Here is a 97,726-nt window from a genome sequence, read left to right on the forward strand (position 1 = left end):
GGTCCGGATCGCCCGCGCGAGTTCGGCGCGCAACTGCTCGATCGACCGCACCTTCCGCCCGCCCGACGTGGTGCGGCGGGGTCGATCGGGGGTCGATTTGTGCTGCTCAGGCTCCCGGTCGAGGGTGGCGACGGTGCCGCCCTCGACCGAGTCACCCGGGGCAGGGTCGGGCTCGATCCCGCCCCGGGTGCTGGTGCTCGATCCGGTGCCGTGGATGGTGAGCAGGTCGGCCAGTTCGCGGTCCCAGTCGGCCGACTCGCTCACGGGCAGTCCGGGCACGATCGCCTGCTCCAGGCGTCCGCGCCGGGCGAGGACGTAGCGGCCCGGGGCGTACACGAGGCGGGCGGCGCCGTCGCGGTCGATCTCCGCCACGGCCTGCCGCACCGCGGCCCGCCGCACCCGGGTGATCTTGCGGGCGGCGGCCCGCTCGATCCGGGCGGTCTGCCGCTCGATCCGGGAGCGGCGCGGCGCGGCCAACGTGAGCTGGTGGGCGACCACCCCGGCGATCGAGGCGATGCCCATCACCACCCCGTGATCCCACGCCGCGGCGAGGCCGTGGACGAAGTTCAGGGCGAACGCCACCGCGGCGAACACCCACACCCCCGTCTGCAATCCGCCGGTGGGGCGGTGCGGTTCGCGGCGGCGGGAGATCACCACCGCGACCGCGAAGGCCCACATGCCCAGCTCGGTCAACCCGGGCAGCGCCATCCCGGCGCCGGTGCCGAACACCGCTTGTCCGTAGGCGGCCATCGCCGGGGCGGCCAGCACGAAGCTGAGCAGCGCGATGGGGTAGATCAGCAGCTCCACCACGTGCGTGCCCAGCCAGCCCCGCACCGCCCCGGCCACCGCCCGCAGCCGGGCGGACCGCTGCTCCTTCGCCTGCTGGCGGCGGGCGGCGCGGGCGTCGGCGTCCGCCCGCCGCAACTGGGCTTCGGCGGCGCGTTCGGCTATACGCACCTGGGCCGCCGCGGCGGCCTCTTCCCGCCGGACCTGAGCAGCCACGAGGCGGTCGGCGCGGCGCTGTTCCTGCCAGTTCGTCATGTCCACTCACCCCTCACCAGGTCGGTGATCAGGTCGGTCGCGGGTACGAGCGGCAGCACCGCCCGCACCCGCGCCAACCGGCGGATGTTGATGTCGCGCGCCCAGTCGTGGGCCTCGTCGCCGTGCGGCCAGTTCCCGGCGGCGACGGTCTCCCCGCCCGGGGTGGTCAGCACGACAGTCCAGGAGGAGGCGATGTCGGCGATCCGTCGCTGTTTCACCGGCCCTCACCCTCCACATCGGACTCCCCCGGCCCGGGACGGGCGGTGTCGCTGCGGGCGCGGAGGCGCTGGCGTGCCTCGTGCCCGGCCCACGCCAGCGCGGTCAGCACCGACAGCACCGAGAACCCGGGCCAGGTGGTCGCGGCGAGCGCGGCCGGGAGACCGATCCCGGTCAGCTCCCCCGCGTGCCAGCCCAGCCACGAGATGACCGTGGTGGTGCGGGTCGGGTGCGCCACCCGCGCATACAGGGCCGCGTCCCGGGCCCGCCGCACCTCAACCTCCGCGGCGGTGTCGTCGGGTCCACTGTGGTCAGTGGCGGGGGTGGTGTGGTGGTCAGGCGTGGACATTGGTGGCCTCCCCTCGACGGGCCTGCGTGGAATGAAAGAACTGGTTGACCGGCCCCGCCGGGGCCTGGGTGGACACCCTGGTGGCGAACCCGTTGACGCGGTGCAGCACGATCTCCAGCACCCGCGCGATGAGCACCAGCGGGATCCGGACCAGGTGCAGCAACAAAAACAGCGCCACCGCACCGGTGAACTTCAGCAGCACCCACGTGCCGCGCCGCTCCAGAACCTCGAACACGCTCATGGCCGCACCCCCGCCTGGCGGTCGATCAGCCAAGCCTGGGCGGAGAACGCCTGGACGGCATCCCAGAGCGCGTCGAACAGCTCCAGGGCTTGCCCGTAGAGGGCGTCGGTGATGAGCACCTCCGGTGCAGTGGAGCCGGTCCGGGCCTCGGCGGTCTCCCGGATGACGTCGATCCACTCACCCACGGCCTGTTCCGCCTGCCTTAGCTGGGTGAGCGCGTGCTTGTGGGCCTTGCTCATCGCTGATCACTCCCGTGGTGGAACACGACGTGGGCGGCATAGCCGATCTGGTCCAAGGCGTGTCGGGTTTGGTGCGGTTGGTGCACCACCCACACCAGCCCGACCACCAGGGCGGCCAGCGCGAGCGTCTTGCGCAGGGTGTTCTTCTTGGGCAGGGCCAGCAGGTTCTTCTTGCTCATGCCGAGGTCTCCGTTCCGGAGTGATCAGGGAGGGAGGTGAACAGGTCGGTCTGCCCGGCGGGAATCCACGTGCCGGCGTGCCACACCGCGTCGGCCGCGATGCCCTCTTCGGCGCGGATCTCCGGCTCGGTGTCGGCCAGCCAGGCGGCGCGGTCGGCCTCGGGGGCCTCCCGCCAGCGGCGCCCGGTGGTCGCCTCGTAGCGGCGGATGGCCAGGGTCTTCAGGCGCGCGGGGCTGGCGCCGGACGGGATGCCACTCATGCCGGTTCACCGGCGCGGGTGGCCGTTTCCCGGTCGGCGAGGCGGTCCAGCAGCCGGGCCTCAGCCCGGTGCCGCAGGGCGTGGCGGGTGCCGCCTTCGCTCTGGCCCCAGAACACCGCACGGGCGCGGTGCCAGGCCGCCAGCTGCCGCAACCGGTCGGCGACCAACTGGGCCGCGGCGGTGGTGATCAGGGTGTTGAGCCGCTCGGGGGTGTAGCAGACCAGGCCGTCCCCCTCGACCACGTGCAGGTCGGCGGCGGCGCCGCACTCGCAGGTGACATCGGGGTCCGGGCGGGCCTGCTCGCACAGCAGGCAACGGAAAACAGGGCTGTCCATGATGGAGGGTCCCTTCCGGGAAATCATGACTGGCAGGGCGAAAAAGGGGTCCCGGCGCGGTGTCTCAGGCATGGCGGTTCGGGCGCACCGCACCGGGACCAGACGGGAATGTCCGAGTCAGAACAGGGCGGCCAGCTGCCGCAAGCACGCGGCGCGCGAGCAGTGCCGGACCGTCCCCGTGGTGCGGGTGGCCTTCCGCCCGCACACCGCACAGTGGTTTTTCACCGCCTGCCGGGAGGTGGCGGCGATGACGCGGCCCTCGCCGCGGGACGCGCCCCACTCCACCGAGGCGTCCCACACCTTCTTCAGCGCCCCCATCAGCCCTCACCCGCCCGCACCGAGTCGATGACCCACTCCACGAACGACCGCGACGCCGCGGCACAGTCCGGTCCGAGCTGGGTGTACAGGTAACGGGTGATCTCCGCGACGGAGTGACCGTCGCGATGACGCCAGGCGATGACCTCGACCGCACCGGCGACAAGGTCAATCTGGAAACCGGTCCGCTGCGATGCCCGGTGCAGCAGCTGTTGTGACACCATGGGCGTCCTTCCCTTCGGGTCCTGTCGTGGCTGGCTGGGAAGACCCGGCGCGGCGTTCTCGTTCTTGGCGGTTCGGGCCGCCGCGCCGGGGTCCTTCGTGATCAGGTAGCGAGTCATGCGCGCCCCTTCCGGTGCCGCGCCTGGGTCAGCGCCCAGTACTCCGGGCTGCCGATGGGCGGGCACGCGCACGGCGCCTGCTCGCACAACACGCACCGCACCTGCGAGGCGTCGAGCTGACCGGAGGCGTAGCGGCCGAAATCGGGCGACCAGACGACACCCCACGTGGTCTTCTTTTCGGTCATCGCGAGCGAGACTCCTTCCGGTTGCGGGCCTGTGCGGCCCACTCCTCCGCGCTGCCACACACCCCCGCCGGATGCGTGCCCCGCACCCGCGTGCACCGGCAGTCGCACAGCTGCAGGTACTCCTCCTCCGACACCGGCCGGGACCGGCGGGCCGTCTTCGCGGCCCTCACGCCGCCTGCCCCTCGTATCCGCCCAGCATCACCGGGGCAGTGCTGAACGCGACGGCCTCGTGCAGGCCCCGCAGCACCTCCCGGTCCGAGCGGCGCCGCACCCGCGCGTCCCGCTCCCGCGCCCGGTCCGCCGCGGCCCACTCCCGCTCCGCCTGCTCCACCAGCGCGTCGATCTCCGCGACCTCCGCCGCCACCTCGTCCTCCCTCACAACCTCGGCAATGTCCTCGTCCAGCTGCGCGAACAGCACCTCGCTCGCCGCCTCGCTGGTGATCCGCACGTTCCGCATCACGCGGCCCTCCCGAACGTCTCGCTCCACACCGCGTCCGACCGCAGCTGCGCGGCCTGCCACCGCTCGAACGCCAACCCCGTCCGCGTCACCGCGGCCCGGTGCGCGTCCTCCGCCGCCGCCAGCGCGACCCGGTAGCCCGCCCGGCCCGGCTGCTCACGCACCAGCTGCCGCAACGACGCCACCCGCGTCGCCAGCCGCACCATCTCCTTCCGGGCCGCGAGATAACCCCCGGCCGCCTGCTCCTCCGACAAACGGAAAGCCGCCAAAACAGGGCCTTCCGTCACGCTCGTATCCATAAGAGTCCCTTTCGCTGAAGAATGGGGAAACCGTCATCAGTGGTAGCCCCCGGCGTGCCCTCATCGCCCTCAAATCGTGGCCACGCGCTATTCGCGAGCAGGGCGGATACGGCGGGGCAACGATTTCGTCGAGGGTGGTGAGGGCCACCGGCAAACACCACAAAAGGGTGTTCACGCGCGCCGTCCACCAGTCATTCCCCGCACCTTGCGGTGCGGGCAGCGGACCAGAAAAGACGGCCGAAATTTCTATCAATCACTCTGAATTTCTCCGACCAACAGCCCGGTTTTCCAAGTCCCTCTCGGGTGATTCCGGGAGGTCTCGGGCGGCGGGGTCCGGTAGCGGCTCGGTGGAGAGCAGGCCCGGTGCACGGCCACCCCGTGGTGCTGTTGTCGTCGGCGGGATCGGACCGCCTCGCTTGTCGCCTCGGCGACTGGCGCACCGCTGACGTTAGCGCAACTACTAGCGCTAATAAAAGCGGCTTACGGGCGTGGAACGCCCGCGGTCATGGCGTCGTTGTGGAGATAGCGCTACTATTTGCGCTGGTAGAAGTGCCCTAGAGGAGGCTCGATGGCGAAGCGCTGGGACGCCGTAGCCGACGCGATAAACACCCGTTTGGAGCAGCTCGGGATGACCCAGGCTGAGCTTGCGAGCAAGTCACGGGTGAGCGTCGCCACCGTCCGCGAGATCCAGCACGGGGTTGCCAAGCGGCGGAGCCCGCGCACCCTGGCGGCTCTGTCCGAGGCGCTGAAATGGCGCTCGGAATACCTGGAACAAGTCGCGGACGGGCAGTCCTTTGACGCCAGGCCGGAGCGGTCGGCCGAAGGCGATCGAACGACCCGAACTGCTGACAACGGCGAGATCGCCACATTGCGTCAGAATCTGGAGAGCTTGACAGCCCGCGTTGACGAGATCGAACGCCAACTCGCGGGCCGGCGAGGTTGACCCGTCGCGCCTGCCGGGCGCCGCGACGGCCCCTCGCGTCTTTGTCGCTGCTGTGCTCATGAGAACAACGATCGCCGCTCGACAGCTGAACGTCCAAGGTCCTGCTGTCCTATCCGGACCGGCATCATGACGAGGTGGCATACGCCCAGGTCAGCGGTGATGGGACAGCGCTTCAACCTCTGATCGGACCGGCAAAATTTCTGCCCCAGGAAGGGAAGGCCCTGATGCAGGCTGACGGATCGTGGCTGTCCTCGCGGACGGTGGACCTGGAGATCAATACCGGCTTGCTCGCGGAGGTCTTGCGCGAATACCGGAAGGCCAAGGGACTCAGTCAGGCGGACCTGGCGCAGATTCTCAACCTCGATCAATCCTACGTATCCAAGATCGAGAACGGGCAGCGCCAGGTGCGCGACCTGGAGACGCTGGTCCGGATCGCGCAACAGCTCAACATCTCGCCGAACGAGCTGGGTGTTTCGAGCGAGCTGCTCCAGCCGGTGTCCTCGCCCTCGACGTCCATCCTGGTCGGCGAGGTTGACACGGTCGAGGTGAACCAGGCGGAATGGCGGCGCGTGCGGCGCCATCTCAACCGAAACCGCGGCGAGTTGGCCAAGCTGGCGGCCGACCTCTACCGCCCGGAAGCACGCATCAGCGACGCACCGTTCATCGCCCGCCGTGAGTGGATGCCGTCCGCGCCAGTCCCGCTCGAAGACATCCAGCTTGAGTGGCTCGACCATCCGGGGCCGATCGCGGTGACTGGCACGGAGCCGGAAGCGTGCGCCATGCTGCCGCTCCGGGCACCTGGGCGGCGGTTCGAGCGCTACACCTCCGCGATCCGCTACCTCGACAAGCCAGCCCTGTTCGAGAACCGCACCAGCTACCGCCTGCTCGGTGTAGACCTCGCGGCAGACGTGCCGCGGATGAAGTTCTGCCTGGGCACCTACTTCGACAAGCTGGACGTCTCCGAGGCCATCGCGCACGAGCTGGCGGCTGCACAAGAGGACGCGAAGAAGGGGGAGCGGCCGACCTGGAGCGACCTTCCGCTAAGGCACCTCATCGGCGACCCGTTCGACCTTGAACGGCGCGCGGTCATGCCCGCGATCGAGACCCTGACCCTCCGCCGCTCCCGCGAGACCGGCAAGGCGACGTTCTTGCTGCACTGGCGCGATCCGGCCAAGGTCGCGACCGCAGCGGGCATCTACGGGCTTATCCCGGCGGGGGAGTTCCAGCCCTCGACAGTCGCCGGATGGGACAAGGAGAACGACTTCGACCTGTGGCGGAACATGGTCCGCGAGTACTCCGAGGAGATGCTGGGCGAACCGGAGCGCGACGGCACATCGGGCCAACCGCTCGACTACGACAACTGGCCCCTCTATCGGCAGCTGCAACAGGCGCGGGACGCGGGCAAGGTGTCGGCCTACTGCCTTGGCGTCGGGCTCGACACGCTCACCCTCACGGCCACGATCCTCACCGTTACCGTGATCGACGACGACGTATTCGACGCCCTATTCGGCGAGTCGGTACAGGTCAATGCCGAGGGTGTGCTGGTTACGGCTGCTGACTCGACCTCGGTGTCGGAAGGCGTGCCGTTCGATGAGGAGTGCGTGACGCGGCTGCTCACGAAGGAGCCGATGGCTTCGCCTGGTGCGTGCATCCTCGCCCGATCCTGGCGTTTCCGCGAACAACTTCTGACCTAGTCCGAACCTTTCTGCCGCCTCATGGCTCAGTGTCGAGTCATCAGGTCGGTCAGCCATCCGATGACCAGTTTGGCGTTGTGGGCTTGCCAGGCCGGATCGTGTAGCGAGGCGAGGTGGAAGCCGCGGTAGGTGCCGAACCCTGCGTTCTCCAGCAGTGCCGCGAGCACGGCCGACAGTCGTTCACGGTCGGCGGGGTCCTCAAAGCGCCGCCTCCGCAGCTCTGAGTGCGGATCGGTGTCCACGACCGCGAACCTGCCTAGCGGTCGTGCTGTGTCCAGTGCCGTCGCGAGCAGCGGAATTGTCATGTCGCAGTGCTGCTGCCAGGGCGCTCCTATCTCGATCTCGCGCACCACGATCGCGGCCGGCGGGCCTGGCAGCAGCGTCGTCTCCAGCTCATCGACCAGTCGCGCCTGTGGGCGGTCGGCGACCACGTCGGCGAGCAGTTCGACCACGTTGCCCAGCTGCCAGCGCGCCAGGAGGTCGTGTTCCTGGCGCAGGTCGACCAGCACGAGGTTGACCTCACCGACTCGGCGCCACCACGGTGGGCAGTCTCCGAGCTCATCGTCGACGAACACGGACACCTTGCAGGGCCGATAGGGCTCGTCGGCTCCGAAGGAGTCCAACGACCGGTCCTGCTCCAGTCGAGCCTTGATCGCCAGTGGGTTCACCGGGAGTCGTTCCACGGGGGCTCACCTCTCCTCACCTGCGGGTTTTCTCCCGGCATCATGCCTTGTTGATAGTAATTTCACTAGTCAGATAGTGACAATAATGATCTTGTCTGTCTCTTCGACGCTAGAGCAGCTAGACCTAACCGCCGTGCCGCCAGCAGCCGAGAAACCGCCCGTCAACGAGTTCCTGGGCGCCCTGGGCACACGGCTGCGCGAGTTCCGCCAGGAGCGGGACTTGACCTTGCAAGAGCTGGAGGAGCTGACGCAGGTCCCTTGGTCGATGATCGGCGCGATCGAGCGTGGCCAACAAAACACCGGCATCACGACCATCGCGCGGCTCGTGAACGGGCTCGGGGTCGGATTTCAAGCCCTCATGGACGGTCTCCCAGAGCCGCCGCCTCCCAAGCCGCGTCAGCGGCGGGGGCCACGCGTTCCGAGATCGAGGTAGGGCAGCACTCGTCTGCATTGCAGTAAGCCACGGCTCTGCTGCGGTGCTCACACTCGTTCGACGGTTTGGCCACACTTCCGGCTGTCGAGCGTGGGACGGTGGCGGATGTATGCCCACCTTGTGCACATGTCGAACACATGTTCTAACGTGGTGGTGTGTGCTGGCCGGGTGGGGGAAGCACCCGGCCAGCACACACCAGCAGAGGTGACGCGGGGACGGGCGAGGGTCGCGTGGCACGGTCAGGTTCGCAGAAGGAGTTCGGCTCGATCGTTCCCGTGCGGCCTCGGATGGACGACGACGGGCGCTGCCCGTGGGGGCATGACCTGGCAATCGGCGGCTGCACCAGCAGCTACTCCCACCTGTACGACCTCCCCGTCACGTACTGCGCAGCCTGCCGCACGGCGCGTCGACGGGGTGCCTGGGCAGAGCTGGACCCGGCGGAGCAAACCACTAACCAGACGGCCCCCCAGCAGGGGCTCGCATTGATCGCGGTCCCACCATCCCGGCGCGCTGGCATCGGCCGGATCGAGGTTCGACTGGACCGCGAACGCCTGGGTTACGTGGGCCTGGCCCTGTGCTCCGTCGAACGCCGGGCTGTCATCGAGGAGGTCGAGGTCGGTGAGCCGTATCGGCGGCACGGCTTCGGTCGGCTACTCATCGCCGCTGCCGTCGCCCGAGCACCGCTGTACCACTGGTCAACGGCCGCCGTACCGGACGGCCCGGCGCGGGCGTTTCTAGCCGCCGTCGCGCCGCCTGCCGCCATCGGCGAGCCCTTCCGGTGCAGTCACATGCGGCTCGCCGCGGGCGAACCGGTGTGAGTGGCCGGACTGGATGACCCGGGTCGCCAGCTCCGGTGCCCTAGACGCTTTGAGGGTTTGGCAGGCGTGATCGCGTTGCAGTCCGCGTTGCAGTTCGCGCCCGTTCAGACTGTCCCAATCGCATCGGTGGCAGCGTTCTTCGCAGGTCGAGACGGGTATCGGATGCGGCTGAACGATCAACCCGAGACCTGAAAAGCGGAAGGTCGCCGGTTCGACCCCGGCCCTGGCCACCCTTCACGAAGCCGCTCTGATCCAGGTCAGGGCGGTTTTTTCGTGTCCGCGCCCGAGCGCTGCGCCAAAAGCACTAGCCCTGCGGGATAGCCTCTGATCATGAGTGGCGGCGGTGAGTCCCCGGAGTTGCGCATCGTCGTGGATGACTTGTCGGGGGCGCGGATCGCCGCGTTCCTCGGCGAGCACGTGCGGCAGATGCGGTCGCTCACGCCGTTGGAGAGCGTGCACGCCCTCGACCTCGACGGGCTCCGCAAACCGGAGGTCACCTTCTGGTCGGCGATGGACGGCGAGCACGTCGTGGGCTGCGGTGCGATCAAGCGGCTCGACCCGGAGCACGCCGAGCTCAAGTCCATGCGCACCGACGCCCGGCGCAAGCGGAGCGGGATCGCCTCCCTGCTGCTGGAACACATCATCGCCGAGGCGCGGCGCAGGGGGTTCTCCCGGCTGAGCCTGGAAACCGGTTCCGGCGAGTTCTTCCTGCCCGCCAGGAGGCTCTACGAGAAGTTCGGCTTCGCCTACTGCGAACCCTTCGCCGACTACCGGCCCGACCCCAACAGCGTCTTCATGACGAGAACGCTCCGCTGATGTGACCTGGTGGCCGCATTGGTGGGAGCACCGTCAGCGGAGCGAGACCCCGCCTACCGGCGCGAACGGAGGTGGCGGAGGCGCGGCGAGGCCTTCGATTCCGGCGGCGAAATCAAGCTCCGGTGCCGCCTGCGGTGGCCGGACGGTGGAATTCCCCGGTGGCGGCGCGAGACGCTCCGGCTGTCACGGGGGCGGGCACGGTGGTCACCGCGCTTCCGCCCTGGACGTGCGGTGGACCTTGACCGCCGGTCGGCCGTCCCGTGAACCACCCGCGAACCTCGTATCGCGCGGACGTCGTGCCCTCCGGACCTGGCCACCGGAAGTCGCGGAACGGGCTACTGTGGTGGGCTTCTGACCGTGCGATCGCCGTTCTGGGGAAAGGAATCCACGATGCCGCTCGATGACGAGCAGTTGGCCGCGAAGCTGGTCCGCGGGCTGGTGCCCGGGAAGATCACCCTCGCGGAGTACGACCCGGCGTGGCCGGAGCGGTACGAGCGGCGCGCCGCCGAGCTGCGGGACGTGCTGGGCGATCGGCTCCGGCTGGTCGAACACATCGGGTCCACGTCGGTGCCGGGGCTCGCCGCGAAGCCAATCATCGACATCGTCGCCGGGATCGACGACCCGGACGACGAGCCGGCCTACCTGCCCGATCTCGAAGCGGTGGGGTACGACGTGCGGGTGCGGGAGCCCGGGCACCGCTGCCTGCGGGCCGGGGACCCGCACGAGCCGGTGAACCTGCACTGCTACGCGCCGCACGACGTGGAAGTGCGGCGGTACCTCGTCTTCCGCGACCGGTTGCGCGCGAGCGTCGCCGACCGCGAGTTGTACGAGGCCACGAAGCGGGAGCTGGCCCGGCGTGAGTGGCGGGACGTGAACTACTACGCCGAGGCGAAACGGCCGGTGATCTTGGAGATCCTCGGCCGCGGCGGGTGGCAGGAGTAAGGCCTGCACAAAGGGACCCCCGGCCGAGGAGGCCGGGGGTCCACAAGCGACAGTCAGTCCCGCAGCAGCTCGTTGAAGAACGTGCGGTACCGCCGCAGTGCCAGCCGCAGGTCCTCCGTGGCGACCTGTTCTCCTTGCTGCCACTGGGTTTCCAGCTCACGCTTGTGCTCGGCGAACGTCGACGCCAGTGCCTGCATCACCTCGGCGACCAGCTGGTCCGCCTCCTGCACCGTCTCCTGTGGATCGTCCACGAACGCGGTCTGCAGCGACTGCCACCGGCCGCGGAAGCGCTCGACCTCCTCCTCGCTGAACAGCTGCACGCGGTCGTCCTCGCCGGGACGCGAAGCCTCCGCGGGCCGTTCCTCCTCCGCGGGCCGCGAAGCGACCAGGTCCTCCGTGCTCAGGCGTTCCTCCGTCGTCATCGGGCTTCCCCTTCCGTGCGCGTGACGTGTTCCGGCGTGCCCAGCAGATCGGCGAAAACCGTGCGGTAGTGCACCATCGCGCGCCGCAGGTCCTCCGTGTCCGCACCGTCCTGCTCGTGCCCGTGCAACGTCTCCCGTGCCGTGCGGTAGTGCTCCAGCGTCCGCGCGTGCTCCACGGACAGGTCACGCACCTGCTGCTCGTGCCCGCCGTCCGTCGGGTAACCGCGGTCGGTCATCACCTGCGTCAGCAGCCGGTCCGCCTCGGCGATCGCCTCGCCGGGCTCGTCGACGAACCGCTCCTGGATCGCCGACCACTGCTGCCGGTACTGCTCCCTCGCCTCGTCGGGAAGCGGCCTGATGTCGAGCTGCTCGTGCCGCCGCTCCCGCTCCGCCAGCTCGCGTTCGGCCGCACGACGGCTCGAACTGTCCTGCACCGTCCGGTCGTACTCCGGCCCGAACCGCTCACGCAGGTGCCGCCGCCGCTGCGACCGCACCAGTACCGCGACCAGACCGAGCACCACGACGACGGCGACCACGATGATGACGATCATCGTTGGGGACATCGCAAATCTCCTCTGTGGCTGCGAAACATCGGTCCCCCCGAACCCTCGTCGGGTGCGCGCGGCCGTCGTCCGGGAAACCCGGTCGCGACGGTGAATCGATGCAGTAAGCGCTTTCCGGACGACGTGGTTGCGCTGATCGGCCGATCAGGAAACCCAGTGGACACCCAGCCCCGTGCGGCCGCGAGCGAGGTGCGGCCGGAGCACGAGGTCCTCGTCGTAGTCGCCGCCGTTCTGCGTGCGGAACGGCAGCGGCTCCGCGGTTCCGAGTGTCTCCAACCGCGACCGCAGCTCCTTCGCCGTGCACTCCACGTCATCGAGGCAGTCCGCGGCGTACACGACGAACGGTGGCAGCGGCGCCATGCCCGTGTACCAGAACGTGCCGTGCAGCAACGGGAACAGCAGCTCCGTCAGGTCGCCGTGCACCCCGCGCGGGCCGAGCGCGGAGGCGCGGGCACCGATGGTGGCCACCGCGAGCGCTCGTTTGCCCGCGAGCTTCCCCTCGCCGTACCGCAGCGCGACGCCGTCTTCACGCGTGATGCCGTAGCCGAAGCCCTTCACGAACACGCGGTCGAACCAGCCCTTCAGGATCGCCGGCAGCCCGTACCACCACACCGGGAACTGCACGACGAGCGCGTCCGCCCACTCGACCTTCTCCTGCTCGGCCAGGATGTCGTCGCTCAGCCGTCCCGATTCGTACGCCTCGGCCGACGCGTCGGCGACGTGCAGCCGCTCCGCCGGGTCGTGGCCGTAGTCCTCGGGACCCACCACGGGGTTCCAGCCCATCGCGTACAGGTCGGACAGCCGGTATTCGTGGCCGAGCTCGGTGAGCGCACGTAGTCCCTCCTCGCGCAGCGAACCGTTGAGCGAGCGGGGTTCGGGGTGAGCGGAGATCCACAAGACGTTCATGGTCCCGATCGTGCGGCCGCCGGGAGTTCACGACGAGTGGCCCGAAGGCCAGGATGTGGAAGGATCGGGCCATGCACCGGATCGCCGTACTCGTGCGGACCGGCGTGCTGCCGATCGAGCTGGGCATCGTGCACCGGCTGTTCGGGCAGGCCCGCTCGGCCGACGGGAAGCCGCTGTACGACGTCGTCACCTGCGCGCTGACCTCTGGCCAGGTCCGCACCGACGCCGACTTCACGATCACCGTCGAACGCGGGCCGGACGCGCTGGCGGAGGCGGACACCGTCGTCGTGCTGTCGTCCGACGAGGACTACGAGCCCCAGCGGGGCGGCCGGCTGCGTGGTCCCATGGCCGATGCGTTCGCGCTCATCCGGCCCGGCACCCGCATCGCGTCGATCTGCACGGGCGCCTTCGTGCTCGCGGCGGCCGGGTTGCTCGACGGGAAGCGCGCGACGACGCACTGGCACTCGGCGCCCGACCTCGCCGCGTTGTACCCGGCCGTCCAGGTCGAGGAGAACGTGCTCTACACCGACTCCGGCGACGTGCTGACCTCCGCCGGGGTCGCCGCCGGGATCGATCTGTGCCTGCACCTCATCCGCCGTGACCACGGCGTGGCGGTCGCGAACGAGGTCGCCCGCGGCACCGTCGTCGCGCCGCACCGCGACGGGGGCCAGGCGCAGTTCATCGCGCGCCCGGTGCCCGAGCCGCGGTCGCCCTCGACCCGCAACGCCAGGGCGTGGGCGTTGCGGCACCTCGACCGGCCGCTGACCCTGCGCGAACTCGCCGCGCAGGACTCGATGAGTGTGCGCACCTTCACCCGGCGCTTCCGGCAGGAGGTCGGCATCTCGCCGTTGCAGTGGCTCACGCAGCAGCGCGTCGAGCGGGCGCGGCGGCTGCTGGAGGAGACGGACCTGCCGGTGGACCGCGTCGCCGCCGAGTCCGGGTTCGGCACGGCCGCGTCGCTGCGCCAGCACCTGCAGGCGGCGCTGGGCGTGTCCCCTAGCGCCTACCGCGCGACGTTCCGGGGTGATGCGTCACTCGTCGGCTGAAGTCGGCAGTGGACAAAAATGTGAAAGCGCTTTCAGAGAACGAAGATCCTTGGCGCTCAAGGGAACTCGGAACGATCGTAGCGCGCGGGGTTACCGATCTTCCCGGCGCGCGGCCCCCTTCGAGTTGCGTGGTACCGATAAAGTGTCCGAATGGCTGGCGGGAAGCGGCGCACCCAGGCGGAGCGGCGAGCGGCCACCCGGACGGCGTTGCTGGCGGCGACCGTCGAGTGCCTGGTCGAGTACGGCTACGCCAACGTGACGGCGGCGCAGATCGCCGAGCGCGCCGGGGTGACCCGGGGCGCGCAGGCGCACTACTTCGCCACGAAGGCCGACCTCGTGGTGGCCGGGCTGGAGTACGCCACCGGCACCATCCTCGACCAGCTCCGCGGTGACCCGCCGCACCGGCCGACCGAGGCGGAAACCGTGATGGCGCTGGTGGACCGGCTGTGGGCGCTGCACGACAGCCCGTCGTTCACGGCGCTCACCGAGCTGTGGCTCGCCGGCCGCACGGATGCCGAGCTGCGCCGCCACGTCGCCCGGTACAACCGCAGGCTCACCGCGGGACTGGGCGAAACGCTCAACGAGGTCGTGCCCGACTTCCTCGGCAGGCCGCGGGGCACCGCGGTGCTCCTCACCGCACTCGCGGCGATCCGCGGTGTGCTGCTGACGGGTTTCGTGTCGAGCGAGCGGACGACGGGAACTTTGTGGACGGTCACGCGGGGCGAGCTGGAGCAGCTCGTCCTCGACGCGATCGGCGGGTCCTGACCCTCCGCAGTGGACAGAACATACGTGCGTGCCGGTATATTTCACGGGGTTTCGCGTGACCGGCGCGCGCAGGGGGCGCTCCGGTCACGCGGACGTCAGTCCCAGAGTTCCGCCGCGGGCGCGGGCCTGCCGAGGAGGTAGCCCTGCGCCTGGTCGCAGTCCAGCTCACGGAGGAGTTCGAGCTGGCGCTCGTTCTCGACACCCTCGGCGACCACCGTCAGCTTCACCGCGTGCGCCATCGCGATGATGCTCTTCACGATCACCTCGGCGTCGTCGGACTCGCCGAGCCGCGTGACGAACGAGCGGTCGATCTTCAGAGTGTCCAAAGTGAGCCGTTGCAGCTGGGCGAGCGAGGAGTAGCCGGTGCCGAAGTCGTCGATGGCCAGCCGGACGCCGAGTTCCCGCAGCGCGGTCAGGGTTTCCCCGGCCAGCACCGAATCCCGCATCAGCGCGCTTTCGGTGATCTCCAGGCACAGCGCCTTCGCGGGCAGGCCGGTGCTCTCCAGCGCGGCCTCGACCTCCGGCACGAGACCGGGGTCGTCGAGCTGCCGGGTGGACAGGTTGATCTTCAGGTCGACGTCGACCCCGCTCGCCCGCCGGGCCGCCAGCTCCCGCGTCGTCATGCGCAGCACGTGGGAGCCCAGCTGCCTGATGAGGTCGCTCTCCTCGGCGAGCGGGATGAACTCCGTCGGCGGCACCGCGCCGTGCACGGGGTGCGTCCACCGCAGGAGGCCCTCGACGGCCACCGTCTGCCCGCTGCGCAGGTCCACCACGGGCTGGTAGGCCGCCCACAACTTGCCGAGCCGGACCGCGTCACGCAGGTCCTGCTCCAGCCGCAGCCGCCGCTGCATCCGGCGGCGCAGCTCGACGTCGAAGAACTCGTACCGGCCGCGCCCCAGCGTTTTCGCCTGGTACATGGCCACATCCGCGTCCCGCAGCAGCTCGTCGGCCGCACGCGGGTCGCCGCACGCCGCGAGCACGATGCCGATGCTCGCGTCCACATGCAACTTCCGGCCGTCGACGGAAATGGGCCTGCTGAGCGAGTCCCGCAGGTGCTCGGTCAGCGCCCGCACCTCGGGTTCGCTGCGCACCTCGGACGCGATCACCACGAACTCGTCGCCGCCGAGCCTGCCGACGACGTCGTCGCGCCGCACCGTGCGCCGCAGCCGCTCCCCGGCGATCCGGAGCACGCGGTCACCGACCGAGTGGCCCAGCGAGTCGTTGATGACCTTGAACTTGTCGAGGTCGATGAACAGCACCGCCGTCGACGTGCGCTGCGGCCCGTGCAGCCGCGCGCTCAGCTCGTCCAGCACCAGCGTCCGGTTGGCGAGCCCGGTCAGCGGGTCGTGCGTCGCGTCGTGCTCCAGGCGCTCGCCGATGGCGCGGCGCTCGGTGATGTCGGTGAACGAGAGCACGAACGCGCTGAGCTCGGTGTCCTCGGGGTTCATGGCGCGGCACGACGCGGAAAGCCACACATTGCGCCCGTCGCGGCGCAGCACCCGCATCACCCGGCCCTGCTGCGCGATCCCGGTGCGCCGCACCTGGGCCGACGGGTACTCGCTGGGCGCCATCCGCTTGCCGGACTCGTCGTAGATCGGCCATTCGTGCGGGGACGACCCGACCATGGCGGCCTCGGGCACACCGAGGATCCGTTCCGCGGCCGGGTTGGCCGACAGCACCTTGCCCTCGGAGCTGATCACCAGCACGCCTTCGTCGAGCGCCGCGACGACCGTGCTGTACTGCCGCTCCGCGCGGCGGCGCGCGGTCTCGTCGGCGCACACCAGCACGAAACCGTCGTCCATCTCCGCGGCCGAGACCCGGATCGTGAGCGCGGCGCCGTCCAGCGCCCGGTGGGTCTGCTGGCTGACCCCGCCGCCGCGGAGCACCGCCGCGGGGTCCAGCTGCGCGCCGACCAGCTCACTGACCCGGCGGCCCAGCGCTTCGGCCGCCGACAGCCCGTATATCGCCTCCGCCGCGGGGTTCCAGCTGGTCACCCTGCCCTTGGCGTCGGTGGCGATGATCGCGTCGCTGACGTGCTCCACGAGCGCCGCCTGGTACCGCAGCGCGGCCTCGGCGGCCTTCTGCGCGCTCACGTCGCGCATGATCACCTGGAACGCCGGCCGCCCCATCCACGTGGTGCGGACCGAGACGACCTCCATCGGGAACCGGATGCCGTCGGTGCGGACGAAGAACGCCTCGGACGGCTCGGACGTCGCCCCCGGCTCGGTCAGGTGGGCCAGCCGGGCGGCCATCTCCGGCACGGACTCGGCGGCGACGAAGTCGGTCAGCGGCCTGCCCACCAGTTCGGCGGGTGAGTCCAGCCCGGCGAACCGGGCCGCGGCGGGGTTGGCGTAGGTGACGTGGCCGTTCTGGTGCACGGCGATCGCGTCCGGGCTCAGCTCGATGAGCAGGCGGTAGCGGTCGGCGAGGTCGGCCAGCTCCCGCCGGTCCTCGTGGCGGTCGGTCACGTTGTTGGCGATGCCGAGCAGGTGCCCGTCGAAGTTGCGGGCCCGGAACCGGATCCACAGCAGCTCACCGGCCGGTGTCTGGTACGGCTGCTCGAGTTCGAGGTCCTGCCAGGCCTCGGTGGTGCGGGCGGCGACGACGATCGGCTGCACCAGCTCGGCCAGCCGGGAGCGGATCTCCGCCTCGTCGGCGCCGGGGACGCCGAGCAGGTCGTCGAGGCCCGGCCGCCAGGACAACCGCTCGGTCGCCAGGTCCAGCGACCAGAGGACGGCGCGGTCCGCGGACAGGGCCAGGTCGATCAGCTGTTCGTGATCGACGGACAAAGCCGTGCCCTTCCGGTCGTTGGCGTTTGCCTCCATTGTCCGTCCGATCCGCCGATGACTCCGTGGCTTGTGCTTACTCCGTCCGGAGTAGGCCGATGGGTCGAAAGCACCCTTCCTCCCGATACCAGCTTGCCACGGAAAAAGTACGAAGCCGCTGGTCGTTGGCACTGGGGATTCGTTCGGTTCCGAACGGATCGTAGAGGCAACGAGCAAGGAGGGGCGAGTGCAATGGACTCGCGAGGAATAGGAATCTGCGGCATCGGCACGGTGACCGGCTACGGCTGGGGACGTGAAGTGTTCTGGGACGGCCTCACGGAGGGTAAGCACGCGGCCACCCTGGAGGGTGGCTACGGGCTGAACCACGACGAGACCGCGTGGGTCGCGAAGGTCGCGGACGGCGGTGACCCCGCGGACGGCGCGAGCCGGTTCTCGCGGGCCATGCGCGCGGCTGCGCGGGAGGCGATCACCGATGCGGGTGACCGGGGCTGGCGGCCCGGCAAGCGCGTCGGCCTGCTGCACGCCGTGGTGCTGGGGGAAGTGGATCTCTGGCGCGAGTTCTACCTGACCCGCAACGCCGACCTGAAGCCGCGCGAGTACCTCGCGCTGATGCCGTCGACGCCGATGTCGACGTTCATGCAGGAGCACGGTTTCCACGGTCCCGCGATGAACGTCTCGGCGATGTGCGCCTCCGGCAACGCCGGGATGCTCACGGCCAAGGCGTGGCTGGACGCCGGGATCGTCGACGACGTCGTGTTCGTCGCGACGGACCTCTCGGCGACTCCGGAGAACGTCCTGCATTTCACCCGATTGGGGGTGGCCGTCGTGGACACCGACCCGCTGGACGCGTGCCGTCCGTTCCAGGAGGGCAGCCGGGGCTTCCCGGCCGGTGAGGCCGCGGTCGCCTTCGTGCTGTCCAACCACGCGGAGCGGCCGTACGCGCTGGCGCTCGGCGGGGCGATGTCGCACGACGCCCACCACGTGACGTCGGTGGATCCGGGGCTGGAGCAGGTGCGGGGCTGCTTCCGGGACGCCCTGGCCAACGCCGGGGTGCCCGCCTCGGCCGTCCGCTACCTCAACGCGCACGGCCCGGGCACGGCGCAGTGCGACCGCGCGGAGGCCGCGATGCTGGAGGAGTTCTTCGGTCCGGACACCGGGCTCTACTCCGTCAAACCGCTGGTCGGGCACTGCCAGGGCGCGGCTTCGGCGGTGGAGATGGCGGTCGCGGCGCTCGGCTACGACCGCGGGTACATCCCGGCACCGCCGACCGTCGCGCCGGGGCACCCGCAGCTGCTCAACGGCCGGACCCCGGTCCAGGACGGCCTGACCGTGAAGTCCTCCCTCGGCATGGGCGGGCACAACTCGGTCGTCGTCCTTGCGCCGCCCGCGTGAGTGGGGCCGTGAAGGGTGCCCGCCGAGGGCGCCCTTCACGGCGTCCTGGTGCGGCTGGGGGAATCATGGTGCCCGGCACGTCAGCGAGAGGGGACCAGGTGACGACCGGGATCAAGGAGTGGCTGCTGGAGGGCGAGCACAAACGCGCCAGCCAGCTGTCCGGCGACGGGCGGGAACAGGCCCGCGAGCGCGACCACCCGTGGTGGAAGGTGATGTGCCTCACCGGCGTGGACTACTTCTCCACGCTGGGCTACCAGCCGGGCATCGCCGCCGTCGCGGCCGGCGTGCTCTCGCCGCTGGCGACCATCGTGCTCGTCGTGCTGACGCTCGCGGGCGCGCTGCCGATCTACCGCAGGGTGGCGGCCGAAAGCCCGCACGGGCAGGGTTCGCTCGCGATGCTCGCGAAGCTGCTGTCCCGCTGGAAGGGCAAGCTGCTGGTGCTGGCGCTGCTCGGGTTCGCCGCGACCGACTTCGTCATCACGATCACCCTCTCCGCCGCCGACGCGGCCGAGCACGCGGTGGAGAACCCCTTCGTGCCGGGCTTCCTGCACGGCCAGAACATGCTGCTCACGCTCGTGCTCATCGCGTTGCTGGGGCTGGTGTTCCTCCGGGGGTTCGCCGAGGCCATCGGGGTCGCGGTCGTGCTCGTCGGGCTCTACCTCGCGCTGAACCTGGTCGTCGTGGTGGACGCGCTGGTCCACGTGTTCCGCAGCCCGCACGTGATCGTGGACTGGAAGAACCTGCTGGTCACCCAGCACGGCAGCGTGTGGGCGATGGTCGGCGTCTCGCTGGTCGTGTTCCCGAAGCTGGCGCTCGGCCTGTCCGGGTTCGAGACCGGCGTGTCGGTGATGCCGCTCGTGCGGGGCGGCGGGAGCGACCCGCTGCGGGGGCGCATCGGAAACACCCGCAAGCTGCTCACCACCGCCGCACTGGTCATGAGCTGCTTCCTGATCACCAGCAGCTTCGCCACCACCGTGCTGATCCCGCAGGCGGAGTTCGAAGAGGGTGGCAGCGCGAGCGGCCGGGCGCTGGCGTACCTGGCGCACGGCTACCTCGGCAACGCCTTCGGCACCGTCTACGACGTCAGCACCATCGCGATCCTGTGGTTCGCGGGCGCGTCGGCGATGGCGGGCCTGCTCAACCTCGTCCCCCGCTACCTGCCGCGGTACGGGATGGCGCCGAGCTGGGCCGCGGCGACGCGGCCGCTGGTGATCGTGATCTCGGTGATCGCGTTCGTCATCACGTGGATCTTCGACGCGAGCGTCGACGCGCAGGGCGGCGCGTATGCGACCGGTGTGCTGGTGCTGATCTCGTCGGCGGCGCTCGCCGTGACGCTGTCGGCGTGGCAGCGCGGACGGCGCGGGGCCTTCGCCGCGTACGCCGTGATCACGGTGGTCTTCGTGTATACAACGTGTGCGAACATCGTGGAACGGCCGGACGGCGTGAAGATCGCCGCGTTCTTCATCGCCGCGATCATCCTGACCTCGCTGGTTTCCCGGGCGACGCGCTCACTGGAGCTGCGGGTGGAGCGCGTGGAACTCGACGCGGCCGCCCGCCGCATCGTCGACAAGGCCGTGCGGGGCGGGCACATCCGCCTCATCGCCAACGAACCGGACGCGCGTGACGAGGCCGAGTACCGCGACAAGCTGCGTGAGGCCGAGGAGAACCTGCACATCCCCCACGACTGCGTGCCGATCTTCCTGGAGGTCACGATCTCCGACGCCTCGGACTTCCAGTCGACCCTCCACGTGCGCGGCGAGAAGCGGCAGGACTTCCGGATCCTGCGCGTGAAGAGCCCGTCGATCGCCAACGCCATCGCCGCGATCCTGCTGCACCTGCGCGACGAGACGGGCATCCGGCCGCACATCTACTTCAGCTGGACCGAGGGCAACCCGTTCAAGTTCCTCGTGCGGTACCTGTTCTCCGGTGACGGCGACGTGCCGCCCGTCACCCGCGAGGTGCTGCGGCGCGCCGAGCCCGATCCCGCGCGGCGGCCGCTCGTGCACGTCGGCTGAGGGTTGCCTCGGCACCGGCCGAGGAAGAGGATCGGGGGCATGACTCCGCGCACAACACCGCCGTTCCGCGCCGACCACGTCGGCAGCCTGCTGCGTCCCGCCGAACTGCACCAAGCCCGCGAGGACTTCGCGAAGGGGACCATCGGCGCCGACGAGCTGCGTGCCGTCGAGGACGAGGCCATCCGCGGTGCCGTCGAGCTGCAGCGTTCCGCCGGGCTCCAGTCGGCCACCGACGGGGAGTTCCGCCGCGCCTCGTGGCACATGGACTTCATCTACCAGCTGCGCGGCATCGGCAAGAGCGACGAGAAGCTGCACGTCAAGTTCCACAACGCCGCCGGGGACATCGAGTTCAGCCCGGCCGGGCTGAGGGTGCACGACAAGGTGGACGTCGACGGCGTCATCTTCGGGCAGCACTTCGAGTACCTGAAGTCCATTGTGGACGCCCGGATCACGCCGAAGCAGACCATCCCGTCGCCGAGCATGGTGTACTACCGCGGCGGCCGGGCCGCGGTGAGCGAGTCGGTGTACCCGGACCTCGAAGAGTTCTACGACGACCTCGCCAAGGCGTACGCGAAGGAGATCGCCGGACTGGCCTCGCTGGGCTGCACGTACCTCCAGCTCGACGACACCAGCCTGGCCTACCTCAACGACCCCGAGCAGCGCGCGCTCGTCGCGCGGATGGGCGGGGACCCGGACAAGCAGCACGTGCGCAACATCAGGACGATGAACGCCGCGCTGGCCGACCGGCCCGCGGGGCTCACCGTCACGACCCACCTGTGCCGCGGGAACTTCCGGTCCTCGTGGGTCGCGCAGGGCGGGTACGACTTCGTGGCGGACGCGTTGTTCAACGAGCTGAACGTCGACGGCTACTTCCTGGAGTTCGACGACGAGCGCTCCGGCGGGTTCGAGCCGCTGCGGTTCGTGCCGAAGGGCAAGTACGTCGTGCTCGGGCTCGTCACGACGAAGCGGGGCGAGCTGGAGAGCGTGGACTCGCTGCGGCGCCGCATCGACGAAGCCGCGAAGTACGTGGACCTCGACCAGCTGTGCCTGTCGCCGCAGTGCGGGTTCTCCTCCACGGAGGAGGGCAACGACCTGACGCAGGACCAGCAGAAGGCCAAGCTGGAGCGCATCGTAGAGACCGCGGCGCAGGTCTGGGGTTAGCCTTTTCCGATGCGGCACACCTCGGCGCAGACGCCTTCCGTCGTCGACCGGGTGCTGGCCGTCCTCGGCGCGTTCACCCCGGAACGGCCGGCCCTCACGCTGTCCGACCTCAGCCGCCGGGCCGGCCTGCCGCTGTCCACGACCCACCGGATCGTCGGCGAGCTGGCCCGGCGCGGCGCGCTGGAGCGGCAGGAGGACGGGCGGTACCGGGTCGGGTTGTGGCTGTGGGAGGTCGCCTCGCTCTCGCCCCGCGGGATGGGGCTGCGCGAGGCGGCCATGCCGTTCCTGGAGGACCTGTACGAGGCCACGCACGAGAACGTGCAGCTGGCGGTGCTCGACGCGCCCGAGGTGGTCTACGTCGAGCGCATCTCGGGCCGCAACGCGGTGAGCGTCGTGTCGCGCGTCGGCGGGCGGCTCGCCGCGCACGCGACGGGTGTCGGGCTGGTGCTGCTCGCCCACGCGCCCGCCGAGGTGCAGGAACAGGTACTGGCGGGGCCGCTCAAGGCGTACACGCCGAAGACGATCTGCGCGCCGGAGGAGCTGCGGCGCGTGCTGGCCGACGTGCGGCGCGACGGGTTCGTGATCAGCGACCGGCAGGTGGAGATGGTGTCGCTGTCGGTCGCCGCCCCCGTGTACGGCCCGGACGACGACGTCGTGGCCGCCATCTCGATCGTCGTGCCGGCGCGTGGCGCCGATCCGCGCACGCTGGTGCCGGCCGTCCGGGCCGCGGCCCGCGGCATCTCGCGCACCCTCGGCGCGCCACGGGCGCTCCGGCAGCCGGTCTTCTAGCCAGTGGAAGGGTGTGTGTGCTCACGCCCCTGAGCACCGCATGCTGAGGGCCTGACGACGAGGTTTGGAGGTTTTCAGGTGGCTCGCACTCAGGTCGGCATCATCGGCGCGGGGCCCGCGGGGCTGTTGCTGTCCTACCTGCTGCACGCCGAGGGCATCGACGCGGTCGTGCTGGAGGCGCGCAGCCGGGAGTACGTGGAGAAGCGGGTGCGGGCGGGGGTGTGCGAGCACCCGACGGTCGAGCTGCTGCGCGAGATCGGCGTCGGCACCCGGATGGACGCGGAAGGCCTGCCGCACCACGGGTTTTCGCTGCGTTTCGACCGCGAGGACCACCGGATCGCGCTGTCGGAGCTGACCGGGAAGACGATCACCGTCTACGGGCAGCAGGAGATCGTGAAGGACCTCATCGCCGCGCACGAGGCGAAGGGGTACCCGGTGGAGTTCGAAGTGTCCGATGTGGAGCTTCACGAGCTTTCGGGCGACCAGCCGTTCGTGACCTACCGCGACGCGGACGGGGTTTCGCGGCGGCTGGACTGCGACGTGATCGCGGGCTGCGACGGTTTCCACGGCGTGAGCCGCCCGGCGATCCCGGCCGACCGCGTGCGCTTCTTCAACCGCGAGTACCCGTTCGCGTGGCTCGGGGTGCTGGCGCAGACGCCGCCGTCGCACGAGGAGCTGATCTACACGCACCACGAGCGCGGGTTCGCACTGCACAGCATGCGGTCCCCGGAGATCACGCGGCTGTACCTGCAGGTCCCGTTCGACGAGAAGATCGCGGAGTGGTCGGACGACCGGATCTGGTCGGAGCTGTCGCTGCGGCTGGAGGTCGACGGCGAGTTCTCGTTGCGCGAAGGGCCGATCCTGGACAAGGGCATCACGCCGATGCGCAGCTTCGTCACGGAGCCCATGCAGTACGGCCGCCTGTTCCTCGCGGGCGACGCGGCGCACATCGTCCCGCCGACCGGGGCGAAGGGCATGAACCTGGCGATCGCGGATGTCCGGGTGCTGTCGCGTGCGCTGGTGGAGTTGTTGCAGCACAAGCGGTCCGAGCTGGCTGAGTCCTATTCGGACACCTGCCTGCGGCGCGTGTGGCGTGCCGAGCACTTCTCGTGGTACATGACGTCGATGCTCCACGTGGACCCCTCCTCGGACGACTTCCAGCGCCGGCTGCAGCTGTCGCAGCTGCGGTACACGGCGTCGTCCACCGCGGCGGCGACCAGCCTGGCGGAGAACTACGTAGGCCTGCCGTTCGAATAGGCATCGTCAACCTACGGTTGACGGCCGGGTTGTCGTCAACCTAGAGTTGACGGCATGAGCAACCCAGTCCGTCTCGATGACCTCATCGACTCCGTCAAGAACCAGCACCCCGGGGCCGACGCCCTGCAGCAGCTGTCCGACGCCGTCCTCCTCGCCGAGCAGGTCGGCGAAGTGGCTGACCACCTCATCGGCCACTTCGTCGACCAGGCGCGGAGGTCCGGCGCCTCCTGGGCCGAGATCGGCACCAGCATGGGCGTCACGAAGCAGGCGGCCCAGAAACGCTTCGTTCCCAAGGAGTTCACGGCCGCCAGCGCGGAAAGCCAGTTCAGCCGCTTCACCGAGCGCGCCCGCCGCGCCGTCGTGAACGCCGAAAAGGCCGCCCGCGGCGTCGGCAACGAGGAGATCAGCCCGCTGCACCTCCTGCTCGGCGTGATCGGCGAGCGGGAGGGCCTCGCGGCCAAGGCGGTCGAAACGCTGGGCGTGCGGCCGGCCGACATCGGCGAGCGGGTCAACGCCCTCCTGCCACCGGGCGTCGACGACCTGCCGGTCCACATCCCGTTCAGCGGGGCCAGCCGCAAGGCCCTCGAACTCACCGTGCGCGAGGCCCTGCGCCTCGGGCACAACTACGTCGGCACCGAGCACATCCTGCTGGGACTGCTGGAACAGGGCGAAGGCCCCGCCTTCGACCTGCTCACCGAACTCGGCGTTATCAAGGACGCCGTCGACGGCGAAATCCGCGCGATGCTGCGCACGATGTTCCCCGGCCAGTGACGGGCGCCCCGCCAGGAGCGCCCGTCACGGGAACTCAGGCCGAGTGCTCGGCCCGCTCCTCGGTGGCCCACTCGGTGTGGAAGGAGCCCTCCCGGTCGACGCGGCGGTAGGTGTGCGCGCCGAAGAAGTCGCGCTGCCCCTGCACGAGCGCGGCCGGGAGCCGCTCCGCCCGCAGCGCGTCGTAGTACGCCAGCGCGGTCGAGAACCCGGGCGTCGGGATGCCCAGGCGCGTCGCGGTCGCCACGACCGAACGCCACGAGTCCTGCGCCTCCTCGACCGCCTTGCGGAAGTCCCCGGAGGTGAGCAGGGTCGGCAGGCCCGGCTCGGCGGTGTACGCCGCGGTCACGTCGTCGAGGAACTTCGCCCGGATGATGCAGCCGCCACGCCAGATCCTCGCCACCGCACCGAGGTCGATGTCCCAGCCGTACTCGGCGCCACCGGCCTGGATCTGGTTGAAGCCCTGCGCGTACGCGACGATCTTCGACGCGTACAGCGCCCGCTCCACGTCGTCGGCGAAGGTCTCCGCCGCCGCACCCGTCAACGGGGTCCGCGACGGCCCCGGCAGGCCGCGGCTCGCTGCACGCAGGCCGGCGCTGCCCGACAGCGAACGCGCGAACACCGCCTCGGCGATGCCGCTGATCGGCACCCCGAGGTCCAGACCGATCTGCACGGTCCAGCGCCCGGTGCCCTTCTGTTCGGCCTGGTCGGCCACGACGTCCACGAACGGCTTGCCCGTCGCGGCGTCGGTGTGCGCCAGCACCTCCGCGGTGATCTCGATCAGGTACGAGTCCAGCCGCCCGGTGTTCCAGGTGCGGAACACGTCGGCGATCTGGGCCGGCTCGTGGCCGAGCGCGCCGCGCAGCAGGTCGAACGACTCCGCGATCAGCTGCATGTCGGCGTACTCGATGCCGTTGTGCACCATCTTCACGAAGTGCCCGGCGCCGTCGGGACCGATGTGCGTGCAGCAGGGCACACCGTCCACTTTGGCCGAAATGTCCTCGAACAGCGGTCCGAGCGACTCGTAGGACTGCTTCGAACCGCCGGGCATGATGCTCGGCCCGTGCAGCGCGCCCTCCTCGCCGCCGGACACGCCGGTGCCGACGAAGTGCAGCCCCTGCTTCCGCAGCGCGGCCTCGCGCCGGCGCGTGTCGGCGAAGTGCGCGTTGCCCGCGTCGACGATGACGTCGCCCTCCTCCAGCAGCGGGGCGAACTCGTCGATCACGGCGTCGGTCGGCGCACCGGCCTTCACCATGATCACGATCTGGCGCGGCCGTTCGAGCGCGTCGACGAACTCCTGCGCGGAGTAGGTGGGGATGAAGTCACCCTCGTCGCCGAACTGCTCGACCAGGTCCCGCGTGCGCTGCTCGGAACGGTTGTGCAGGGCGACGGTGTGGCCGTGACGCGCGAGGTTGCGGGCGAGGTTGCGGCCCATGACCGCCAGCCCGGTGACACCGATACTCGCCTTCTTGCTCATGGACGTCCTTCCGTCTTGGTCTACCCGAAACCCTAGCGCGGTTCCGGGTTCTGCCTGGTGAACGTGTGGGCGACTGGTCAAGCTCGAATTTCCCTGTCATGCTTGTCGGCTACGATCATCGGCGAGCAGTGGAAGGTCGAGGCCCTGGGGAAGTGAGCGATGGCTAGCACCGTCACGTCGCGGCGCAAGCAGCTCGGCAACGAGCTTCGCCACGCCCGCACGGCGGCGAAGATGACCCAGCAGCAGGTCGCCGATGTGCTCGGCTGCACGCAGGGCAAGGTCAACAAGATCGAGTCGGGCGCCGTGGGCGTCAAGCTCGGTGACGTGCGGACGATGCTGGACGCGTTCGGGATCAACGGCGAGGAGTCGGAGGCCCTGATGAACCTCGCGCGGGCGGCGGCGGGGCAGCGCGGGCACTGGTCCGGCTACCGCGCGGTGGTGCCGCACTGGTTCCGGACGTTCACCGACCTCGAACCCGCGGCCGTCGAGATCATGACGTGGCACGGCGAGCGCATCCCCGGCCCGCTGCAGTCCGAGCACTACATGCTCAAGCAGTTCACCGAGTTCGGCGCCACCGACGTCACGTCGCTCGTGCGCAACCGGCTCGACCGCAAGGCCGTCTTCGACCAGCCGCAGCCGCCGTACTACCGGTTCATCCTCAGCGAGGCCGCGTTGCGGCGGGCGCCGGGTGGCCGGGCGCCCGCGGTGATGCTGGACCAGATCGAGCACCTGCTGGAACTGGACCGCCGCCAGCGCGTGTACATCCACGTCCTGACGTTCGACGCCAGGCTGGCGGCCGTGCCGAACGACTTCACGATCATGCGCTTCGCCGACCGCACAAGGGATTTCGCCTACATCGAGCACTCGGCGGGCGGCATCTACCTCGACGACCAGAAGGACTTCCAGCTGTTCGTCGACAGCTGGGACAGGCTGCGCGGAGCGGCGCTGGAACGCCAGGAGACGCGCGAGTTCCTCAAGGACTTCGCCGACATGTACCGCCGCCAGATGGGCGACAGCATCTAACGCCCGGTCAGGCTCTCGACTTCTGCAGCGCGAATTCGAGGTGGTACCACCACGCGTGCCGGTGGTGGCGGGACGGCTCGACGACGGCCGTGCGGCGGCGGTCGTCGGTCACCGCGGGGCTGGCCGCTTCGTCGCAGGTGCGGTGGCGGTCGGCGGACGGGACATCACCGATTCGGACGGTCATACCGGGTACCCCTCCAGTTCCGGCCGGGTCCTGGCGCCGAGCACGAGGCAGCATTCGCACGGCATGCCGGCTCCGGGACGCAGCCATTCGATTTCGGGCAGCGGGAGCTCCGCCCCGCAGCAGGCGACGACCGAGCCGTGGAGAGCGGCGCCCGGCCGGATCCGGAACAGGTGGGCGGACCGGCTCGCCTCGCCGACCACGCCCCGCACGGGCCTGCCCACGAGCGTGAGCACCTCGGGCCAGTCCTCGCGCAGGTACCAGACGGCGGCGGCGTGCTCGTCAGCGCGGAGCCACTCGAGCATCCGGGCCAGGGCCTCCGCGGGGCCGGCGACGCACGCCGTCTCCTCGTGCCCGTTGACGCGGCCGACGACCATGAACGGGGCCGGGGCGGTCGCGGTGGCGGCTGGGAACACGAGAACCTCCCCCAGTCAGAAGACGGCGGCCAGGTGCGGCGTCGCGGTCACTTCCGGGCATACCCCGAACGATGGGATTAATCCTACTCCTGGAATAATCTTGGTGTCGAGCGGTCAACCCTTCGATCACTCGACTGGACCCGCCCGTGGTCCAGAAACACCAGGCGCGGTGGCCGTTCGCGCACTTCGACGGCAGCGCCGGACTTGCACGGAGGTACGACCCATGGCGGAACACCCGCGACCGGTGGCTTACGACCCGCTCACGGCAGCGGCCCTGTTCGACGAGAGACACTGGGAGAAGTCCTTCGCCAGCGAGCCCAACGGCGGGAACTGCGTGGAGGTCAACCTGGGCAGCGCGGGCCTGGTCGGAGTGCGGGACACGAAGCTGCCGGAGAGCCCCGTGTTCGTGTTCGACGCGGGCGAGTGGGAGGCTTTCCTCACCGGGGTGAAGGCGGGTCAGTTCGACCTGGCCTGAACGCGATTATCCACTTTCGTGTGTTATTGACCACAGTGGACGTCCGCCTGGGGGAATCGCACGGGTGAACCAACGACGAGGCCGCCTTCCGCACCAGCGGGAGGCGGCCGTTCGTCGTAATGGGCTGGTTCAGTTGGTCGAACCGCCCTGACCGCCGGGGAAGCCGCCGGGGAACCCGCCCTGACCGCCGCCGGGGAAGCCGCCCTGCCGCCCGGTCCGGCCGCTCTGGTTCGCGTCGGTGACGGTGGTCGCCGTCGCCTCGTTCCCCGAGACCTTCGCCAGGACCAGCACCGACGAGCCGGTCGCCACGTTGTTCGCCTTCTGCGTGGACGAGTCGAGCGCGTAGGTCTGCGTGTAGCCGTCCTTGCTCTTGACCGTGATCGAGGTGGCGTCCAGCGCGGTCACGTCGCCGGTCTGCATCCGCTCGGTGACGTACGTGCCGTTCTCCGACACCGTGAAGTCGCCGTGCAGGGCCTCGGTGAGCAGCGACATGCCGCCACCCATCCCGCCGGCGCGGCCGTTGAACCCGCCCATGCCGCCGGGACCGCCGAAGCCCTGCTGCGCGCTGCCGCTGCTCTGCGTGCCGAGGTAGATCGCGACCCCGCCGATCGCGGCGATCACGACGGCGACGACCGCGGCGATCGCGGTCTTCCTGCCCGACCACTTCGGCGCGGGAGGCTGGGGGGCACCCCAGGCCGGCGGAGGAGCCTGCGGCGGGGTGGTCGTCGGCTCGGTAGTCATCGTGTCCTCTCCCGGTGTTCGCCCGTGGGCGCTGACGGGTCCCAGCGTCGGCATACAGCCTGTGTGGAGGCTGTGTACGACATGGGCACGCCCTGTGCACGCCTTGTTCACAGGAAACGCACAGCGCGTCCACAGGCACGCCTCACCAGCGGCGCGCACGATCAGGGTCATGACCAGCACGAACGCGGCCGCGTCCGGTTCCGGCAAGGCCGACCTGCACCGTCCCGACGGTTCGCCGGTGCGCGTACTCGTCGTGGACGACGAGGAGACGCTGGCCGAGCTCGTGTCGATGGCGTTGCGCATGGAGGGCTGGGAGATCCGCAGCGCGGGCAACGGCACCGACGCGGTGCGCATCGCGAGGGACTTCCGCCCCGACGTCGTCGTGCTCGACGTGATGCTGCCGGACTTCAGCGGCCTGGAGGTCATCACCAAGCTGCGTGCCGAGGTCGCGCACCTGCCGGTGCTGTTCCTGACCGCCCGGGACGCGGTGGAGGACCGCATCGCGGGGCTGACCGCGGGCGGGGACGACTACGTGACCAAGCCGTTCAGCCTGGAGGAGGTCGTGCTGCGGCTGCGGGCGCTGCTGCGCCGTTCGCACGCCGTGTCGGCCGGCGCGGGTTCCACGCTCGTCGTCGGCGATCTGACCCTCGACGAGGACAGCCGCGAGGTGCACCGCGGGGGCGAGCCCATCTCGCTCACCGCCACCGAGTTCGAGCTGCTGCGCTTCCTCATGCGCAACCCCAAGCGCGTGCTGTCCAAGGCGCAGATCCTCGACCGGGTGTGGAGCTACGACTTCGGCGGCCAGGCCAACATCGTGGAACTCTATATTTCGTACCTGCGGAAGAAGATCGACGTGGGCAGGGAGCCGATGATCCACACCATGCGTGGCGCGGGGTATGTCCTCAAGCCGGCCAAGTAGCCGACGTCTCCTGCCCTCCTCGCTGCGCGGAAAGCTGATCGCGCAGCTCATCGCCCTGCTCGCGGTGGTGTGCCTCGTCGTCGGCCTGGTCACCGAGCTCGCGCTGCGTGGTTTCCTCATCTCCCAGCTCGACGACCGCCTCGCGGCCGCGAGCGAACGCGGCTCGCGCCCGCCGCCCGCCGGCACGCCGTCGTTCCCCGTCGGGCAGCACCCGCCGGACGCGTTGCGCGTGCCGGGACAGGGCATCGGCACGCTGAGCGTGCTCGTCGGTCTCGACGGCGTGATCCGTTCGGGGGTGCTGCGGGGTGTCGCGCCGACGCCGGAGAACCCGTTCCCCAGTGACCCGGTCCCCGAGGACGGGCTGCGGGTGCTGCTCGCCCTGCCGCCGGACGGTCAGCGGCACAGCGTGGACCTCGGTGAGCTGGGCGAATACCGAGTCGTGTCCGTGCACAACGCGTATGGAGCGGTGCTGATCACCGGTCTGCCGTTGAGCGATGTGACGGCGACGCTGTGGCAGCTGGGCTTCATCTTCGGCGGCGTCGCGCTCGGCGGACTGCTGCTGGCGGGCGGGATCGGTGCCGTGACGATCCGCCGGACGATGCGTCCGCTCGACCGGCTCGCGCACACCGCCGCCCAGGTCTCCGAGCTGCCGCTCGACCGGGGCGAGGTGGTGCTGTCGGTGCGGGTGCCCGAGGCCGACACCGACCCGCGGACCGAGGTCGGCAAGGTGGGTGCGGCGTTCAACCGGATGCTCGGGCACGTCGCGGGGGCGCTGTCCGCCCGGCAGGAGAGCGAGAGCCGGGTCCGGCAGTTCGTCGCCGACGCCAGCCACGAGCTGCGCACCCCGCTCGCGGCGATCCGGGGTTACGCCGAGCTGACCCGGCGCAGCTCGGACGAGGTGCCCCCGGAGATCGCGTTCGCGATGAGCCGCGTGGAGTCCGAGTCGGCCCGCATGACGACGCTCGTCGAGGACCTGCTGCTGCTCGCCCGGCTCGATTCCGGGCGCAACCGCGTGCACGAGCCGGTGGACCTGACGCGCCTGGTCATGGATGCCGTCGCCGACGCCCAGGCCGCCGGCCCTGGCCATCGCTGGGTGCTCGACGTGCCGCCGGAGCCGCTCGTCGTGGTCGGTGACGCCGATCAGCTGCACCAGGTGGTGCTGAACCTGCTGAACAACGCCCGTACGCACACCCCACCGGGCACGCTGGTCACCACCGCGCTGTCCACTGCGGACGGTCAGGTGACGCTCACGGTCACCGACGATGGCCCCGGTATTCCGGAGAAGATGCTGCCGGAGGTGTTCGAGAGGTTCGCCCGGGGAGATACGTCGCGCTCCCGCGCGGCCGGCAGCACCGGGCTGGGGCTGGCGATCGTGGCCGCCGTCGTGGCGGCGCACAAGGGCGAAGTGGACGTGTCGAGCGAACCGGGGCGGACGCGGTTCCGCGTCCGTTTTCCCGCCGACGATTTCCCTCCGGTGGAGAAGTGACGTACTGGCGGTCGTTCATCGCCCGTTGGTGACGCGCTCACAGCTCCCGCACAGCCGCACCACATGGTCGGCACAATCCTGACGGCCACCGTGGTTCGCATGACGACCTCCGCAGACGCTTCCCCCGCAGCGCCGCGGGCCTCCTCCCCGGCAGGCACTCCGAACCCCGTACTGGACGTGGTCATCCCGGTATACAACGAGGAGACAGACCTCGCACAATGTGTATACAGATTGCATACGCATCTTCGGGACCACGTGCCGTATGCGTACCGCATCACGATCGCGGACAACGCGAGCACCGACAGCACACTGGCCATCGCCCGGGGGCTCGCCGAGGAGATCCCCGAGGTCGAGGTCGTCCACCTGGACGAGAAGGGGCGCGGCCGGGCGCTGAACGCGGTGTGGTCGGCGTCCGACGCGCAGGTGCTGGTGTACATGGACGTCGATTTGTCGACCGACCTGGCGGCGCTGTTGCCGCTCGTCGCCCCGCTGATCTCCGGGCACTCGGACCTTGCGATCGGCTCGCGGCTCGCGCGGGGTGCCCGGGTCGTCCGCAGGCCGAAGCGGGAGATCATCTCGCGCTGCTACAACCTGATCCTGCGCGGCACGCTCGCCGCGAAGTTCTCCGACGCGCAGTGCGGGTTCAAGGCGATCCGCGCCGACGTCGCCAGGCAGCTGCTGCCGCTGGTCGAGGACACCGGCTGGTTCTTCGACACCGAACTGCTCGTGCTCGCGCAACGCGCGGGCCTGCGCACCCACGAGGTGCCGGTCGACTGGATCGACGACCCGGACTCCTCGGTGAACATCGTCGCGACCGCAACCGCCGACCTGAAGGGGGTCGCGCGCATGATCCGCGCCTTCGCCAAGGGCTCACTGCCGCTCAGCGAGATCCGCGCCCAGCTGGGGCGCGCGCCGATCGGCGTGTCGACCCCGGGCGTGCCGCCGCGGCTGGCCACGCAGCTGGTGCGCTTCGCCGCGATCGGCGTCGGCAGCACGCTCGCGTACCTCGTCCTGTACGTGCTGCTGCGGGGCGCGGTGGGCGCCCAGTGGGCGAACCTCGTGTCGCTGCTGGTCACCGCGATCGCCAACACCGCCGCCAACCGCCGGTTCACGTTCGGTGTGCGTGGCTCCGCCGGCGCCGGGCGGCACCAGTTCGAGGGCCTGATCGTGTTCGGCCTCGGGCTGGCGCTCACCAGCGGTTCGCTGGCGCTGCTGCACTCCGGGGGCGAGCCGAACCGGTTCGTCGAGCTCGTGGTCCTGGTGCTCGCGAACCTCGCCGCGACCGTGCTCCGCTTCCTGCTGTTCCGCAACTGGGTCTTCCGCAAGAACCGATAGGAGAACCGTTCAGATGACGACTGCGTCCGCCGCGCCACCCGCGTACGCCGGGGCCGGCCCCGTCGCAGCCACTCGCCAGGCGGGCAGGCCGCGGTGGGTCCGCCCCGCCGTGGCCGTCCTGCTGCTCGCGACCGCGGCGCTGTACCTGTGGAACCTCGGTGCGTCCGGCTACGGCAACGACTTCTACGCGATGGCCGTCCAGGCGGGCACGAAGAACTGGGAGGCCCTGTTCTTCGGCTCGCTCGACCCCGGCAACGTGATCACCGTCGACAAGCCGCCCGCCGCGATGTGGCTGATGGCGCTTTCCGGCCGGATCTTCGGCTTCTCCAGCTGGAGCATGCTGGCGCCCAACGCGTTGTGCGGCGTCGGCTCGGTGGGTTTGCTGTACCTCGCCGTGCGGCGCACGAACGGTCCCGCCGCGGGACTGCTGGCCGGCGCGGTGCTCGCGCTGACGCCGGTCGCCGCGATGATGTTCAAGTTCAACAACCCGGACGCCCTGCTCGTCCTGCTCATGACGCTCGGCGCCTGGTGCACGGTCCGCGCGCTGGAGAAGGCGAGCACGGGGTGGCTCGTCCTCGCCGGGGTCGCGATCGGGTTCGGGTTCATCACCAAGATGCTGCAGGCGTTCCTGGTGCTGCCCGCGTTCGCACTGGTGTACCTCGTCGCGGCGCCCACCGGGCTCGGCAGGCGGGTGCTGCAGGTGCTCGCCGCCGGGGTCGCGGTGCTGGTGTCCGCGGGCTGGTACGTCGCGGTGGTGGCGTTGTGGCCGGCGTCGAGCAGGCCGTACATCGGCGGCTCGACCGACAACAGCGCGCTCGAACTCGCCTTCGGCTACAACGGCCTCGGCCGCATCTTCGGCGGTGACGGCAACGGCGGCGGTGGTGGCGGCGGGAACGGCATGTTCGGCGGCGAAACCGGCATCACCCGGATGTTCGGCTCGTCGTTCGGGTCGGAGATCTCGTGGTTGCTACCAGCGGCGCTCATCGCGCTCGTCGCCGGGCTGTGGTTCACGCGGTTCTTGCCGCGCACGGACCGCACCAGGGCCGGCCTGCTGCTGTGGGGCGGCTGGACCGTGGTGACGGCACTGGTGTTCAGCTACATGAGCGGCACCATCCACCCGTACTACACGGTGGCGCTCGCGCCGGGCATCGGCGGCCTGATCGGCATCGGCGCGCTCGAACTGTGGCGGGGCAGGCACAACTTCCCGGCCCGGGTGTGGCTCGCGGTGATGCTCGCCGCGACCGGCGTGTGGGACTTCATCCTCCTCGACCGGGTGTCGTCCTGGCAGCCGTGGCTGCGCTGGGTGCTCCTGCTGCTCACCGCCATCTTCGTGGCGGGGCTGCTGTTCGGCGCGGATCGCATCCGGGAACTGGCCGTCGTGCTCGGTGTCGGGGCACTGCTCACCGGGATGCTCGGCACGACGGCATACGCGGTGGTCACTGCATTCACCCCGCATACAGGTTCCATACCGACGTCCGGGCCGTCGAGCGCGGCGATGGGCGGGTTCGGCGGCGGTATGGGCGGCGGTTTCGGTGGCCGTGGTGAGTCCGACAGCGCGGTGATCGACCTGCTGAAGGGCACCACCACCAAGTGGGCGGCCGCGACCAACGGCTCCCAGTCCGCCGCCGGCCTCGCGCTGAACTCGGACAAGGCGGTCATCGCCATCGGCGGGTTCAACGGCGGCGACCCGGCGCCGACCCTGGAGCAGTTCAAGCAGTACGTCGCAGACGGCCAGATCACGTACTACGTCTCCGGCGGCATGGGCGGCTTCGGCGGCCGTGAGGGCAGCGGGTCCATCGCCGAATGGGTGGAGCAGAACTTCACCGCCACGACCGTCGGCGGCTCCACTGTTTACGACCTGACGAAACCCCTCGCCCAGTCCTGACCTACACTGTGTGGCGGACCCCCGCGGCGTCCATCCTGTGAACCTCCCCAGGGCCGGAAGGCAGCAAGGATAAGCAGGCTCTGACGGGTGCGGGGGTCCCCTTGTTCGTCGGCCGTTGGCCGACTTCCCTCGGGCCCGAACCCGATTGCTTCTGGGGGCCGAGCCCCCAGACCCCCACGGTGCGAGCTCCTCACCTTGGCGGGCGCTGGGCACGTGTCGGGTGGACCAGCGTCGCTTCGCATCCGGTGGTCCCGGAGAGCGGTCGGGTGGGCCTGGTGCGGCGGGGGCCGGTGAGCGGCGTGCGGGCGGTGGCTCCGGCGTCGGGGGGTGGGGTCGGGGCGGTAGTCTCGCTGCGTGGCTTTGGCTCTTTACCGGAAGTACCGTCCGGCGACCTTCGCCGAGGTCGTCGGGCAGGAGCACGTCACCGAACCGCTCCGCACCGCGCTCGCGGCCGGGCGCATCAACCACGCGTACCTGTTCTCCGGGCCCCGGGGCTGCGGGAAGACGTCCAGCGCGCGCATCATGGCGCGCTCACTCAACTGCGCCGAGGGCCCCACCCCCGACCCGTGCGGCAAGTGCGACTCGTGCCGTGCGCTCGCCCCCGAAGGCCCCGGCAGCATCGACGTCACCGAGCTCGACGCCGCCAGCCACGGTGGCGTCGACGACGCCCGCGAGCTGCGTGACCGCGCCTTCTACGCGCCGGCCGAGTCGCGCTACCGGGTGTTCATCATCGACGAGGCCCACATGGTCACGACGCAGGGTTTCAACGCCCTGCTCAAGATCGTCGAGGAGCCGCCGGAACACCTGATCTTCATCTTCGCCACCACCGAGCCGGACAAGGTGCTGCCGACGATCCGCTCGCGCACGCACCACTACCCGTTCCGGCTCATCCCGCCGAGCGCGATGCGGGACCTGCTGGAGCGCAACGTCGCGGCCGAGGGCATGCACGTCGACCCGGCCGTGTACCCGCTGGTGATCCGCGCCGGCGGTGGTTCCGCGCGGGACACGCAGTCGGTGCTCGACCAGTTGCTCGCCGGTGCCGGGCCGGAGGGCGTGACCTACCAGCGCGCGGTGTCGCTGCTCGGCGTCACGGATGTCGCGCTCATCGACGACATGATCGACGGGCTCGCGGCGGAGGACTCGGCCGCGGTGTACGGCACGATCGAGCGGCTCACCGAGGCCGGGCACGACCCGCGACGCTTCGCGTCGGACCTGCTGGACCGGCTGCGGGACCTGGTGCTGGTGCGCTCCGTGCCCGACGCCGCCGCGCGTGGACTCGTGTCCGCGCCGGAGGACGAGCTGGCGAGGATGGCGGCGCAGGCCGAGCGCGTCGGCCCCGCGACGCTGACCCGGTACGCGGAGATCGTCCACAACGGACTCTTGGAGATGCGGGGCGCCACCGCGCCGCGACTGCTGCTGGAGCTGCTGTGCGCCCGGATGCTGCTGCCCGCCGCGTCCGAGAGCGAGGCAGCGGTGTTGCAGCGCCTGGAACGGCTCGAACGGCGTGCCGCGGCGGGTGGTCCCGTGGCGGCGGCTCCTGTTGCCACTCCGGGGGCCCCCGCACCTGCTGCCGCTCCTGCGGCCGTCGCGCCTGCCGCTGTCCCCGAGCGGACGTTCCAGCGGCCGTCGCAGCGCCCGGCCGCCGAACCGGCACCCGAACCCCGTCCCGCACCGGCGCGCCCGGCCCCTGAACCGCCGCGCCCGGCTCCCGAAGCACCGCGGTCGGAGCCGGAACCCGTTGTGGCGCAAGAGGAACCTGTGCAGGCCCCAGCGCCGGCGGCACCGGGTGGCGTGGACGCGGCGGCCATCCGGCGGATCTGGCCGGACCTGCTCGCGGCGATCCGGAAGACGAGCCGCAGCACGGAGGCGATGCTCACGCACGCGACGGTGCAGAGCGTGGAGGGTTCGCTGGTCGTGCTGTCGCACACGGCGGAGCCGCTGGCGCGACGGCTGTCGGAGGCACGCAACGCGGACTTCATCGCGGCGGCACTGCACGAGGTGCTGGGCGGTTCGTGGCAGGTGCGGTGCGTGCACGGCGGCGGTGGTGGAGGTGGCGGTTCGGCCCGCCCGAGCGGTGGTCCGCGGCCGCAACAGGGACCGCCGCAGCGCGAGGCGCCGCAGCAACAGCAGCGCACGTTCCAGCGCCCGGCACCGGCTCCCGCGCAGCAGCAGCCCGCGCCGAAGCCAAAGGTCACCACCACCGAGCCGGACATCCCGCTCCCGCCGGAACCGGACGAGGACGAGGTCGCGATCCTGGCGGAGGAATCCGCCTTCGACGAGCCCGCCCCCCTGGCAGCCGCCCCGGCGATCGACCCGGAGGAAGAGGCACACCGCCTCCTCGCCGAACACCTCGGCGCCCGCCCCCTGGATTGAGTCCTGGGCGGGTTGCCGGGCCCCGGTGGGCTGAGGTTTCGGGTGGTGGACTGTCGAGGCTGGGGATGCCTGCGAACGAGGCTGCCGGGATATCGCTGCCGGGGCAGGGTGGCTGGCTGAGCTGTTGGGGCAGCGGGCCGCCGGGCCCGAGCGCGGCGAGCCGGGGTGGCGGAGTCCCGCTGGCCGCTGTGCGGCTTGGCCTCTCGGCCTCGCCGCTCCGCCCGCCGCTGCGGCTCCGCGCCGCTCGCCCGCACGCCGCGCCGCTCGCCCGCACGCCGCTCCGCGCGCCCGGCTGCGCCGCGCGCCCCGCCGCTTCGCGGCTGCGCGGCTCCGTCCCCCGGCTCCGCCCGCCGCTCCGCCGTTCCGCCGTTCCGCCGCTCCGCCCGGCCCCGCGGCTCCGCCCACCGCTCCGCGCCCCACCACTCCGCGCCCCCACCCCCACCCCGCCTCAACCCAAAAAAGCCTCAACCCCCGCGGCAATCGCCTGCGCGTACCGCGCCCGCCCCTCCGGGCTGGCCATCGCCGCCGCCTCGGTCGCGTTGCGCATGTTGCCGCATTCCACCAGGGCGGCCGGGCGGGTCGAGAGGTTGAGACCGGCGAGGTCGTCCCTGGGGTAGATGCCCGCGGACCCGAGGTACGTCGACGTCGGGTAGCCCGCCTGCTGCAGCGAGTCCCGCAGGGCGTGGGCCAGCGAGATCGACGGCTCGCCTTGCGCGGGGTTCAGCGGCGGCGCCGAGTACGACACGTGGAACCCGTGCGCAACGGGCGAAGTCGACCCGTCGGCGTGGATCGAGACCACCGCGTCCGCGTTCGCCTCGTTGCCGATGGCCGCTCGCCTGTCCACACAAGGTCCGACGCCGTTGTCGTCGTTCCGCGTGTACTCGACCCGCAGTCCGGCCGCCCTGAGCAGCGCCCCCACTCGCTGCGCGACGTCCCACGTGAACGCGTGCTCCGGGTACCCCTGTCTCGTCGCGGTTCCCGTGGTGTTGCACGGTTTCGTCTCGCCACGCCCCGCCGGGACGGGCTTGTTGATCACGCCCGGGTGGCTCGCGTTACCACCGTTGTGCCCGGGATCGAGCACCACGACCCGCTGCGGCCGGGACGACGACGGCGCAGCAGAAGACGGCACAGACGGAGCCCCGGAAACACTGGACGGAACAACAGAAACCCCCGGCGAACCCGGCACCGGACTCCCGCCACCACTCGTGCACCCCGCGAGCAGCAGCGTCCCCGCCAGCACCATCCGCCACCTCATGCGCCCACCGTCGCACACCCCCGGGGCGCCGGAGCGCCTGCCACGCCCACCGGACGTTAGTCTGGGCAGTACGTGCAGGTCCCTTCACGGATGGGAAACGGCAAATGGTCAACCCCGGCGGCGGAATGCCCGACATGCAGGCGATCCTCCAGCAGGCGCAGCAGATGCAGCAGCAGCTCGTCGCGGCGCAGGAGGAGCTCGCCCGCACCGAGGTCACCGGCAGCGCCGGCGGTGGACTGGTCACCGCGACGGTCACCGGCGGCATGGAACTGAAGAGCCTCAAGATCGACCCGAAGGTCGTCGACCCCGAGGACACCGAGACGCTGGCCGACCTGGTCGTCGCCGCGGTGCGGGACGCCAGCAAGAACGCGCAGAAGCTCACCGAGGAGAAGCTCGGCCCGGTGACCGGCGCGCTCGGCGGCGGCATGCCCGACCTCGGCGGGTTCGGCCTGCCCGGGCTCGGCCAGTAGAAGGCGACCGGGTTGTACGAAGGGGTAGTCCAGGACCTGATCGACGAGCTCGGTCACCTGCCGGGCATCGGCCCGAAGAGCGCGCAGCGGATCGCGTTCCACCTGCTCGCCGCCGACCCGGCGGACATCGCGCGGCTGCAGGACGTGCTCGGCAAGGTCCGCGAGGGCGTCCAGTTCTGCGAGATCTGCGGCAACGTCTCCGAACAACAGCAGTGCCGCATCTGCCGGGACACGCGCCGCGACACGTCGCTGATCTGCGTCGTCGAGGAGCCCAAGGACGTGCTCGCCGTGGAGCGCACGCGCGAGTTCAAGGGCCGCTACCACGTGCTGGGCGGCGCGCTGGACCCGTTGTCCGGCATCGGTCCTGACCAGTTGCGCATCCGTGAGCTGCTCACCCGGATCGGCGGCGAGGAGGTCACCGAGGTGATCATCGCGACCGACCCGAACACGGAGGGCGAGGCGACGGCGACGTACCTGGTGCGGATGCTGCGCGACTTCCCCGGGCTCACGGTCACCCGCCTCGCCTCCGGGCTGCCGATGGGCGGGGACCTGGAGTTCGCCGACGAGCTGACGCTGGGCCGTGCGCTGTCCGGACGCCGCACTCTCTGACCTCGCCGCCGCGGTGCTCGCCGCACCGCCGCGGCTGGGCCGCGTCCGCCTCGTCGCCGTCGACGGGCCCTCCGGCGCGGGAAAATCCACCTTCGCCGCGCGGCTGTGCGCCGAACTGCCGGACTCGGCGCTCGTCAGCACCGACTCCTTCGCCACCTGGGACGACCCCGTCGCGTGGTGGCCGCGCCTGGTCTCCGGCGTCCTCGAACCGCTCGCGCACGGCGAGCCGGGCAGCTACGTGAAGCTGGACTGGACCAGTGGCCGGCCGCGGCCCGGGGAGCGGGTCGTCGTGCCCCCACCGGATGTGCTCGTCGTCGAAGGGGTGTCCGCCGCCCGGAAATCGGTGCGGCCGTTGTTGTCCGCGCTGTGCTGGCTCGGTGGTCCAGACCCCCGGACGCGGCTGGAGCGTGCCGTTCAGCGGGACGGCGAGGCGTCCCGCGAGCACCTCGTGCGGTGGCAGGCGTTCGAGCGGGGGTGGTGCGCCGTCGACCGCCCGTTCACCCGTTCGGAGGCACACTTGCAGGTCTTTTCGGGCAAATTCTCTACGGAGCGCAACGACAACCGCCCGCGGTGTGATGGAACGGCCTTTTACGTAGCGCGATCGTAACCTGGCGTGGTTAAGCAAAACGCCCATTGGGGGCTAGGGTCGTCGATCAAACTGCAACTTCTACTAGGAGTTCCCATGCTCCCTCAGCGGGTGGCTCGTCTGCGCCGGCTCGCCCTGATCGGGTTGACCGGCGCGCTCGCCGTGGCCATGTCGGCCTGCGCTTCCGAACGCGGTTCGGGTGGTGGTGCCGACCAGACGTTCGTCTTCGGTGCCGCGGGCGCGCCGAAGAACTTCGACCCGATCTTCAACGACGACGGTGAGAGCTTCCGTCCTGCCCGGCAGATGTTCGACACGCTCGTCACGTACAAGCCCGGTACCACGGAGCTGGTGGGCGACCTGGCGACCGCGTGGACCCCGAGCGCCGACGGCAAGGCCTGGACCTTCACCCTGCGTCAGGGCGTCAAGTTCCACGACGGCACCCCCTTCAACGCCGCGGCGGTCTGCTTCAACTTCGACCGCTGGTACAACATGAAGGGCGCGGCGGCGCAGAGCCAGATGATCTACTACGGCGACGTCTTCGAGGGCTTCGCCAAGAACGAGGGCGACGCGACCGGCTCCCCGGTGTACAAGTCGTGCGAGGCGAAGGACGACTTCACCGCCGTCATCAACCTCAACAAGGCGAAGGGCGCCTTCCCAGACGCCTTCGGCCTCACGTCGCTGTCGATCTCCAGCCCCGACGCGCTGAAGAAGTACGACGCCGACAACGTCACCCAGAGCGGCGACTCGTTCACGTACCCCGCGTACGCCAACGAGCACCCCACCGGCACGGGCCCGTACAAGTTCGAGAGCTACGACAAGACGAACAAGACGATCACCCTGGTCCGCAACGACGACTACTGGGGTGAGAAGGCCAAGACGGCCAAGCTGATCTTCAAGATCATCGAGGACGAGAACGCTCGCAAGCAGGAGCTCGCCGCCGGCACCATCGACGGCTACGACTTCCCGAGCCCGGCGGACTACAACTCGCTGAAGGACGCGGGCAACCAGGTACTGATCCGCCCGGCCTTCAACATCCTCTACCTGGGCATCAACCAGAAGAACAACCCGAAGCTGCAGGACGTCCGCGTCCGCAAGGCGATCGAGTACGCGATCAACAAGGACCAGCTGGCCAAGAACAAGCTGCCCAGCGGGGCCTACGCGCAGACGCAGTTCCTGCCGAACAACGTGCCCGGCTACACCGACTCGGTGGAGAAGCACAGCTACGACCCGAACCAGGCGAAGCAGCTGCTGCAGCAGGCCGGGGCGAGCGACCTGACGGTGAACTTCTACGTGCCCACCGAGGTCACCCGGCCCTACATGCCGAACCCGGTGGACATCGGCGGCGCGATCGCGGACGACCTCAAGGCCGTCGGCATCAAGGTCAACATCGTCCAGGAGCCGTGGAACGGTGGCTACAAGGATGACGTGCAGAAGGCGGGCAAGCAGGACCTGCACCTGCTGGGCTGGACCGGTGACTACGCCGACGCCGGCAACTTCGTCGGCACGTTCTTCGGACGGCAGAAGGCGGAGTTCGGCTTCGACAACGCGCAGATTTTCTCGGCGCTGTCCAACGCCGACGCGCAGGTGACGCCGGACGCGAAGAAGAGCGCGTACGAGCAGGCCAGCGTGCTGATCTCGCAGTACGTCCCGGCGGTGCCGCTGACCTCGTCGCCGCCGGCGATCGTCGTCAAGAACAACATCCACAACCTGATCCCGACCCCGCTGACCGACGAGCGGTTCTACACGGTCACCAAGGGCTGACGGCCGGGCTTCGGCGCCTGAGTACCGCGTCCCGGCGATCCCGGGGCGCGGTACTCGCGCAGAAGAGACCCCTGTGAGGGCTTCCACCACATGCTGCGATTCATCCTCAGGCGGCTGCTGCAAGCCGTACCGACTCTGCTCGTGCTCTCGATACTGGTGTTCGCCTGGCTGCGCCTGCTGCCCGGCGGCCCGGCGGGCGCACTGCTCGGGGACAAGGCCACTCCCCAGAAGCTGGCCGACCTCAACCACCTGCTGGGTCTGGACCAGCCGATCCCCATCCAGTACTTCAAGTTCCTCGGCCGCGTCATCACCGGCGACTTCGGCAGTTCGCTGATCAGCGGCGACTCCGTGATCGCGGAGGTCGGCCGGGCGTTCCCGGCGACCGTCGAGCTCTCGGTGTTCGCACTCGTGCTCGCGGTCGCCTTCGGCATCCCGCTCGGCTACGTCGCCGCCCGCTACCGCGGCAGGCTGCTGGACAACGCCACCGTGCTCACCACGCTGGTCGGTGTCGCGGTGCCGGTGTTCTTCTTCGGCGTGCTGCTCAAGTACGTGTTCGCGCAGAAGCTGGGCATCCTGCCGCCTTCGGGGCGCCAGGACGTGACCATCGACGCCACGCACGTCACCGGGTTCTTCGTCCTCGACGGGATCCTGACGGGTGAGCTCGACGCGGCGTGGGACGCGATCAAGCACCTGATCCTGCCCGCGATCGCGCTGGCGAGCATCCCGTTCGCCGTCATCGTGCGCATCACCCGTGCTTCGGTGCTCGACGTGCAGCAGGAGGACTTCGTGCGCACGGCGGAGTCGAAGGGCCTGACCACGCCGGTGATCCGGCGCCGGCACATCCTGCGCAACGCGCTGCTGCCGGTGTCGACGACCATCGGCCTGCAGACCGGGCTCCTGCTGGCGGGCGCGGTGCTGACGGAGAAGGTGTTCAACATCCCGGGCGTCGGTTACCTGCTGGCGCAGGGCATCGAGCGCCGTGACTTCCCGAGGCTGCAGGCGCTGCTGCTGCTCGCCGCGTTCGTGTACGTCATCGTCAACCTCCTCGTCGACGTCTCGTACGCGATCATCGATCCGAGGGTGCGGGTGCGATGACCACGAACCTGTTGCGGCGCAAGCGCGACCGCATCGACGACCTGGCGGAGACCTCGGGCGGCACGAGCCTCGCGGCGGACGCGTTCAAGCGCATGTCGCGCAGCCCGATCGCGATCACCGGCGCCGTCATCACGATCCTGTTCGTGCTGCTGGCGGTCCTGTCGCCGTTCCTGGCGCCGAAGGACCCCCACCGGCCCTACGACGAGCTGAAGGCGACGCTGCGGCCGGACTCGATCCCCGGTGCCATGCCGGGTTTCCTGCTCGGCAGCGACCAGAACGGCTACGACTTCTTCTCGCGGCTGCTGGTCGGTTCGCAGCAGACGCTCATCGTGGGTGTCGTCGCGACGCTGATCGGCGTCGCGATCGGCATGGTGATCGGCGGGCTCGCCGGCGCGCTCGGCGGCTGGGTGGACACGGTGCTCATGCGGTTCACCGACATCCTGCTCGCGATCCCGTCGCTGCTGCTGGCGATCTCGATCGCGGCGCTGTTCCCCGGTACACAGTGGACGGTCATCATCGCGGTCGCGGTGGTGAGTGTCCCGGTCTTCGCCCGGCTGCTGCGGGGCGCGATGCTCGCGCAGCGCTCCAGCGACCACGTGCTCGCCGCGACCGCGCTCGGCGTGCGGCGCAGCACCATCGTGTTCCGGCACATGCTGCCGAACTCGGTGGGCCCGGTGATCGTGCAGGCCACGCTGACGCTGGCCACCTCGATCATCGACGCGGCCGCGCTGTCGTTCCTCGGCCTCGGTGACGCCGACTGGACGCGGGCGGAGTGGGGCCTGATGCTGGGCAAGGCGCAGGACTACCTCGACGTCAAACCGGAACTCGCTTTCTACCCGGCCATCGCGATCATCATCGTGGCGCTGGGCTTCACGCTGCTCGGCGAATCGCTGCGCGAAGCGCTCGACCCGAAAAACAGGCGGTAAGAGCTTCATGGCACTGCTGGAAGTCAGGGACCTCTCGGTCACCTTCAAACGCAAGGGGGTCCGCCCCTTCACGGCCGTGGACGGCGTCAGCTTCGACGTCGAACCCGGCCGCACCGTCGGCCTCGTCGGCGAGTCGGGCAGCGGCAAGTCCGTGACCGCGCTGGCGATCATGGGCCTGCTGCCCAAGCGGGGCGCGGAGGTCGGCGGCTCGGTCCGGTTCGAGGACACCGACCTGCTGACGCTGTCCGACCGGCAGCTGCGCGACAAGCGCGGCCGCGACCTCGGCATGGTGTTCCAGGACCCGCTGTCCTCGCTGAACCCGGTCATCCCGATCGGCCTGCAGATCACCGAGGTGCTGGAGCGGCACCGCGGGATGAGCCGCAAGCAGGCGAGCGGCGAGGCGGAGCAGCTGCTCGGCCGGGTCGGCATCCCCGACCCGACGCGACGGCTTTCCGAGTACCCGCACCAGCTTTCGGGCGGGATGCGGCAGCGCGCGCTGATCGCGATCGCGCTGGCGTGCAAGCCGAGGCTGCTCATCGCGGACGAGCCGACGACCGCGCTCGACGTCACGATCCAGGCGCAGATCCTCGCGCTGCTCTCGGAGCTGGTGCGGGACACGGGCACCGCGTTGATCATGATCACGCACGACCTCGGTGTCGTCGCGGGTCTGTGCGACGAGGTCAACGTCATGTACGGCGGGCGGATCGTGGAACGGGCCGAGCGGCACGCGTTGTTCGCGGCGGCCCGGCACCCGTACACGCACGGGCTGCTGGAGTCGATCCCGCGGCTGGACGCCCCGCGTGGCGAGAAACTGGTGCCCATCAAGGGTTCCGTGGCCGACAACATCCCGTGGGACTCGGCGTGCGCGTTCGCGCCGCGGTGCCCCAACGCGCTGGACCGGTGCCGCCAGGTCCGGCCCGAGCTGCTACCCGACCACGGCGGCATGCTGCGCTGCCACAACCCGGTCGGACACGCGGTCAAGCAGGGGGTGCGGGCGTGAGTGACGCTTTGGTGCAGGTCGAAGGCCTCGAAGTGCACTTCCCGATCAAGCGGGGAGTGGTGCTGGACCGGACGGTGGGGCACGTCTACGCCGTCGACGGGGTGAACCTGGAGATCCGGCGCGGCGAGACGTACGGGCTCGTCGGCGAGTCGGGCTGCGGCAAGACGACGCTGGGCCGCGGCCTGCTGCGGCTGGTGGAGCCGACCGGTGGGCGCGTGGTGTTCGACGGGACCGACCTGTCGGAGCTGAAGGGCGAGTCGCTGCGGAAGATGCGGCGCCGCATGCAGATGGTGTTCCAGGACCCGCTGTCCAGCCTCGACCCGCGCCAGTCGGTCGAGTCGATCCTGGTCGAGGGCATGCGGGCGCACGGCCTGGCGAAGGACAGGGAGGCGACGCGCAAACGCTTGCGCGAGCTGCTGTCCGCGGTCGGGCTGCCGGAGAGCGCGCTGCGGAAGTACCCGCACGAGTTCTCGGGCGGGCAGCGGCAGCGCATCGGCATCGCGCGGGCGCTGGCCGTCGAGCCGGACCTGATCGTCGCCGACGAGCCGGTGTCGGCGCTCGACGTGTCCGTGCAGGCGCAGGTCATCAACCTGCTGGAGGAGCTGCAGGAGCGGCTCGGCCTGACGTACCTGGTCATTGCGCACGACCTGGCCGTGGTGCGGCACATCTCCGACCGGATCGGCGTGATGTACCTGGGTTCGCTGGTCGAGGAGACCGACTCGGAGACGCTCTACGCGCAGCCGCTGCACCCGTACACGAAGGCGCTGCTGTCGGCGATCCCCGTGCCCGATCCGGAGGTCGAGGACAGCCGGGAGCAGATCCTGCTCGCCGGTGACCTGCCCTCGCCCGCCGCGCCGCCGTCCGGCTGCCGGTTCCACACCCGCTGCCCGTGGCGGCAGGAGACGAAGTGCGACACCGAACGGCCGCAGCTGCGGGAGATCGGCGCGGGGCACCGGGTGGCGTGCCACTGGGCGGAGGACATCCAGGCGGGCCGGATCACGCCGCACGAGGTGGAGGCGGAGCTGGTCGAGGTGGAGTCCGCGGCCGGGCCGTCGGTGCCGCACGCGTCGTCCGTGGCGGAGATGCTGGAGCCGTGATTTCGGTACCCTGGCGGCCCGGAGGCCCGGAACGACAGGGGGACTGAGACGTGCACATCGACCAGTGGCTGGAGACGATCCCGCCACTCCTGGTGTACATCACGGTCGGTGCCGTGATCGGCTTCGAGAGCCTCGGCATCCCCCTTCCCGGTGAAATCGTGCTGGTGAGCGCCGCGTTGCTGTCGTCGACGCACGCCGGGCTGAACCCGTGGCTCGTCGGGATCGTCGGCAGCGCCGGCGCGATCGTCGGCGACAGCATCGGCTACCTCATCGGCCGCAAGGGCGGGCGCAGGCTGTTCGACTGGGCGGGCCGGAAGTTCCCGAAGCACTTCGGGCCCGACCACGTCCGCAACGCCGAACGGATCTTCGCCCGGCGCGGCGTGTGGGCGGTGTTCTTCGGCCGGTTCGTCGCACTGCTGCGGATCCTGTGCGGGCCGCTCGCGGGTTCGCTGCACATGAACTACGGCAAGTTCCTGGCGGCGAACGCGCTGGGCGGCATCGCCTGGGCCGGCGGTACGACGGCGCTGGTGTACTCGCTCGGTGTCGTCGCGGAGCAGTGGCTGTCGCGGTTCTCCTACGTGGCGCTGGGCATCGCGGTGCTCGCCGGCGTGGTCATCAGCCTGGTGCTCAAGAAGCGGATGGGCCGCAGGCATCACGAGGACGAGGCGGCGAGCGCCACGTCGGCCGAGCGCTGACGCTTCGGCAGCGAGCCCAGCAGCACGCCGCCGACGACCACCAGCCCCGCCAGCACCTCGACGAGCGCGGGGCGCTCGGCCAGCAGCAGGAACGACGCGCTCATCCCGACGACGGGCACGAGCAGCGAGAACGGCGCGACGACGCCCGCGGGGTGCCGTCGCATCAGCGTGGTCCAGATGCCGGAGCCGACGAGCGTGCCGAACACCACGATGTAGGCGAAGCCGGCGATCCCGATCCAGCCGCCGGTCGTGTTCAGGGTGGCGAGCGCGTGCCAGTCGGCGGCCGGGCCCTCGAAGACCAGTGACAGCAGGAACATCGGCAGCGGTGGCACGACCGACATCCACAGCGTGAAGTGCAGGCCGTTCTCGGCGCGGGCCTGCCGGGCGCAGATGTTGCCGACGGCCCAGCTCAGTGCGGCGAGCAGGGTGAGCACGACGGGCAGCAGCACGGCGTGCTCGGCCTGGTGCCAGGCGATCACGGCCATCCCGCCGACGGCGAGGACGATGCCGGCCAGCTGCCGGGGCGAGAGGCGTTCGCGCAGGAGGACGCTGCCGAGCAGCACGGTGAACGGCGCCGAGGCCTGCAGCACGAGCGACGCCAGGCCGGTCGGCATGCCGATGTTCATCGCGATGAACAGCAACGCGAACTGCCCGGTGCCGAAGCCGAGGCCGAACCCGATGAGCCAGCGCAGCTTCACCTTCGGCCGAGGCACGAACAGCACGGTGGGGATGGCGATGACGAGGAAGCGCAGCGCCCCGGTGAACAACGGCGGGAAGTGGCCGAGTGCGTAGTGCACGGCGAGGAAGTTGCAGCCCCAGAGCACGGCGACGAACACGGCGAGGAGACGGTCACGAGCACCCACGGTCTCAAGCTTGCGGTGGACAACTGTGTAGCACAATCGAGATAAATTCCAGCGACCCTTCAGTAGGCCTTCACGGACGTGCATATCGCCAGGTCGCGGGTGCTGCGGGAGTTCGCGGGCCGGGGCAGAGTGACGTCCGCCGCATGGGCCCTGACACGGCTCCGGGCTCCGCAGGTCGAGGTGGGGTTGCCGCTGCCCGAGCCGGGGGCGGGGCCTGACGCCGTGCACGTTGTGCACGTTGTATGCAGCGGGGGCTGCGGTGGCTGCCGTGGCTGCTGTGTCGTGGGTGGGCGGGCTGGCTGCTGTCTCGCGTGGCGGCACCCGGCCCCGGGCTGGTGTTATGCGCGTTGTATACGGCGGCGATGACCGGTCGCGTCGTGAGGGGGGCGGGCTGGCCGCTGTCTCGCGTGGCCGCTCCCGCCCGGGACCGTTATGCGCGTTGTATACGGCGACGGTGACCGTCGCGTCGTGAGGGCTCGGCCAGGACTTACCTCTTGGTGCGCAGCCGCGCGCTCCCGGCTCGGTGCGGTCGCGTTATGCAGGTTGTATGCAGCGGCTGCAGTGACTGCCCCCTCGTGAGGGGCAGGTCCGGCCGCGGTTGCTCAGCCGCGCGCTTCTCACCGCAGCCATCGCGCCCGGCTGCCCCATGTCGAGGCACCGCGCTGCCCGCCCCTCTACGCCGGGCAGCGCGGTGCCCGCCGCGCCGCAACCGCTCAGCCCAGCCAGCCCGTCGTCACCCCCGCGCCGCAACGGCTCAGCCCAGTCAGCCGATCGTCACCCCCCGCAGCAACCGCTCAACCCGGCCAGCCCGTCTCCCGCGCCCATTCCTCGGCACGAGCGTTCGCGGCGACGAGCCACGGCGCCTTCCCCTCGCGGTAACGGCCAGGACGGTGCCGGGAGCGGCGGGCGAGCCCTGCTTTCAGCTCCCCGTACGCCGCCGCCTCATCGGGATGGGCGAGGAGGTAGTCGCGCAGCAGGAGGCATCGGCGGACGTTCGGGTCGCTGGGGTCGCGGCGGCGGATCAGGTACGTAATACGGCCTGTATACAACTCGTAGTACCGACTCTCGCTGGTGAAACCGTGGATGTGCCGGTAGCCGGCGTCGAGCAGAGGGCCGGGATTCCACTGGCCGTCCGGGATGACGAGCTGGATGTCGATGATCGGCTTGGCCGCCAGCCCCGGCACGGCGGTGGAGCCGATGTGCTGGAGCTCGCCGGGCACGCCCGCCTGCGTCAGCCGGGCGGCCTCGGCCGCGAACAGCCGGGGCCAGTCGGCCGACGGGGCGGCGAACGGCACCCCGTGGACGCGGCTGCGCCTGGGCCGGTCACGGCGGAACCAGCGCATGGCCGCCTCCCTCAGAGCGCGTTGAGGCCCGTCACGATCACCTTCGTCAGGCGGGTGAGATACACGTTGTCCACCTGCTCCGTACTGCGGAGCAGGCGTAGCAGCAGCGGCGAGATCAGCACGTCGAGGCCGAGTTCGAGGTCGAGGTCGGCGGGAAGCTCGCCGCGGTCGATCGCGCGGGTCAGCACCGTGGCGGCGGCGGTGCGGCGCGGCCTGTCGACCACGTCGTGCAGTGCGGCGGCCAGCTCGGGGGTGCGGGTGGTCTCGACCAGGACGTCCAACGCGATCCGCCGCGTCCGCGGATCGGCCTGTTCGACGATCACGTCGAGGAACGCGCGCACGTCGCCTGCCAGTGAACCGGTGTCCGGCACCTCCGGCAGGTTCCGCAGTACCGCGGCCCCGACCAGGTCGATCAGCATCGCCTGTTTGGACGGCCATCGGCGGTATACCGCCGCCTTGCCGACCCCGGCCCGGCGCGCGACCGCATCCATCGTCATGCGCGCGTAGCCGATCTCGGCGAGCTGGTCGAACATCGCGCGGGTGATGGCGGCCGTGACGGATTCCTGGAGGACCGCCGCCCCCGCCGGTTCCCGCGAGCTCGTCATGCACGAAGTATACACACGACGGAACGGTTGCGTTCCATCGTCGCCACGGCTAACTTCGGCAGTGGACGTCGGAACAGTTCCGTTCCGACGTGAACGAAGGAGCAGCCATGAAGATCCACCCGCTCCGCATCGGCCGCACCAAGGTGCCGTTCGGCCAGTTCTACGGGGGCCTGCAGGGGTTTTCGCTCGGCGAGTTCGCCGCGGACAAGGACCACTTCCTCTGGGTGCCGATCCACGCCTACCTGCTCGACCACCCGAAGGCCGGGCCCGTGCTGGTCGACACCGGGATCAGCCCGGAGCAGGCCGCGCACGTCGACTACTACCGCGGTTCGATCATGGAGCACGCGATGGACGTCGACGAGTACGAGCTGCCCGCCGACCAGACCATGCCGGCCCAGCTCGCGCGCCGGGGCTACCGGCCGGAGGACATCCGCGCCGTGATCATCACGCACTTCCACGAGGACCACGTCGGCCCGCTGAACCTGTTCGCGCACGCCCCGGTGTACCTGGGCGCGGCCGAGTACGCCGCGCGGAACGACAAGGTGCTGGGCCTGGTGCCGCTGGCCTACCCGCCGTCGATCGCGGCGATCACCGACTGGCGGCCGATCGAGTTCACCGGCCCGGCCATCGGCGGCTTCGAAGGCTCGGCCGACCTGTTCGGCGACGGGAGCGTGCTCGCGTTGCCCACACCCGGCCACAGCCCCGGCAGCACCAGCGTGCTCGTGGACCACCGGTACCTGCTGACCGGGGACGCGATGTACACCATCCGGCACCTCGCCGTGGACCAGGTGCGAGCGTTCCAGACCGGCGGCGAGGCGCAGTACGTCGACTCGGTGCGGCGGATCCAGTGGCTCCGCCGCGAACTCCCCGAGCTGGTCATCCTCACCGCGCACGACCACACCGAGTACGGCACGCGGCTGATCGCCGGGCTCGTCGGCGGCGAACTGTCCGATGTGGACTTGGCATGGGCGAAGTCCTACGAGCGGGCGACTTTCGACGAACTCGCCAACCTCAACCCGGCCCGGCTACCGCGGTTCGTCCCGTCCGGCGACGGTCTCGGACACGTGGCCTGAGCCGGGAAAACCCGGCCTGAGCCGAAAACCCGGCCTCCCCGCGGAGAGGCCGGGCGCCGGAATCAGCGGTGCGAGCGGTTCACCGCCGAGACGACCGCGCGCAGCGAAGCCGTGACGATGGACGGGTCGATGCCCACGCCCCAGTACACCTTGTCGCCGATGGCGCACTCGATGTACGAAGCCGCGCGGGAGTCGTCGCCCGGGGTCAGGGTGTGCTCGCTGTAGTCCATGAGCCGCACGTCGTACCCGATGGTGGACAGCGCGTCGAAGAACGCGGCGATCGGGCCGTTCCCGGTGCCCGTGATCTCCTGCTCCTCGCCGTCCACGCGGACCGTCGCCCGCAGCCGGTAGTCGCCGTTCGCCGTGACGTGCTGGCTGACCAGCTGCAGCGGCGACTCGGTCTCCAGGTACTCCTTCGCGAACGCGTCCCACATCGTGCGCGGGTCGACCTCGCCGCCCTCGCTGTCCGTGTAGCGCTGGATGACCTGCGAGAACTCGATCTGCAGCCGGCGCGGCAGGTCGAGCTGGTGCTCGGTCTTCATGATGTAGGCGACGCCGCCCTTGCCGGACTGCGAGTTCACCCGGATGACGGCCTCGTAGCTGCGGCCGACGTCCTTCGGGTCGATCGGCAGGTACGGCACCTCCCACGGGAACTCGTCCACCGGTACACCCGCCTTCTCGGCGGCGCGGTGCAGCGCGTCGAAGCCCTTGTTGATCGCGTCCTGGTGGCTGCCGGAGAACGCGGTGAACACCAGGTCACCGCCCCACGGCGTGCGCTCGTGCACGGGCAGCTGGTTGCAGTACTCGACGGTCCGCTTGATCTCGTCGATGTCGGAGAAGTCGATCTGCGGGTCGATGCCCTGGCTGAACAGGTTCATGCCCAGCGCGACGAGGTCGACGTTGCCGGTGCGCTCGCCGTTGCCGAACAGGCAGCCCTCGATCCGGTCCGCGCCCGCCTGGTACCCCAGTTCGGCGGCGGCGATGCCGGTGCCGCGGTCGTTGTGCGGGTGCAGGGACAGGATCACCGAGTCGCGGCGGTCCAGGTTGCGGCCCATCCACTCGATCGAGTCGGCGTAGACGTTCGGCGTGGCCATCTCGACGGTCGCGGGCAGGTTGAGGATCACCGGCCGCTCCGGCGTCGGCTGCCAGATGTCGGTGACGGCGTTGCACACCTCGGCCGCGTACGACAGCTCGGTGCCGGTGTAGGACTCCGGCGAGTACTGGAAGCGGAAGTCGGTGTCGGAGTACTTCTGCGCGTACTCCACCACCAGGTCGGCGGCCTGCAGCGCGATCTTCTTGATGCCCTCGCGCTCCTCGCGGAACACGACGCGGCGCTGCAGGATCGAGGTCGAGTTGTAGATGTGCACGATGGCCCGCGGCGCGCCTTCGAGCGCCCGGAAGGTGCGCTCGATCAGCTCGGGACGGCACTGCGTCAGCACCTGGATGCGGACGTCCTCGGGGATCGCGCCGTCCTCGATGATCTCGCGGACGAAGTCGAAGTCGGTCTGGCTCGCCGCCGGGAAGCCGACCTCGATCTCCTTGTAGCCCATGCGGACCAGCAGGTCGAAGAACTTGCGCTTGCGGGCGGGCGACATCGGGTCGATGAGGGCCTGGTTGCCGTCACGCAGGTCGACGGCGCACCACAGGGGCGCGCGCTCGATGCGCTTCTCGGGCCACGTGCGGTCGGGCAGCTGGATGTCCTCCACCAGCCGGTACCAGGGCTGGTAGCGGTGGTAGGGCATCGAGCTGCCGCGTTGCGCGTTCCAGGCGGGCTGGTCGGCGGGTGCCGGACGGGCGGGCTTGCGGATGCGGCTCACGCTGGGTTCGGAGGTGGTCATGCTGGAAGGGGTCTCCTGCCGGATTCGGGTCGGGCGACCGGCGGCGTCACGAAGCCCCGCGACGGGGGGCCGGTCTGGATCAGGCCCCGTCGCGGCAGCGAAGCAGGAGAGCACGCGCCACGGAGTCACCATAACCCCGTGAAGTTGATGATGAAAACAGGGGCGGGCCGCGGCGGGCTCCAGCGTGAGCCCGCGGTAACCGGAACAGGTGATCGCCGACCCCCGCGGGCAGATCGAGTCGGCCGGGCAGGCAGCCGCCCCCGCTCCGGCATTACCGGTGAGTAGCCATCGGGTCGCCGACGTGCCACACTTCCGGCATGGCCGAACACGCCGAACGTGGTGAGAACGACCTCACCGGCGAGGAGACGAAGACGCGGCGTGCGTCCGACGTCGACTGGCGCCGCGTCAAGGACTCCACCGTCGGGCTCGTGGCCGGGGTGGTCCGCTGGGCGGGGCTGGTCTTCGCGGCGATCCTCGTGCTGCACGTGATCTTCACCGTCGGCTCGGCGAACCCGGACAACGGCATCGTCTCGTGGGTCCGCGGCTGGGCCGACACCCTCTCGATCGGCTTCAAGGACCTGTTCGAGCCGAACGACGCGAAGCTCCGCGTGCTGGTCAACTACGGCATCGCCGCGTTGTTCTGGCTGATCGTCTCGGCCATCGTGGCGAAGCTGATCCGCCGGATCTTCGGCGCCACGAGCTAGAGCAGGGCCACGCTCAACTCGCGCAAGCGGGCGGGATCGGCGACGACCTCGTACGCCGCGATCCGCCCGTCCTCGATCGTGCACACGAGGGCGATCTCCAGCCGCCCGCGGGGCGCCACGACGATCCCCGGTACCCCGTCGAGCAGGGCCGGTTCGGCGTAGCGGGCGCGCTCGCGCGACAGCAGCTTCGCCTCCTCGGCGACCTCGCGCGCGCCACGCAACTCGACCGGCGATCCCGGCGCCAGCAACGCGGGATCGGCCCGGCGCACGACGTCCGGGGCGAGCACCGCCAGCAACGCCGGGACGTCACCCGCACGGATGGCCGCGAGGAACCGCTCGATCACCCGGTGTTGCCCGACCGACCCCGCCGGTGGTGCCTCACCGCGCACCTTGCGCCGGGCGCGGCTGCCGAGCTTCTTCGTCGCCTCCGCCGAGCGGCCCAGGATGGGCGCGATCTCCGCGAACGGCACGCCGAGCGCGTCGTGCAGCACGAACGCGACGCGTTCCGCCGGGGTCAGCGCGTCGAGGACCACGAGCAGCGCGCGGCCGACCGCGTCGGCCAGCTCCACCTCCGCGACCGGGTCCGGGCTCGTCCCGGCCTCGTCGTTCAGCGGCTCTTCGCGGCGGCTGCTGCGCGACCGCAGCAGGTCCAGGCAGATCCGCGCGACCACGGTGTTCAACCAGCCGCCGAGGTTCGCCACATCGGAGGTGTCCGCGCGGGAGTACCGCAGCCACGCCTCCTGCACGGCGTCGTCCGCCTCGGCGAGCGACCCCAGCATCCGGTACGCGACGCCTCGCAGCCGCTCGCGGTGCTCCTCGAACCCGTCGTCCATGTGTCCCCTCCGCTCGTCGTGCTCCGTCAGTGGGTTGACGGATGCCACCCGACCTGAAGGGACATCGGATGACTGTGTTGCGTGTGGACTCGAGTGTCCGGCACGAGGGCTCGGTCAGCCGCGCGCTGACCGCGGAGCTGACCAGGGGGAAGCAGGTCGTGCACCGCGACCTCGCCACCATGCGGGGGCTCGCGGACGCCTGGCAGGACGCGGTTTCCGGCGGCTCGAAGGCGCTGAGCACGGAACTCGCCGACGAGGTGTTCGCCGCGGACGAGCTGGTGGTGGGCGCTCCGGTGTACGACTTCGGCATCCCGGTCGCGCTCAAGGCATGGCTGGGGTTGCTGATCGTCGACCCGCGCCTGAACCCCAGCGGCGGGCTGGGCACCGCGCTCGCCGGGAAACCCGTGGCGCTGGCCGTGGTCAGCGGCTGGACCTACGAGCCGGACGGCCCGCTCGCGGGCTGGAACCACGCGGTGCCCTACCTGCGGCGGATCTTCGCCGACGTCTTCGGCGCCGACGTCACCCTGCACGTGCGGGAGGGCACGGTTCAGAAGGCGGCTTCGCCCCACGTGCCCGTGTAGGCGAACTCGGCCAGCGGCAGCCGCTTTCGGGCCGCGCGCTCGCGCTCGACGTCACGCTCCTCGCCCAGCACCTCGGGGGCGGCCTGGTGCCCGACGGCGATCGCGACGCGCGGCACCGCTTCGGCGGGCACGCCGAACTCCCGGCGCACCGCCTCGGCGTCGAAGCCCGCCATCTGGTGCGCGGCGAGCCCTTCGTGCACGGCCTGCAGCACCAGGTTCTGCGCCGCGAGGCCCAGCCCGAACTCGGCGTACGGGATCTCGCCCTTCTCGTTCCGCGTGACCATGACCGCGACGAGGAGGGCGCCGGCGCGGTGTGCCCAGGACTGGTTGCGGGGCGTCAGCGTGGCGAGGATCCGGCGGAACGTCTCGTCCCCGCGACGGCCGACGAGGAAGCGGGCCGGCTGGGTGTTCCCGAAGGACGGCGCCCATCGGGCGGCTTCGAGCAGGGCCCGCAGCTGGTCCCAGCTCACCTCCGCGGCCTCGTCGAAGGCTCGCGGGCTCCACCGGTGGTGGATCGCCTCGGCGAGCGGGGCACTGGTCTCGGCTGGCTTTCGCATCAGCGCCCGATGCTGCCACATGATCACCGGGGGCGCCGACCGCAGCGGTCGCACACCGCCTCGGGGTGCCAGGCGCGTGCCTGCGCCCGCAGCTCCTCCCGCAGCCGTCGGCGCGGCTTGGGCACCCCCTGCTCGTCCTCCCGTGGCGTGCCGAACACCCGCATCTCCGTCCGGCGTTCCCCGCACACCGGGCACCTCACTCGCCGGAAGACCCGGCGGGTCGCGAAGTTCATCGACCCCTCCCCGCCGGAGATTGTGCCCGCAAACGGCGGGACCGGCAGTATGAATTCCCGTCTCACGGACACGGCGGGAAAGCATCCGCGGTTCACGCGACAAAGTGCGCGAAACCACAGATTTCGTTCCCGTGGAATGAGGGTATTCCTCCTCCCGGGCCGGACCAGCGGAAATGCTCAGGCCGCCGCTTGTCACGCTCCGTGCCGGGAGTGGCCGGGGCCACACAACAGGGTGGCCGACCGGGCCGCTCCCGGTAGGCTGCTACGAAAAGCGCACCTAGGAGGTCCGAGAACAGTGGCGCTCGTGGTCCAGAAGTACGGCGGTTCGTCGTTGGAGAGCGCTGATCGGATCAAGCGCGTGGCCGAGCGGATCGTGGCCACGAAAAAGGCGGGCAACGACGTCGTCGTGGTGTGTTCCGCGATGGGCGACACCACCGACGAACTGCTCGACCTCGCCCAGCAGGTGAACCCGGTGCCGCCGGAGCGTGAGATGGACATGCTGCTCACCGCGGGTGAGCGCATCTCGAACGCGCTGGTGGCCATGGCGATCTCCGCGCTCGGCGCCGAGGCGTGGTCGTTCACCGGCTCGCAGGCCGGGGTGGTCACGACGTCCGTGCACGGCAACGCGCGGATCATCGACGTCACGCCGAGCCGCGTCACCGAGGCGCTCGAACAGGGTTACGTCGCGCTGGTGGCCGGGTTCCAGGGCGTTTCGCAGGACACGAAGGACATCACCACGCTCGGCCGCGGCGGGTCGGACACCACCGCGGTGGCGCTCGCCGCCGCCCTCAACGCCGACGCGTGCGAGATCTACTCCGATGTGGACGGTGTCTACACCGCGGACCCGCGCATCGTGCCGGACGCGAAGAAGCTGGACACGGTGCCGTACGAGGAAATGCTCGAACTCGCGGCGAGCGGGTCGAAGATCCTGCACCTGCGTTCGGTCGAGTACGCGCGGCGTTACGGCGTCCCGATCCGCGTCCGCTCTTCCTACAGTGACAAGCCGGGCACGACGGTGGCCGGTTCGATTGAGGAGATCCCCGTGGAACAAGCGTTGATCACCGGTGTGGCCCACGACCGCTCGGAGGCCAAGATCACGGTGACCGGGGTGCCGGACCACGCCGGTGCCGCGGCGCGGATCTTCCGCACCATCGCCGACGCCGAGATCGACATCGACATGGTGCTGCAGAACGTCTCGAATACCGCGGGGCGCACGGACATCACGTTCACGCTGTCCAAGGCGAACGGTCCGAAGGCGGTCGCCTCGCTGGAGAAGCTCAAGCCGGAGCTGGAGTTCAACTCCGTGCTCTACGACGACCAGGTCGGCAAGGTCTCGCTCGTCGGCGCGGGCATGCGCTCGCACCCCGGTGTCACCGCGACGTTCTGCGAGGCGCTGGCGAAGGTCGGCGTGAACATCGAGATCATCAACACCTCGGAGATCCGGATCTCGGTGCTCATCCGCGACGCGCAGGTCGACGAGGCCGTGCGCGCGATCCACGACGCATTCGAACTCGGCGGCGACGAAGAGGCCGTGGTCTACGCAGGGAGTGGTCGGTGATGGCAGACGGTTTGCGGGTCGGCGTGGTCGGCGCCACCGGTCAGGTCGGTGGCGTGATGCGGAAGCTGCTGGCGGAGCGGGACTTCCCGGTCGCCGGGATCCGGTTCTTCGCCTCGTCCCGGTCGGCGGGCACGAAGCTTCCCTGGCGTGACACGGAGATCGAGGTCGAGGACGCCACGACCGCCGATCCGTCCGGTTTGGACATCGCGTTGTTCTCCGCCGGTGGTTCGACCTCGAAGGCGCAGGCGCCGCGGTTCGCCGAGGCGGGCGTCACAGTCATCGACAACTCCTCGGCGTGGCGCCTCGACCCCGACGTGCCGCTCGTGGTCAGCGAGGTGAACCCGCACGCGGTCAAGGACGCGCGCAAGGGCATCATCGCCAACCCGAACTGCACGACGATGGCGGCGATGCCGGTGCTCAAGCCGCTGCACGACGAGGCGGGCCTCGTCCGGCTGATCGCCAGCACCTACCAGGCGGTGTCGGGCAGCGGACTGGCCGGTGTCGACGAGCTGGCCGCGCAGACCAACGCGGTGGCCTCGCGCGCGGCGGACCTGACGCACGATGGCGAAGCGGTCACGTTCCCCGCGCCGGCGAAGTACGTCGCGCCGATCGCGTTCAACGTGCTGCCCATGGCCGGGTCCATTGTGGACGACGGCTCGTTCGAGACGGACGAGGAACAGAAGCTGCGCAACGAAAGCCGCAAGATCCTCGACATCCCGGGGCTCGCGGTGTCCGGGACGTGCGTGCGGGTGCCGGTGTTCACGGGGCATTCGCTGTCGATCAACGCCGAGTTCAGCGAACCGCTGTCGCCGGCCCGTGCCGCGGAACTGCTGGCGAACGCGCCGGGTGTCGAGCTGGCCGACGTGCCGACCCCGCTCGGCGCGGCGGGCAAGGACCCGAGCTACGTCGGCCGGATCCGGCAGGACCCCGGCGTGCCCGACGGACGTGGTCTCGCGTTGTTCATTTCCAACGACAACCTCCGCAAGGGGGCCGCGTTGAACGCAGTACAAATCGCGGAACTGATCGCACGCGGCTGAGGAAAGATCAGCTTTTCACCCTTTCGTGACCCCGGCAGCTACCGGTGATCGACTTCGCCCGCTTTTAGGGTGTGGCCAGTCTTTCCAAGGTGGATGCCGGGGAGCTGGTCGTGAGGCAAGTGATCGTCGCCGTGGTGGCGCTGCTCGTGGTGAGCGTCGCGCCCACGCTGGCGACCGCCGACACCACCGACGGGCCACTGACCGTGCGCGTGGTGCGGCCGGACCAGGGCGGCGCCGGGGTCGGCGGGATCCTCGTGGTCGCGACCGACCCCTCGGGCGCGAGCGCGAGCGGGACGACCGCACCCGACGGCACGGTGACGATCCCGACCGCGGCGCTGAGCGGCGGCCGTTACCGCGTCGACGCCTCGATCCCGCCCACGCTGACCGGGGTGCACCCGGTCGCGCGGTCCGCCGGTTTCGCCGCGCTGACCGAGTTCGTCGACGTCTCCGGCGGCAGGGCGGTGACACTGACGATGGCCGTCGGCGGTGGGACGGGCGACGTGGAACTGGGCGACCGGGTGTGGTTCGACACCGACGGCGACGGCGTGCAGGACGGTGACGAACCGCCGTTGCCCGGCGTCCGGGTGCAGCTCCTGCCCTGTGACGGCGGCGGGAACCCGCTGGCGGAGAAGACGACGGACGCCGCGGGGCACTACGTCTTCGGTTCGGCGGACGGCGTGCAGCCCAACACCTGCTACACGCTCCGCTTCGACTACTCCGGTGTGGACACCGCGGGACTTCCCGGCTCACCGGCGGTCGCCGGCCTGAGGTGGACCACCCCGCTGGCGAGCGTCACCCCCGACATCGATTCCAATGTGGACCCTTCGACCGGCACGGCCAGGGTGGCCGTCGGCGTGCCCGGTTCCGTCGACGACGGGGTCGACGCCGGGTTGATCGGCGGGCTCGACGAGGTCGGCGACCTGGTGTGGGCCGACGAGAACCGCAACGGCGTGCAGGATCCCGGCGAGCCGGGGGTCGCCGGCGTGCCGGTGTCGCTGCAGGACTCCGACGGCGCGCTCGTCGTCGCCACGACCACGGGGCCACACGGGCAGTACGCGTTCTCGCACCTGCCCGACGGCACGTACAAGGTCTGCTTCGACGTCGCGAAACTGCCCGCCCAGTACGCCGACTACCGGCTGACCCGGCTGCGCGCCGGCCCGCCGGGGCAGGACTCGGCCGCTGATCCGGCGGGCGGCTGCACGGGACCGGTCGAGTTGAACGCCGGGCACACCGAGGACCGCACACTCGACGCCGGGCTCGCGCCGCCGGTCAACCGCATCGCCGCCCGCGTCTGGTCCGATCTCAACGGCAACGGCGTGCAGGATCCCGGTGAACCCGGCCTCGCCGGGGTGCCGGTGAAGTTGCGTGGCGACGACGGTGGTCAGCTGGCACTGACGACGACCGGTCCGGACGGGGGGTACGCGTTCGAGAACGTCGCGAACGGCTCGTACCAGGTTTGTCTGGACCTGGGCAACCTGCCGCCCGCCATCGCCGATTTCACCCCGACCCGCTCCGGCGGGGATTCCGCGGCCAACCCCGCGACCGGCTGCACCCGCACCGTGACCATCGGCCTGGGCAAGCGGGAGGACACCACGCTGAACGCGGGGCTCGGCGCGCCCGCGAACAGCCTGGGCGACCGCGTGTGGTTCGACAGCAACCGCAACGGCCTGCAGGACGAGGTGGAGCCCGGCATCGCGGGCGTGCCGGTGAAGCTGGTGCGGGCCGACGGTGCCGACGCCGGCGCCACCACGACGGGCGCGGACGGCGCATACTCGTTCACCGGGATCCCGGACGGTGCGTACCGGGTTTGCTTCGACCCCAAGACTTTCCCGCCCGCGTACGCCGGGGGCCAGTGGTCGAAGCCCCACGTCGGCGACGCGGGCAAGGACTCCGACGTCGACCTCTCGACTTCCTGCACCCAGGACGTCACGGTGGGCGTCGGGCACCGGCAGGAGTCCACTGTGGACGCCGGGGTGGTGGCCGCGCGCAACCGCGTCGGCGACCGGATCTGGTACGACCTCAACGCCAACGGGGCGCCCGACCCCGGTGAGCCCGGCGCGGCGGGAGTCGCGGTGACGCTGAAGGACGCCGACGGCCGGGTGGTCGCGGCCACCCGCGCGGGGGCCGACGGCCGGTACCTCCTCGACGACCTGCCGGACGGCACGTTCCGGGTCTGCCTGGACCTCGCCACGCTGTCCCCGGAGTTCGCCGCGTTCCGGGTGCCGGGCGCGGCCGACGGCTGCCTGCCGCCGCTGGCCGTCGGGCCGAAACCGCGGGAGGACCTGTCGGTGAAGGTGGGCCTGGTGGCGGCACCGGCCGTCGCGCCCGCCGCACAGGAGTCCGGCTCCGGGGGCGGCGGCGGGTTCCCGGTCGGCTGGGTGTTGCTCACCGCCGGGATCGTGCTGGCCGGTGTGGTGTTCACCGTCCGGTGGTGGAAGGTCGTGGACCAGTAACCTGGCGGCATGGCGGACTGGGACGTGTTGTCGGGGACCGGGTTGACCGCGCTGGCGGTCGCCGCGGCCAGGGCCGTGGAAAGCAGCCGTGCGGAGCCGTTGGTGGACGACCCGTACGCGGCGGCGTTCGTGGCGGCGGCCAACCCGCCCATCCCGATGCCGACGACGGCGGACCAGCTCCCGGGCGCGGACCCGGTGTGGGAGCGGATGTCGCTGTTCATGGGCCTGCGGTCGCGGTTCTTCGACGAGTACCTCGTGGAGGCGGCGACGGCGGGTGTCCGGCAGGTGGTGCTGGTCGCCGCCGGGCTGGACAGCCGCGCGTTCCGGCTCGACTGGCCGCCCGAGACGAAGGTGTACGAGGTCGACCAGCCGCGCGTGCTCGAGTTCAAGGACCGGGTGCTGGCGGAGCGGGGTGCGGCGGCCCGGTGCGAGCGGCACGCGGTCGGGGTGGACCTGCGCGAAGACTGGCCGAAAGCCTTGGCAGAGGCCGGTTTCGACGTCGAGCAGCCGACGGCGTGGCTCGTCGAGGGGCTGCTGCCGTACCTGCCCGAAGAGGCAGCTGCGGCGCTGCTGGACACGCTGTGCGCGCTCTCCGCGCCCGGAAGCACCGTCGGGGTCGAGTACCTCCATGACCCGGGAGCCGCCTTCACCGATCCCGCAGTGGGCGCCCTGTTGCGGGACAGCGGGTTCGACTACGCCGCGCTGCTGCCCGAGCGGACGCTCGCCGATCCCGGTGAGCGGCTGTCGGCCGCGGGCTGGACGGTGAGCGTGATCGGCAGCGAGGAGCTGGCCGAGCGCTACGGACGCGTGATCCAGGAGGACGGACCGTCGATGTTCGGGGCGAACGGGCGGTACGTGACCGGCCGGCTCGGGTAGCTTGGCCGTATGCGACTCGTGCACGCGTTCGGCGTGGCCGCGCTCGGTCTGGTGCTGGCCGCCTGTGCCGGGGTGGGGGAGACGGTGGACAAGGCGGGGGTGTGCGCGGAGGCGCTCGGCCTGTCGAACCTGAACCCGAACCTCGACCCGGAGCAGCTCGCCGACCAGGCGCGGCAGAAGGCCACGCGGCTGCGGGAGCTGGCCGGGCAGGTGTCGGACCAGGACCTGAAGCAGAACCTGTTCACGCTCGCGGATTCCTACGTCGCGCTGGAGGAGCGCAAGGCCCGCGGTCTCGGTGACCTCAACGACTGGGTGCAGCGCAACGCGGACAACCTCTCGGCCTTGCGCGCGGCCTGCCTGTAGCTCAAGCCGCTTCCAGCCGCAGTCCGGCGACGGCACGGTCGATCACGTGGGTGTGCGTCCAGCCGCGCGGGCCGTTCCGGAGCGCCGCGTGCACGCGCGGCAGCCGGTCGACGTGCCGCTGGAACGACGCCGGCCGCAGCACCCTCCCGCGTGCCCGCTGACCGGCGAGCGCGTCGTCGGGGCTGCACTCCACCCACACGAAATGCCTGCTGCGCAAGGAGAGCAGGCCCACCAGGAGCAGCCAGGTCCGGGTGCCGGCCCCGGTCGCCGGGTCGTGCACCACCAGTGGGCCCGCGCGTGAGAAAGCGCTTACCGTGACCCGCAGGCGGTGCAGCACGTGCACCAGCGGGCGGTACCGGCGGTATGGCGTGCCCGGCCGGACGAGTGCCGCGATCCGGTCACGCACCTGGTCGGAGTCGAGCACGGTCACCGGGGCGTGGGCCGCGGTGCGGCGCAGCAGCGTGCTCTTGCCCGACCCCGGCAGGCCCGCGACCACCACCAGCGACCGCCGTTCGATCGTCATCCGCATGCCCGGTCAACGGACGGCCCCGACTCCGGCGTTCCTCACTTTCCGGGCGAATCAGGCATTGACCGCGCGCGTCCAGCCGACCCGCAGCCGGAGCGCGTACCCGGCGGCGGCCAGCACGAGCCCGCCCAGCCCCGCCGCGGCGAACCCGGCCGCCGCCGACGAGTGGTCGATCACGAAACCCACCACCGGGCTGCCGAGCGCCATGCCGAGCCTGGTCGCGGAGTCGAGCAGGCCCATCGCCTCGGCCCGCACCCTCGCTGGCGCCAGCGCCGCGACCTCCTCCGTCGTCGCGGTCAGCGTCGGCGCGCACAGCAGGTTCGTCGGCACGAGCGCGAGCGCCAGCAACCACCACGGGTGCCCGAACAGGCCGACCGGCAGCACGAGCACGGTCAGCGCCAGCATCAGCCCGGACTGGGACAGCGAGCGGTGCAGCGCGCCGTAGACGATCCCGCCCGTCGCCGACGCCACGCACATCACCACGATCACCAGGCCCGTCCAGCCGATCTCGCCGGTCGACCGCAGCGCGGCGAGCGTCGCGAGTTCGGTGCCGATGAGGCAGAACAACGCGCCGGAACCGAAGAGCAGCGTCGCGCTGAGGCGGCGGCCGAGCCACTCGCGCACCCGCGGCCTGCTGCCGGTGACCACCTCGTCCTCGTGCCGGACGGGCGGGTTGTACCAGCACAGCGCCACCGTGGTCAGGGCGAAGAACAGCCCGATGCCCGTCAGCGCCACACCTGCGGAGAACTGCGTCGCGACCGCGATCCCGGCCGCGGGGCCGATCATGAACGACGATTCCAGCGAGATCGAGTCCAGTGAGTAGGCGGACCGGCGGCGCGTTGGCGGCACCAGCGCGGTCAGCGCCTGGCGGGCGATCGACGTCGCGGGCAGTGCGAGCATGCCCGCCGGCAGGGTGACCGCGACCAGCACCGGGTACGGCAGGTGCGGCGCGCTGACCCAGTACACCGCCGAGGCGCTCCCGCAGACGGCGACGACGGGTCGCAGCCCGTAGCGGTCGATCATCCGCCCGACGAGTGGTGCGCCGAGCGCGCTGCCCAGGGTGGTGGCGGTGCCGACGAGGCCCGCCGCGCCGTAGCCGCGCCCGAGATCGGTGACCACGTGGAGCGTCAGCGTGATGCCCATCGCGGTCATCGGCAGCCGGGCGAAGAACATCAGGAGCATGGTCGCCGGGACACGGGGAACGGCGAGGACCTGGCGATACGCGAGCACGTACCTCATAGTGGCACGGCCGTCCAAGTCGTTTTCCGCCCGGCTGCGGGGTGGTCAAACGTCTCCCGCGCCGAATGCAGCGGATCGGGTGAGCGTGGTGTTTTCCGGGGTGAGGCGAGCACGGAGCGCGACGCCGCCTCTCGGGTTCCATGATCAACGGGCGAAGGGCGCCCGTCATCCGGTCCGCCGAACCGTCGTGATTCAGATCCGGCACGTAAGGGTGACCGGTTTCCACGGACGGGTGGTCGGCTGGTGCAAGATCGACACCCCGGGTTTCCTTACCGCTGTCAGGTCCGGAAGAGGCCAGGAGGTAGGGAATGAAAGGCAAGTTCGCCCGGATCATCGCGGTCGCGGTGGCGGGAAGCGTGCTCGCGGTGAGCGGTGCCGGTGTCGCCTCGGCGGACGGCAAGGGCACCTCCAGCACGGAAGCCGCGGGCCACCAGGTCGTGCAGCTGCGCGACGAGCTGACCAAGGCCGCCTACGCCGGGGACGTCACGGGCACGCAGCGCTCGCTCGACCAGCTCACCCCGCTCCTGGGTGACCTCGCGACCAGCGAGAAGTACTCCATCCAGTCGGACGCCCGGCAGACGGCCGCGACCGCGAACGACCAGGCGACGGAGACCAGCCGGATCCTCGCCGACCCGGCACAGGCCGACACCGCCCGCCAGCTGCCCGCCGTGCCGACGCTGCCCGACCTGCCCGCCCCGCTGGACATGGTCAACAACCTCGTCAAGACGCTGCTGCTGACCGTCACGAGCCTGGCGATGTCGCTGCTGCCGGGCGGTGTACCCGCGCTGCCGGTCCCGTCGGCTCCCGCGCTGCCCGGAGCGCCCACGCTGCCCGGGGTCTAGACCAAACGAAAAGAGGGGGGACGGGGCCCGGCACACGCCGGGCCCCGTTTTTTCACTTCACCCCGGAAAGCCCGACCCGCAGCGCACCCGCGGCCTCCGCGGTCGCCTCGCGGAAGCGGGTGCCGATGCCGAGGAAGTTGATGTAGCCGTGGAACAGGTCGGCCTGCCTGCTCACGGTCACCGGCACGCCGGCTTCGCGCAGCTTCTCGCCGTACGCCTCGCCCTCGTCGCGCAGCGGGTCGAACCCCGCGGTCGCGATGTACGCGGGCGGCTGGCCGGAGAAGTCCTTCGCCAGCAACGGGGACAGGCGCGGGTCGGTCCGGTCGACACCTTCCGGCGCGTAGTGGTTCAGAAACCACGTCATGTCCGTGTCGGTGAGGAAGAAGCCGTTGCCGAACAGTTCACGGGACCGGCGCCGGACGGAGGCGTCGACGCCGGGGTAGAACAGCAGCTGGAAGGCGGGCGACGGGCCGCCGCGGCCCGTGGTCACCTGCGAGACGACGGCCGCGAGGTTGCCGCCCGCGCTGTCTCCGCCGACGGCGATGCGCTCCGGGTCGGCGCCCAGGTCCTTCGCCTTGGCGTAGGCGTAGTCGAAGGCCGCGATCGCGTCCTCCGTCGCGGCCGGGAACGGGTGCTCGGGGGCGAGGCGGTACTCCACCGACAGCACGCGCACCCCCGCGTGCTTGGCGAGGAAGCGGGCGGCGTTGTCGTGGCTGGCCCGGGTGCCGATCACCCAGCCGCCACCGTGGAAGAACACCAGCAGCCCGGAGTTCTCGGGCAGGCCTTCCGGTGTGTAGAGGGTCGCCGGCACGCCACCGTGCTCGTCGGGGATGACCAGTTCACGCGTCGCGATCGGCTCGATGGGCGGACCGCTGACGAGGTGGGCCGACTCGGCGAGCATCTGCCGCGCCAGCTCGGGTGTCTCCTTCGCCATCGTGGCCCCCGCCAGCTGCTGCAGCCGCAGCAGCAGCTGGGCGTCGAGCGCGAGCTCCTGCCCGTCGACGCGGATGGGGCGGCCCGCGATGAGCCGCCGCAGCGGACGGGGCAGGGAGAAGACCAGCTGGGCTCCGGCCGCTTCGATGCGGGACCTGAGGACGTTCGCCATGACTGGAGAGGTTACCGGCGAGTAGGCAGCGGGGCCAGCTGTGATCGGGGCCTCCGTCCCAAATCCTGGTCCTCCACTTAAGTAGAGGAGTTAGCCTCGAAGGCGTGACTTCCTCCTCGGTGATCAACGTCGTCGGCATCGGTGGTTCCCTGCGCGCGGGCTCGCAGTCCGAACGCGCACTGCGCATCGCGCTGGCGGGAGCGGAGGAAGCGGGCGCGCGCACGCAGGCGATCACCGGCAGCGAACTCGTGCTGCCGTTCTACGACTCCGGGATCCCCGAACGGACGCCCGAGGCGGAACGGCTCGTCGAAGCCGTGCGCGGCGCGGACGGGCTGATCATCGTCTCGCCCGGGTACCACGGCGCCCTGTCCGGGCTGGTCAAGAACGCACTGGACTACCTCGAGGACCTGCGCCCCGACACCCGCCCGTACCTCGACGGCCGGGGCGTCGGCCTGATCGCCGTCGCCTTCGGCTGGCAGGCCGCGGTCACGACGCTCGACCAGCTCCGCACCATCACGCACGCCCTCCGCGGCTGGCCGACGCCGCTCGGCGGCGCGATCAACTCCGCGGAGGTCAAGTTCGACGAGGCGGGCGGCGCGTCGGAGGAGAAGGTCGTCAACACCCTCCGCCTCATCGGGCGGCACGTGACCGAGTTCGCTCGCGACCGCCGCCGCTGAAGGGTTCGCCACGGGCGCGTGCGGGTATTCCCGGTGGTGAGAACAGCCATGCCCCGGCACGGTGACGCCCGTGCGGATCGTTGTCCCCAGTGGGAAGCTGGAACTCCCCCAGGGACAGGAGGTGCGGACGACGATGGTCGACGTGGTGTACACGGCGGTCGCGACGGCGCGCGGTGACGGCCGCAACGGCGAGGTCACCTCGTCCGACGGCGTGATCGACGAGCAGCTCGCGGTGCCGAAGGAGATGGGTGGACCCGGCGGCGAGCGCACCAACCCGGAGCAGCTGTTCGCCGCGGGGTACTCGGCGTGCTTCCACGGTGCGTTGCAGGCGGTCGCCCGCGGCGCGAAGGTGAAGCTGACCGACTCCACGGTGACCGCCGAGGTTTCGATCGGCAAGGACGGCGACGCCTTCGGGCTCGCCGTGAAACTGGAGGCGTACCTGCCCGGGCTGGAGCAGGGGCAGGCGAACGAGCTGGTCGCGCAGGCGCACCAGGTGTGCCCGTACTCCCGAGCCACCCGCGGCAACATCGAGGTCGAGGTCACCGCCAAGACCTCCTGACAGAGAGGAAGTCCCGCCATGAACTCTCCGATCAAGAGCCCGCTCCCGGAGAGCGACAAGGAAGTCACCGGCAACGTCCTGCAGGCGACGCTGGTCGACCTCATCGACCTCTCGCTGATCGCGAAGCAGGCCCACTGGAACGTGGTGGGCTCGAACTTCCGCAGCGTGCACCTGCAGCTCGACGAGCTGGTGTCCACCGCCCGCAACTACGTGGACGAGGTGGCCGAGCGCGCCAACGCGATCGGCGTTTCGCCCAACGGCAAGGCGAAGACGGTCGTCGAGAGCTCGGGTCTGCCCGACTACCCGGACAACTGGCAGAGCGTCGAGTCGACCATCGCCGCGATCGTCGACATCCTCGCCGAGGAGATCGCGCGCCTGCGCAAGCGCATCGACGAGACCGACAAGAGCGACCTGGTCACCCAGGACCTCCTGATCGAGATCACCCGTGCGCTCGAAGAGGCGCACTGGATGTGGCAGGCCCAGCAGGCCTGACCCCGCGTCACGAGCAAGCCCCGCCGGTCGCCCGGCGGGGCTTTTTCGTCACTTCTCCAGCGCCCGCAACGCGAAGTACACCTCGGTCGCGGTCTGCTTGACGGTCTCCGCGGTGACGAGCGAGCCGTGCCCGGCGTCGTACCGGTAGAACTCGTACGGCCGCTGAAGCTCGGCGAGCCGGTCGAGGTAGTTCTCGATCTGCCGGATCGGGCAGCGCGGGTCGTTGTCGCCCGCGAGCACCAGCACGGGCGCCCGGACCGCTTCGACGTACGTGAGGGGCGAGCACTCGCGGTACACGTCGGGCACGGTTTCCGGCGAGCCGCCGAACAACGCGCGGTCGAAGGACCGCAGCTGCTCCATCTCGTCCTCGTACGCGGCGACGTAGTCCGCGACCGGCACCGCGGCCACCCCGGCCGCCCAGCGCTCCGGCTGCGTGCCGATCGCGAGCAGCGTCAGGTACCCGCCCCACGAGCCGCCGGAGACCACGCACTTCGCCGGGTCGGCCAGTCCGCTGTCGACGGCCCAGTCGTGCACCGCGGCGACGTCCTCCAGCTCGGTCAGCCCTGGGCGTCCTTCGATCGCGTCCCGCCAGGCCGAGCCGTAGCCCGTGGACCCGCGGTAGTTGACCTCGACGACGGCGAACCCGGCGTCCAGCCACACCGCCCGGTACGCCGAGAAGCGGTCCTCGTCCGCCGAGTGCGGCCCGCCGTGCAGGGTGAACACGGTCGGCAGCGGCCCCTCGGGCGCGTTGACCGGCCGCGCGACGAGCGCGTGCACGCGGCCGCCCGGCCCCTCGACGAACGCGTCCACGACCGGCGCGGACGGCGGCGCCGGCTCACCGGGCGGCGCCAGCAGCACCGTGTCCGTCCCGTCCTCGGCGCGTGCCCTGATCACCGGCGGGTGCGCGGCGTTGGACCACGAGTACTCGACCGTGCCGTCCGGGCGGACGCTCGCCCCGCCGATCCGGCCCTTCGGGGTGTCCAAAGAGGTCAGCTCGGCCGTGCCGAGGTCGTAGCGGTACAGCGAGCTGCGGCCCTGGTGGAAGTGGACGACGAGCAGCGCGTCCGCCGCCGGGTACCAGGTGGCGGAGACCTCGCCGGGCAGGTCGAGCGACAGCTCTTCCTCGGTGTCGGCCGCGACGTCCCAGATCAGCAGCTCCTCGCGGCCACGGCGTTCGTGCAGCACGAGCAGCCGCGCGTCACCGGACACCGGGGAGAACTCCAGCGGGGTCAGGCCCTTGCCCTCGCCGTCCCACTTCTCGGCGACGGTGGTGAGGCCGTCGGTCGCGTACACGCGGACCGCCGGGTGCCGGGAGTCGCCGTGTTCGGAGTGGGAGATCGCGAGCAGCCGCTCGTCGCGGGACAGCGCGGCGATGCCGGCGTCGTCCTTGCTGGCGTAGAAGCGTTCCGTCTTGCCGTCGACGTGCACGAACAGCTCGCTGCCGTCGTCGGTCGAGACACCCACGGCGATGAGCCGGTGCCCGATCTCCAGCCCGGCCGGGTACCCGTCGTGCACGTCCGGCAGCGCGCGTTCCGCCGGGCCACCGGCGAAGGGCTCCCGCACCCACGAGCCGAACTCGTCGCCGTCGGTGTCGTCGAACCACCAGATCGACTCGCCGTCCGGCGAGGTGGTGGCGCTGAGCGTGCCGTTGGGGCGGTTCGTGACCTGGCGGTGCTCGCCGGTCGCGCGGTTCCAGGCGTAGACCTCCCAGACGCCGCTCGCGTTCGACACGTAGATGTTCGCGTCGGGCGCGTCGAGGGCCCAGTCCGGCACGGACACGCGCGGGGCGTGGAAGCGGGCGCGCCAGCGGGCCTCGGCCTCGGGATCGGCGAAGAGGCGGTCGGGGATGACGGCGGGCGGGTGCTGAGTGGTCACCCCTCGATCCTGCCAGGTGCTGCCCGTACGGTGGGCGTGTGCTGGAGGGATACGCGCCCGGGTTCTCCGATGACGTGCTGTCGATGATGTCGGCACGCAGCGCGAGCGACCGGGCCGCTTTCTTGCTGCGGTCGCTGCGGCCGGGGATGCTGGTGCTCGACGTCGGGTGCGGTCCGGGCAGCATCACGAGGGGCTTCGTGCCGCTCGTCGGTGAGGGCAGGGTGCTCGGCGTCGACGTGGAACCGCGGCAGTTCCTCCGAGAGTCCACTGTGGACTTCGTCGCGGGCTCGGTGTACGCGCTGCCCGTGCCGTCGGAGAGCGTGGACGTGGTTTTCGCGCACGCGTTGTTCGAGCACCTGGGCAGACCGGTCGAGGCGCTGCGGGAGATCCGCCGCGTGCTCAGGCCCGGGGGCACGCTCGCTCTGTCCACTTCGGACTGGAGTCGGGCACGCCTGCGCCCGAAGACCGTGAACGTGGTGGCCGCGCTGCGCGGGCACTACCTGTTGCGCCGCCGCGCGGGCGGCGATCCGTTCGCGGGCAAGCACATCGCGTCGTACGCCGAGCAGGCCGGGTTCCGCGAGATCCACACCCATGCGCGCTTTCGTCCGGACATGGGGTACCGGGAGCTGGCCCGGTACGTCGAGTCCCGCCTGGACGCGGCGCTGTCGGCGTCTTCGGAGGACCGGGACCAGCTGGCCAGCGCGGCCCGTTCGGCCTGGGCTTGGTCGCACGCCGGGGATGGCGATTTCCTGCAGTGCTGGGAGGAGCTACTGGCGGTGAAGTGATTCGGGGGTTCGGGCCTTCGGGTGCGGTTGGGGCCCCTTCCTGCGCGAGGGTCTTACGGTGGGGCGGGCGCGTCAAGGGCGCCTGACGGCGTCGCTTCGCGATGGCTGCGCCACCCTTGACCCACCCGCCCCACCGCAAGGATCCGCAGGGAGGAAGGGGCAAGCCGGGGACTGCCCCAACCACACCAGACCCACCGTTGCCGTCTCACCTTCACGGAGGGCAAGCACCCCACCCCTCCCAGCACCGCGCTCCCCACGGTGAGGCTTCCTTCGAGACCGGCACCGTGAGCGGGGGGTCCAGGGGGGCGAAGCCCTCCCTGGCGGGGGTCTGGGGGTTCGACCCCCAGGAGACAAAAAGGAAGATCCCCGTCTGCGCTTTCCGCAGACAGGGATCTCCCAGATCTTCCGTCGGGGTGGCGGGATTTGAACCCACGACCTCCTCGACCCGAACGAGGCACGCTACCAAGCTGCGCCACACCCCGATGTACTGCTTGCCGGGCCGGGTAGAAGTCTAGCGGATGTCGCTGCGGGCTTTTCGGGGGGTGTCCTCCTGGTGGCGTTCGCCCGGGGTGGGGCGGGGGACGAGGGTCAGGAGGGTGGCTTCGGGCGGGCAGGCGAAGCGGGCCGGGGCGTAGGGGGACGTGCCGAGCCCGGCGGAGACGTGGAGCCACATGTGGGCTCCCCAGCGGGAGGCGCCGCGGGCGCGGGACCGGTCGAGTTCGCAGTTGGTGACCAGTGCGCCGATGCCGGGGATGCGGAGTTGTCCGCCGTGGGTGTGGCCCGCGAGGACGAGGTCGTACCCGTCGGCGGCGAAGGGGTCCAGCACGCGGGGTTCGGGCGAGTGGGTGACGCCGATGCGCAGGACGGCGGGGTCGGCGGGGCCGGCGATCTGGTTGTACCGGTCGCGGCGCAGGTGGGGGTCGTCGAGGCCGGCGGCGAAGATCCGCTGGCCGTCGATGTCGAAGGTGCGGCGGACGTGGGTGAGGTCGAGCCAGCCGTGTTCGACGAACGCCGCCCGCAGGTCGCGCCAGGGCAGGTGGTTGCCGTGGATCCGCTTCTTCTTGCCGCGCGGCATGAGGTAGCGGGCGGGGTTCTTGGGCTTGGGGGCGTAGTAGTCGTTGCTGCCGAAGACGAACACGCCGGGCCGCTCGAGCAGGGAGCCCAGCGCGCGCAGCACGTACGGCACGGCCTGCGGGTGGGCGAGGTTGTCCCCGGTGTTCACCACGAGGTCCGGTTCGAGCTCCCCGAGCGCGGCGACCCAGCGTTGCTTGGACTTCTGGCTCGGCATCATGTGCAGGTCGGAGATGTGCAGGACCCTCAGCGGCCGCGCCCCCGGGGCGAGGACGGGCAGCTCCGCCTGCCGCAGCGTCCAGTGCCGCCGCTCGATGCCGACCGCGTAGCCGAGCGTGGCCGCGCCGAGCGCCACGGTCCCCACGGCCAGACGGGCCGCGCTCCTGTAGTCACCGTCCGTACTCACGAAGCCGAGGATACTGGCCGCTAGTGCTCGTACGCCGGGTCCGACGCCGGCAGCGGCAGGGCGGGCTGGTCGCCGAGGATGGCCTTCATCGCGCCGAACCACGTCCTCGCCGGGGCCTTCCCACCGAACATGTTCCCGTTCGAGCAGGGGGTCACGTTGCCCTGGCCGTCGCACAGGCCGCCGACCGGGCTGTCCGGCCGGAACACCATCGCGGCTCCGGCGAGCTGCGGGGTGGCCCCGACGAACGCCGCCGAACCGCTCTCCTGCGTGGTCCCGGTCTTGCCGATCATCGGCCGGGTCCAGCCCGCCGCCTGGGCGGCGCCACGCGACGTGCCGTCGGTGTCGTCCCTGCTCATGCCGACGGCGAGGCTGTTCGCGAGCCCTTCCGGCACCGCCTGCTCACAGGCCGCTTCCTTGACCTGGACCGGTTTGCCGTCGCGGTCGCTGACCCCCATGATCGGCGTCGGCGGGCACCACACGCCGCCGCTCATGATCGTCGCCGCCACGTTGGCCAGCTCGAGGCCGCTCGTCGGGCTCACCCCGAGCGTGAACGCGCCGAGGCCGTTCTGGGAAATGCCGCCCGGCCCGTAGTACTTCTGCTGCGGCATGCTGTACGCGGGGTTCTTGTTGCCCGGGTCGACCGCTCCGCCGTTGGCGGCGTTGGACGCCATGGTGTTGCGCATGCCCAGCCTGCGGGCCATGTCGAGCACCGCGCCCAGCCCCGCCTGCTCCTCGAGGATGACGAACCCGGTGTTCGGCGACGTCGCGAGCGCCTGCTGCAGGCTCATCGACGGCCCGTAGTTGGACTCGCCGTAGTTTTGCAGGCAGTAGGCCCACGTGCCCCGGCCGATCTGGGGACAACCGGGTTTCTGGCCGCTGACGAACACCCTCGACGCGTACGACTGCGGGGTCTGGATCGTGCTGTAGATCCCCACCTTGTGCTGTTCCAGCGCGGCCGCCGCGGTGAAGATCTTGTAGCTCGACCCCGCACCGGTCACGTTCGAGACGTCTGAGGGCAGCGCGTACGTCGTCTGGCCCTTGCTCGCGTCCGTGCCGTAGTCGCGGTTCGCGGCGAGCGCGACCACCTCGTGCCGGTCCTTCCCCGGCCGCACCAGGGAAAGCGTGTTCGCCACGTTCTTCTGCGTCTTGCGCACCTGCGCCTCGGCGGAGAGCTTCGCCTGGTGCTGGGCGTTCTGGTCCATGGTCGTGCGGATGGTGTATCCGCCCGTGTACAGGTCCTCCTTGCTCATCCCGTTCGTGAGCAGGTAGTCCTGCACGTACTGGCAGAAGAACCCGTTCTCCGGCCCGGCGCCGGTGCAGTTCGCGGCGGGCTTCGACGGCCCGTCCGGCACCACGCCCAGCGGCTCCGCCTTGAAGCGCTCCGCGTCTGCGGGCGCGAGTTTCCGGTTCTCCACCATGCGGTCCAGCACCAGGTTGCGCCGCTCGGTCGCGCGCTCCGGGTGGCTCCACGGGTCGTAGAACGGCGGGTTGTTCACCATGCCGGCCAGCAACGCGGCCTGCGGCACGGTCAGTTTTTCCGCGGTGGTGCCGAAGTAGGCCTGCGCGGCCGCGCCGACGCCGTAGATCTTGCGTGAGAACTCGACGACGTTCAGGTAGCTCGTGAGGATCTGCTGCTTGTCCATTTTGGACTCGAGCTGGATCGCGATCCGCGCTTCCTTGAGCTTGCGGGCGAGCGACTGCTCCTGCGCCTTCTTCTGCCCCACCTCGTCGTCGCGGTAGATGACGTTGATCAGGTAGTTCTTCACGTACTGCTGCGTCAGCGTCGAAGCGCCCTGCGTCTCCCCGCCGGCGCTGTTGCTCAGCGCCGCGCGGATGGTGCCCTTCCAGTCCACGCCGTGGTGCTCGTAGAACCGGCGGTCCTCGACGGACACCAGCGCCCACTTCATCGCGTCGTTGATCTGGTCGGCCGCGGTCGGGATGCGGTACTGGTCGTACAGCGTCGCGATCGGGTTGCCCGCCGAGTCGGTGATGGTGGTGACCAGCGGCGGCGGCACGTTCGCGAGCTCGGCGGACATGCTGTCCACCGTCTCGCTCGCCCTGTTCGACGCGACGCCCGCCGCCCCGACGATCGGGAACAGCACCCCCGCGACGAGGATCCCGGCGAGCAGGCACAGACCGAGCAGCTTGAACAGACCATCCGTCTTCCGCACGCAGCCAAGAGTAGTGGGAACCGGGCGAACCCCGCCGCGCCGCCGCACCCGATACCACGAGAACTGCCCTCGCGCGACGTGTTCCGGTAACGAATTGCCCGCGGGATCTTGGCGAGTGGAACCGGATGGTCCTACAGTCCGTCAACGTCTCACGTACCCGGTGCCGGGGAGGCGCCGGGGGAACGACCGACGTGAGCCGAGGGTGAGGAGCTGGGGGCAATGGAATCCATCGAACGGAGCTGGCGGGCCGACGCGCTCTGCCGGGACACCGATCCCGACGAGCTGTTCGTCCGGGGCGCCGAGCAGAACCGGGCCAAAGTCGTGTGCATGGGCTGCCCGGTCCGCACGGAATGCCTCGCGGAGGCGCTGGACAGCAGGATCGACTTCGGTATCTGGGGTGGCATGACCGAACGCGAGCGCCGCGCCCTGCTGCGGCGCCGGCCGGACGTCACGTCGTGGTCGGAACTGCTGGAATCGGCCAAGCGCGAATATGTGAAAGCGGGCTAGGCCGATCCTGCCGCGAGCCGGTCTCCGATGTCGCGGAGGCCGGCCACGTCGTGCACGTCGCTCGGCAGCGCGGGCACCCGCACGATCGGCACCTCCGGGTGCGCCCTGGTGAAGCGCGCGAGCAACCGCTCCTCGCGTTCCGCCAGCGCCACCCGGTCGGCGTGCAGCCGCAGCACCGCGGTCGCCAGCGGCGCGCTCGACTCCAGGCGCTCCGCCGCGGAGATCGCCGCGGTGGCCGACAGGTCCGCGAGCACGGGGTGGGTCCGGTTCGCGACCAGTCCCGACAGCGGCATGTGCTCGCTCGACAGCCGGTCCACGAAGTAGCTGGCCTCGCGCAGCGCGTCGGGCTCGGGCGCGGCGACGACGAGGAACGACGTGCCCTGCGAGCGCAGCAGTTCCTGCGTCTTGCGCGCACGCTCGCGGAAGCCGCCGAACATCGTGTCGAAAGCCTGCATGAACGCCGACGCGTCGGCCAGCAGCTGGCCGCCGATGATCGTCGAAACGGCCTTCGCGAACATCGAGAACCCGGCGGTGACGACCTTGCGCAGGCCCCACCCGCCGGCCTTCGCCGGCGCGGTGAGCAGGCGGATCATCCGCCCGTCCAGCGCGCTGGACAGCCGGGTCGGCGCGTCGAGGAAGTCCAGCGCCGACCGGCTCGGCGGGGTGTCCACGACTATGAGGTCCCAGTCACCCGTCGCCGCGAGCTGGCCGAGCTTCTCCATCGCCATGTACTCCTGCGTGCCGGAGAACGACGTGGAAATGGTCTGGTAGAAGGGGTTCGCGAGCAGCTGCTCGGCGCGGTCCGGCCCGGCGTGCGCACGCACCATGTCGTCGAAGGTGCGGCGCATGTCCAGCATCATCGCCCACAGCTCACCCTTGGGCTCGAAACCCTCGACCTGCACCTGACGTGGATGGTTGCCCAGTTCGCGCAACCCGAGCGCCTGCGCGAGGCGGCGCGCCGGGTCGATGGTGAGGACGACGGTCTGGCGGCCCCGCTCGGCCGCCCGCAGCGCGAGCGCCGCGGCGGTGGTGGTCTTGCCGACCCCGCCCGAACCGCAGCAGACGATCACCCGGGTCTCCGGGGCGTCGATCAGCTTGTCCACGTCGAGCATCAGCGCACTCCCTGCTGCACCAGGGTCTCGGCGATGTCGTACAACGCCGCGACGTCCACGCCGTGGGTCAGGTCGGGCACCTCCAGCGTCGGCAGGTCGGCCTCCGCCAGCTGCTCGCGGGCCCGCTGCTCGGCGGCGATCCCGATCGCGTGCTCCACCGTCTCCTCCACCAGGGCCTCCAGCGTGGCCGTCGGCAGTTCGAGCCCGGCCGACGCGAGCCCGGTCCGCACGCGCTCGGCGTCCACCCGGCCGTCCGCGGCGGCGGTGAGCGAGCGCGCGGTCAGCCGCGGCGGGCGCACCCGGTTGACGAACACCGCGCCGGGCCGCAGGTCGGCGCCGTCCAGTTCGGCGACGGCCTCCACCGTCTCCCGCACCGGCATCTCCTCCAGCAGCGTCACCAGGTGCACCGCGGTCTCACCCGAGTGCAGCAGCCGCACGACCCCGTCGGCCTGGCCGCGGATCGGGCCGGTGCGGGCGAGGTCGGTGAGGGCCTTGGTGACGTCGAGGAACTTGACGACCCTGCCGGTGGGCGGCGCGTCGACGACCACCGCGTCGTAGGTGTGCCTGCCGTCGGACTCCGTCCGCCCGACGCACTCCTTGATCTTCCCGGTGAGCAGGACGTCCCGCAGTCCCGGCGCGAGCGTCGTGGCGAACTCGATCGCGCCCATCCGGCGCAGGGTCCGGCCGGCGAAGCCCAGGTTGTAGAACATCTCGAAGTACTCGAGCAGCGCCGCCTCGACGTCGATGTGCAGCGCGCGCAGCTCCCCGCCGCCGGGCGCGGAGGCGACGCGCTGTTCGGCGTAGGGCAGCGGTTCGGTGTCGAAGAGCTGGGCGAAACCCTGCCTGCCCTCGACCTCGATCAACAGCACCCGCCGCCCGTCGCGGGCCAGCGCGAGCCCCAGTGCCGCGGCGAGCGTGGTCTTGCCGGTGCCGCCCTTGCCGGTCACGAAGTGCAGCCGGGCGCGGACGAGTTCGTCGGTCCAGCCGGGCAGGGGTGTGCTCACCACCGCAGCGTAAATCAACTCGCACCGTCGTGTCGGGCTCCGGTGACGCACTGTGAGACAGGTCAGGCGGATCAGCCCGGGCTTGATCCGGTGGCTAGTCTCCCCACCATGAGCGCCACAAAGTGGGAGTACGCCACGGTTCCGCTGCTGATCCACGCGACCAAGCAGATCCTCGACCAGTGGGGCGAGGACGGCTGGGAGCTGGTCACGGTGCTGCCGAACCCGAGTGGGGAGCAGCACGTGGCCTACCTCAAGCGGGCCAAGTCGTGAGCTGGTCGCAGCGGCTGGCCGAGCTCGGCATCACGCTGCCGGAGGTCGCCGCGCCGGTGGCGGCGTACGTCCCGGCGGTCCGCAGCGGTGCGCAGGTCTTCACGTCGGGCCAGCTGCCGTTCGTCGAGGGTGAGCTCGCCGCGACGGGCAAGGTCGGCGGCGAGGTGAGCCCGGAGGAGGCGAAGCGCCACGCGCGCACGTGCGTGCTGAACGCGCTCGCGGCCGTGGACGCGCTCGTCGGGATCGACTCGGTGGTCCGGGTCGTCAAGGTCGTCGGGTTCGTGGCGTCCGCCGAGGGGTTCACCGGGCAGCCCGCGGTGGTCAACGGGGCGTCCGAGGTGCTCGGCGAGATCTTCGGGGAAGCGGGCGCGCACGCGCGTTCGGCGGTGGGGGTGGCCGAGCTGCCGCTGGGGTCGCCGGTCGAGGTCGAACTGATCGTGGAGGTCTGACATGGATCCGGACATCGAAGCCGCTTGTCACGAGCTGCTCCTGCGCCTGGCCGGCCGGATGCCGGACCAGCTGCTGTGGCGCTACCGGGACTGGCTCGGCGAGGGCGCGATGACGACGCTCGCGCGGACCCTGCCCCGCACTTTGCTAAAGCACAATATTGACCTCGACCAACCGGAGTATCGCCTGCTGGTCGCGGGGCTGGTGCCGCACGGGGCCGATTGGCACCAGGTGAGTTCCACTCTTGGGGTGGACGAGGCCCCGGAGAACCGGTACACATTCACGGGGAGTGCGCCCGATCGGGTGAACTCCGTGGACTCAGTGTCCGCGTTGGTGCACGCAACGTTGCGTGGCCGGCCGGACGTGGGCGAGGTGCGGCAGAGCTGGCGGCACGGCGAAGGCGAGGAGCTGAAGCGCGTGCTGCTGATCACCGCGCTGGCCGGCCTGCCGAGGCTGACCGGTGAGCTGCAGCGGGTCCTTCGGGTGCTGGGCGACGAGGAGCCCAGCGTCGAGGTGATGCCGCCGAAGTTCGACCTCCCCGCGTACCACCGAGCCGCGCTGGCCAGTTCGGAGCTGGTCTGCACGGGAGCAGTGGACACCGGGCACCGCCTCGCCGCTGCGTAACGGCTCGCTCGCCACGGGCGGGCTGCTGGGAGGAGAATCGTGGAGGTCCACAGTGACGCCGCGGGTCTGGGAACCGACGGGTTCGCGGTCCCGCTGCGGCTGCACAACCTGCTGCTCGCGCTGGCCGGACGGCTGGACGACAGCGCACTGTCCGAAGCGCGCGAGCTGACGGCGCGGGCCCGCCTCGACGAGGCAGCCGAGCTGACGACGGGTGCGCTCATCGCGGGCAGGCTGCCGGTGCGCGAGTCGGAGCAGCACGAACTCGGCCTCGTGCTGGAGCTGAGCCGTTCCGACGCCACGCTCGCCGAGCACCTCACGGTCGACGACGCCGAAGCCGACAACGGTGTGTTGCACCACTTCACCGGCGACAACCAGCCCGAGCGCGGGATCGCCGACGCGCTGGACCGCACCCTGCAGGTCCTGCCGGACCTGCGGTCGGTGCACGCCGTGTGGCGCAACACCCCGGCCGGCAGCGTGCCCGGCCCGCTGCCGCAGCGGGTCGTGCTCGTCGAGATCGGCCCGGAGGGCAACCCGCCCGCGGCGGCGTACCGGATCGACGCGGCGTTGCGCCGCAACGGGATCCGCGCGGTCGTCGAGGTCACCGGTCCCGGCGCCGAGCGCACCCGCTACCACGACCAGGCGCTGAACTCGGCCGTCGCGGTGTGGCTGGCCGGTGCGTCCAACGGTGCTCCGGCGCCGAGCCGCCCGGCGCCCGCGAAGGCCGCTGCCACGGCGAAGGAGAAGTCGGGCAGGCACGTCGCGGCGGACGCCAAGGACGAGGAGCCTGTCCCGGCCGAGCAGTCGCAGAAGGGCCCTGGGCACAAGTTCGGGCCGCGCGAGGAGCCGCCGGAGACGCGGGCCGAGGCCACGACGGACCTCAGCTCGGCCGAGGTGGCCCAGCTGCGGGCCGCGCTCGCCGAGGACCCGGAGAAGGGCAAGGCCATCGCGTCCGCGGTGATCGGGCCCGGCGAGGTCGTCGAGATCCCGGAGCTGGACCTCAACGACCCGCAGCTGTCCGAACGCGACCGCCAGCTGCTGCGTGAGCTGCACGCCGAGCTGGCCGAGCGTGAGCGCGCCGAGGCGTCGAAGGTCCGCACCAACGGTTCCGGTGACGACCAGCGCTGGGTGGACGGGTTCTCGGGAGCCTGACGGCCGCGTAAGTTGCTTGGCGTGCCTCAACTGAATTTCGAGCTGCCCGCCGGGGTGCAGTTCTCCGACGAGCCGTTGCCGAACCCGCCGGTGCCGCGTGACGCGGCGACCGTGATCCTGTTGCGCGACACCGCGAACGGCCTCGAGGTGTTCCTGCAGCGGCGGGTGGCGGCGATGGCGTTCGCCGCCGGCATGACGGTGTTCCCCGGCGGCGGGGTGGACGCGCGGGACGCGGACGCCTCGGTCCGCTGGGCCGGTCCGCCCGCGGCCGAGTGGGCGCGGTGGTTCGGCGGTACGGAACCGGTGGCCCGCGCGCTCGTGTGCGCCGCGGTGCGGGAGACGTTCGAGGAGTCCGGTGTGCTGCTGGCCGGCACCGAGGACGGTGTGGTCGCCGACGCGAACCGGTACGCGGACGCCCGGCGGCAATTGGTGTCCCGTGAGCTCTCGCTGGCCGCGTTCCTCGACGGCGCGGGGCTGACCCTGCGCGCGGACCTGCTCCGCCCGTGGGCCCACTGGATCACCCCACCCCAGGAGACGCGCCGGTACGACACCCGGTTCTTCGTCGCTGTCCTGCCCGAAGGCCAGCGCGCCGACGGGGAGACCACCGAGGCGGAGTCGTCGGGCTGGCAGCGACCGCAGGACGCGCTGGCGGACGCCGACGCGGGGCGCAGCATGCTGATGCCGCCGACCTGGTACACGTTGCGCGAGCTGACCGAGTTCGACACGGCGGCGGACGCGCTCGCCGCGGAACGCCGGATCCAGGCCATCATCCCGACGCTCGTCCGCGACGGCGACCGGGTGAGAGTGATCGTGGAGGACGCATGAGCCACCCCGCCTACGGCGAACTCCGGCGCGTGTCCGAAAGCGCTTCCGTACTGCTGGAGAACAACCCGTCCACGATGACGCTGGAGGGCACGAACACGTGGGTGCTGCGTGCGCCCGGTGCCCGCGAATGCGTGCTCGTCGACCCCGGCTACCACGACCTCGACCACCTGCCGAAGCTCGCCGAGCTGGGGCCGGTCGCGTTGATCCTGCTGACCCACCACCACCCGGACCACAGCGAGGGCGCCCCGTGGCTCGCCGAGCGGGTCGGGGCGCCGGTGCGGGCCTTCGACCCGTCGCTGTGCCGTGGCGGTGAGGCGTTCACCGACGGCGAGGTGGTCCGGGCGGCCGGGCTGGAGCTGGAGGTCGTGCACACGCCCGGGCACACCGACGATTCCGTGTGCCTGCGGTACGACGGCCACGTGCTCACCGGCGACACGGTCCTCGGCCGCGGCACGACGGTGCTGTCCGACCTCGGCGCCTACCTCGGCTCGCTGCGCCGCCTGCTGGACCTGCCCGCCGGGTTGCGTGGCTTGCCGGGCCACGGCCCCGAGCTGGCCGAGCTGAAGACGACCGCGCAGGAGTACCTGGACCACCGCGAGCAGCGGCTCGACCAGGTGCGTTCCGCGCTGCGCGTGCTCGGCGAGGACGCCACCCCGAGGCAGATCGTCGAGCACGTCTACGCCGACGTCGACCCGGCGCTGTGGGCCCCCGCAGAGCACAGCGTCCGCGCCCAGCTCGACTACCTGCGCTCCGCCGGTTAGACCAGGACTTCTTCGCGCGCCGGGGCGGGCTTCCGGACGGTCGAGCGCAGCAGCCACACGAGTGCCGCGATCACCAGCCCGGCCGCGCCGGCCGCGAGGAACGACGCCGACGGGCCCGAGTGCTCCACGAGGTAACCGCTCACGGACTGGCCGAACGCCAGCCCGAGGGTGACGGCCGTGAGCACCCAGCCGAACGCCTCGGCCGCCGTGCCCTCCGGTGCGACCAGCTCGATCGCCGCGGAGTGCGTCGCCGACTGCGGGGTGATCATGGCGCCCGCGGCGAGCATCGCGAGCGCCAGCCCCCACAGGCTGGACGGCAGCGCGAGCAGCGCCACGAGGAGCGCGAACGCGGCGAGCAGCACCGGCAGCCGCAGCGACATCGGCCGCGGCCACGGCCGCAGGCTGAACGCGATGCCGAACGCCACCGAGCTGACCGACCACACCGACAGCAGCACGCCGCCGAGCGCGGGTTGTCCCGCCTCGGTCGCGGCCGCGGGCACGGCCACCTCGACGAACCCGATCACGACGCCGAAGCCGAGCGCGGCGAGCGCGAGCGTGCGCATGCCGGGGCCGGCGAGCGCACCCAGCAGCGGCCGCCGCCCGGTGGCGGGCGCGGGGCCCCACGCCCGGACGGCCGGGCTCAGCGCGAACAGCGTGCCGCCGAAGATCATGCACAGTGCGCCCGCGATCATCCCCGTGCCGGGCCAGGGCGCGGCGACGAGCAACCCGGCCAGCCCTGGACCGAGGATGAAGAAGACCTCCATGCTGATGGCCTCGTAGGAGTACGCGGCGTTGCGCGCCTGCTCGGCGGCGACGAGCCGCCCCCACAGCGCCCGCGAGGCGGACCCGACCATCGGCTCGGTGATGCCGATCCCGCCGCTGAGCAGGACGAGCAGCGGGGTGGCGGCGTGCGCCTCGATCGCGAGCGTCAGCGCCGCCATGGCGAGCGCGAACAACGTGATCGTGACGAGCAGGGGACGCGTCGGGCCGAAGCGGTCGATCAACCGCCCCTGCACCACCGAACCCACGGCGACGCCCACGAGCGAGCCCGCGGAAACGAGCCCGGCCGCGGCGAACGAGCCCGTCTCCCGCTGGACGTAGAGCAGCGCCGACAGGCCGATCATCGCGATGGGCAGGCGCGCCAGCAGCGAGGCGATCAGCGGACGGCGCGAGCCGGGAGTGGTGAGGGCGGCACGGTAGTCGGCGAGGGAGACGGACTGGGACATGTGTACCAGTATGCCTCACTCTGGTACGCCTGTACCAGTCGGGGTGCCGTCACCGGTTCAGCGACGGAGGTCTCGGTTGGATAACGGAGCCGGGATTTTTCCGGAAGCCGCGCAACGAACAGGCCACGGCGGCGTCCTTCGGGGTGAACGGCCTTGAACTTCGGGGTAGGGGCCGTGGCATGGTTGACATAACAGAAAACTCCCTCCGGGCATCGGGTCGGGGCCTAAATTCCGGAGGGCGGGGAGCGCGATCCGTCGGGGGATGGCTCGCGCACAGCGAAGGGCCGGTGCGCCACGTCGGGGGTGGCGCCCGGCCCTTCGTTTCGGGGTGCCCCTGCTTGCTCGCTGCGCTCGCTTCGCCGGGGCACTCCGGTCATCGCATTGGGGGTCGGACCCCCAAACCCCCGCCAGGAGGGGCTCCGCCCCCCTGGACCCCCCGGCGCGGTGCGGGTTGTGGGGAATCGTTGCTTTCGGTATCGCTCGCGGGGCTCGCTTACCTTGCGCGGCGGGCTAGGCGTTCTGGGTCGAGGATCAGGACGGACTTGCCTTCCAGGCGGAGCCAGCCTCGGTGGGCGAAGTCGGCGAGGGCCTTGTTGACCGTCTCGCGGCTCGCGCCGACGTACTGGGCGATCTCCTCCTGCGTCAGGTCGTGGGTGACCCGGAGGATGCCCGCCTCCTGGCTGCCGAAGCGCTGCGCCAGCTGCAGCAGCGCCCGCGCCACGCGGCCCGGCACGTCGGTGAAGATCAGCTCGGCGACCATGTTGTTCGTCCGGCGCAGCCTCCGCGCGATCACGCGCAGCAGCTGCTCGGCGATCTCCGGCCGCGTCGAGATCCACTTCCGCAGCGAGGGGCGGTCCATCGTCACCGCACGCACCTCGGTCACGGTCGTCGCGCTCGACGTGCGCGGACCCGGGTCGAAGATCGACAGCTCGCCGAACATGTCGGACGGGCCCGCGATCCACAGCAGGTTCTCGCGCCCGTCCGGCGACTTCCGGCCGATCTTGACCTTGCCGGACAGGATGATGTACAGCTTGTCGCCCGGTTCGCCCTCGGTGAAGATCACGTGACCCCGGGGGAACTCCACGGTCTCCAAGGTCTGCGCGAGCGCCTCGGCCGCGGCCGGTTCGACCCCCTGGAAGATGCCCGCCCGGGCCAGGGTCTCGTCCACCTCGTGCCTCCTCATTGGTGGCGGCAGCGCCCCCGGTGCAGGAGCGTGTCACCGATCACTTGCGTGCAGTCTAGGCCGTTCGGGCGAGATCGCCGCACGGCTCGCCGGGTGGCGGCGTGCGAACGCCCAGGAGGGTGGTGACGATCTCGTCCGATCAGCCAGCTTAACCGCTGCACACGGCGAGTTGACCGAGGGTATGTAAGAGGCGAGGCTCCCCTAACTCACAAGGGTCAGTCCTGTGCGCGGCGTGACCGGAGCTTCGCCGCGCGCCCCCCGAGCCGGCGCAGCCGGAACAGCTCCAGCGCCCGCCCGATGCCGTGCCCGTAGAGCGCCCTGACCTCGTTGGGCCGGGCCTGCTCCAGGAACTCCTCGACCTCCTCCTCCTGCACGGCCACGTGCTTGAGGCGGCTCTCGACGCGCTCCATCGCCAGCGCGAAGAACATCATCACGAGGGGCACGGCTACTACGAACCAGACGGTCATCGACTTCAGATCCTCGCTTGAGTGGGCTCGGTTCTCGCGCCAGTGCGTTCGGTTGTGGCAGTCGGCCACCGGGAAGCACTCCAGGTGCCTTCCGTAGGCTATCGGGGTGCCACCCGCCGTTCGTTACGTACCCCGGAAGGGTGCCGGGGAGAGCAGGCTCGCTCTCGTGAGACGCGCTCGGCGCATGCTGCGTCGTCTCACCGAGGAATTTCCGGACGCGCACGCGGAACTGGACTTCACCAACCCGCTGGAACTCCTCGTCGCCGTCGTGCTGTCCGCGCAGACCACGGACGTGCGGGTCAACGAGGTCACGCCCGCCGTCTTCGCGCGGTACAAGACCGCGGCCGACTACGCCGCCGCGGACCGCGCCGAGCTCGAAGAACTGCTGCGCCCCACCGGTTTCTTCCGCGCGAAGGCCAATTCGCTGATGGGGCTGGGCGCCGCGCTCGTCGAGCGGTACGGCGGTGAGGTGCCGGACAAGCTCGAAGACCTCGTCACGCTGCCCGGCGTCGGCCGCAAGACCGCGAACGTCGTGCTCGGCAACGCCTTCGACATACCCGGCATCACCGTCGACACCCACTTCGGCAGGCTGGTGCGGCGCTGGGGCTGGACGTCCGAAGAGGACCCGGTGAAGGTCGAGCACGCGGTCGGTGAGCTCATCCCCCGCAAGGAGTGGACGATGCTGTCCCACCGCGTGATCTTCCACGGCCGCCGGGTTTGCCACGCGCGGAAACCGGCGTGCGGTGCGTGTCCCCTCGCGCGCGACTGCCCGTCCTACGGCACCGGGCCCACCGGGTTCGAGGAAGCGGCGAAGCTGGTCAAGGGCCCTGAGCGGGACCACATCCTCGCGATGGTGCGGCCGTCGTGACCAGGGCGACCAAGTGGGCGCTCGTGGTCGGCGTGCTGGTGCTCGGCGTGATCATCGCCGTGCTGCCGCGCACCGATGGCACCCGCAACGCCGCCGGTCCCGACCTGACCGCCGCCCGCGCCGCCGCCGCGCTCCCGCCGTGCCCCGCCGGCAACGGCGAGGTCGCGCAGTTCAAGGGGGTGTCCGCGCAGTGCCTCGGCGACGGCTCGCCGGTCGACGTGGGCAGCGCGCTGGCGGGGAAGACCACGCTCGTCAACGTGTGGGCGACGTGGTGCGTCCCGTGCAAAACCGAACTGCCGGTGCTGGCCGAGTACGCCGCGCAGCCCGGGGCAGCGCAGGTGCTGCTCGTGCAGGCCGCCAGCTCGCAGGCCGACGGCCTCGCGCTGCTCAAGGACCTGAACGTGCACCTGCCCAGCGTCTTCGACGGCGAGGGGACGACCGGGCCCGTCCGCGAGGCGCTGCGCGTGCCGTCGTGGCTGCCCGTGTCCTACCTGGTCACGCCCGACGGGCAGGTGCATTTCATCCGGAACCCACCGACCTTCGGCAACCCTGACGCGGTGCGCCAGGCCGTGGAGAGTCCTTCGTGACCGGTCCGCTCGTCGATGCGGGCTCGGTCCCCGCCTGGCTGCGCCCGCTGGTCGAGATCAGCGGCGAGGTCGACTCGCGCACGTTCACCCGCTTCTCGCCGCCGAACGGCGAGTACACCCGCTCGGCCTCCGTGCTGATCCTCTTCGGCGAAGGCCCCCGCGGCCCCGACGTCCTGCTCCTGCGGCGGGCCGACACGCTCGGTTCCCACGCCGGTCAGGTCGCCTTCCCCGGCGGAGGGGCCGAGGACGGCGAGGACCCGGTCGCCACCGCCCTGCGCGAGGCGGAGGAGGAGACGGGGGTCGACCCCGCCGGCGTCCGGCCCGTCGCCGTGCTGCCCGAGCTGTTCGTCCCGGTTTCGCGCTTCGCCGTGACGCCGGTGCTCGCGCACTGGCAGACCCCCTCGCCGGTGCACGCCGTCGACCCCGGCGAGACGGCCGCGGTGGCCAGGGTCGCGGTGCGCGACCTCGCCGACCCGGCGAACCGCTTCCAGGTCCGGCGGCAGGGTTACGTCGGGCCCGCGTTCGCCGTGGACGGGCTGTTCGTGTGGGGGTTCACGGCGGGTCTGTTGTCGGTACTGCTCTCCCTCGGCGGGTGGGAGCGCGAGTGGAACCGCGGCGACGTCCGCGACCTCGAAGCCGCACTGCGCGAGCACGATTGGGAGACTCGATGAACTGGGTCGACGTCCTGGTGATCGTCCTGGCACTGCTCGCCGCCATCTCCGGCGCGCGCCAGGGCGTCGTGATCGCGCTGCCCGCGCTGGTGGGCGTCATCGGTGGCGCGGTGCTCGGCATCCGCATCGCGCCGCTGGTCGTGCAGCTGTTCGACAACCCGGCGGCGAAGGTCGCGTTCGCGGTGGCGACCGTCGTGTTCCTGGTGGCGCTGGGCGAAACGCTGGGCGTGTGGCTCGGCAGGCGCGTCAAGCACGCCGTGAAGAGCCGGATCAACACCGACAAGCTCAGCGGGATCGACCAGACGCTCGGCGCGATCGTGCAGGCCGTCGTGGTGTTCGTCGTGGCGTGGCTGATCGCGGTGCCGCTCACCGGCGTCGCGGGCCTGCCGGGCCTGGCGAAGGCGATCAACAACTCGGCCGTGCTGGGCGCGGTGGACAAGGCGATGCCGCCCGCGGCCGAGGGGCTGCCCGCCGACCTGCGCAAGCTGCTCGACGTCTCCGGCTTCCCGTCCATTGTGGACCCGTTCCAGAAGACGCAGATCAACGAGGTCGCCCCGCCGGACACGAGCCTGCAGAACAGCACGGTCGCGCAGCAGCTGCGGGGCAGCGTGCTCAAGATCCGCGGCACGGCGTCGTCGTGCTCCCGCGCGCTGGAGGGCAGCGGGTTCGTCGTGGCGCCCCAGCGCGTGATGACCAACGCGCACGTGGTGGCGGGCACGGACGAGACGGCGGTCGAGACCTCGCAGGGCAGGCTGCCCGCCCGGGTGATCTACTTCGATCCCGAGGTCGACGTCGCGGTGCTCGCCGTGCCCCGGCTGCAGGCCCCGCCGCTGCGGATCGCGTCCTCCCGGGGCAAGGCGGGCGACGACGCGATCGTGCTCGGCTACCCGCTGGACGGCCCGTACACGGCGACCGCGGGCCGCATCCGCAACGAGATCACCTTGCAGGGCCCCGACATCTACGACTCGCGCACCGTGCGCCGGGACGTGTTCACCGTGCGCGCGCAGGTGCGCAGCGGCAACTCGGGTGGTCCGCTGGTGAACCCGCAGGGCGAGGTGGTCGGCGTCGTGTTCGGCGCGTCCGTCGAGGACGCCGACACGGGCTTCACCCTGACCGCCCAGCAGGTCGCCCCGGTGATCGAGGCCGCGCCGACGCTAAGCGCGCGCGTCAGCACCGGTTCCTGCGCCGCCTAGAAATTCGAGAAGGACTTTGTCGGTCCGCGCCGGGTCCTCCAGGTGCGGGAAGTGCCCGACGCCGGAAAGCGTCTCGAAGCGCGAGTACGGACCGTGCCACGGCGCCGACTCACGGGCGGTCTCGGGCAGCACGCACGTATCGGCCTCGCCGTGGATCTGCAGCACCGGAGCCGCGACGCGGGTACCGACGGCGTCGGCGAACCGGCGGCCCTCGCCGCGGAACTGGGCCCGGAAGGCCCAGCGGTAGTACTCGAGCGCGCTGTGCGCGACCCCGGGCACGAGCATCGCGTGCCGGAAGCGCCGCGCGGTCTCGGCGAAGTCGTCGGCCCGCGGCCACTCCGGCCCGGACCAGGCGCGCAGGAGGGTCTCGACGAGCGCGGCGTCGTCGGCGACCAGGCGGCGCTCGGGGAGCATCGGCAGCTGGAAGCGGAAGAGGTGGCCCATCGCGCGGGTCTGGCTCCGGCCGCGCCGCAGCGCGGTGCGGCCCACGGCCGAGCGGAACGCCAGCGGGTGCGCGCCCCCCAGGACGCTCACCGAGGCGACGAGCCGGGGGTGCAACGCGGCGGCGGTCCAGGCGAGCATGCCGCCCCACGCGTGCCCGACGAGGTGCGCGCGTCGTTCCCCGAGCGCGCGGACGAGGCCGGCGACGTCCCCGGCGAGGGTCCAGGCGTCGTAACCGCGTGGCGGCTTGTCGGAGTCCCCGTACCCGCGCAGGTCCGCGGCCACGACGCGGAAACCGGCGTCGGACAGCGACACCAGCTGGTGCCGCCAGGCCCACCAGAACTCGGCGAAGCCGTGCAGCAGCAACACCAGCGGGCCCGTGCCCGCCTCGGCGACGTGCAGCCGGATGCCGTTGGCGGACACGTCGCGGTGCGTCCAGGGGCCGTCAACCCGGACGCTGGACGGATCGGGCGGCTGCACGGGGAGGGGGTGGGTCAGCCGCGCTCGGCGACGGCGGCCTCACGCCGGGGCTTGAGCGCCGCGGCGGTGTCCTTGACGCTCGTGATCGTGCGCTCGGGCGCCCTGATCTTCTTCAGCTTGCGCCAGCCCAGCAGCGCGAACAGCACGGTGACCAGGAGCATCAGGCCGAACACGATGAGGAACGCGGCCCAGCGCTTCAGCCACTCGGACAGCAGCTCGCCGAGGAAGAAAAAGAAGAAGAACGAGCTGTAGAGCCCGACCACGCCCGCGATGACGAAGAAGACGCTGCCCTTGATCCCCTTCTTGACCTCGCCCGCGACCTCGGACTTGGCCAGCTCGACCTCGGCGCGCACCAGCGTGGACAGGTGCTGGGTCGCCTGGCTGACGAGGCTGCCGATCGACTGCTCGCCGTCGGCGGTGCCGTCGTCCTTGGACAGGGGGATGTAGGGCACGGCCCCGAGGCCGTCTGGGCCGTTGCGTTCGTGCTCCTGGCTGCTCACGGGGGTCATCGTGCCATGTGCCGCCCCGCCCGGCTCGGTCAGTCCTCCCGCGCGCCGTGCACTTTGTTGCGCCGGAGGAGCACGGCCGCCCCGGCGAGCGAGGCGATCGCGGACGCCAGGAGGACGGCGGTCTTGGCGCGCTCGCTCGCCGCACCGGTCAGCGCCAGCTCCGCGATCAGCAGGCTCACCGTGAACCCGACCCCGCCGAGCAGCGACAACGCGCCGATGTCCCGCCAGCCGGTGCCGCGCGGCCGCTCGGCGAACCCGAGTGAGACGGCGAGCGCGGAGGCCCCGAGGATGCCGACGGCCTTGCCGACGACGAGCCCGAGCAGCACCGCGAGCGGGAGGGCTGTGGTGAACACCTCCGACAGCGAGTTCGCGTCGACCTCGATCCCGGCGGCGAACAATGCGAATACCGGCACCGCGACGGCGGCCGACCACGGCTGCAGCCGGTGCTCCAGGCGGAGCGCGGGCGCCTCGTCCTCGCCGGGGTCCGGGCGGACGCGGGTCAGCAGGCCCAGCACGACGCCGGCGATCGTCGCGTGAATACCGGTTGTATGCACGGCTACCCAGGTGATGACGGCGAGGGGCACGTAAAGCCACGGCGTGCGCACCCGGCGGCGCTGGAGCAGTGCATACAACGCGCATGCAGCCAGTGCGACGGCGGCCGCGACCAGGTTGAAGTGGCTGGTGAACAGCACGGCGATGACGAGGATCGCGCCGAGGTCGTCCACGACGGCCAGCGACAGCAGGAACACCCGTGCGCTGCCCGGGAGGTTCGAACCGGTCAGCGCGAGGACGCCGAGCGCGAACGCGATGTCGGTGGCCACGGGGATCGCCCAGCCGCGGTCGATGCCGGCCGAGCCCCAGGCCACGCCCAGTGCGAGCAACACCGGCACGACCATCCCGCCCAGCGCCGCCACCACCGGCAGCACCGCCTGCTTGAACCGGGACAGCTCCCCGATGACGAGTTCGCGCTTGAGCTCGAGCCCGGCGACGAAGAAGAACAGGGCGAGCAGGCCGTCCTTCGCCCAGTCGCCGACGGACAGGTCGAGGTGCAGGAAATGTGGTCCGATCGTGAAATCCCGCAGTCCGCGATAGGCGTCGCCCCACGGCGAGTTCGCCCAGAGCAGGGCCACCGCGGTGGCGACGAGCAGGATCAGCCCGCCGGTGGTCTCAGTGCGCAGGTAGCGGGCGAATTCTCCGGCGATGGCACGGGGCTTCTGCACGGGCGCTCTTTCGGGGTCGGTTGGACGGAGTCTTGCCGACCAGACTTCCCGGCGCACCTCCACCCACTCTACAGGTAACAGTACGAGCGTCCTAGTATGTGAATTGCCAACGTTGTCAAGTGGATTGGACGGGTCGGCGAATGGCCACCTCCACCGAGGCGAAACGGGACACCAGGTTCTTCGGCCACCCGCTCGGACTGGCGAACCTCTTCGGGGTCGAGGCGTGGGAGCGCTTCTCCTACTACGGGATGCTGGGCATCCTGCCCATCTACCTGTACTACTCCGTCGCCGAGGGCGGGCTGGCGATGGCGGAGACCACCGCCACCAGCATCGTCGGCGCGTACGGCGGGCTGGTGTACCTGTCGACGATCGCGGGGGCCTGGGTCGCCGACCGGCTGCTCGGCGCCGAACGCACGTTGTTCTACAGCGCCGTGCTGATCATGGTCGGGCACATCGCGCTCGCGGTGCTGCCGGGCTACCTCGGCGTGGGTGTCGGGCTCGTGTGCGTGGCGCTCGGCAGTGGCGGGCTCAAGGGCAACGCGACGTCGGTCGTGGGCACGTTGTATACCGAGCACGACGAGCGTCGTGACGGCGGTTTCAGCCTGTTCTACATGGGCATCAACCTCGGCAGCTTCGTCGGGCCGCTGCTCACCGGCCTCGCGCAGAGCAACGTCGGTTTCCACCTCGGGTTCGGGCTGGCCGCGATCGGTATGGCGCTCGGGCTCGTGCAGTACACGCTGGGCCGGCGCAACCTGCCGGACTCGGCGCGCGCCGTGCCCAACCCGCTCCCGCGGAAGAACCGCCCGCATGCGATCGGTGTGCTCGTCCTCGTGGTGGCGGTGATCGTCGTCGCGCTGCTCACCGGCGTCGTCACGGCGGCCAACCTGTCGGACGTCGTGGTGTGGGTCGTCGCCGTCGCGGCGGTGATCTACTTCGCCGTCATCCTGACCAGCCGCAAGATCACGGCGGTCGAGCGCAAGCGGGTGCTGTCGTTCATCCCGATGTTCATCGCGAGCGTCGTGTTCTGGTCGCTCTACCAGCAGCAGTTCACCGTCGTCGAGGTCTACTCGGACAAGCGGCTGGACCGGAACCTGTTCGGCTGGGAGATGCCGGTCTCGTGGGTGCAGTCGATCAACCCGGTCTTCATCATCGTGCTGGCGCCGGTGTTCGCCCTGCTGTGGACGAAGCTGGCGCGGCGCCAGCCGTCGACGCCGATCAAGTTCGCGCTCGGCACCGGGATCATGGGCGTGGCGTTCCTGCTGTTCCTGCCGCTGGCGGGCGGCGGGCCGAACAGCGCGCCGCTCCTCGCGCTCGTCGGCATCCTGCTCGTGTTCACGATCGCCGAGCTGTTGCTCTCGCCGGTCGGGCTCTCGCTGGCGACGAAGCTCGCGCCCGAGGCGTTCCGGACGCAGATGGTCGCGTTGTTCTTCCTGTCGGTGTCGCTCGGCACGGCGCTGTCGGGTTCGCTCGCGCAGTACTACAGCGCCGACGACGAGACCCCGTACTTCGGGATCATCGGCGGGATCGCCGTCGTCGTCGGTGTGCTGCTCGCGCTGATCAGCCCGTTCGTGCGGAAGCTGATGTCGGGCGTGCGCTGATCCGGCGTTCGCGGGGCCGGCGGGTGGCAGGATGCGGCCATGCCGGGCAACCCTGTGGTCGAAGCCGTGCTCGACTCCATCACGGTCCCGCCGGGCGCGTTCGTCGTGGACTTCGCCTGTGGCGCCGGGCAGCTGGGCCTCGCCCTCGCCGCACGCCGCCCGGACGTCTCCGTGCTCGGCGTGGACCACGCGCCCGGCCTCGTCGAACGGGCACGGGCGAACGCTCCTGACAACGCCCGGTTCGAGGTCATGTCGATCGAGGACCTCGCTCTGGAGGACGCCTCCGCCGACGTGGCGGTGTCGCTGTTCGGGGTGCTGCAGGTGGGCGAGCCCGGCAAGACGGTCAGGGAGACCGCCCGCATCCTCAGGCCCGGCGGCGTTCTTGGCCTCGCCGCGTACGTGGACATGCGGGCCAACCCGTTGTGGTCCGCGACAGAGACCGTCCTCGCCCGGCACCTGCCGCCGGACTCCCTGCCGAACCCGGTCGTCCAGCCGTCCCTGGCAGGCCCCGACGCCAGGGAACGGCTGCTGCACGAGGCCGGGTTCACGTCAGTGCGCACCCGGTGGTTCGACTTCCCGCTCCCGCTGCCGTCCTTCGAAGCGGCCTGGGGGCTCGCGGCCAGTCCCGGCATGTTTCCCGTGCTGAACGACAACGCGGAGGTGCGGGAGGAGCTGCGGGAAGCGATCGTCTCCTACGAGGGGCCAGGCGGCGGGAGCTAGGTCTTCCCGGTTTTGTGCCTGCTCCTGTCCGCCACCCGGACCGCTAACTGACCGCCACGTCGAACAACGCCCCGACGTAGTACGTCACCAGCATCGTCAGCAGGCCGACCCCGACGTTGCGCAGCACCGCCCTGCGGGCCCGCGCGTTGCCGAGCCGGGCGCTGACGTAACCGGTGAGGAACAGCCCGGCGACCACGGCGAGGACGCAGGTCCACACGCGCCACGACAACGGCGGCAACGCGATCGCGAGCAGCGGCAGCAGCGCGCCGACGGAGAACGACAGGAACGACGCTCCCGCGGCCTGCCACGGGCTGGTCAGCTCGTCGGGGTCGATGTGGAGCTCGGCCTCGGCGTGCGCCTGCAGAGCGTCCTTTTCGGTCAGCTCCCTGGCCACCTGCGCCGCCAGCTCCGGCGACAGGCCCTTGTCCTCGTAGATCCCGGCGAGTTCGCGTTCCTCGGCTTCCGGCATCGTTTTCAGTTCTTCTTTTTCCAGCTGGAGCATCGCCCGCTCGGTATCGCGCTGGGTGCTCACCGAGACGTATTCCCCGCCCGCCATGGAAAGCGCACCGGCGACGAGCCCGGCAATTCCGGCCATCAACACCGCCGTGTGGTCCGTGGTCGCACCGGCCACCCCGACCACGATCCCGGCCACCGACACGATGCCGTCATTGGCCCCGAGAACGCCCGCACGCAGCCAGTTCAGCCTGCTGCCGAGACTGTCGTGGTGCGGTTCGCGCGAGTGGGTGGACGCGGGGTCCCGTGTTTCCGTCACCGCATTATTGAAACACAGGCACGCTGCTATAGTCCGACTGCCCGGAAAAGGGAATCCTCAGTTAGTTTCGGCTAACCTAAATCCCAATTCCCGGCTATTTCTCGCCGAACTCCGGCAGTCGCCGCACCCGGTAGGACAGCTCGATCGCGCGGCCCGTCGCCGGGTCGCCCAGTTCCACCCGCCACCGGCCGGCGAACTGGTCGACGCCGGGCAGCATCGGGATGGTGCCGGACAGGACCGCGACCCCCGGTTCCCGCAGGCCCCGGTCGGCGAGGAAGTTCAGCCAGTACTCCGGCGGCAGCAGTTCGGCGAGCTTCCCGTCCTGGATGAGGACGTCGTCGTCGACCCACGCCCGCAGGGTGAGCGAGTCGATCCGGTCGGCCACGTCGGTCAGCCGCCAGGCCTGCCGGGCCAGCACGTCGAGCCCGGCGTTCTTGCTCCACGCGACCCCGTGCACCTCCAGCTCGCGGTCGGTGTGGTCGCAGGCGGCGGTGAGTAGCACGTCACCCGGCTCGGGACCCGTGATGACGAGCGCCCATTCGGCCTCGCCGGAGGTGCGGCCGTGCTGCACCGGCACCTCGTCGGTCTGCTGGGCCAGGTAGGGCGCGATCGCGTAGAGCGCGGGTGTGCTCGCCGGCGCCGGCACGCCGAGTTCGGCCAGCTCCGCCACGTGTGCGGCCACGTCCTCCTGGTTGCGGCCCGCGTATCCGCCGTTGAGCAACGTGTGCACATGGATGCCCTCGGTGGTGCCGTCAGGTAGCTCGAAGCGCAGTTCGGTCATGGCCCTCTCCGTTCCGGTAACGCAGTTCTTACCCGCCAGGGCTTGCGCATGCAGGTTGTATACAACGAGTATTACCGCAACCGAGTCAACCCCGGAACCCAGGATGTGAGCAATGACCTCTGCCCCACCTGCGGTGGACGCGGCGTCGCTGCGCCGCGCCTTCGTCGCGAGCCTGTCCGGTACCTCGCTGGAGTGGTACGACTTCGCGGCCTACTCCGTGGCCGCCGCGACGGTGTTCGGGCACCAGTTCTTCCCCGCGGGCGACCCGCTCGTCGGCACGATGGCCGCATTCTCGACGTATGCGGTCGGCTATCTGTCCCGCCCGCTCGGCGGCTTCGTCTTCGGGCGGCTCGGTGACGTGCTCGGCCGGAAGCGCGTCCTCGTGTCGACCCTGCTGCTGACCGGTGTCGCGACGTTCCTCATCGGGGTGCTGCCGACGTACCAGAACGTCGGGGCGCTCGCGGCCGTCCTGCTCGTGCTGCTGCGTTTCGCGCAGGGTGTGGGCATCGGCGGGGAGTGGGGTGGTGCGGTGCTGCTCTCCAGCGAGTTCGGTGACCCGGCGAAACGCGGTTTCTGGTCCTCCGCGGCCCAGGTCGGACCGCCGGCGGGCAACCTGCTCGCCAACGGTGTGCTCGCCCTGCTGTCCGCGGTGCTGACCGAAGCGCAGTTCGAATCGTGGGGGTGGCGGGTCGCGTTCCTGCTCTCCGGTGCACTGGTCGCATTCGGGTTGTGGATCCGGATGAAGCTCGAGGAGACCCCGGTCTTCCGGCGCATCGCCGAAAGCGGTGAGCGGCCACGCGCGCCGATCTCCGAGGTCTTCAAGTACGAGCGGCGCGGTCTGCTGGCCGCGATCTTCGTCCGCGTGTGCCCTGACGTGTTATACGCGTTGTTCACAGTGTTCGTACTGACGTACATGACGCAGGAACTGCACATGTCGCGAGGTCAGGGCCTCACCGCGGTGATGATCGGCTCGGCGGGTCAGCTCGTGCTGATGCCCGCGTTCGGCGCCCTGTCCGACCGCGTCGACCGGCGGCGGCTCTACCTCGTCGCGACGGTTGCCGCCGCTGCGTGGCCGTTCGTGTTCTTCCCGCTGGTGTCCACGCGGTCGTTCCCCGCGGTGCTGCTGGGTGTGGTGGTGGCGCTGGTGATCCACGCCGCGTTGTACGGGCCGCAGGCGGCGCTGGTGACGGAGCAGTTCTCGGAACGCCTGCGGTACACGGGCAGCTCACTGGCGTACACCCTGGCGGGCATCATCGGTGGTGCGCTGGCCCCACTGCTGTTCACGAGCCTGCTGGCCGGGTTCGGCACGTGGCTCGCGCTCGCGCTGTACGTGCTCGTCGCGGGCGTGGTGAGCGTGATCGGCGTCGTGCTCGCCCGGGAGGCGCGGCCTCAGGTGGCCGTGAGCTGAAGCTCCAGCGTCTTCTGGTGGTGGTAGTCGATCGCCACCAGTGCCGAGTCGAGGTCGTAGCCGGCGAGCGCCCGCACGATCGCGTCGTGCTCGCTGAGCACCTTGTGCTGGCGGTCGGCTGAGCGGGACAGCGCGATGAGCCCCGCGCGGATCTGGCGGGCCCGCAGGTTCGCGTACGCCTTGGACAGCATCGCGTTGCCCGCCGCGTCGACCATGAGGCTGTGGAAGTGGTGGTCGAGCGTGATGAACTCGTGGTCCGCCGTGGTGGCGCGCTGCTGCTTGATGACCTCGCGCATCTCGTCCACGGGCGCGGGGCGGCGGAACGTGATGATCTTGTGTGCGGCGAACCGCTCCATCATGCCGCGCAACTCGAACAGCTCGCGGAGGTCACGGCCGCTCAGCGGGGCCACGTAAGCTCCGCGGTTGGGCACGAGCTGGACGAGGTCCTCGGCGGCGAGCTGCAACAGCGCCTCACGGACCGGCGTGCGCGAGACGCCGACCTGCTCGGCGACGTCCTGTTCGCTGATGAAGGCGCCCTCCATCGCGGGGTCGGTCAGCACGGTGCGCCTCAGGAACTCGTAGGCCTTGTCGCGGCCTGACGTCCCTCTCGCGGTCGCCTGCATACCGGATCCCCCTCCATACACGTTGTATACGGATCGTACGGCACGTATGGACCGGCAGAGACGAGAACGCCGGGGCGGATGCCTGATCGAGTGGACATCCGCCCCGGCGAGTCGGGGGTGGTGCGGTCAGGGCGAGCGCCGGGCGTCAGACGCCTCCGCACTCGCCGGATCCTGCCGGGTGACCGCCGCTGTGTCGAGTCCGGCACCGGCGGCCAGGTAGCCGCTCGCCGTGGTTCGGCGAGCAGCTACCGCGGCAGGGGTGTCAGGCGTCGAGCTCGGCGAGAGCCTGCTTCGCCTGCTCCAGCTCCGCCTCCAGCTGCGCGACCTTGGCACGCTGCTGTTCGCGGGCCTCGTTGATCACCTCGTCGATCGGCGTCGACAGGTCCTCGTGCAGCTCCTTGGCCGCGCGCGACACGGCCGCGGCCGAAATGGCCAGCCCGCGGGCGACCCAGGTGCTGCCGTGCTTGAGTTCCGCCTGCCAGTCGCCGTCCGCGGTGCCGGTGACGGTGAGCGTCAGCTCGACCGTGCGGGTCTTGCGGGCGGCTGCGCCCTTCGGGCGGCCACGCTTGGGCTTCTCCTCCTCGGCGGGAGCCGGGGCGGCGGGCTCGGCGGCCTTCTCCGCGGCAGGGGCGGACGTCTTGACGCTCTCCTCGTCGATCGCCTGCTCCTGCGGGGCGGTCGTGGTGTCCAAGCTCATGCGGGTGAGGTCTCCCTCTTCGTGGGGTACGACGGCCGAAGTCTAGAACACGTGTTCGACAAAGGGAACAGCGGGTTCCGTCCGCCGATTGTGCCCACCGACCCTCGTGGCACCCACCTCGGGCCACCCCCACGTCCCCCATCCGGGGGCTGACCGGAGACTTCGACGTTACAGATTTTTACCCGATCGGGTGTATCCGGACTTTTTCGCCGAACTCGGGAAATGCGACGTTTCCGCAGGTCAGGAGATTCCACATGAAACACCCGATAGTTGATCACCGGATCGGGCGGCTGATAACACTTCCGTTGCAAGACGCACTGGCGGTGCGCCGCGTCCCCCGGGGGAGACGCCGCCCGCGGAATTCCTGTGCGCAGTCGTCGTCCCGAGGATTGGTAGATGCAGAGAAGTGCGGTTTCGCGCGCCCGGAAAACGTTCGCCGTCGCTGGGGTCGCAGTGCTGGCCCTGCTGGCCGGCGCGTGTTCCGGGAACGACTCCACCCAGGTCGCGCCGGTCGCGGTGACCCAGGAGGACCTGACCCAGCTGCCGGAGGCGAACACCTTCGGCACCGTCACCGGCGCGCCCACCGACCCCCAGGCCGCCGCGGGTGCGGCCGCCGGCAAGGTGCTGCACCCGAAGAGCGATCTCGTGGTCTACGCGGGCGTCGGCGGCAAGCCGATCGCGAAGCTGCCCAGCATCCAGATGGGCTCGCCGACGTGGGTACCCGTGGTCGCCGAGCAGGGTGAGTGGGCCGAGGTGCTGCTGCCGACCCGCCCCAACGCCTCCGCCGGCTGGGTGCACGTGCCGGAGGGTGCCGCCGAAACCGCGCAGAACGACTACGCCGTCCAGGTCGATCGCGCCTCGTTCCGCCTGCAGATCCTGGAGAACGGCAAGACCACCGGCTCGTGGACGATCGGCACGGGCAAGCCGGAACACCCGACGCCCGCCGGCCGCGCGTACATCATCGCCTCGATCGAGGAGACGAAGAACACCTACAGCCCCATCGTGCTGCCGCTCTCCTACCACTCGGATTCCCTCGAAACGTTCGGCGGTGGCCCGGGCACCGTCGGCCTGCACACGTGGCCCAACGACAGTTTCGTCGGCAAGGCGAACAGCGACGGCTGCATCCGTGTGCCGCAGGACGCGCTCGAACAGCTCGTCAAACTGCCGCTCGGCACGATCGTGAACATCACGTAGCGCCGCGCGCTCCCCGGAAACCACTCCCCACAGAAAGGTGACCCAACACTTGTCCAGGAAGAAGGCCGTTGCCGGGGGCATCGGCGCGCTGTCGGCCCTGCTCGTCGCGGGGACCGTGCTCGCTCCCGCCGCCGGTGCGACGACGCGGACCACGGACGGCGTGAACTCCGCCTTCGCCATCTCGGCGACCGGCCTGCTCACGATCAAGCCCACCCCGTCGGTCAACGACGAGGACGGCTTCTCGCAGGAGTCCGTCGCGCGGCTGCGCCTGCCGGCGTCGCTCGTGGACCTGCGGGCGCTCAACGCGCAGGCCGGCGCGGGCACCGCGAAGGCCAGCATCCTCGACGTCAGCGTCGGGCTCGGTGTCGGCAAGCCGCTGCTGAGCGCGTCGGCGATCGAGGCCGAGTGCGAGAACGGCAAGGCCACCTCGTCGCTGGCGAAGGCGAAGATCGGCGACATCAACCTCGGTGTCGCGGTGCCGCCGAACACCGCGATCAAGGTCCCCGGCCTGCTGTCGGTCGAGGTCAACAAGCAGGTCACGCACAAGGACGGTTCGGTCACGGTGACCGCCCTGTCGATCAACGTCGACGGCGTCCAGAAGATCGAGCTGGCCTCCGCCACCTGCTACCCGGGTGACGACGACAACGGCGGCGGGGACGGCGACACCCCCACCACCAAGCCCACCGAGACCACGTCCAAGACGACGAAGCCGTCGTCCAAGCCGAGCGCTTCGCCGTCCAACGGCGGCTCCGCGCCGGCGGGTGACAAGCCGACCGCCAACGGCAAGGCGCCGACGCCGACCCCGGTCAAGGCACACCTCGACGTGACGGGCTGAGCGGTCCGAGGAAACAGCGAGGCCCCCTTCCCCGCGCGGGGAAGGGGGCCTTCGTCGTGCCGGGGTCAGTCCTCGCTCTTGCCGGACTTCAGCCCGGCGGAGATGAGGTCCATGACCGAGCTGTCGGCCAGCGTGGTGACGTCGCCGATCTGGCGGTTTTCGGCGACGTCGCGCAGCAGGCGGCGCATGATCTTGCCGGAGCGGGTCTTGGGCAGCTCGGGCACGACCATGATCTGCCGCGGTTTGGCGATCGGTCCGATCTCCTTCGCGACGTGGTTGCGCAGTTCCTGCACGGCTTCCTCGCCGCCGTCGACCGCGTTGCCGCGCAGGATCACGAACGCGACGATGCCCTGCCCGGTGGTGGGGTCGGTCGCGCCGACCACGGCGGCCTCGGCGACGGTCGGGTGCGAGACCAGCGCCGACTCGAC

109 protein-coding genes, 1 tRNA gene and 1 other RNA gene (1 of these 111 cut by a window edge) are annotated in these 97,726 nt (G+C 70.8%); 60 read left to right on the plus strand and 51 right to left on the minus strand.

Going from position 1 to position 97,726, the window contains the following annotated elements; genetic code table 11:
- From BMZ92_RS16325 to BMZ92_RS16385, 14 genes are all read right to left on the minus strand, one after another.
- On the minus strand, window positions 1–1,041 hold the 5' portion of the coding sequence (locus BMZ92_RS16325) for an aminotransferase class IV (RefSeq protein WP_091508427.1). It extends 117 nt beyond the left edge of the window; the window shows 1,041 of its 1,158 coding nt (coding positions 1–1,041); its start codon is at window positions 1,039–1,041; the stop codon falls past the left edge of the window.
- The gene (locus BMZ92_RS16330; RefSeq protein ID WP_091508194.1) at window positions 1,038–1,259 is read right to left on the minus strand and encodes a hypothetical protein; all 222 of its coding nucleotides are present in this window, start codon (window positions 1,257–1,259) and stop codon (window positions 1,038–1,040) included. Before BMZ92_RS16330 ends, BMZ92_RS16325 begins: the two co-directional genes overlap by 4 nt.
- Window positions 1,256–1,606 carry a hypothetical protein gene (locus tag BMZ92_RS16335; protein ID WP_091508197.1) on the minus strand — a complete coding sequence of 117 codons (351 nt, stop codon included), beginning with the start codon at window positions 1,604–1,606 and terminating at the stop codon, window positions 1,256–1,258. The genes BMZ92_RS16330 and BMZ92_RS16335 overlap by 4 nt, the downstream gene beginning before the upstream one ends.
- Window positions 1,593–1,847 carry a hypothetical protein gene (locus BMZ92_RS16340; RefSeq protein ID WP_091508198.1) on the minus strand — a complete coding sequence of 85 codons (255 nt, stop codon included), beginning with the start codon at window positions 1,845–1,847 and terminating at the stop codon, window positions 1,593–1,595. The genes BMZ92_RS16335 and BMZ92_RS16340 overlap by 14 nt, the downstream gene beginning before the upstream one ends.
- The gene (locus BMZ92_RS16345; protein WP_091508201.1) at window positions 1,844–2,086 is read right to left on the minus strand and encodes a hypothetical protein; all 243 of its coding nucleotides are present in this window, start codon (window positions 2,084–2,086) and stop codon (window positions 1,844–1,846) included. Before BMZ92_RS16345 ends, BMZ92_RS16340 begins: the two co-directional genes overlap by 4 nt.
- The gene (locus tag BMZ92_RS16350) at window positions 2,083–2,265 is read right to left on the minus strand and encodes a hypothetical protein (protein ID WP_091508202.1); all 183 of its coding nucleotides are present in this window, start codon (window positions 2,263–2,265) and stop codon (window positions 2,083–2,085) included. Before BMZ92_RS16350 ends, BMZ92_RS16345 begins: the two co-directional genes overlap by 4 nt.
- Window positions 2,262–2,525, minus strand: a complete 264-nt coding sequence (locus BMZ92_RS16355; protein WP_091508205.1) for a hypothetical protein — start codon at window positions 2,523–2,525, stop codon at window positions 2,262–2,264. Before BMZ92_RS16355 ends, BMZ92_RS16350 begins: the two co-directional genes overlap by 4 nt.
- Window positions 2,522–2,860: a hypothetical protein gene (locus tag BMZ92_RS16360; RefSeq protein WP_091508207.1), complete on the minus strand. Its 339-nt coding sequence runs from the start codon at window positions 2,858–2,860 to the stop codon at window positions 2,522–2,524. The genes BMZ92_RS16355 and BMZ92_RS16360 overlap by 4 nt, the downstream gene beginning before the upstream one ends.
- A 117-nt stretch (window positions 2,861–2,977) precedes the next feature.
- Window positions 2,978–3,178, minus strand: a complete 201-nt coding sequence (locus BMZ92_RS16365; protein WP_091508210.1) for a hypothetical protein — start codon at window positions 3,176–3,178, stop codon at window positions 2,978–2,980.
- The gene (locus tag BMZ92_RS16370) at window positions 3,178–3,516 is read right to left on the minus strand and encodes a hypothetical protein (protein ID WP_143249868.1); all 339 of its coding nucleotides are present in this window, start codon (window positions 3,514–3,516) and stop codon (window positions 3,178–3,180) included. Before BMZ92_RS16370 ends, BMZ92_RS16365 begins: the two co-directional genes overlap by 1 nt.
- Window positions 3,513–3,701 carry a hypothetical protein gene (locus BMZ92_RS16375; protein ID WP_091508214.1) on the minus strand — a complete coding sequence of 63 codons (189 nt, stop codon included), beginning with the start codon at window positions 3,699–3,701 and terminating at the stop codon, window positions 3,513–3,515. Before BMZ92_RS16375 ends, BMZ92_RS16370 begins: the two co-directional genes overlap by 4 nt.
- Entirely contained in the window at window positions 3,698–3,871 is a 174-nt protein-coding gene (locus BMZ92_RS37390; protein ID WP_177228726.1) for a hypothetical protein, read from the minus strand. The genes BMZ92_RS16375 and BMZ92_RS37390 overlap by 4 nt, the downstream gene beginning before the upstream one ends.
- The gene (locus BMZ92_RS16380) at window positions 3,868–4,158 is read right to left on the minus strand and encodes a hypothetical protein (RefSeq protein ID WP_091508216.1); all 291 of its coding nucleotides are present in this window, start codon (window positions 4,156–4,158) and stop codon (window positions 3,868–3,870) included. The genes BMZ92_RS37390 and BMZ92_RS16380 overlap by 4 nt, the downstream gene beginning before the upstream one ends.
- On the minus strand, window positions 4,158–4,427 hold the full coding sequence (locus BMZ92_RS16385; protein WP_143249870.1) for a hypothetical protein: 270 nt from the start codon (window positions 4,425–4,427) through the stop codon (window positions 4,158–4,160). Before BMZ92_RS16385 ends, BMZ92_RS16380 begins: the two co-directional genes overlap by 1 nt.
- Before the next feature lie 598 nt (window positions 4,428–5,025).
- Here BMZ92_RS16385 and BMZ92_RS16390 point away from each other — a divergent pair.
- Both BMZ92_RS16390 and BMZ92_RS16395 read left to right on the plus strand, forming a co-directional pair.
- A complete protein-coding gene (locus tag BMZ92_RS16390; RefSeq protein ID WP_091508222.1) occupies window positions 5,026–5,400 on the plus strand; it encodes a helix-turn-helix domain-containing protein in 375 nt (124 codons plus the stop codon).
- A gap of 134 nt (window positions 5,401–5,534) precedes the next feature.
- Window positions 5,535–7,094 (plus strand): helix-turn-helix domain-containing protein, encoded by a 1,560-nt coding sequence (locus BMZ92_RS16395; RefSeq protein WP_245783085.1) that lies wholly within the window; start codon window positions 5,535–5,537, stop codon window positions 7,092–7,094.
- 26 nt (window positions 7,095–7,120) lie between these two features.
- On the opposite strand, the gene BMZ92_RS16400 is transcribed toward BMZ92_RS16395, so the two are convergent.
- A complete protein-coding gene (locus tag BMZ92_RS16400) occupies window positions 7,121–7,777 on the minus strand; it encodes a hypothetical protein (protein WP_091508226.1) in 657 nt (218 codons plus the stop codon).
- A gap of 85 nt (window positions 7,778–7,862) precedes the next feature.
- Here BMZ92_RS16400 and BMZ92_RS16405 point away from each other — a divergent pair, with 85 nt between their 5' ends.
- The 4 genes from BMZ92_RS16405 to BMZ92_RS16420 all read left to right on the plus strand — a co-directional run bounded on the left by BMZ92_RS16405 (window position 7,863) and on the right by BMZ92_RS16420 (window position 10,786).
- Window positions 7,863–8,210, plus strand: coding sequence for a helix-turn-helix domain-containing protein (locus tag BMZ92_RS16405; RefSeq protein ID WP_091508228.1), 348 nt, complete (start codon window positions 7,863–7,865; stop codon window positions 8,208–8,210).
- A 287-nt stretch (window positions 8,211–8,497) separates the two neighbouring features.
- A complete protein-coding gene (locus BMZ92_RS16410; protein WP_091508231.1) occupies window positions 8,498–9,028 on the plus strand; it encodes a GNAT family N-acetyltransferase in 531 nt (176 codons plus the stop codon).
- 330 nt (window positions 9,029–9,358) lie between these two features.
- Window positions 9,359–9,844: a GNAT family N-acetyltransferase gene (locus BMZ92_RS16415; protein WP_218153472.1), complete on the plus strand. Its 486-nt coding sequence runs from the start codon at window positions 9,359–9,361 to the stop codon at window positions 9,842–9,844.
- Between the two features lie 390 nt (window positions 9,845–10,234).
- Complete coding sequence (locus BMZ92_RS16420; protein ID WP_091508232.1) at window positions 10,235–10,786, plus strand: GrpB family protein; 552 nt, start codon at window positions 10,235–10,237, stop codon at window positions 10,784–10,786.
- A gap of 53 nt (window positions 10,787–10,839) precedes the next feature.
- Here BMZ92_RS16420 and BMZ92_RS16425 read toward each other — a convergent pair whose 3' ends face one another.
- The 3 genes from BMZ92_RS16425 to BMZ92_RS16435 all read right to left on the minus strand — a co-directional run bounded on the left by BMZ92_RS16425 (window position 10,840) and on the right by BMZ92_RS16435 (window position 12,677).
- The gene (locus BMZ92_RS16425; protein ID WP_177228727.1) at window positions 10,840–11,208 is read right to left on the minus strand and encodes a hypothetical protein; all 369 of its coding nucleotides are present in this window, start codon (window positions 11,206–11,208) and stop codon (window positions 10,840–10,842) included.
- Window positions 11,205–11,771, minus strand: coding sequence for a hypothetical protein (locus BMZ92_RS16430; RefSeq protein ID WP_091508235.1), 567 nt, complete (start codon window positions 11,769–11,771; stop codon window positions 11,205–11,207). The genes BMZ92_RS16425 and BMZ92_RS16430 overlap by 4 nt, the downstream gene beginning before the upstream one ends.
- A gap of 144 nt (window positions 11,772–11,915) precedes the next feature.
- Entirely contained in the window at window positions 11,916–12,677 is a 762-nt protein-coding gene (locus BMZ92_RS16435; protein WP_091508236.1) for an NAD(P)H-dependent oxidoreductase, read from the minus strand.
- Window positions 12,678–12,748: 71 nt separating this feature from the next.
- On the opposite strand from BMZ92_RS16435, the gene BMZ92_RS16440 reads away from it, so the two are divergent.
- On the plus strand, window positions 12,749–13,723 hold the full coding sequence (locus BMZ92_RS16440) for a GlxA family transcriptional regulator (protein WP_245783086.1): 975 nt from the start codon (window positions 12,749–12,751) through the stop codon (window positions 13,721–13,723).
- A 150-nt stretch (window positions 13,724–13,873) separates the two neighbouring features.
- On the plus strand, window positions 13,874–14,488 hold the full coding sequence (locus tag BMZ92_RS16445) for a TetR/AcrR family transcriptional regulator (RefSeq protein ID WP_091508241.1): 615 nt from the start codon (window positions 13,874–13,876) through the stop codon (window positions 14,486–14,488).
- Between the two features lie 95 nt (window positions 14,489–14,583).
- Here the strand turns inward: BMZ92_RS16445 and BMZ92_RS16450 are convergent, their stop codons facing one another.
- The gene (locus BMZ92_RS16450) at window positions 14,584–17,313 is read right to left on the minus strand and encodes a sensor domain-containing protein (RefSeq protein ID WP_091508244.1); all 2,730 of its coding nucleotides are present in this window, start codon (window positions 17,311–17,313) and stop codon (window positions 14,584–14,586) included.
- Between the two features lie 192 nt (window positions 17,314–17,505).
- Between BMZ92_RS16450 and BMZ92_RS16455 the strand changes: the two genes are divergently transcribed.
- The 6 genes from BMZ92_RS16455 (at window position 17,506) to BMZ92_RS16480 (ending at window position 24,659) form a co-directional block, all read left to right on the plus strand.
- On the plus strand, window positions 17,506–18,666 hold the full coding sequence (locus tag BMZ92_RS16455; RefSeq protein ID WP_091508247.1) for a beta-ketoacyl synthase N-terminal-like domain-containing protein: 1,161 nt from the start codon (window positions 17,506–17,508) through the stop codon (window positions 18,664–18,666).
- Window positions 18,667–18,764: 98 nt separating this feature from the next.
- Complete coding sequence (locus tag BMZ92_RS16460) at window positions 18,765–20,681, plus strand: APC family permease (protein WP_245783087.1); 1,917 nt, start codon at window positions 18,765–18,767, stop codon at window positions 20,679–20,681.
- A gap of 39 nt (window positions 20,682–20,720) precedes the next feature.
- A complete protein-coding gene (locus BMZ92_RS16465; protein WP_091508252.1) occupies window positions 20,721–21,842 on the plus strand; it encodes a 5-methyltetrahydropteroyltriglutamate--homocysteine S-methyltransferase in 1,122 nt (373 codons plus the stop codon).
- Between the two features lie 9 nt (window positions 21,843–21,851).
- Window positions 21,852–22,631: an IclR family transcriptional regulator gene (locus tag BMZ92_RS16470; protein WP_091508254.1), complete on the plus strand. Its 780-nt coding sequence runs from the start codon at window positions 21,852–21,854 to the stop codon at window positions 22,629–22,631.
- A 78-nt stretch (window positions 22,632–22,709) separates the two neighbouring features.
- Window positions 22,710–23,888 (plus strand): 4-hydroxybenzoate 3-monooxygenase, encoded by a 1,179-nt coding sequence (pobA, locus tag BMZ92_RS16475; protein WP_091508257.1) that lies wholly within the window; start codon window positions 22,710–22,712, stop codon window positions 23,886–23,888.
- 54 nt (window positions 23,889–23,942) lie between these two features.
- Entirely contained in the window at window positions 23,943–24,659 is a 717-nt protein-coding gene (locus BMZ92_RS16480; protein ID WP_091508259.1) for a Clp protease N-terminal domain-containing protein, read from the plus strand.
- A gap of 34 nt (window positions 24,660–24,693) precedes the next feature.
- On the opposite strand, the gene gndA is transcribed toward BMZ92_RS16480, so the two are convergent.
- Entirely contained in the window at window positions 24,694–26,133 is a 1,440-nt protein-coding gene (gene gndA / locus BMZ92_RS16485) for an NADP-dependent phosphogluconate dehydrogenase (RefSeq protein WP_091508261.1), read from the minus strand.
- 159 nt (window positions 26,134–26,292) lie between these two features.
- On the opposite strand from gndA, the gene BMZ92_RS16490 reads away from it, so the two are divergent.
- Window positions 26,293–27,156 (plus strand): helix-turn-helix domain-containing protein, encoded by an 864-nt coding sequence (locus BMZ92_RS16490; RefSeq protein ID WP_091508264.1) that lies wholly within the window; start codon window positions 26,293–26,295, stop codon window positions 27,154–27,156.
- A gap of 7 nt (window positions 27,157–27,163) precedes the next feature.
- On the opposite strand, the gene BMZ92_RS37395 is transcribed toward BMZ92_RS16490, so the two are convergent.
- Complete coding sequence (locus BMZ92_RS37395; RefSeq protein ID WP_177228728.1) at window positions 27,164–27,340, minus strand: hypothetical protein; 177 nt, start codon at window positions 27,338–27,340, stop codon at window positions 27,164–27,166.
- On the minus strand, window positions 27,337–27,753 hold the full coding sequence (locus tag BMZ92_RS16495) for a hypothetical protein (protein WP_245783088.1): 417 nt from the start codon (window positions 27,751–27,753) through the stop codon (window positions 27,337–27,339). Before BMZ92_RS16495 ends, BMZ92_RS37395 begins: the two co-directional genes overlap by 4 nt.
- Before the next feature lie 223 nt (window positions 27,754–27,976).
- On the opposite strand from BMZ92_RS16495, the gene BMZ92_RS16500 reads away from it, so the two are divergent.
- Entirely contained in the window at window positions 27,977–28,228 is a 252-nt protein-coding gene (locus BMZ92_RS16500; protein WP_091508266.1) for a DUF397 domain-containing protein, read from the plus strand.
- Window positions 28,229–28,357: 129 nt separating this feature from the next.
- On the opposite strand, the gene BMZ92_RS16505 is transcribed toward BMZ92_RS16500, so the two are convergent.
- Window positions 28,358–28,969, minus strand: coding sequence for a hypothetical protein (locus tag BMZ92_RS16505; protein ID WP_091508268.1), 612 nt, complete (start codon window positions 28,967–28,969; stop codon window positions 28,358–28,360).
- Window positions 28,970–29,138: 169 nt separating this feature from the next.
- Here BMZ92_RS16505 and BMZ92_RS16510 point away from each other — a divergent pair, with 169 nt between their 5' ends.
- From BMZ92_RS16510 to BMZ92_RS16535, 6 genes are all read left to right on the plus strand, one after another.
- On the plus strand, window positions 29,139–29,888 hold the full coding sequence (locus tag BMZ92_RS16510) for a response regulator transcription factor (protein WP_091508271.1): 750 nt from the start codon (window positions 29,139–29,141) through the stop codon (window positions 29,886–29,888).
- The gene (locus tag BMZ92_RS16515; RefSeq protein ID WP_091508273.1) at window positions 29,866–31,374 is read left to right on the plus strand and encodes a sensor histidine kinase; all 1,509 of its coding nucleotides are present in this window, start codon (window positions 29,866–29,868) and stop codon (window positions 31,372–31,374) included. Before BMZ92_RS16510 ends, BMZ92_RS16515 begins: the two co-directional genes overlap by 23 nt.
- Window positions 31,375–31,473: 99 nt before the next feature.
- The gene (locus BMZ92_RS16520; RefSeq protein ID WP_091508433.1) at window positions 31,474–32,709 is read left to right on the plus strand and encodes a bifunctional glycosyltransferase family 2/GtrA family protein; all 1,236 of its coding nucleotides are present in this window, start codon (window positions 31,474–31,476) and stop codon (window positions 32,707–32,709) included.
- Window positions 32,710–32,722: 13 nt separating this feature from the next.
- Window positions 32,723–34,594 (plus strand): ArnT family glycosyltransferase, encoded by a 1,872-nt coding sequence (locus BMZ92_RS16525; RefSeq protein ID WP_091508276.1) that lies wholly within the window; start codon window positions 32,723–32,725, stop codon window positions 34,592–34,594.
- A 10-nt stretch (window positions 34,595–34,604) separates the two neighbouring features.
- An RNA gene (gene ffs, locus BMZ92_RS16530) (signal recognition particle sRNA small type) lies at window positions 34,605–34,701 on the plus strand.
- 247 nt (window positions 34,702–34,948) lie between these two features.
- Window positions 34,949–36,967: a DNA polymerase III subunit gamma and tau gene (locus tag BMZ92_RS16535; protein ID WP_091508278.1), complete on the plus strand. Its 2,019-nt coding sequence runs from the start codon at window positions 34,949–34,951 to the stop codon at window positions 36,965–36,967.
- A gap of 448 nt (window positions 36,968–37,415) precedes the next feature.
- Here BMZ92_RS16535 and BMZ92_RS16540 read toward each other — a convergent pair whose 3' ends face one another.
- Window positions 37,416–38,210, minus strand: a complete 795-nt coding sequence (locus BMZ92_RS16540; protein WP_218153476.1) for an N-acetylmuramoyl-L-alanine amidase — start codon at window positions 38,208–38,210, stop codon at window positions 37,416–37,418.
- 116 nt (window positions 38,211–38,326) lie between these two features.
- Between BMZ92_RS16540 and BMZ92_RS16545 the strand changes: the two genes are divergently transcribed.
- From BMZ92_RS16545 to BMZ92_RS16585, 9 genes are all read left to right on the plus strand, one after another.
- Complete coding sequence (locus BMZ92_RS16545) at window positions 38,327–38,692, plus strand: YbaB/EbfC family nucleoid-associated protein (protein ID WP_091508283.1); 366 nt, start codon at window positions 38,327–38,329, stop codon at window positions 38,690–38,692.
- 12 nt (window positions 38,693–38,704) lie between these two features.
- The gene (recR, locus tag BMZ92_RS16550) at window positions 38,705–39,301 is read left to right on the plus strand and encodes a recombination mediator RecR (protein WP_091508285.1); all 597 of its coding nucleotides are present in this window, start codon (window positions 38,705–38,707) and stop codon (window positions 39,299–39,301) included.
- Entirely contained in the window at window positions 39,273–39,908 is a 636-nt protein-coding gene (locus BMZ92_RS16555) for a uridine kinase family protein (protein WP_342743501.1), read from the plus strand. The genes recR and BMZ92_RS16555 overlap by 29 nt, the downstream gene beginning before the upstream one ends.
- A gap of 75 nt (window positions 39,909–39,983) precedes the next feature.
- Window positions 39,984–41,648, plus strand: coding sequence for an ABC transporter substrate-binding protein (locus BMZ92_RS16560; RefSeq protein ID WP_177228730.1), 1,665 nt, complete (start codon window positions 39,984–39,986; stop codon window positions 41,646–41,648).
- Window positions 41,649–41,738: 90 nt separating this feature from the next.
- A complete protein-coding gene (locus BMZ92_RS16565; protein ID WP_091508288.1) occupies window positions 41,739–42,743 on the plus strand; it encodes an ABC transporter permease in 1,005 nt (334 codons plus the stop codon).
- On the plus strand, window positions 42,740–43,669 hold the full coding sequence (locus BMZ92_RS16570) for an ABC transporter permease (protein ID WP_091508290.1): 930 nt from the start codon (window positions 42,740–42,742) through the stop codon (window positions 43,667–43,669). The genes BMZ92_RS16565 and BMZ92_RS16570 overlap by 4 nt, the downstream gene beginning before the upstream one ends.
- A 7-nt stretch (window positions 43,670–43,676) precedes the next feature.
- Window positions 43,677–44,669: an ABC transporter ATP-binding protein gene (locus tag BMZ92_RS16575; RefSeq protein ID WP_091508293.1), complete on the plus strand. Its 993-nt coding sequence runs from the start codon at window positions 43,677–43,679 to the stop codon at window positions 44,667–44,669.
- Window positions 44,666–45,766 (plus strand): ABC transporter ATP-binding protein, encoded by a 1,101-nt coding sequence (locus tag BMZ92_RS16580; RefSeq protein WP_091508296.1) that lies wholly within the window; start codon window positions 44,666–44,668, stop codon window positions 45,764–45,766. Before BMZ92_RS16575 ends, BMZ92_RS16580 begins: the two co-directional genes overlap by 4 nt.
- A 50-nt stretch (window positions 45,767–45,816) precedes the next feature.
- Window positions 45,817–46,461, plus strand: coding sequence for a DedA family protein (locus BMZ92_RS16585; RefSeq protein WP_091508298.1), 645 nt, complete (start codon window positions 45,817–45,819; stop codon window positions 46,459–46,461).
- Here BMZ92_RS16585 and BMZ92_RS16590 read toward each other — a convergent pair.
- The 3 genes from BMZ92_RS16590 to BMZ92_RS16600 all read right to left on the minus strand — a co-directional run bounded on the left by BMZ92_RS16590 (window position 46,419) and on the right by BMZ92_RS16600 (window position 49,272).
- Window positions 46,419–47,324 (minus strand): EamA family transporter, encoded by a 906-nt coding sequence (locus BMZ92_RS16590; protein WP_091508300.1) that lies wholly within the window; start codon window positions 47,322–47,324, stop codon window positions 46,419–46,421. The genes BMZ92_RS16585 and BMZ92_RS16590 overlap by 43 nt on opposite strands.
- A 794-nt stretch (window positions 47,325–48,118) precedes the next feature.
- Window positions 48,119–48,667 carry a GrpB family protein gene (locus tag BMZ92_RS16595; protein WP_091508302.1) on the minus strand — a complete coding sequence of 183 codons (549 nt, stop codon included), beginning with the start codon at window positions 48,665–48,667 and terminating at the stop codon, window positions 48,119–48,121.
- 11 nt (window positions 48,668–48,678) lie between these two features.
- Window positions 48,679–49,272: a TetR/AcrR family transcriptional regulator gene (locus tag BMZ92_RS16600; RefSeq protein ID WP_091508305.1), complete on the minus strand. Its 594-nt coding sequence runs from the start codon at window positions 49,270–49,272 to the stop codon at window positions 48,679–48,681.
- Window positions 49,273–49,379: 107 nt separating this feature from the next.
- Between BMZ92_RS16600 and BMZ92_RS16605 the strand changes: the two genes are divergently transcribed.
- Complete coding sequence (locus tag BMZ92_RS16605; protein ID WP_091508307.1) at window positions 49,380–50,345, plus strand: N-acyl homoserine lactonase family protein; 966 nt, start codon at window positions 49,380–49,382, stop codon at window positions 50,343–50,345.
- A 62-nt stretch (window positions 50,346–50,407) separates the two neighbouring features.
- Here the strand turns inward: BMZ92_RS16605 and leuA are convergent, their stop codons facing one another.
- Window positions 50,408–52,183, minus strand: coding sequence for a 2-isopropylmalate synthase (gene leuA, locus BMZ92_RS16610; protein ID WP_091508310.1), 1,776 nt, complete (start codon window positions 52,181–52,183; stop codon window positions 50,408–50,410).
- A gap of 317 nt (window positions 52,184–52,500) precedes the next feature.
- Between leuA and BMZ92_RS16615 the strand changes: the two genes are divergently transcribed.
- Window positions 52,501–52,887, plus strand: coding sequence for a hypothetical protein (locus tag BMZ92_RS16615; RefSeq protein ID WP_091508313.1), 387 nt, complete (start codon window positions 52,501–52,503; stop codon window positions 52,885–52,887).
- Here the strand turns inward: BMZ92_RS16615 and BMZ92_RS16620 are convergent.
- Window positions 52,884–53,720 (minus strand): sigma-70 family RNA polymerase sigma factor, encoded by an 837-nt coding sequence (locus BMZ92_RS16620; RefSeq protein WP_091508315.1) that lies wholly within the window; start codon window positions 53,718–53,720, stop codon window positions 52,884–52,886. The two genes, BMZ92_RS16615 and BMZ92_RS16620, sit on opposite strands and share 4 nt — an antisense overlap.
- 68 nt (window positions 53,721–53,788) lie before the next feature.
- Here BMZ92_RS16620 and BMZ92_RS16625 point away from each other — a divergent pair, with 68 nt between their 5' ends.
- Window positions 53,789–54,301 (plus strand): NAD(P)H-dependent oxidoreductase, encoded by a 513-nt coding sequence (locus tag BMZ92_RS16625; RefSeq protein WP_177228731.1) that lies wholly within the window; start codon window positions 53,789–53,791, stop codon window positions 54,299–54,301.
- Here BMZ92_RS16625 and BMZ92_RS16630 read toward each other — a convergent pair.
- The gene (locus BMZ92_RS16630) at window positions 54,268–54,858 is read right to left on the minus strand and encodes a nitroreductase family protein (RefSeq protein WP_091508437.1); all 591 of its coding nucleotides are present in this window, start codon (window positions 54,856–54,858) and stop codon (window positions 54,268–54,270) included. The genes BMZ92_RS16625 and BMZ92_RS16630 overlap by 34 nt on opposite strands.
- Window positions 54,859–54,881: 23 nt before the next feature.
- Window positions 54,882–55,091, minus strand: coding sequence for a hypothetical protein (locus BMZ92_RS16635; RefSeq protein ID WP_091508321.1), 210 nt, complete (start codon window positions 55,089–55,091; stop codon window positions 54,882–54,884).
- 295 nt (window positions 55,092–55,386) lie between these two features.
- Here BMZ92_RS16635 and BMZ92_RS16640 point away from each other — a divergent pair, with 295 nt between their 5' ends.
- The 5 genes from BMZ92_RS16640 to BMZ92_RS16660 all read left to right on the plus strand — a co-directional run bounded on the left by BMZ92_RS16640 (window position 55,387) and on the right by BMZ92_RS16660 (window position 61,378).
- A complete protein-coding gene (locus tag BMZ92_RS16640) occupies window positions 55,387–56,649 on the plus strand; it encodes an aspartate kinase (RefSeq protein WP_091508324.1) in 1,263 nt (420 codons plus the stop codon).
- Complete coding sequence (locus BMZ92_RS16645; RefSeq protein WP_091508325.1) at window positions 56,649–57,686, plus strand: aspartate-semialdehyde dehydrogenase; 1,038 nt, start codon at window positions 56,649–56,651, stop codon at window positions 57,684–57,686. The genes BMZ92_RS16640 and BMZ92_RS16645 overlap by 1 nt, the downstream gene beginning before the upstream one ends.
- 110 nt (window positions 57,687–57,796) lie before the next feature.
- Window positions 57,797–60,139, plus strand: coding sequence for an SdrD B-like domain-containing protein (locus BMZ92_RS16650; RefSeq protein ID WP_245783089.1), 2,343 nt, complete (start codon window positions 57,797–57,799; stop codon window positions 60,137–60,139).
- Between the two features lie 9 nt (window positions 60,140–60,148).
- Window positions 60,149–61,015, plus strand: a complete 867-nt coding sequence (locus tag BMZ92_RS16655) for an SAM-dependent methyltransferase (RefSeq protein WP_091508328.1) — start codon at window positions 60,149–60,151, stop codon at window positions 61,013–61,015.
- Window positions 61,016–61,024: 9 nt separating this feature from the next.
- Window positions 61,025–61,378 carry a hypothetical protein gene (locus BMZ92_RS16660; RefSeq protein ID WP_091508329.1) on the plus strand — a complete coding sequence of 118 codons (354 nt, stop codon included), beginning with the start codon at window positions 61,025–61,027 and terminating at the stop codon, window positions 61,376–61,378.
- 1 nt (window position 61,379) lies between these two features.
- Here the strand turns inward: BMZ92_RS16660 and BMZ92_RS16665 are convergent, their stop codons facing one another.
- Window positions 61,380–61,901 carry a P-loop nucleotide/nucleoside kinase family protein gene (locus tag BMZ92_RS16665; RefSeq protein WP_245783090.1) on the minus strand — a complete coding sequence of 174 codons (522 nt, stop codon included), beginning with the start codon at window positions 61,899–61,901 and terminating at the stop codon, window positions 61,380–61,382.
- A gap of 57 nt (window positions 61,902–61,958) precedes the next feature.
- Window positions 61,959–63,086: an MFS transporter gene (locus BMZ92_RS16670; RefSeq protein ID WP_091508441.1), complete on the minus strand. Its 1,128-nt coding sequence runs from the start codon at window positions 63,084–63,086 to the stop codon at window positions 61,959–61,961.
- A gap of 365 nt (window positions 63,087–63,451) precedes the next feature.
- On the opposite strand from BMZ92_RS16670, the gene BMZ92_RS16675 reads away from it, so the two are divergent.
- The gene (locus tag BMZ92_RS16675) at window positions 63,452–63,985 is read left to right on the plus strand and encodes a hypothetical protein (protein ID WP_091508334.1); all 534 of its coding nucleotides are present in this window, start codon (window positions 63,452–63,454) and stop codon (window positions 63,983–63,985) included.
- Between the two features lie 52 nt (window positions 63,986–64,037).
- On the opposite strand, the gene BMZ92_RS16680 is transcribed toward BMZ92_RS16675, so the two are convergent.
- Window positions 64,038–65,090, minus strand: a complete 1,053-nt coding sequence (locus BMZ92_RS16680) for an alpha/beta hydrolase (RefSeq protein WP_091508336.1) — start codon at window positions 65,088–65,090, stop codon at window positions 64,038–64,040.
- Window positions 65,091–65,194: 104 nt separating this feature from the next.
- On the opposite strand from BMZ92_RS16680, the gene BMZ92_RS16685 reads away from it, so the two are divergent.
- The 3 genes from BMZ92_RS16685 (at window position 65,195) to dps (ending at window position 66,818) form a co-directional block, all read left to right on the plus strand.
- Window positions 65,195–65,767: an NADPH-dependent FMN reductase gene (locus BMZ92_RS16685; RefSeq protein ID WP_091508339.1), complete on the plus strand. Its 573-nt coding sequence runs from the start codon at window positions 65,195–65,197 to the stop codon at window positions 65,765–65,767.
- A gap of 133 nt (window positions 65,768–65,900) precedes the next feature.
- A complete protein-coding gene (locus tag BMZ92_RS16690; protein WP_091508342.1) occupies window positions 65,901–66,326 on the plus strand; it encodes an organic hydroperoxide resistance protein in 426 nt (141 codons plus the stop codon).
- 18 nt (window positions 66,327–66,344) lie between these two features.
- Complete coding sequence (dps, locus tag BMZ92_RS16695; protein WP_091508343.1) at window positions 66,345–66,818, plus strand: DNA starvation/stationary phase protection protein Dps; 474 nt, start codon at window positions 66,345–66,347, stop codon at window positions 66,816–66,818.
- Between the two features lie 48 nt (window positions 66,819–66,866).
- On the opposite strand, the gene BMZ92_RS16700 is transcribed toward dps, so the two are convergent.
- Window positions 66,867–68,693, minus strand: a complete 1,827-nt coding sequence (locus BMZ92_RS16700) for a S9 family peptidase (RefSeq protein ID WP_091508345.1) — start codon at window positions 68,691–68,693, stop codon at window positions 66,867–66,869.
- Window positions 68,694–68,731: 38 nt separating this feature from the next.
- On the opposite strand from BMZ92_RS16700, the gene BMZ92_RS16705 reads away from it, so the two are divergent.
- Entirely contained in the window at window positions 68,732–69,478 is a 747-nt protein-coding gene (locus BMZ92_RS16705; RefSeq protein WP_091508347.1) for a class I SAM-dependent methyltransferase, read from the plus strand.
- Between the two features lie 408 nt (window positions 69,479–69,886).
- Here the strand turns inward: BMZ92_RS16705 and BMZ92_RS16710 are convergent.
- The 3 genes from BMZ92_RS16710 to BMZ92_RS16720 form a co-directional block, all read right to left on the minus strand.
- Window positions 69,887–69,960 (minus strand) — tRNA-Pro (locus BMZ92_RS16710).
- Between the two features lie 29 nt (window positions 69,961–69,989).
- On the minus strand, window positions 69,990–70,913 hold the full coding sequence (locus BMZ92_RS16715) for a metallophosphoesterase (protein ID WP_177228735.1): 924 nt from the start codon (window positions 70,911–70,913) through the stop codon (window positions 69,990–69,992).
- A gap of 62 nt (window positions 70,914–70,975) precedes the next feature.
- The gene (locus BMZ92_RS16720; protein WP_091508349.1) at window positions 70,976–73,126 is read right to left on the minus strand and encodes a transglycosylase domain-containing protein; all 2,151 of its coding nucleotides are present in this window, start codon (window positions 73,124–73,126) and stop codon (window positions 70,976–70,978) included.
- A 219-nt stretch (window positions 73,127–73,345) separates the two neighbouring features.
- Between BMZ92_RS16720 and BMZ92_RS16725 the strand changes: the two genes are divergently transcribed.
- Window positions 73,346–73,633 (plus strand): WhiB family transcriptional regulator, encoded by a 288-nt coding sequence (locus tag BMZ92_RS16725; RefSeq protein ID WP_091508350.1) that lies wholly within the window; start codon window positions 73,346–73,348, stop codon window positions 73,631–73,633.
- On the opposite strand, the gene bagB is transcribed toward BMZ92_RS16725, so the two are convergent.
- Complete coding sequence (bagB, locus tag BMZ92_RS16730) at window positions 73,630–74,745, minus strand: ATPase BagB (protein WP_091508352.1); 1,116 nt, start codon at window positions 74,743–74,745, stop codon at window positions 73,630–73,632. The two genes, BMZ92_RS16725 and bagB, sit on opposite strands and share 4 nt — an antisense overlap.
- Window positions 74,745–75,749, minus strand: a complete 1,005-nt coding sequence (bagA, locus tag BMZ92_RS16735) for an ATPase BagA (protein ID WP_091508446.1) — start codon at window positions 75,747–75,749, stop codon at window positions 74,745–74,747. The genes bagB and bagA overlap by 1 nt, the downstream gene beginning before the upstream one ends.
- A 108-nt stretch (window positions 75,750–75,857) precedes the next feature.
- Between bagA and sp36 the strand changes: the two genes are divergently transcribed.
- From sp36 to BMZ92_RS16765, 6 genes are read left to right on the plus strand one after another with little or no spacing between them, the layout of a single operon-like run.
- Window positions 75,858–76,019 carry a Sp36 family protein gene (sp36, locus tag BMZ92_RS16740; RefSeq protein WP_020669673.1) on the plus strand — a complete coding sequence of 54 codons (162 nt, stop codon included), beginning with the start codon at window positions 75,858–75,860 and terminating at the stop codon, window positions 76,017–76,019.
- A complete protein-coding gene (locus tag BMZ92_RS16745; RefSeq protein ID WP_091508353.1) occupies window positions 76,016–76,468 on the plus strand; it encodes a RidA family protein in 453 nt (150 codons plus the stop codon). Before sp36 ends, BMZ92_RS16745 begins: the two co-directional genes overlap by 4 nt.
- A gap of 1 nt (window position 76,469) precedes the next feature.
- Window positions 76,470–77,090, plus strand: a complete 621-nt coding sequence (locus BMZ92_RS16750; RefSeq protein WP_091508355.1) for a hypothetical protein — start codon at window positions 76,470–76,472, stop codon at window positions 77,088–77,090.
- A 36-nt stretch (window positions 77,091–77,126) separates the two neighbouring features.
- Complete coding sequence (locus BMZ92_RS16755) at window positions 77,127–78,239, plus strand: hypothetical protein (protein ID WP_091508356.1); 1,113 nt, start codon at window positions 77,127–77,129, stop codon at window positions 78,237–78,239.
- Between the two features lie 30 nt (window positions 78,240–78,269).
- Window positions 78,270–79,064, plus strand: coding sequence for an NUDIX hydrolase (locus BMZ92_RS16760; RefSeq protein ID WP_425425818.1), 795 nt, complete (start codon window positions 78,270–78,272; stop codon window positions 79,062–79,064).
- The gene (locus tag BMZ92_RS16765) at window positions 79,061–79,825 is read left to right on the plus strand and encodes an MBL fold metallo-hydrolase (protein WP_091508358.1); all 765 of its coding nucleotides are present in this window, start codon (window positions 79,061–79,063) and stop codon (window positions 79,823–79,825) included. The genes BMZ92_RS16760 and BMZ92_RS16765 overlap by 4 nt, the downstream gene beginning before the upstream one ends.
- On the opposite strand, the gene BMZ92_RS16770 is transcribed toward BMZ92_RS16765, so the two are convergent.
- The 3 genes from BMZ92_RS16770 to BMZ92_RS16780 form a co-directional block, all read right to left on the minus strand.
- Complete coding sequence (locus BMZ92_RS16770) at window positions 79,822–81,051, minus strand: MFS transporter (protein WP_091508360.1); 1,230 nt, start codon at window positions 81,049–81,051, stop codon at window positions 79,822–79,824. The genes BMZ92_RS16765 and BMZ92_RS16770 overlap by 4 nt on opposite strands.
- A 493-nt stretch (window positions 81,052–81,544) precedes the next feature.
- Entirely contained in the window at window positions 81,545–82,219 is a 675-nt protein-coding gene (locus BMZ92_RS16775) for a Crp/Fnr family transcriptional regulator (protein ID WP_091508361.1), read from the minus strand.
- 230 nt (window positions 82,220–82,449) lie between these two features.
- Window positions 82,450–82,701 carry a hypothetical protein gene (locus tag BMZ92_RS16780; RefSeq protein ID WP_091508363.1) on the minus strand — a complete coding sequence of 84 codons (252 nt, stop codon included), beginning with the start codon at window positions 82,699–82,701 and terminating at the stop codon, window positions 82,450–82,452.
- A 184-nt stretch (window positions 82,702–82,885) separates the two neighbouring features.
- Here BMZ92_RS16780 and nth point away from each other — a divergent pair, with 184 nt between their 5' ends.
- From nth to BMZ92_RS16800, 4 genes are read left to right on the plus strand one after another with little or no spacing between them, the layout of a single operon-like run.
- Window positions 82,886–83,569 carry an endonuclease III gene (gene nth / locus BMZ92_RS16785; RefSeq protein WP_091508365.1) on the plus strand — a complete coding sequence of 228 codons (684 nt, stop codon included), beginning with the start codon at window positions 82,886–82,888 and terminating at the stop codon, window positions 83,567–83,569.
- The gene (locus tag BMZ92_RS16790) at window positions 83,566–84,156 is read left to right on the plus strand and encodes a TlpA family protein disulfide reductase (protein WP_091508366.1); all 591 of its coding nucleotides are present in this window, start codon (window positions 83,566–83,568) and stop codon (window positions 84,154–84,156) included. The genes nth and BMZ92_RS16790 overlap by 4 nt, the downstream gene beginning before the upstream one ends.
- Entirely contained in the window at window positions 84,153–84,827 is a 675-nt protein-coding gene (locus BMZ92_RS16795; protein ID WP_091508368.1) for an NUDIX hydrolase, read from the plus strand. Before BMZ92_RS16790 ends, BMZ92_RS16795 begins: the two co-directional genes overlap by 4 nt.
- Window positions 84,824–86,020: a MarP family serine protease gene (locus BMZ92_RS16800; protein ID WP_091508370.1), complete on the plus strand. Its 1,197-nt coding sequence runs from the start codon at window positions 84,824–84,826 to the stop codon at window positions 86,018–86,020. Before BMZ92_RS16795 ends, BMZ92_RS16800 begins: the two co-directional genes overlap by 4 nt.
- Here the strand turns inward: BMZ92_RS16800 and BMZ92_RS16805 are convergent.
- The 3 genes from BMZ92_RS16805 to nhaA are packed head-to-tail and all read right to left on the minus strand — an operon-like array spanning window position 85,982 to window position 88,670.
- Window positions 85,982–86,941, minus strand: a complete 960-nt coding sequence (locus BMZ92_RS16805) for an alpha/beta fold hydrolase (RefSeq protein ID WP_091508372.1) — start codon at window positions 86,939–86,941, stop codon at window positions 85,982–85,984. The genes BMZ92_RS16800 and BMZ92_RS16805 overlap by 39 nt on opposite strands.
- Before the next feature lie 14 nt (window positions 86,942–86,955).
- Window positions 86,956–87,450 (minus strand): phage holin family protein, encoded by a 495-nt coding sequence (locus tag BMZ92_RS16810; RefSeq protein ID WP_177228732.1) that lies wholly within the window; start codon window positions 87,448–87,450, stop codon window positions 86,956–86,958.
- Between the two features lie 29 nt (window positions 87,451–87,479).
- Entirely contained in the window at window positions 87,480–88,670 is a 1,191-nt protein-coding gene (gene nhaA / locus BMZ92_RS16815; protein ID WP_091508373.1) for a Na+/H+ antiporter NhaA, read from the minus strand.
- A gap of 140 nt (window positions 88,671–88,810) precedes the next feature.
- Here nhaA and BMZ92_RS16820 point away from each other — a divergent pair, with 140 nt between their 5' ends.
- Together BMZ92_RS16820 and BMZ92_RS16825 are read left to right on the plus strand one after the other, a co-directional pair.
- On the plus strand, window positions 88,811–90,268 hold the full coding sequence (locus tag BMZ92_RS16820; RefSeq protein ID WP_091508375.1) for a peptide MFS transporter: 1,458 nt from the start codon (window positions 88,811–88,813) through the stop codon (window positions 90,266–90,268).
- A 39-nt stretch (window positions 90,269–90,307) separates the two neighbouring features.
- Window positions 90,308–90,988 carry a class I SAM-dependent methyltransferase gene (locus BMZ92_RS16825; RefSeq protein ID WP_091508376.1) on the plus strand — a complete coding sequence of 227 codons (681 nt, stop codon included), beginning with the start codon at window positions 90,308–90,310 and terminating at the stop codon, window positions 90,986–90,988.
- 43 nt (window positions 90,989–91,031) lie between these two features.
- Here the strand turns inward: BMZ92_RS16825 and BMZ92_RS16830 are convergent, their stop codons facing one another.
- Both BMZ92_RS16830 and BMZ92_RS16835 read right to left on the minus strand, forming a co-directional pair.
- Window positions 91,032–91,760, minus strand: coding sequence for a VIT1/CCC1 transporter family protein (locus BMZ92_RS16830; RefSeq protein WP_091508378.1), 729 nt, complete (start codon window positions 91,758–91,760; stop codon window positions 91,032–91,034).
- Between the two features lie 94 nt (window positions 91,761–91,854).
- On the minus strand, window positions 91,855–92,541 hold the full coding sequence (locus BMZ92_RS16835; protein WP_091508380.1) for a DUF2848 domain-containing protein: 687 nt from the start codon (window positions 92,539–92,541) through the stop codon (window positions 91,855–91,857).
- A 112-nt stretch (window positions 92,542–92,653) separates the two neighbouring features.
- Between BMZ92_RS16835 and BMZ92_RS16840 the strand changes: the two genes are divergently transcribed.
- Window positions 92,654–93,949: an MFS transporter gene (locus BMZ92_RS16840; protein WP_091508381.1), complete on the plus strand. Its 1,296-nt coding sequence runs from the start codon at window positions 92,654–92,656 to the stop codon at window positions 93,947–93,949.
- On the opposite strand, the gene BMZ92_RS16845 is transcribed toward BMZ92_RS16840, so the two are convergent.
- Complete coding sequence (locus tag BMZ92_RS16845) at window positions 93,931–94,572, minus strand: GntR family transcriptional regulator (RefSeq protein WP_091508383.1); 642 nt, start codon at window positions 94,570–94,572, stop codon at window positions 93,931–93,933. The two genes, BMZ92_RS16840 and BMZ92_RS16845, sit on opposite strands and share 19 nt — an antisense overlap.
- 262 nt (window positions 94,573–94,834) lie before the next feature.
- The gene (locus tag BMZ92_RS16850) at window positions 94,835–95,269 is read right to left on the minus strand and encodes a DUF6319 family protein (RefSeq protein ID WP_091508385.1); all 435 of its coding nucleotides are present in this window, start codon (window positions 95,267–95,269) and stop codon (window positions 94,835–94,837) included.
- Between the two features lie 396 nt (window positions 95,270–95,665).
- Here BMZ92_RS16850 and BMZ92_RS16855 point away from each other — a divergent pair, with 396 nt between their 5' ends.
- Window positions 95,666–96,463 (plus strand): L,D-transpeptidase, encoded by a 798-nt coding sequence (locus tag BMZ92_RS16855; protein ID WP_091508386.1) that lies wholly within the window; start codon window positions 95,666–95,668, stop codon window positions 96,461–96,463.
- Window positions 96,464–96,512: 49 nt separating this feature from the next.
- Window positions 96,513–97,298: a choice-of-anchor P family protein gene (locus tag BMZ92_RS16860; protein ID WP_091508388.1), complete on the plus strand. Its 786-nt coding sequence runs from the start codon at window positions 96,513–96,515 to the stop codon at window positions 97,296–97,298.
- Window positions 97,299–97,363: 65 nt separating this feature from the next.
- Here the strand turns inward: BMZ92_RS16860 and BMZ92_RS16865 are convergent.
- A partial coding sequence (locus tag BMZ92_RS16865; RefSeq protein WP_425425816.1) for an AMP-binding enzyme occupies window positions 97,364–97,726 on the minus strand: 363 nt, incomplete at its 5' end.

Origin of the sequence: Amycolatopsis sacchari, assembly GCF_900114035.1 — a bacterium.
Classification (GTDB): domain Bacteria; phylum Actinomycetota; class Actinomycetes; order Mycobacteriales; family Pseudonocardiaceae; genus Amycolatopsis_E; species Amycolatopsis_E sacchari.

Excerpts from the sequence above, each read along its gene's own strand:
- BMZ92_RS16335 (WP_091508197.1), bottom strand. The coding sequence starts at position 1,606 with ATGTCCACGCCTGACCACCACACCACCCCCGCCACTGACCACAGTGGA.
- BMZ92_RS16340 (WP_091508198.1), bottom strand. The coding sequence starts at position 1,847 with ATGAGCGTGTTCGAGGTTCTGGAGCGGCGCGGCACGTGGGTGCTGCTG.
- BMZ92_RS16345 (WP_091508201.1), bottom strand. The coding sequence starts at position 2,086 with ATGAGCAAGGCCCACAAGCACGCGCTCACCCAGCTAAGGCAGGCGGAA.
- BMZ92_RS16350 (WP_091508202.1), bottom strand. The coding sequence starts at position 2,265 with ATGAGCAAGAAGAACCTGCTGGCCCTGCCCAAGAAGAACACCCTGCGC.
- BMZ92_RS16355 (WP_091508205.1), bottom strand. The coding sequence starts at position 2,525 with ATGAGTGGCATCCCGTCCGGCGCCAGCCCCGCGCGCCTGAAGACCCTG.
- BMZ92_RS16360 (WP_091508207.1), bottom strand. The coding sequence starts at position 2,860 with ATGGACAGCCCTGTTTTCCGTTGCCTGCTGTGCGAGCAGGCCCGCCCG.
- BMZ92_RS16365 (WP_091508210.1), bottom strand. The coding sequence starts at position 3,178 with ATGGGGGCGCTGAAGAAGGTGTGGGACGCCTCGGTGGAGTGGGGCGCG.
- BMZ92_RS16370 (WP_143249868.1), bottom strand. The coding sequence starts at position 3,516 with ATGACTCGCTACCTGATCACGAAGGACCCCGGCGCGGCGGCCCGAACC.
- BMZ92_RS16375 (WP_091508214.1), bottom strand. The coding sequence starts at position 3,701 with ATGACCGAAAAGAAGACCACGTGGGGTGTCGTCTGGTCGCCCGATTTC.
- BMZ92_RS16380 (WP_091508216.1), bottom strand. The coding sequence starts at position 4,158 with ATGCGGAACGTGCGGATCACCAGCGAGGCGGCGAGCGAGGTGCTGTTC.
- BMZ92_RS16390 (WP_091508222.1), top strand. The coding sequence starts at position 5,026 with ATGGCGAAGCGCTGGGACGCCGTAGCCGACGCGATAAACACCCGTTTG.
- BMZ92_RS16405 (WP_091508228.1), top strand. The coding sequence starts at position 7,863 with ATGATCTTGTCTGTCTCTTCGACGCTAGAGCAGCTAGACCTAACCGCC.
- BMZ92_RS16410 (WP_091508231.1), top strand. The coding sequence starts at position 8,498 with ATGGACGACGACGGGCGCTGCCCGTGGGGGCATGACCTGGCAATCGGC.
- BMZ92_RS16415 (WP_218153472.1), top strand. The coding sequence starts at position 9,359 with ATGAGTGGCGGCGGTGAGTCCCCGGAGTTGCGCATCGTCGTGGATGAC.
- BMZ92_RS16420 (WP_091508232.1), top strand. The coding sequence starts at position 10,235 with ATGCCGCTCGATGACGAGCAGTTGGCCGCGAAGCTGGTCCGCGGGCTG.
- BMZ92_RS16425 (WP_177228727.1), bottom strand. The coding sequence starts at position 11,208 with ATGACGACGGAGGAACGCCTGAGCACGGAGGACCTGGTCGCTTCGCGG.
- BMZ92_RS16430 (WP_091508235.1), bottom strand. The coding sequence starts at position 11,771 with ATGTCCCCAACGATGATCGTCATCATCGTGGTCGCCGTCGTCGTGGTG.
- BMZ92_RS16435 (WP_091508236.1), bottom strand. The coding sequence starts at position 12,677 with ATGAACGTCTTGTGGATCTCCGCTCACCCCGAACCCCGCTCGCTCAAC.
- BMZ92_RS16440 (WP_245783086.1), top strand. The coding sequence starts at position 12,749 with ATGCACCGGATCGCCGTACTCGTGCGGACCGGCGTGCTGCCGATCGAG.
- BMZ92_RS16445 (WP_091508241.1), top strand. The coding sequence starts at position 13,874 with ATGGCTGGCGGGAAGCGGCGCACCCAGGCGGAGCGGCGAGCGGCCACC.
- BMZ92_RS16450 (WP_091508244.1), bottom strand. The coding sequence starts at position 17,313 with ATGGAGGCAAACGCCAACGACCGGAAGGGCACGGCTTTGTCCGTCGAT.
- BMZ92_RS16455 (WP_091508247.1), top strand. The coding sequence starts at position 17,506 with ATGGACTCGCGAGGAATAGGAATCTGCGGCATCGGCACGGTGACCGGC.
- BMZ92_RS16465 (WP_091508252.1), top strand. The coding sequence starts at position 20,721 with ATGACTCCGCGCACAACACCGCCGTTCCGCGCCGACCACGTCGGCAGC.
- BMZ92_RS16470 (WP_091508254.1), top strand. The coding sequence starts at position 21,852 with ATGCGGCACACCTCGGCGCAGACGCCTTCCGTCGTCGACCGGGTGCTG.
- BMZ92_RS16480 (WP_091508259.1), top strand. The coding sequence starts at position 23,943 with ATGAGCAACCCAGTCCGTCTCGATGACCTCATCGACTCCGTCAAGAAC.
- gndA (WP_091508261.1), bottom strand. The coding sequence starts at position 26,133 with ATGAGCAAGAAGGCGAGTATCGGTGTCACCGGGCTGGCGGTCATGGGC.
- BMZ92_RS16490 (WP_091508264.1), top strand. The coding sequence starts at position 26,293 with ATGGCTAGCACCGTCACGTCGCGGCGCAAGCAGCTCGGCAACGAGCTT.
- BMZ92_RS37395 (WP_177228728.1), bottom strand. The coding sequence starts at position 27,340 with ATGACCGTCCGAATCGGTGATGTCCCGTCCGCCGACCGCCACCGCACC.
- BMZ92_RS16500 (WP_091508266.1), top strand. The coding sequence starts at position 27,977 with ATGGCGGAACACCCGCGACCGGTGGCTTACGACCCGCTCACGGCAGCG.
- BMZ92_RS16505 (WP_091508268.1), bottom strand. The coding sequence starts at position 28,969 with ATGACTACCGAGCCGACGACCACCCCGCCGCAGGCTCCTCCGCCGGCC.
- BMZ92_RS16510 (WP_091508271.1), top strand. The coding sequence starts at position 29,139 with ATGACCAGCACGAACGCGGCCGCGTCCGGTTCCGGCAAGGCCGACCTG.
- BMZ92_RS16515 (WP_091508273.1), top strand. The coding sequence starts at position 29,866 with ATGTCCTCAAGCCGGCCAAGTAGCCGACGTCTCCTGCCCTCCTCGCTG.
- BMZ92_RS16520 (WP_091508433.1), top strand. The coding sequence starts at position 31,474 with ATGACGACCTCCGCAGACGCTTCCCCCGCAGCGCCGCGGGCCTCCTCC.
- BMZ92_RS16525 (WP_091508276.1), top strand. The coding sequence starts at position 32,723 with ATGACGACTGCGTCCGCCGCGCCACCCGCGTACGCCGGGGCCGGCCCC.
- BMZ92_RS16540 (WP_218153476.1), bottom strand. The coding sequence starts at position 38,210 with ATGGTGCTGGCGGGGACGCTGCTGCTCGCGGGGTGCACGAGTGGTGGC.
- BMZ92_RS16545 (WP_091508283.1), top strand. The coding sequence starts at position 38,327 with ATGGTCAACCCCGGCGGCGGAATGCCCGACATGCAGGCGATCCTCCAG.
- BMZ92_RS16560 (WP_177228730.1), top strand. The coding sequence starts at position 39,984 with ATGCTCCCTCAGCGGGTGGCTCGTCTGCGCCGGCTCGCCCTGATCGGG.
- BMZ92_RS16565 (WP_091508288.1), top strand. The coding sequence starts at position 41,739 with ATGCTGCGATTCATCCTCAGGCGGCTGCTGCAAGCCGTACCGACTCTG.
- BMZ92_RS16570 (WP_091508290.1), top strand. The coding sequence starts at position 42,740 with ATGACCACGAACCTGTTGCGGCGCAAGCGCGACCGCATCGACGACCTG.
- BMZ92_RS16575 (WP_091508293.1), top strand. The coding sequence starts at position 43,677 with ATGGCACTGCTGGAAGTCAGGGACCTCTCGGTCACCTTCAAACGCAAG.
- BMZ92_RS16595 (WP_091508302.1), bottom strand. The coding sequence starts at position 48,667 with ATGCGCTGGTTCCGCCGTGACCGGCCCAGGCGCAGCCGCGTCCACGGG.
- BMZ92_RS16600 (WP_091508305.1), bottom strand. The coding sequence starts at position 49,272 with ATGACGAGCTCGCGGGAACCGGCGGGGGCGGCGGTCCTCCAGGAATCC.
- BMZ92_RS16605 (WP_091508307.1), top strand. The coding sequence starts at position 49,380 with ATGAAGATCCACCCGCTCCGCATCGGCCGCACCAAGGTGCCGTTCGGC.
- leuA (WP_091508310.1), bottom strand. The coding sequence starts at position 52,183 with ATGACCACCTCCGAACCCAGCGTGAGCCGCATCCGCAAGCCCGCCCGT.
- BMZ92_RS16615 (WP_091508313.1), top strand. The coding sequence starts at position 52,501 with ATGGCCGAACACGCCGAACGTGGTGAGAACGACCTCACCGGCGAGGAG.
- BMZ92_RS16620 (WP_091508315.1), bottom strand. The coding sequence starts at position 53,720 with ATGGACGACGGGTTCGAGGAGCACCGCGAGCGGCTGCGAGGCGTCGCG.
- BMZ92_RS16625 (WP_177228731.1), top strand. The coding sequence starts at position 53,789 with ATGACTGTGTTGCGTGTGGACTCGAGTGTCCGGCACGAGGGCTCGGTC.
- BMZ92_RS16630 (WP_091508437.1), bottom strand. The coding sequence starts at position 54,858 with ATGCGAAAGCCAGCCGAGACCAGTGCCCCGCTCGCCGAGGCGATCCAC.
- BMZ92_RS16635 (WP_091508321.1), bottom strand. The coding sequence starts at position 55,091 with ATGAACTTCGCGACCCGCCGGGTCTTCCGGCGAGTGAGGTGCCCGGTG.
- BMZ92_RS16645 (WP_091508325.1), top strand. The coding sequence starts at position 56,649 with ATGGCAGACGGTTTGCGGGTCGGCGTGGTCGGCGCCACCGGTCAGGTC.
- BMZ92_RS16655 (WP_091508328.1), top strand. The coding sequence starts at position 60,149 with ATGGCGGACTGGGACGTGTTGTCGGGGACCGGGTTGACCGCGCTGGCG.
- BMZ92_RS16660 (WP_091508329.1), top strand. The coding sequence starts at position 61,025 with ATGCGACTCGTGCACGCGTTCGGCGTGGCCGCGCTCGGTCTGGTGCTG.
- BMZ92_RS16665 (WP_245783090.1), bottom strand. The coding sequence starts at position 61,901 with ATGACGATCGAACGGCGGTCGCTGGTGGTGGTCGCGGGCCTGCCGGGG.
- BMZ92_RS16670 (WP_091508441.1), bottom strand. The coding sequence starts at position 63,086 with ATGCTCCTGATGTTCTTCGCCCGGCTGCCGATGACCGCGATGGGCATC.
- BMZ92_RS16675 (WP_091508334.1), top strand. The coding sequence starts at position 63,452 with ATGAAAGGCAAGTTCGCCCGGATCATCGCGGTCGCGGTGGCGGGAAGC.
- BMZ92_RS16680 (WP_091508336.1), bottom strand. The coding sequence starts at position 65,090 with ATGGCGAACGTCCTCAGGTCCCGCATCGAAGCGGCCGGAGCCCAGCTG.
- BMZ92_RS16690 (WP_091508342.1), top strand. The coding sequence starts at position 65,901 with ATGGTCGACGTGGTGTACACGGCGGTCGCGACGGCGCGCGGTGACGGC.
- dps (WP_091508343.1), top strand. The coding sequence starts at position 66,345 with ATGAACTCTCCGATCAAGAGCCCGCTCCCGGAGAGCGACAAGGAAGTC.
- BMZ92_RS16725 (WP_091508350.1), top strand. The coding sequence starts at position 73,346 with ATGGAATCCATCGAACGGAGCTGGCGGGCCGACGCGCTCTGCCGGGAC.
- bagB (WP_091508352.1), bottom strand. The coding sequence starts at position 74,745 with ATGCTCGACGTGGACAAGCTGATCGACGCCCCGGAGACCCGGGTGATC.
- sp36 (WP_020669673.1), top strand. The coding sequence starts at position 75,858 with ATGAGCGCCACAAAGTGGGAGTACGCCACGGTTCCGCTGCTGATCCAC.
- BMZ92_RS16750 (WP_091508355.1), top strand. The coding sequence starts at position 76,470 with ATGGATCCGGACATCGAAGCCGCTTGTCACGAGCTGCTCCTGCGCCTG.
- BMZ92_RS16765 (WP_091508358.1), top strand. The coding sequence starts at position 79,061 with ATGAGCCACCCCGCCTACGGCGAACTCCGGCGCGTGTCCGAAAGCGCT.
- BMZ92_RS16770 (WP_091508360.1), bottom strand. The coding sequence starts at position 81,051 with ATGTCCCAGTCCGTCTCCCTCGCCGACTACCGTGCCGCCCTCACCACT.
- BMZ92_RS16780 (WP_091508363.1), bottom strand. The coding sequence starts at position 82,701 with ATGACCGTCTGGTTCGTAGTAGCCGTGCCCCTCGTGATGATGTTCTTC.
- nth (WP_091508365.1), top strand. The coding sequence starts at position 82,886 with ATGCTGCGTCGTCTCACCGAGGAATTTCCGGACGCGCACGCGGAACTG.
- BMZ92_RS16800 (WP_091508370.1), top strand. The coding sequence starts at position 84,824 with ATGAACTGGGTCGACGTCCTGGTGATCGTCCTGGCACTGCTCGCCGCC.
- BMZ92_RS16810 (WP_177228732.1), bottom strand. The coding sequence starts at position 87,450 with ATGACCCCCGTGAGCAGCCAGGAGCACGAACGCAACGGCCCAGACGGC.
- BMZ92_RS16820 (WP_091508375.1), top strand. The coding sequence starts at position 88,811 with ATGGCCACCTCCACCGAGGCGAAACGGGACACCAGGTTCTTCGGCCAC.
- BMZ92_RS16825 (WP_091508376.1), top strand. The coding sequence starts at position 90,308 with ATGCCGGGCAACCCTGTGGTCGAAGCCGTGCTCGACTCCATCACGGTC.
- BMZ92_RS16835 (WP_091508380.1), bottom strand. The coding sequence starts at position 92,541 with ATGACCGAACTGCGCTTCGAGCTACCTGACGGCACCACCGAGGGCATC.
- BMZ92_RS16840 (WP_091508381.1), top strand. The coding sequence starts at position 92,654 with ATGACCTCTGCCCCACCTGCGGTGGACGCGGCGTCGCTGCGCCGCGCC.
- BMZ92_RS16845 (WP_091508383.1), bottom strand. The coding sequence starts at position 94,572 with ATGCAGGCGACCGCGAGAGGGACGTCAGGCCGCGACAAGGCCTACGAG.
- BMZ92_RS16850 (WP_091508385.1), bottom strand. The coding sequence starts at position 95,269 with ATGAGCTTGGACACCACGACCGCCCCGCAGGAGCAGGCGATCGACGAG.
- BMZ92_RS16855 (WP_091508386.1), top strand. The coding sequence starts at position 95,666 with ATGCAGAGAAGTGCGGTTTCGCGCGCCCGGAAAACGTTCGCCGTCGCT.